Source organism: Paracoccus caeni, assembly GCF_016629665.1.
In the GTDB taxonomy this organism is placed as follows: domain Bacteria; phylum Pseudomonadota; class Alphaproteobacteria; order Rhodobacterales; family Rhodobacteraceae; genus Paracoccus; species Paracoccus caeni.
The window spans coordinates 1-115,343 of sequence record NZ_JAEPRQ010000001.1 but is presented as its reverse complement, the minus strand read 5'-3'; the positions used below and the strand labels follow the sequence as shown (position 1 = coordinate 115,343).

The 115,343-nt window shown below is 61.1% G+C and carries 102 protein-coding genes, 1 pseudogene and 1 riboswitch (1 of these 104 running past the window's edge); of the genes and pseudogenes, 60 read left to right on the top strand and 43 right to left on the bottom strand.

All coding sequences use genetic code 11. From position 1 onward, the window contains the following. The 3 genes from dnaN to JJJ17_RS00505 all read left to right on the top strand — a co-directional run. Positions 1-54, top strand: partial view of a DNA polymerase III subunit beta gene (dnaN, locus tag JJJ17_RS00515; protein ID WP_200682996.1) — the end only. Its footprint begins 1,065 nt before the window's first position; only the last 54 of its 1,119 coding nucleotides appear in the window; the start codon falls outside the window, past its left edge; its stop codon occupies positions 52-54. 248 nt (positions 55-302) lie between these two features. Then, positions 303-1,373, top strand: coding sequence for a DNA replication/repair protein RecF (gene recF, locus JJJ17_RS00510; RefSeq protein WP_200682995.1), 1,071 nt, complete (start codon positions 303-305; stop codon positions 1,371-1,373). Next, positions 1,370-2,005 carry a LysE family translocator gene (locus JJJ17_RS00505; RefSeq protein ID WP_200682994.1) on the top strand — a complete coding sequence of 212 codons (636 nt, stop codon included), beginning with the start codon at positions 1,370-1,372 and terminating at the stop codon, positions 2,003-2,005. The genes recF and JJJ17_RS00505 overlap by 4 nt, the downstream gene beginning before the upstream one ends. Before the next feature lie 211 nt (positions 2,006-2,216). Here the strand turns inward: JJJ17_RS00505 and JJJ17_RS00500 are convergent, their stop codons facing one another. Further along, the gene (locus tag JJJ17_RS00500) at positions 2,217-3,755 is read right to left on the bottom strand and encodes a phospholipase D family protein (protein WP_200682992.1); all 1,539 of its coding nucleotides are present in this window, start codon (positions 3,753-3,755) and stop codon (positions 2,217-2,219) included. A 166-nt stretch (positions 3,756-3,921) separates the two neighbouring features. Here JJJ17_RS00500 and gyrB point away from each other — a divergent pair, with 166 nt between their 5' ends. Continuing rightward, complete coding sequence (gene gyrB, locus JJJ17_RS00495) at positions 3,922-6,360, top strand: DNA topoisomerase (ATP-hydrolyzing) subunit B (protein ID WP_200682990.1); 2,439 nt, start codon at positions 3,922-3,924, stop codon at positions 6,358-6,360. 175 nt (positions 6,361-6,535) lie between these two features. After that, positions 6,536-7,261 carry an outer membrane protein gene (locus JJJ17_RS00490; RefSeq protein WP_200682989.1) on the top strand — a complete coding sequence of 242 codons (726 nt, stop codon included), beginning with the start codon at positions 6,536-6,538 and terminating at the stop codon, positions 7,259-7,261. A gap of 51 nt (positions 7,262-7,312) precedes the next feature. On the opposite strand, the gene pdeM is transcribed toward JJJ17_RS00490, so the two are convergent. From pdeM to JJJ17_RS00465, 5 genes are all read right to left on the bottom strand, one after another. Next, on the bottom strand, positions 7,313-7,969 hold the full coding sequence (pdeM, locus tag JJJ17_RS00485; protein WP_200682988.1) for a ligase-associated DNA damage response endonuclease PdeM: 657 nt from the start codon (positions 7,967-7,969) through the stop codon (positions 7,313-7,315). A gap of 205 nt (positions 7,970-8,174) precedes the next feature. Then, positions 8,175-10,571, bottom strand: a complete 2,397-nt coding sequence (locus tag JJJ17_RS00480; protein ID WP_200682987.1) for a ligase-associated DNA damage response DEXH box helicase — start codon at positions 10,569-10,571, stop codon at positions 8,175-8,177. Next, positions 10,568-12,118 carry a cisplatin damage response ATP-dependent DNA ligase gene (locus tag JJJ17_RS00475; protein ID WP_200682986.1) on the bottom strand — a complete coding sequence of 517 codons (1,551 nt, stop codon included), beginning with the start codon at positions 12,116-12,118 and terminating at the stop codon, positions 10,568-10,570. The genes JJJ17_RS00480 and JJJ17_RS00475 overlap by 4 nt, the downstream gene beginning before the upstream one ends. After that, positions 12,115-13,107 carry a ligase-associated DNA damage response exonuclease gene (locus JJJ17_RS00470; RefSeq protein ID WP_200682985.1) on the bottom strand — a complete coding sequence of 331 codons (993 nt, stop codon included), beginning with the start codon at positions 13,105-13,107 and terminating at the stop codon, positions 12,115-12,117. Before JJJ17_RS00470 ends, JJJ17_RS00475 begins: the two co-directional genes overlap by 4 nt. Before the next feature lie 42 nt (positions 13,108-13,149). Continuing rightward, entirely contained in the window at positions 13,150-13,626 is a 477-nt protein-coding gene (locus JJJ17_RS00465; RefSeq protein WP_200682984.1) for an Lrp/AsnC family transcriptional regulator, read from the bottom strand. A 126-nt stretch (positions 13,627-13,752) separates the two neighbouring features. Between JJJ17_RS00465 and JJJ17_RS00460 the strand changes: the two genes are divergently transcribed. Beyond that, on the top strand, positions 13,753-15,105 hold the full coding sequence (locus tag JJJ17_RS00460) for an aminotransferase class V-fold PLP-dependent enzyme (RefSeq protein ID WP_234463823.1): 1,353 nt from the start codon (positions 13,753-13,755) through the stop codon (positions 15,103-15,105). Here the strand turns inward: JJJ17_RS00460 and JJJ17_RS00455 are convergent. Continuing rightward, positions 15,017-15,781 carry a helix-turn-helix transcriptional regulator gene (locus JJJ17_RS00455; RefSeq protein WP_200682980.1) on the bottom strand — a complete coding sequence of 255 codons (765 nt, stop codon included), beginning with the start codon at positions 15,779-15,781 and terminating at the stop codon, positions 15,017-15,019. The two genes, JJJ17_RS00460 and JJJ17_RS00455, sit on opposite strands and share 89 nt — an antisense overlap. Positions 15,782-15,845: 64 nt before the next feature. Here JJJ17_RS00455 and JJJ17_RS00450 point away from each other — a divergent pair, with 64 nt between their 5' ends. After that, entirely contained in the window at positions 15,846-16,418 is a 573-nt protein-coding gene (locus tag JJJ17_RS00450) for a glutathione S-transferase family protein (protein ID WP_200682978.1), read from the top strand. Between the two features lie 6 nt (positions 16,419-16,424). On the opposite strand, the gene JJJ17_RS20485 is transcribed toward JJJ17_RS00450, so the two are convergent. Together JJJ17_RS20485 and JJJ17_RS00440 are read right to left on the bottom strand one after the other, a co-directional pair. Next, positions 16,425-18,140, bottom strand: coding sequence for a calcium-binding protein (locus JJJ17_RS20485; RefSeq protein ID WP_200682976.1), 1,716 nt, complete (start codon positions 18,138-18,140; stop codon positions 16,425-16,427). 168 nt (positions 18,141-18,308) lie between these two features. Continuing rightward, positions 18,309-19,181: an SDR family oxidoreductase gene (locus JJJ17_RS00440; protein WP_200684687.1), complete on the bottom strand. Its 873-nt coding sequence runs from the start codon at positions 19,179-19,181 to the stop codon at positions 18,309-18,311. A gap of 95 nt (positions 19,182-19,276) precedes the next feature. On the opposite strand from JJJ17_RS00440, the gene JJJ17_RS00435 reads away from it, so the two are divergent. The 12 genes from JJJ17_RS00435 to JJJ17_RS00380 all read left to right on the top strand — a co-directional run bounded on the left by JJJ17_RS00435 (position 19,277) and on the right by JJJ17_RS00380 (position 31,811). After that, positions 19,277-20,761, top strand: a complete 1,485-nt coding sequence (locus JJJ17_RS00435; protein ID WP_200682974.1) for an AMP nucleosidase — start codon at positions 19,277-19,279, stop codon at positions 20,759-20,761. Between the two features lie 147 nt (positions 20,762-20,908). Next, positions 20,909-21,208, top strand: a complete 300-nt coding sequence (locus JJJ17_RS00430) for an HU family DNA-binding protein (protein WP_200682972.1) — start codon at positions 20,909-20,911, stop codon at positions 21,206-21,208. Positions 21,209-21,331: 123 nt separating this feature from the next. Next, positions 21,332-22,228 (top strand): DMT family transporter, encoded by an 897-nt coding sequence (locus JJJ17_RS00425; RefSeq protein ID WP_200682970.1) that lies wholly within the window; start codon positions 21,332-21,334, stop codon positions 22,226-22,228. A 54-nt stretch (positions 22,229-22,282) separates the two neighbouring features. After that, on the top strand, positions 22,283-23,506 hold the full coding sequence (locus tag JJJ17_RS00420) for a UbiH/UbiF/VisC/COQ6 family ubiquinone biosynthesis hydroxylase (protein ID WP_200682968.1): 1,224 nt from the start codon (positions 22,283-22,285) through the stop codon (positions 23,504-23,506). 283 nt (positions 23,507-23,789) lie between these two features. Next, complete coding sequence (locus tag JJJ17_RS00415) at positions 23,790-24,383, top strand: LolA family protein (protein WP_200682966.1); 594 nt, start codon at positions 23,790-23,792, stop codon at positions 24,381-24,383. 45 nt (positions 24,384-24,428) lie between these two features. Beyond that, a complete protein-coding gene (locus tag JJJ17_RS00410) occupies positions 24,429-25,574 on the top strand; it encodes an FAD-dependent oxidoreductase (RefSeq protein WP_200682964.1) in 1,146 nt (381 codons plus the stop codon). A gap of 115 nt (positions 25,575-25,689) precedes the next feature. Further along, positions 25,690-26,937: an MFS transporter gene (locus tag JJJ17_RS00405; RefSeq protein WP_200682962.1), complete on the top strand. Its 1,248-nt coding sequence runs from the start codon at positions 25,690-25,692 to the stop codon at positions 26,935-26,937. Between the two features lie 88 nt (positions 26,938-27,025). Continuing rightward, positions 27,026-27,802 carry a 5'-nucleotidase, lipoprotein e(P4) family gene (locus JJJ17_RS00400; protein WP_200682960.1) on the top strand — a complete coding sequence of 259 codons (777 nt, stop codon included), beginning with the start codon at positions 27,026-27,028 and terminating at the stop codon, positions 27,800-27,802. A 58-nt stretch (positions 27,803-27,860) separates the two neighbouring features. Beyond that, positions 27,861-28,562, top strand: coding sequence for a 5'-nucleotidase, lipoprotein e(P4) family (locus JJJ17_RS00395; RefSeq protein WP_200682958.1), 702 nt, complete (start codon positions 27,861-27,863; stop codon positions 28,560-28,562). A 56-nt stretch (positions 28,563-28,618) separates the two neighbouring features. Further along, entirely contained in the window at positions 28,619-29,620 is a 1,002-nt protein-coding gene (locus JJJ17_RS00390) for a glycosyltransferase (RefSeq protein ID WP_200682956.1), read from the top strand. 28 nt (positions 29,621-29,648) lie between these two features. Beyond that, positions 29,649-30,809, top strand: coding sequence for a UDP-galactopyranose mutase (gene glf / locus JJJ17_RS00385; RefSeq protein WP_200682955.1), 1,161 nt, complete (start codon positions 29,649-29,651; stop codon positions 30,807-30,809). A gap of 120 nt (positions 30,810-30,929) precedes the next feature. Beyond that, a complete protein-coding gene (locus JJJ17_RS00380) occupies positions 30,930-31,811 on the top strand; it encodes an NAD(P)/FAD-dependent oxidoreductase (RefSeq protein WP_200682954.1) in 882 nt (293 codons plus the stop codon). A gap of 15 nt (positions 31,812-31,826) precedes the next feature. Here JJJ17_RS00380 and fghA read toward each other — a convergent pair whose 3' ends face one another. The 9 genes from fghA to pqqA all read right to left on the bottom strand — a co-directional run bounded on the left by fghA (position 31,827) and on the right by pqqA (position 38,424). After that, positions 31,827-32,663, bottom strand: a complete 837-nt coding sequence (gene fghA / locus JJJ17_RS00375; protein WP_200682953.1) for an S-formylglutathione hydrolase — start codon at positions 32,661-32,663, stop codon at positions 31,827-31,829. 1 nt (position 32,664) lies between these two features. Next, positions 32,665-33,171: a GNAT family N-acetyltransferase gene (locus JJJ17_RS00370; RefSeq protein ID WP_200682952.1), complete on the bottom strand. Its 507-nt coding sequence runs from the start codon at positions 33,169-33,171 to the stop codon at positions 32,665-32,667. Beyond that, positions 33,171-33,809: an ATP-dependent Clp protease proteolytic subunit gene (locus JJJ17_RS00365; protein WP_200682951.1), complete on the bottom strand. Its 639-nt coding sequence runs from the start codon at positions 33,807-33,809 to the stop codon at positions 33,171-33,173. The genes JJJ17_RS00370 and JJJ17_RS00365 overlap by 1 nt, the downstream gene beginning before the upstream one ends. 78 nt (positions 33,810-33,887) lie before the next feature. Further along, complete coding sequence (locus JJJ17_RS00360) at positions 33,888-35,015, bottom strand: S-(hydroxymethyl)glutathione dehydrogenase/class III alcohol dehydrogenase (protein ID WP_200682950.1); 1,128 nt, start codon at positions 35,013-35,015, stop codon at positions 33,888-33,890. A 182-nt stretch (positions 35,016-35,197) separates the two neighbouring features. Next, complete coding sequence (gene pqqE, locus JJJ17_RS00355; protein WP_200682948.1) at positions 35,198-36,334, bottom strand: pyrroloquinoline quinone biosynthesis protein PqqE; 1,137 nt, start codon at positions 36,332-36,334, stop codon at positions 35,198-35,200. Further along, positions 36,331-36,627 (bottom strand): pyrroloquinoline quinone biosynthesis peptide chaperone PqqD, encoded by a 297-nt coding sequence (gene pqqD, locus JJJ17_RS00350; RefSeq protein ID WP_200682947.1) that lies wholly within the window; start codon positions 36,625-36,627, stop codon positions 36,331-36,333. The genes pqqE and pqqD overlap by 4 nt, the downstream gene beginning before the upstream one ends. After that, a complete protein-coding gene (pqqC, locus tag JJJ17_RS00345; RefSeq protein ID WP_325168738.1) occupies positions 36,624-37,376 on the bottom strand; it encodes a pyrroloquinoline-quinone synthase PqqC in 753 nt (250 codons plus the stop codon). Before pqqC ends, pqqD begins: the two co-directional genes overlap by 4 nt. Further along, positions 37,373-38,254, bottom strand: a complete 882-nt coding sequence (pqqB, locus tag JJJ17_RS00340; protein WP_200682946.1) for a pyrroloquinoline quinone biosynthesis protein PqqB — start codon at positions 38,252-38,254, stop codon at positions 37,373-37,375. Before pqqB ends, pqqC begins: the two co-directional genes overlap by 4 nt. A gap of 77 nt (positions 38,255-38,331) precedes the next feature. Continuing rightward, entirely contained in the window at positions 38,332-38,424 is a 93-nt protein-coding gene (pqqA, locus tag JJJ17_RS00335) for a pyrroloquinoline quinone precursor peptide PqqA (protein WP_043131127.1), read from the bottom strand. Positions 38,425-38,731: 307 nt separating this feature from the next. On the opposite strand from pqqA, the gene JJJ17_RS00330 reads away from it, so the two are divergent. The 8 genes from JJJ17_RS00330 (at position 38,732) to JJJ17_RS00295 (ending at position 50,091) form a co-directional block, all read left to right on the top strand. After that, on the top strand, positions 38,732-40,273 hold the full coding sequence (locus JJJ17_RS00330; RefSeq protein WP_200682945.1) for an alpha-amylase family glycosyl hydrolase: 1,542 nt from the start codon (positions 38,732-38,734) through the stop codon (positions 40,271-40,273). Between the two features lie 248 nt (positions 40,274-40,521). Then, a complete protein-coding gene (locus JJJ17_RS00325) occupies positions 40,522-42,879 on the top strand; it encodes a membrane-bound PQQ-dependent dehydrogenase, glucose/quinate/shikimate family (protein ID WP_200682943.1) in 2,358 nt (785 codons plus the stop codon). Positions 42,880-42,951: 72 nt separating this feature from the next. Further along, positions 42,952-43,899 carry a GAF domain-containing protein gene (locus tag JJJ17_RS00320; protein ID WP_200682942.1) on the top strand — a complete coding sequence of 316 codons (948 nt, stop codon included), beginning with the start codon at positions 42,952-42,954 and terminating at the stop codon, positions 43,897-43,899. Between the two features lie 130 nt (positions 43,900-44,029). After that, the gene (adh, locus tag JJJ17_RS00315; RefSeq protein ID WP_200682941.1) at positions 44,030-45,556 is read left to right on the top strand and encodes an aldehyde dehydrogenase; all 1,527 of its coding nucleotides are present in this window, start codon (positions 44,030-44,032) and stop codon (positions 45,554-45,556) included. Positions 45,557-45,823: 267 nt separating this feature from the next. Continuing rightward, a complete protein-coding gene (locus JJJ17_RS00310) occupies positions 45,824-46,153 on the top strand; it encodes a DUF779 domain-containing protein (RefSeq protein WP_200682940.1) in 330 nt (109 codons plus the stop codon). 128 nt (positions 46,154-46,281) lie between these two features. Then, entirely contained in the window at positions 46,282-47,202 is a 921-nt protein-coding gene (gene argC / locus JJJ17_RS00305) for an N-acetyl-gamma-glutamyl-phosphate reductase (protein ID WP_200682939.1), read from the top strand. Positions 47,203-47,459: 257 nt separating this feature from the next. Beyond that, positions 47,460-48,719: a calcium-binding protein gene (locus JJJ17_RS00300; protein WP_200682938.1), complete on the top strand. Its 1,260-nt coding sequence runs from the start codon at positions 47,460-47,462 to the stop codon at positions 48,717-48,719. A gap of 103 nt (positions 48,720-48,822) precedes the next feature. Continuing rightward, positions 48,823-50,091: a calcium-binding protein gene (locus JJJ17_RS00295; RefSeq protein WP_200682937.1), complete on the top strand. Its 1,269-nt coding sequence runs from the start codon at positions 48,823-48,825 to the stop codon at positions 50,089-50,091. Between the two features lie 40 nt (positions 50,092-50,131). Here JJJ17_RS00295 and gcvP read toward each other — a convergent pair whose 3' ends face one another. The 3 genes from gcvP to gcvT form a co-directional block, all read right to left on the bottom strand. Beyond that, positions 50,132-52,972 carry an aminomethyl-transferring glycine dehydrogenase gene (gcvP, locus tag JJJ17_RS00290; protein WP_200682936.1) on the bottom strand — a complete coding sequence of 947 codons (2,841 nt, stop codon included), beginning with the start codon at positions 52,970-52,972 and terminating at the stop codon, positions 50,132-50,134. A 91-nt stretch (positions 52,973-53,063) separates the two neighbouring features. Beyond that, a complete protein-coding gene (gene gcvH, locus JJJ17_RS00285) occupies positions 53,064-53,420 on the bottom strand; it encodes a glycine cleavage system protein GcvH (RefSeq protein ID WP_200684683.1) in 357 nt (118 codons plus the stop codon). 13 nt (positions 53,421-53,433) lie between these two features. Then, positions 53,434-54,558 carry a glycine cleavage system aminomethyltransferase GcvT gene (gcvT, locus tag JJJ17_RS00280; RefSeq protein WP_200682935.1) on the bottom strand — a complete coding sequence of 375 codons (1,125 nt, stop codon included), beginning with the start codon at positions 54,556-54,558 and terminating at the stop codon, positions 53,434-53,436. 139 nt (positions 54,559-54,697) lie between these two features. Beyond that, positions 54,698-54,787: riboswitch (glycine riboswitch) on the bottom strand. 154 nt (positions 54,788-54,941) lie between these two features. On the opposite strand from gcvT, the gene JJJ17_RS00275 reads away from it, so the two are divergent. Further along, the gene (locus JJJ17_RS00275) at positions 54,942-56,411 is read left to right on the top strand and encodes a glycosyl transferase family 90 (RefSeq protein ID WP_200682934.1); all 1,470 of its coding nucleotides are present in this window, start codon (positions 54,942-54,944) and stop codon (positions 56,409-56,411) included. Between the two features lie 6 nt (positions 56,412-56,417). Here the strand turns inward: JJJ17_RS00275 and JJJ17_RS00270 are convergent, their stop codons facing one another. The 4 genes from JJJ17_RS00270 to fliK form a co-directional block, all read right to left on the bottom strand. Beyond that, positions 56,418-57,197 carry an SDR family oxidoreductase gene (locus tag JJJ17_RS00270; RefSeq protein ID WP_200682933.1) on the bottom strand — a complete coding sequence of 260 codons (780 nt, stop codon included), beginning with the start codon at positions 57,195-57,197 and terminating at the stop codon, positions 56,418-56,420. Positions 57,198-57,244: 47 nt separating this feature from the next. Beyond that, positions 57,245-57,931: a ribulose-phosphate 3-epimerase gene (gene rpe / locus JJJ17_RS00265; protein ID WP_200682932.1), complete on the bottom strand. Its 687-nt coding sequence runs from the start codon at positions 57,929-57,931 to the stop codon at positions 57,245-57,247. Positions 57,932-58,113: 182 nt separating this feature from the next. Beyond that, positions 58,114-58,779, bottom strand: a complete 666-nt coding sequence (locus JJJ17_RS00260; protein ID WP_200682931.1) for a flagellar hook capping FlgD N-terminal domain-containing protein — start codon at positions 58,777-58,779, stop codon at positions 58,114-58,116. Positions 58,780-58,787: 8 nt separating this feature from the next. After that, entirely contained in the window at positions 58,788-59,918 is a 1,131-nt protein-coding gene (gene fliK / locus JJJ17_RS00255; RefSeq protein ID WP_234463896.1) for a flagellar hook-length control protein FliK, read from the bottom strand. Positions 59,919-60,256: 338 nt separating this feature from the next. On the opposite strand from fliK, the gene JJJ17_RS00250 reads away from it, so the two are divergent. The 5 genes from JJJ17_RS00250 (at position 60,257) to JJJ17_RS00230 (ending at position 63,233) form a co-directional block, all read left to right on the top strand. Further along, positions 60,257-60,574: a hypothetical protein gene (locus tag JJJ17_RS00250; RefSeq protein ID WP_200682929.1), complete on the top strand. Its 318-nt coding sequence runs from the start codon at positions 60,257-60,259 to the stop codon at positions 60,572-60,574. A 174-nt stretch (positions 60,575-60,748) separates the two neighbouring features. Continuing rightward, positions 60,749-61,591, top strand: coding sequence for a flagellin N-terminal helical domain-containing protein (locus JJJ17_RS00245; RefSeq protein WP_200682928.1), 843 nt, complete (start codon positions 60,749-60,751; stop codon positions 61,589-61,591). Positions 61,592-61,661: 70 nt separating this feature from the next. Beyond that, positions 61,662-62,018 carry a flagellar biosynthesis regulator FlaF gene (gene flaF, locus JJJ17_RS00240; RefSeq protein WP_325168770.1) on the top strand — a complete coding sequence of 119 codons (357 nt, stop codon included), beginning with the start codon at positions 61,662-61,664 and terminating at the stop codon, positions 62,016-62,018. Beyond that, positions 62,015-62,419 (top strand): flagellar biosynthesis repressor FlbT, encoded by a 405-nt coding sequence (flbT, locus tag JJJ17_RS00235; protein ID WP_200682924.1) that lies wholly within the window; start codon positions 62,015-62,017, stop codon positions 62,417-62,419. Before flaF ends, flbT begins: the two co-directional genes overlap by 4 nt. A gap of 7 nt (positions 62,420-62,426) precedes the next feature. Beyond that, a complete protein-coding gene (locus JJJ17_RS00230; RefSeq protein WP_200682923.1) occupies positions 62,427-63,233 on the top strand; it encodes a DUF1217 domain-containing protein in 807 nt (268 codons plus the stop codon). A 115-nt stretch (positions 63,234-63,348) separates the two neighbouring features. On the opposite strand, the gene JJJ17_RS00225 is transcribed toward JJJ17_RS00230, so the two are convergent. Both JJJ17_RS00225 and JJJ17_RS20610 read right to left on the bottom strand, forming a co-directional pair. Next, on the bottom strand, positions 63,349-63,750 hold the full coding sequence (locus JJJ17_RS00225; protein WP_200682922.1) for a hypothetical protein: 402 nt from the start codon (positions 63,748-63,750) through the stop codon (positions 63,349-63,351). Positions 63,751-63,831: 81 nt separating this feature from the next. Beyond that, a complete protein-coding gene (locus tag JJJ17_RS20610) occupies positions 63,832-67,170 on the bottom strand; it encodes a M10 family metallopeptidase C-terminal domain-containing protein (RefSeq protein WP_200682921.1) in 3,339 nt (1,112 codons plus the stop codon). 691 nt (positions 67,171-67,861) lie between these two features. Here JJJ17_RS20610 and JJJ17_RS00215 point away from each other — a divergent pair. The 24 genes from JJJ17_RS00215 (at position 67,862) to JJJ17_RS00100 (ending at position 89,940) form a co-directional block, all read left to right on the top strand. Continuing rightward, positions 67,862-68,491: a hypothetical protein gene (locus JJJ17_RS00215; protein ID WP_200682920.1), complete on the top strand. Its 630-nt coding sequence runs from the start codon at positions 67,862-67,864 to the stop codon at positions 68,489-68,491. Positions 68,492-69,383: 892 nt separating this feature from the next. Then, on the top strand, positions 69,384-69,623 hold the full coding sequence (locus JJJ17_RS00210) for an EscE/YscE/SsaE family type III secretion system needle protein co-chaperone (RefSeq protein WP_200682919.1): 240 nt from the start codon (positions 69,384-69,386) through the stop codon (positions 69,621-69,623). Positions 69,624-69,635: 12 nt separating this feature from the next. Then, positions 69,636-69,782 carry a hypothetical protein gene (locus JJJ17_RS00205; protein ID WP_200682918.1) on the top strand — a complete coding sequence of 49 codons (147 nt, stop codon included), beginning with the start codon at positions 69,636-69,638 and terminating at the stop codon, positions 69,780-69,782. 65 nt (positions 69,783-69,847) lie between these two features. After that, positions 69,848-70,807, top strand: coding sequence for a SctD/MshK family protein (locus JJJ17_RS00200; protein ID WP_200682917.1), 960 nt, complete (start codon positions 69,848-69,850; stop codon positions 70,805-70,807). A gap of 11 nt (positions 70,808-70,818) precedes the next feature. Next, entirely contained in the window at positions 70,819-71,178 is a 360-nt protein-coding gene (locus tag JJJ17_RS00195; RefSeq protein ID WP_200682916.1) for a hypothetical protein, read from the top strand. Then, positions 71,175-71,702, top strand: a complete 528-nt coding sequence (locus tag JJJ17_RS00190; protein WP_200682914.1) for a tetratricopeptide repeat protein — start codon at positions 71,175-71,177, stop codon at positions 71,700-71,702. Before JJJ17_RS00195 ends, JJJ17_RS00190 begins: the two co-directional genes overlap by 4 nt. Next, the gene (gene sctV / locus JJJ17_RS00185) at positions 71,702-73,756 is read left to right on the top strand and encodes a type III secretion system export apparatus subunit SctV (protein WP_200682913.1); all 2,055 of its coding nucleotides are present in this window, start codon (positions 71,702-71,704) and stop codon (positions 73,754-73,756) included. The genes JJJ17_RS00190 and sctV overlap by 1 nt, the downstream gene beginning before the upstream one ends. A gap of 44 nt (positions 73,757-73,800) precedes the next feature. Further along, positions 73,801-75,015, top strand: coding sequence for a type II and III secretion system protein family protein (locus JJJ17_RS00180; protein WP_200682912.1), 1,215 nt, complete (start codon positions 73,801-73,803; stop codon positions 75,013-75,015). Next, positions 75,012-75,419: a hypothetical protein gene (locus tag JJJ17_RS00175; protein ID WP_200682911.1), complete on the top strand. Its 408-nt coding sequence runs from the start codon at positions 75,012-75,014 to the stop codon at positions 75,417-75,419. The genes JJJ17_RS00180 and JJJ17_RS00175 overlap by 4 nt, the downstream gene beginning before the upstream one ends. A gap of 97 nt (positions 75,420-75,516) precedes the next feature. After that, positions 75,517-76,563, top strand: a complete 1,047-nt coding sequence (locus JJJ17_RS00170; RefSeq protein ID WP_200682910.1) for a transglycosylase SLT domain-containing protein — start codon at positions 75,517-75,519, stop codon at positions 76,561-76,563. A gap of 161 nt (positions 76,564-76,724) precedes the next feature. Continuing rightward, positions 76,725-80,666 carry a hypothetical protein gene (locus JJJ17_RS00165; RefSeq protein ID WP_200682909.1) on the top strand — a complete coding sequence of 1,314 codons (3,942 nt, stop codon included), beginning with the start codon at positions 76,725-76,727 and terminating at the stop codon, positions 80,664-80,666. Positions 80,667-80,788: 122 nt separating this feature from the next. Then, positions 80,789-81,409, top strand: a complete 621-nt coding sequence (locus JJJ17_RS00160) for a hypothetical protein (protein ID WP_200682908.1) — start codon at positions 80,789-80,791, stop codon at positions 81,407-81,409. Between the two features lies 1 nt (position 81,410). Next, positions 81,411-81,710: a hypothetical protein gene (locus JJJ17_RS00155; RefSeq protein WP_200682907.1), complete on the top strand. Its 300-nt coding sequence runs from the start codon at positions 81,411-81,413 to the stop codon at positions 81,708-81,710. Between the two features lie 46 nt (positions 81,711-81,756). After that, a complete protein-coding gene (locus tag JJJ17_RS00150; protein WP_200682906.1) occupies positions 81,757-82,113 on the top strand; it encodes a hypothetical protein in 357 nt (118 codons plus the stop codon). 12 nt (positions 82,114-82,125) lie between these two features. Continuing rightward, the gene (sctJ, locus tag JJJ17_RS00145) at positions 82,126-82,905 is read left to right on the top strand and encodes a type III secretion system inner membrane ring lipoprotein SctJ (protein ID WP_200682905.1); all 780 of its coding nucleotides are present in this window, start codon (positions 82,126-82,128) and stop codon (positions 82,903-82,905) included. Continuing rightward, entirely contained in the window at positions 82,902-83,588 is a 687-nt protein-coding gene (locus JJJ17_RS00140; protein WP_200682904.1) for a hypothetical protein, read from the top strand. The genes sctJ and JJJ17_RS00140 overlap by 4 nt, the downstream gene beginning before the upstream one ends. After that, positions 83,588-84,190, top strand: coding sequence for a hypothetical protein (locus JJJ17_RS00135; RefSeq protein WP_200682903.1), 603 nt, complete (start codon positions 83,588-83,590; stop codon positions 84,188-84,190). The genes JJJ17_RS00140 and JJJ17_RS00135 overlap by 1 nt, the downstream gene beginning before the upstream one ends. Beyond that, entirely contained in the window at positions 84,187-85,509 is a 1,323-nt protein-coding gene (locus tag JJJ17_RS00130; protein ID WP_325168734.1) for a FliI/YscN family ATPase, read from the top strand. Before JJJ17_RS00135 ends, JJJ17_RS00130 begins: the two co-directional genes overlap by 4 nt. A gap of 22 nt (positions 85,510-85,531) precedes the next feature. Further along, a complete protein-coding gene (locus tag JJJ17_RS00125) occupies positions 85,532-86,005 on the top strand; it encodes a hypothetical protein (RefSeq protein ID WP_200682902.1) in 474 nt (157 codons plus the stop codon). Continuing rightward, positions 86,002-87,183, top strand: coding sequence for a FliM/FliN family flagellar motor switch protein (locus JJJ17_RS00120; RefSeq protein ID WP_200682901.1), 1,182 nt, complete (start codon positions 86,002-86,004; stop codon positions 87,181-87,183). Before JJJ17_RS00125 ends, JJJ17_RS00120 begins: the two co-directional genes overlap by 4 nt. Continuing rightward, positions 87,183-87,827, top strand: coding sequence for a type III secretion system export apparatus subunit SctR (sctR, locus tag JJJ17_RS00115; RefSeq protein WP_200682900.1), 645 nt, complete (start codon positions 87,183-87,185; stop codon positions 87,825-87,827). The genes JJJ17_RS00120 and sctR overlap by 1 nt, the downstream gene beginning before the upstream one ends. A gap of 6 nt (positions 87,828-87,833) precedes the next feature. Next, on the top strand, positions 87,834-88,088 hold the full coding sequence (gene sctS, locus JJJ17_RS00110) for a type III secretion system export apparatus subunit SctS (protein WP_200682899.1): 255 nt from the start codon (positions 87,834-87,836) through the stop codon (positions 88,086-88,088). Next, positions 88,085-88,921, top strand: a complete 837-nt coding sequence (locus JJJ17_RS00105) for an EscT/YscT/HrcT family type III secretion system export apparatus protein (RefSeq protein ID WP_200682898.1) — start codon at positions 88,085-88,087, stop codon at positions 88,919-88,921. The genes sctS and JJJ17_RS00105 overlap by 4 nt, the downstream gene beginning before the upstream one ends. Continuing rightward, entirely contained in the window at positions 88,918-89,940 is a 1,023-nt protein-coding gene (locus JJJ17_RS00100; protein WP_200682897.1) for an EscU/YscU/HrcU family type III secretion system export apparatus switch protein, read from the top strand. The genes JJJ17_RS00105 and JJJ17_RS00100 overlap by 4 nt, the downstream gene beginning before the upstream one ends. A gap of 465 nt (positions 89,941-90,405) precedes the next feature. On the opposite strand, the gene JJJ17_RS00095 is transcribed toward JJJ17_RS00100, so the two are convergent. From JJJ17_RS00095 to JJJ17_RS00055, 9 genes are all read right to left on the bottom strand, one after another. Further along, positions 90,406-91,674, bottom strand: coding sequence for an exonuclease/endonuclease/phosphatase family protein (locus JJJ17_RS00095; RefSeq protein ID WP_200682896.1), 1,269 nt, complete (start codon positions 91,672-91,674; stop codon positions 90,406-90,408). A gap of 47 nt (positions 91,675-91,721) precedes the next feature. Next, entirely contained in the window at positions 91,722-96,182 is a 4,461-nt protein-coding gene (locus JJJ17_RS00090; RefSeq protein ID WP_200682895.1) for a type III effector HrpK domain-containing protein, read from the bottom strand. A 358-nt stretch (positions 96,183-96,540) separates the two neighbouring features. Continuing rightward, positions 96,541-97,482: a siderophore ABC transporter substrate-binding protein gene (locus JJJ17_RS00085; RefSeq protein ID WP_200682894.1), complete on the bottom strand. Its 942-nt coding sequence runs from the start codon at positions 97,480-97,482 to the stop codon at positions 96,541-96,543. Continuing rightward, positions 97,479-98,252 carry an iron ABC transporter ATP-binding protein gene (locus tag JJJ17_RS00080; RefSeq protein WP_200682893.1) on the bottom strand — a complete coding sequence of 258 codons (774 nt, stop codon included), beginning with the start codon at positions 98,250-98,252 and terminating at the stop codon, positions 97,479-97,481. The genes JJJ17_RS00085 and JJJ17_RS00080 overlap by 4 nt, the downstream gene beginning before the upstream one ends. Beyond that, positions 98,249-99,187, bottom strand: coding sequence for an iron chelate uptake ABC transporter family permease subunit (locus JJJ17_RS00075; protein ID WP_200682891.1), 939 nt, complete (start codon positions 99,185-99,187; stop codon positions 98,249-98,251). The genes JJJ17_RS00080 and JJJ17_RS00075 overlap by 4 nt, the downstream gene beginning before the upstream one ends. Further along, positions 99,187-100,131 (bottom strand): ABC transporter permease, encoded by a 945-nt coding sequence (locus JJJ17_RS00070; RefSeq protein WP_325168733.1) that lies wholly within the window; start codon positions 100,129-100,131, stop codon positions 99,187-99,189. Before JJJ17_RS00070 ends, JJJ17_RS00075 begins: the two co-directional genes overlap by 1 nt. Beyond that, the gene (locus JJJ17_RS00065) at positions 100,128-101,792 is read right to left on the bottom strand and encodes an ABC transporter ATP-binding protein (protein ID WP_200682890.1); all 1,665 of its coding nucleotides are present in this window, start codon (positions 101,790-101,792) and stop codon (positions 100,128-100,130) included. The genes JJJ17_RS00070 and JJJ17_RS00065 overlap by 4 nt, the downstream gene beginning before the upstream one ends. Further along, the gene (locus JJJ17_RS00060; RefSeq protein ID WP_200682889.1) at positions 101,789-103,558 is read right to left on the bottom strand and encodes an ABC transporter ATP-binding protein; all 1,770 of its coding nucleotides are present in this window, start codon (positions 103,556-103,558) and stop codon (positions 101,789-101,791) included. The genes JJJ17_RS00065 and JJJ17_RS00060 overlap by 4 nt, the downstream gene beginning before the upstream one ends. Positions 103,559-103,640: 82 nt before the next feature. Next, on the bottom strand, positions 103,641-105,818 hold the full coding sequence (locus JJJ17_RS00055; RefSeq protein ID WP_325168732.1) for a TonB-dependent receptor: 2,178 nt from the start codon (positions 105,816-105,818) through the stop codon (positions 103,641-103,643). Between the two features lie 256 nt (positions 105,819-106,074). Between JJJ17_RS00055 and JJJ17_RS00050 the strand changes: the two genes are divergently transcribed. Continuing rightward, a complete protein-coding gene (locus tag JJJ17_RS00050) occupies positions 106,075-106,728 on the top strand; it encodes a TetR/AcrR family transcriptional regulator (RefSeq protein ID WP_200682887.1) in 654 nt (217 codons plus the stop codon). Between the two features lie 236 nt (positions 106,729-106,964). On the opposite strand, the gene JJJ17_RS00045 is transcribed toward JJJ17_RS00050, so the two are convergent. The 7 genes from JJJ17_RS00045 to glpD are packed head-to-tail and all read right to left on the bottom strand — an operon-like array spanning position 106,965 to position 114,566. After that, a complete protein-coding gene (locus tag JJJ17_RS00045) occupies positions 106,965-108,674 on the bottom strand; it encodes an ABC transporter substrate-binding protein (RefSeq protein WP_200682886.1) in 1,710 nt (569 codons plus the stop codon). Between the two features lie 44 nt (positions 108,675-108,718). Further along, on the bottom strand, positions 108,719-108,991 hold the full coding sequence (locus tag JJJ17_RS00040) for a DUF2160 domain-containing protein (RefSeq protein WP_200684680.1): 273 nt from the start codon (positions 108,989-108,991) through the stop codon (positions 108,719-108,721). Between the two features lie 19 nt (positions 108,992-109,010). After that, complete coding sequence (locus JJJ17_RS00035; RefSeq protein WP_200682885.1) at positions 109,011-109,862, bottom strand: carbohydrate ABC transporter permease; 852 nt, start codon at positions 109,860-109,862, stop codon at positions 109,011-109,013. Continuing rightward, on the bottom strand, positions 109,859-110,734 hold the full coding sequence (locus JJJ17_RS00030) for a carbohydrate ABC transporter permease (protein ID WP_200682884.1): 876 nt from the start codon (positions 110,732-110,734) through the stop codon (positions 109,859-109,861). The genes JJJ17_RS00035 and JJJ17_RS00030 overlap by 4 nt, the downstream gene beginning before the upstream one ends. Next, on the bottom strand, positions 110,734-111,825 hold the full coding sequence (locus JJJ17_RS00025; protein WP_200682883.1) for an ABC transporter ATP-binding protein: 1,092 nt from the start codon (positions 111,823-111,825) through the stop codon (positions 110,734-110,736). Before JJJ17_RS00025 ends, JJJ17_RS00030 begins: the two co-directional genes overlap by 1 nt. 19 nt (positions 111,826-111,844) lie before the next feature. Next, positions 111,845-112,942: an ABC transporter ATP-binding protein gene (locus JJJ17_RS00020; protein ID WP_200682881.1), complete on the bottom strand. Its 1,098-nt coding sequence runs from the start codon at positions 112,940-112,942 to the stop codon at positions 111,845-111,847. Between the two features lie 13 nt (positions 112,943-112,955). Continuing rightward, positions 112,956-114,566 (bottom strand): glycerol-3-phosphate dehydrogenase, encoded by a 1,611-nt coding sequence (glpD, locus tag JJJ17_RS00015; protein WP_200682880.1) that lies wholly within the window; start codon positions 114,564-114,566, stop codon positions 112,956-112,958. A 308-nt stretch (positions 114,567-114,874) separates the two neighbouring features. On the opposite strand from glpD, the gene JJJ17_RS00010 reads away from it, so the two are divergent. Further along, a complete protein-coding gene (locus tag JJJ17_RS00010; RefSeq protein ID WP_200682879.1) occupies positions 114,875-115,264 on the top strand; it encodes a hypothetical protein in 390 nt (129 codons plus the stop codon). Next, positions 115,230-115,343, top strand: a pseudogene (locus JJJ17_RS00005) (IS5/IS1182 family transposase); the annotation flags it as partial. The gene JJJ17_RS00010 and the pseudogene JJJ17_RS00005, both read left to right, overlap by 35 nt.

The window sequence follows — 115,343 nt, the reverse complement described above, 5'->3', positions numbered from 1 at the left end:
CGCGAAGGCACCGATCTGAGCGCCGTCTATGTCGTCATGCCGATGCGCGTGTGACGCCGGGGCGGACCCTGTTTCCACGAACTGACGTTTGCCCGCCGAAGCAGAGGGCAGCGCCCGTCCGCCGGATGGGCACAGCAACGGTCGTTCTGATCGCTTTATCGTGCCACCCCGTCGGTCATATCCGTATCGCGAAACCTCACCGAAGTGCCCGTCCGGTGGGGCGGACGGGCACTGCCCGGCGGTGCCCTTCAGGCACCTTGATTCCGGGCGGGCGCTTTAATTTCAGCGGGGAATATTGATCGATGCTGAGCCATCTCTCGCTGGCCCAGTTCAGATCGTGGCCACGGCTGGACCTTTCGGTCGATACCCGGCCCTTGGCGATCTATGGGCCGAACGGGTCCGGCAAGACCAATATTCTGGAAGCGGCCTCGATGCTGGCCCCCGGCCGTGGTCTGCGCGGTGCCGCCGCCCCCGATCAGGCGCGGCAGGGGCGTGATGCCGGTTGGCGGATCAGGGCAGAGGTGGACGGGCGCCCGGTCGAGACTCTGGCGCCTCCTAGCGGGGTGCGCAGCGTCGCGGTGGATGACAAACAGGTGCCGCAGACGGCCTTGGCCCGGTTGATCCGGGTGATCTGGCTGGTCCCGTCGATGGACCGGCTGTGGAGCGATGCGCCGGAAGTCAGGCGGCGATTTCTGGATCGGGTGACGCTGAGCCTCTTTCCCGACCATGCCGATCTGGCGCTGACCTATGACAAGGCGATGCGCGAGCGGAACCGGCTGTTGAAGGATCAGATTGCCGATCCAGGCTGGTATCGCGCGCTTGAGGCGCAGATGGGCGAGGCAGGCGCCGCGCTGACCCGGAACCGGCTGGCGGCGCTTCAGGCGATCATGGCGGCGCAGGATGGCGGCGATTTTCCCGCAGCCCTGCTGGCGCTTCTGCCGGGTGAGGGTCAGGCGGATGATACCGACGCGGCCAGCATCACGGCACGGCTGGGCACGATGCGTCCGCGCGATCTGACGGCGGGGCGGTCGCTGACCGGACCGCACCGGGCCGATCTGGGCGCGACCTGGGGGCCGCAAGAGATGCCCGCCGCCCTGTCCTCGACCGGCGAGCAGAAGGCGCTTTTGCTGTCGCTGATCCTTGCCAATGCACGGGCCTTGTCGGATCAGCCGGTTTTGCTGCTGCTGGATGAGGTTGCGGCGCATCTGGACAGTGACCGGCGCGCGGCATTGTATGACCGCATCGCGGCGCTGCCCGCGCAGACGCTGCTGACCGGCACCGGGCCGGAACTGTTCGAGTCCTTCGGGTCTCGGGCGCGGCGGCTGGCGGTCAGCAAGGCGGACGGGGCATCGAGCGCGGAAGAGATCGGATGACATTGGGGATCGAGGCGGTCTGGCTATATGCCGGGGCAATGGTGGCAATCTGGCTGACGCCGGGGCCGGTCTGGGTGGCGATCATCGCGCGGGGGCTTTCCTCGGGCTGGTCGGGGGTCTGGCCGCTGTCGATTGGTGTGGCAATCGGCGATTTCATCTGGCCGCTGATCGCAATCTTTGGGCTGTCGCTGCTGGTCGGGCAGGCAGGCGAGCTTCTGGAGATCCTGCGCTGGATCGCCGTGGTGGTTTTCATCGGCATGGGGCTGGCCTTGCTATGGCATGCGAACCGCCCGGTCGAACAGGACGGTCGGCTGACGCGGCGCGGCAAATGGGCCGGGTTCTCGGCGGGTTTGCTGGCGATTGTCGGCAATCCCAAGGCGGCTTTGTTCTATGTGGGCGTGCTGCCGGGTTTCTTTCAGGTGCAGACGCTGACCGGCAGCGATGTGCTGGTGATCGCGCTGATGTCGGCGCTGATCCCGGCGGCGCTGAACCTTGGGATGGGCGCGATAATCAGTGCGGCACGGACGCGGCTGGCAACGCCGAAGAATATCCGGCGGATGAATCTGGTGTCGGGATGGCTGCTGATCGTCGTGGGTGTGGTGATCGGGGTCGGGCAGGTGATGGCGGGGTAAATCCGCGTCCGTCGATATGGAGTGCTCGCCCGGAATCAAGTCGCCCTTGGGCGACGCCGGGCAGTGCACAGCCGCCCCCCGGCTGGGCACTTTGTCACCGTTCCGCGCGACAGAAATGGCAGGGGATGCGGCACCATAAAGTGCCAGATACTCCTGTTGTCGTGCCCAACCGCGGCTGTGCCCTGCCCTCTGCTTTGATCCCGACTGGAGCTTACAACAGCCACTCGATCGGCAGCACATTCAGCACATAGACCAGCACCCGGTCCTTGAAGCCCAACCCCGGCTCGTGCTCGAAACGAAGCTCGCCGCCATCCGGGCCGGTCGCATACCAGACCATATTGCCGTCCTCCAGCGCCGGGCGATAGCTGCGCTGCGCCAGCCCTTCCAACGCCAGCCGCCCTTGTTTGGCCATGGACGGGCTGTCGATCAGAAAGCCCATCTCGCAATTCAGCAGCGCCGAGCGCGGGTCGAAATTGAACGAGCCTATGAACACCCGGCTGTCATCGATCGAAAAGGTCTTCGCATGCAGCGACGCCCCCGAAGCGCCCGAGGGGCGCAATTCGTCGCGACCCTGCGGCTGACCCTCAAGCTCTCGCAGCTCGAACAGGGTCACGCCCGCCTCCAGCAGATCGCGGCGGTATTTGACATAGCCCGCGTGAACCATCGGCACATCGGTCGCGAGCCATGAATTCGTCATGATCTCGACCCGATGCCCCTGCCGGGCCAGATCGCTGAAGAACGCCGTCCCGGCCTTTCCGGGCACAAAATAGGCGGACATCATGTCCAGATTGGTCTCGACCCGGCCAAGAATCTCGCCCAGCCGGGCGATCATCAGGCCCGAGCGCTGAACCTGCCCCAGACCCTTCGCCGGATCGTCGGCCACCACCTGCACGTCAGTCCATTCCAGCGGCGCGTTTCCTTGGGCCAATGCGGTCGTGGGCGTCGCATCGTCGGGGCTGAAGCGGGCAGCGTCGGGTTCGGCGCGGATTTCGGCCAGACGCGCCTCGAACGCGGCCATGTCGCCGGGGGTGTCGATCACCCGCTCAAGCTCGATCACCGGGGCGCTGTTCCAGTATTCGTCAAAGATCGCCGCCGTATCGGCAACGACCGCGCCCACGCCCAGCACGTCGAGATCCAGATAGGCGGGCACATCGCCCATGGCGAAATATTCGTCGCCGATATTTCTGCCGCCAACGATCGCCGCCGCGCCGTCCACGATGAAGGCCTTGTTGTGCATCCGCCGGTTCATGCGGATCGGCGACAGCACATAGCCCGCGAATTTCGGGCTGCGGATGGTCGAGGGATTGAACAGCCGCACATCGAAATTCGGCAGATCGTTCATCGTGGCAAGGATCGCATCCAGCCCCTTGATGCCGTTGTCATCGACCAAGAGACGCACCCGCACGCCACGCTCTGCCGCGCGCTTCAGGGCATCCATCAGCAAAATCCCCGAGATATCGTCGTGCCAGATGTAATACATCACATCGACCGAGCGTTCGGCCAATCCGGCAAGCTGCAACCGGCTGTCCAGCGCCATCACCGGATCGCCAAGCGGCAGGACACCGCTTTGACCGGGATGGGCGGCGGCGGCATCGGCGGCGCGGCTGCCATAGGTGGTGGCCGGATCGAAGGGGATCGCGGTCTGGATCTCGCGCCCCTCGGTCGAGGGGACCGGCCAGATCATGCGGGCAGAAAGCCACGCCACGCCAAGCACTAGAACCACCAGAGAAAGCCAGTAAAGCACCCTCATCACCCTCTCCGATCGCCATGCCATTGCCGCCAGATCATGCGATGCATCGCGCAAGGTGATCAAGACACGAGAAAACCCGCCGAACGGGCGGAAAAATCCCCGTCATAACGTGACTTTACCTGCCGGAACGCCTATATCGAAGCGGTATGAACAGGAAGTTTCCCGCATGACCGATACCGCACCGCAGCCCGCAGAATATGGCGCCGATTCCATTAAGGTTCTCAAGGGCCTGGAAGCCGTGCGCAAGCGCCCCGGTATGTATATCGGGGATACCGACGATGGCTCGGGTCTGCATCACATGGTTTATGAGGTCGTCGATAACGGCATCGACGAGGCTTTGGCCGGTCACGCCGACTATGTGAAGGTGAAAATCCACGCCGATAACAGCGTCTCGGTCCGCGATAACGGGCGCGGAATTCCGGTGGACATGCACCCGACCGAAGGCGTCAGCGCTGCCGAGGTCATCATGACCCAACTGCATGCAGGCGGCAAATTCGACCAGAACAGCTACAAGGTTTCGGGCGGTCTGCACGGCGTCGGCGTGTCGGTGGTGAACGCGCTGTCCGACTGGCTGGAGCTGCGCATCTGGCGCAAGGGCAAGGAACATTACGCCCGCTTCGAACATGGCGACACGGTCGAGCATCTGCGCGTCGTGGGCGATGCTGGCGAGGGCGAGACCGGGACCGAGGTGCGCTTTCTCGCCTCGTCCAAGACGCTGCATGAGAACGGGACGTTCAGCAATCTCGACTACGTCTTCAAGACGCTGGAAAACCGGCTGCGGGAACTGGCCTTCCTGAACAGCGGCGTGAAGATCATTCTCGAAGACGAGCGCCCGGCAGAGCCGCTGAAGACCGAGCTTTACTATGACGGCGGCGTGCGGGAATTCGTGAAATATCTGGACCGCTCGAAAACCGCAGTCATGCCCGAGCCGATCTTCATGACCGGCGAGCGCAATGGCATCGGGGTCGAGGTCGCGATGTGGTGGAACGACAGCTACCACGAAACCGTGCTGCCCTTTACCAACAATATCCCGCAGCGCGACGGCGGCACCCACCTTGCGGGCTTCCGCGGCGCACTGACCCGCGTGATCCAGAAATATGCGCAGGACACCGGCATCGCGAAGAAGGAAAAGGTCGATTTCACCGGCGACGACGCGCGCGAGGGGCTGACCTGCGTGCTGTCGGTCAAGGTGCCCGACCCGAAATTCTCCAGCCAGACCAAGGACAAGCTGGTCTCGTCCGAAGTGCGCCCGGCGGTCGAGAACCTTGTCGGTGAGAAATTGTCCGAGTGGTTCGAGGAAAACCCGACCGAGGCGAAGTCCATCGTCGGCAAGATCATCGAGGCCGCTTTGGCACGCGAAGCTGCCCGCAAAGCCCGCGAACTGACCCGCCGCAAGACCGCGATGGACGTGGCCAGCCTGCCCGGCAAACTTGCCGATTGTCAGGAGAAGGACCCGGCCCTGTCCGAGCTTTTCATCGTCGAGGGTGACTCGGCAGGTGGTTCGGCCAAACAGGGTCGGTCGCGCAAAAATCAGGCCGTTCTGCCGTTGCGCGGCAAGATCCTGAACGTGGAACGCGCGCGGTTTGACCGGATGCTGTCGTCAGAGACGGTCGGCACGCTGATCACCGCGCTTGGCACCGGCATCGGGCGGGATGAGTTCGATCTGAACAAACTGCGCTACCACAAGATCGTCATCATGACCGATGCCGATGTGGACGGCGCCCATATCCGCACGCTTTTGCTGACCTTCTTCTTCCGGCAGATGCCGGAACTGATCGAGGCTGGGCATCTCTATATCGCGCAACCGCCGCTGTATAAGGTCGGTCGTGGCCGGTCCGAGGTTTATCTGAAGAACGAGGCCGCGCTGGAGGATTATCTGGTCCAGCAGGGCGTTGACGGGGCGACATTGCGGCTTGGCTCGGGCGAGGAAATCGTCGGGAACGATCTGGCCCGCGTGGTCGAAGAGGCGCGGGTGGCGCGGCGGGTGCTGCGCGCCTATCCGACGCATTATCCGCCCCATATCACCGAACAGGCCGCGATTGCCGGGGCACTGGTTCCGGGCCGGATCGACAGCGAGACGCAGGCTGTGGCGGATGCCGTCGCCGGGCGTCTGGACCTGATCGCCGAGGAATACGAGCGTGGCTGGCAGGGTCGTCCGACGCAGGATGGCGGCATCCGCCTCAGCCGCACCTTCCGTGGCGTCGAAGAGGTTCGGACGCTGGATGGTCAGATGCTGCGCAGCGGGGAAAGCCGCCGTCTGGGTGAGATGACCAAGGCGCTGCAGGATGTCTATGGCAAGACCGCACGTCTGGTTCGCAAGGATCGCGACCAGCCGATCTTCGGGCCGCTTGGGCTGTTGCAGGCGATCTTCCTTGAGGGCGAAAAGGGCCTGTCGCTGCAGCGCTATAAAGGTTTGGGCGAAATGAATCCCGAACAGCTTTGGGAAACGACACTGGACCCGGCAGCGCGGACCATGTTGCAGGTCAGGATCGAAGACGTACCCGAAGCCGAGGATTTGTTTACCAAGCTGATGGGCGATGTCGTGGAACCACGCCGCGAGTTTATTCAGCAGAATGCGCTGAACGTCGAAAATCTGGATATCTAAGCTATTTCATAGCTGTGGCAGAAGTGCCGCGGGGTTCTGATCTTTATAGTCGGTTCCCCGCAGGTATTTCGTGTTTCATTGCTGCAAATGCGCGCCGCGCGTATTTCTGTGGTAATGTTAATGTTTCTTTAATCCGATTCGAGAAACCAGGATCGTCGATCAGATGGAGTTTCAAATGCGCGTCAGAACTTTGTTCGCGGCCAGCACCGCAGCCATTCTTGGCGTTGCCGGTGGTGCTGTCGCAGGCGGTTATACCGCCCCCGTCGAACAGCCGTTGGTGGTTGCACCGCCTGCGCCGGTTGAAACGTATAACTGGACCGGGGGCTATGTCGGTCTGGGGTTGGGCGGTGTTTTCGCCAGTGACGACCGTGTCGGCATTGCCACTCCTGCAGGCAATGTCATCGCTTCGCCGGGTTCGGTCGATCTCAGCGGTATGACCTACGGCATCCATGCCGGTTACCGCTGGCAGTTCGAGATGCGTGGGCGTCAGCTTGTCTGGGGTCCGGAACTGTCTTACGAGGCAAGCAACGCAGATGACAGTTTCGACACCGGTTCTGCCAGCGCCACATCGGAACTGGACAACCTTCTGTCGCTGCGCTTCCGCACGGGTATTCTGAACGCCGCGCAGAACACCATGTTCTACGGCACGATCGGCGCTGCACGGGGTGAGTTCAACTATAAGGTCTCGGGCGCGGGGATGAATTACGACGACAGCTTCAAGGATACCGCCCTGACGGTCGGCCTTGGTGTCGAGCGTAAGCTGAATGAGCGTGTGTCGCTGTTTGGTGAGTGGGAATATCGGCATTTCGACAAGAAAGAACTGGTCGATGCCAATGGCTTCAGCACCGAAGCCACGCCCGAACATCACAGCCTCCGCGTCGGCGTGAACTTCAGCTTCTGAGCCTGTCGCGATTATCGGAAAGGGTCGGCCGCATCCGCGCGCCGGCCCTTTTCATTTGGCGCGTCTGGTCCGCCCAAGCGGCAAAGCCAGCGCCCTTGCGCCGCAGGCCACCGCGATCCCCTGCGGCACCAGTGCTGTCAGCGCCGGATCATCCGCGATCAGCCCGCCGGTATAGGCGCCGAAAGCGGGCAGGATCAGGTGATCCTGTCCGATCAGAAAGCACCGCCTGCGTTCGCCTGCCAGTCGGATACAGGGGTGAAAATGGCCGCTAATGTCCGGCCCCTGCCCCGCCTGATGCCGCAGCACCAGCTCATCCGTCCATTCCGTCACCGTCCGGCCCGGCAAACTGGTCGAGACCGGCGCAGGATCGTGGTTGCCGCTGATCCACAGCCAGTCGCGGCCTTGCGCAAGATCGTGCAGGCGGGCGCGGATATCTTCAGGCAGCGCCTCCACCGCCTTATCGTCATCGAACCCGTCGCCAAGGCTGGTGATGCAGGCCGGATCGGTTGCCGCGATTTCGGCGGCCAGCCGGTCCAGCGTGGCATGCGCCTCATAGGGCGGCAGCAGCGGGCCGCCGCGTCGGGCCATGCGTTCGGATTTTCCAAGATGGAGATCCGCAACGATCAGCCAGCTGCGGGCAGGCCAGTAGAGCGCACCCGAGGCACGCGCCTGCAAAGCCTGACCTGCGAAGGTGAAGTGATGACTCATGCCGCCAGCCCGTCAGAGCAGAGGGCGGGGCACGTCCGCCGGATGGGCACAGCAACAGACGTATTGGGCAGTTTATCGTTCCACTCCGTCGAACACCGCCGTAGCGCGAGACGGTGCCGAAGTGCCCGTCCGGTGGGGCGGACGGGCACTGCCCGGCGATGCCTTTGGCACCTTGATTCCGGGCGGACGCTTTCATTCCGCCAGATCATCGCGCCGCCTCATCAATTGCGCTCAGTCCCGCCTCGGCCATCAGCGCCGCTGCCTCTTCCTCGGCCAGTCTCTCGCGTCCCTGCCCCGCAATCGGCACCCGCCCGACCTCCAGCAGCAGCGGCGCGGCCAAGGGCGTCACCCGGTCCAGCATCCGGTGTTCGTGACGGGATGAGCGGGCCAGCATTTCCTCGATCCGGTCGAAATCCACCAAGCCCCTACGCGCCTCATCCGCCGTAATCCGCAGCATCAGGTGGTCGGGGTCATATTTCCGCAAGGTGTCATACAGGATATCGCTGGAAAAGGTCGCCTGCCGCCCGGTCTTGCGCTGCCCCGGCAGGTTGCGCTGGATCAGCCCGGCAATGGTCGCGACGCTGCGAAAGGTCCGCTTCATCACCGCATTCCCGGCCAGCCAGTCACCCAGACCCTCGCGCAGCCCTTCGCGGTCCAGCAGCGGCGCGGGATCTGTGACCGGGTCCAGCGACCAGATCAGCAGGGCGTAATCGGTTGACAGAAAGCCCAGCGGCCCAAGCCCCGCCTGCTCCATCAGCCGCGTCATCAGCAGCCCCAAGGTCTGCAACGCATTCCGCCCGGCAAAGCCGTAAAGCGCGAAATGCCAGCGGCCCAGATGCGGAAAACTTTCGCTGACCAGCACGCCGGGACGCGGCAGCACGCTGACGCTTTCCTGAAGCGCCAGCCATTCGCTGGTATCAGGGGGCAGCGCCACATGCCGGGCCGGATTGCCGATCAGGTCCAGCAAACGATGCGACAATTGCGTCGAGGTCGCCAGCTTCACCCCCGAAAACACCGCGATCTTCGGCTGTCTGGTCGGCTGTTTCGTCACCTCGACCACCATTTCGCGCAGCCCCTCATAGCGCACGGTCTGGCCGCCGATCAGAAAGGTATCACCCGGCTGCAACGTGGCGGCAAAGCTTTCCTCGACCTCGCCCAAGGGGGCACCGCCGCGGCCACGAAAGCGGACCTTCAGCATCTCGGCCTCGACAATGGTGCCGATATTCATTCGAAGATCGCGCGCAGCCCGTGGATCGCGCAGCCGCCACAGCCCGTCGCGCAGCATCAGCCGCTGCCAGCGGTCATAGGCCCGCAGCGCATATCCACCGGTCGCGGCGAAATCCAGACAGGCATCGAAATCGGCGCGGGTCAAGTTCAGATAGGGACCGGCGCGGATCACCTCGGCGTAAAGGGCGTCGGCGTCGAAAGGTCCGGCGCAGGCGGTCAGCAGGATATGCTGACACAGGACGTCCAGCGGACCGTCGCCGCGTGGATCGCCGTCCAGATCGCGTTCGCAAACGGCCTCCAAAGCCGCGACGCATTCGATCACTTCAAAGCGGTTCGCCGGCACGATCCGCGCGCGCGAGGGGGCGTTATAGTGATGGTTCGCCCGCCCGATCCGCTGCACCAGCCGCTTCACGTTCTTCGGCGCGCCGACCTGAATGACCAGATCGACCGCGCCCCAGTCGATCCCCAGATCAAGACTGCCCGTCGCCACCACCGCCCGCAACTGCCCCGCCGCCATCGCCGCCTCGACCTTCTGGCGGGCTTCGCGGGCAAGGCTGCCGTGATGCAGACCGATCGGCAGATTGTCGTCATTCGCGGCCCACAGCGCCTGAAAGAACAGCTCTGCCTGCGCGCGGGTGTTGATGAAGATAATGGTGGTATTGGCGGCCTTCACCTCGGCCAGAATCTCGGGGATGGCATAATGGCCGCCGCCGCCCGCCCAAGGCGCGGGGCGCGTTGTGGCCAGCATGGCGATGTCGGGACGCGGACCGGGATCGGCATGGATGATATCGGCACCGCCCATGAACCGAGCCAGCGCGGCGGGGTCTTCGACGGTCGCGGACAGGCCGGTGACGATCAGATCGGGCGACAGGCTGCGCAGCCGGGCAAGGCACAGCATCAACTGATCGCCGCGCTTGTTTTCGGCCAGCGCGTGCAGCTCATCCAGCACCACCCGCCGCAGCCTGCCAAAGATCTGCGGGGCCTGTTCATAAGACAGCATCAGCGCCAGCGATTCCGGCGTGGTCAGCAGGATATCGGGCGGATCGATCTTCTGCCGCGCGCGCTGCGCGGGGCGGGTATCGCCGGTGCGGTCCTCGATGCGGATGGTCAGGCCAAGATCGGCGACCGGGCGGGCAAGGTTGCGGGCGATATCCGCCGTCAGCGCCTTCAGGGGCGAGACATAAAGCGTATGCAGCCCGCCCTGCGGTTCGCGCAGATCGACCAGCGACGGCAGGAACCCGGCCAGCGTCTTGCCGCCCCCGGTCGGTGCGATCAGCAGGCTGTCGCGCCGCGCCTTCAGCAATTGCAACTGATGCGGATGCGGCTGCCAGCCCTGCCGGGTGAACCAGTCCTGAAACTCGGGCGGCAAGGTCACGGGATCATCGCCTTCAGGGTTTCCAGCCGGTCGGCCTCGGCGGCGGGCTTGTCCCAGCGGATGCGGCTGATCCGGGGAAAGCGCATCGCCACGCCGGATTTGTGCCGGGACGAGGCGTTCAGCCCTTCGAAAGCAACCTCCAGCACCAGCTTTGCCGCGACGGACCGAACCGGGCCGAAGCGTTCGGTGGTGTTGTTGCGGACAAAGCGATCCAACTCTCGCAACTCCTCATCGGTGAAGCCGAAATAGGCTTTGCCGACCGGAACCAGCGTGTCGCCATCCCACAGGCCAAAGGTGAAATCGCTGTAAAACCCCGACCGCTTGCCATGCCCGCGCTGCGCATAAAGCAGCACCGCATCGACCACATGCGGGTCACGCTTCCACTTGAACCAAGGCCCGCGCGGACGACCGGAGACATATGCGCTATCCCGCCGCTTGATCATCACGCCCTCTATCACCGGGGATGGCGGATCGGCGCGCAATGCCGCCAGATCGTCCCAAGTGGCAAAGTCCAGCAGCGGCGACAGATCGATGCGGTCGCTGCCGAAATCTGCGCCTTCCAGCACGGCGCGGCGTTCGGTCAGCGGCAGATTACGCAGATCGCGGCCCTGCCAGAACATCAGGTCATAGACCCGCAGGCCCGCCGGATGGCTGTCCAGCATCGCGCGGCTGACCGTTTTGCGGCCAAGGCGCTTTTGCAGATCGCCGAACGGAGCCACCTGATCGGCGCGTCGGACCAGCAATTCGCCATCCGCCACACCGTCGAAATTCAGCGCGTCAATCATGTCGGGGAAGGAGTGGCTGATATCCTCGCCCGTGCGGGAATAGAGCCGCCGGGTGCCATCGTCGTTGATCGCCTGCACCCGGATGCCGTCCCATTTCCATTCAGCGACGTAATCGGCGGGCGCGAAGGCGCGAAGCTGATCCAGATCGACCGGGGTGGACAGCATGACCGGGCGAAACGGGGCCTTCGCCGCATGTTCCGGCCGCGCGCCGCCCGCGATCCAGTCGAAAAGCGGCTGATAGGGTGGGGTCAGACCGTGCCAGATTTCCTCGATATCGGCGACGGCGGGGGCGCCCATCTCGGCCAAAGCCATCCGGGCCATGCGTGCGGACAGGCCGACGCGCATATTGCCGGTGGCGAGCTTCAAAAACGCCAGCCGCTCGGACGGGCCAAGCCAGTCCAGCATCTCGGCAATCGCCGCAGGCAGGCCGGATTTGCCGGTTTCCGACAGCAGCTTCACCGCCTGCCGCAGCGGCACATCCTCATCGCGGTCGGTATCCCACAGCAGCGCGATGGTCTCCGCCAGATCGCCAACGAAATCATAGCTGAGGGCGAAAAGCTGGGCGTCCACGCGTTCGACCATCAGCCCGCGTAGCAGGCTTGGGGTGACGGTGCGCAGCTTCAGATCGCCGGTCAAAGCGGCCAGGGCAAAGCCGCGATCGGGATCGGGCGTGGCGTCCAGATAATGCCGCAGCAGCCGCAGCTTGGCATTGCGGGCGGGGGTGAAGGCCAGCCGCTCCAGAAGATGGGCGAAGGCTTTCATTCCGGCTCATCCTCGTATCCGACCAGCCTGAGCGGGCGGGCGGGAATGGCGTTCAATTCGCACCAACGCATCAGCCCGTCTTCGGTGCCGTGGGTGATCCAGACTTCCGCAGGGGCCAGTTCGGCGATGGTTTGGATGACCTGCGGCCAGTCCACATGGTCGCTGATGACCAAAGGCAGCTCTACGCCGCGCTGCCGGGCGCGGGCGCGGACCTGCATCCAGCCTGACGCAAAGCCGATCACCGGGTCCCGAAACCGCTGCACCCAAGGCGAGGCAAAGGCCGAGGGCGGCGCGATCACCAGTTGCGCCGGGACATCCTCGGCGGTCGCGGGGATCAGCTCGCCCAGATCGATGCCCTGCGCGATGTGGTAATCGCACAGCCGTTGCAGCGCGCCGTGAATGGCAATCGGGCCGTCAATGCCAGCCTCGCGGGCCAAAGCGATGACCCGCTGCGCCTTGCCCAGGGCATAGGCGCCGATCAGATGCGGGCGTTCGGGAAACTCGGCCATGCTGGACAGCAGCCGGACCATCTCATGCGCCGGATCGGGGTGGTGGAACACCGGCAGGCCGAAGGTGGCTTCGGTCACGAAGATATCGCAAGGGACTGGCTCGAACGGCGCGCAGACCGGGTTCGGGCGACGGCAGTAATCGCCCGAGACGACGATCTTCGGGCCGTTATCCGGGGTTACGGCGATCTGCGCCGAGCCGAGGATATGCCCCGCCGGATGAAAGCTGACCGTGACATCGCCCACGCGGATTTCGCCATCCGCCACCTGTCTTTGATCGGCGAAATCGCTGCCATAGCGGATCGCCATGATGTCCAGCGTCTGGGCGGTCGCCAGAACCGAGCCATGGCCCGCGCGGGCATGATCGCCATGCCCATGCGTGATCAGCGCGCGGGGGACCGGGCGGATCGGGTCGATATGAAAATCGCCGGGCGGGCAGTAAAGCCCGGCCTCGGTCGGGTGCAGGATCTGTTCGGCGCGCATTGGCTCAACATGGCGAACATTTCGTGAAAATCAACGAAAGGCTTAGCGCGGCAGGCGCAGCGGTCGGCCCTCGAAGATCGTCTCCATCGAGAAAACGCCGGTGACGCGTTCCAGATCCATATCGGCGATCAAAGCCTTGTAGCAGCGGTCGTATCCCGCCATCGAGGTGGTCACCAGCTTCGCCATGTAATCCCATTCGCCGCCGATCCGGTGAAATTCCGTGATCTCGGGGATCGATTCGACGCGGGCACGAAAGCGCCGCGCCCAGCCATCGTCATGGTGGCGGGTGCGGATCATCACGAAGACGGTCAGATCCAGCCCGGCGCGGGTTGCATCGATGACGACGCGGTTGCCTTGCAAAATGCCCGCCTCGGTCAAGCGCTGCAGGCGGCGCCAGCAGGCGTTCTGGGACAGGCCAATGCGGTCGGCAAGCTGGCGTTGCGACAGGCTGCCATCCTGTTGCAGCGCGGTCAGGATGCGGTGGTCGATTTCGTCGAATTTTGAGGTTTTCTCGTTCATTTGACCCGCAGGATATGGATATTTGAGTGAAGAAGAAATCAGAATTTGCGTTGTGCTGTGTCAGATTTTGGAAAAAGCGGGGTGAGCATGGACTTCTTCGACAGATTTCGGGCCGGATTGGGTCAGATGAACGATCTGCATCATGGCATGATCGGGCGGGACGCGGTGATCGAGGGGCCGTTTGGGGCGCGGCGGATGATCTATGCCGATTACGTCGCCTCGGGTCGGGCGCTGCGGCAGGTCGAGGGTTTCGTGATCGAGGAAGTGCTGCCCTGGTATGCCAACAGCCATACCGAGGCCAGCCATTGCGGTTCGATGATGACCCGGATGCGCCGCGCCGCGCGGGCCGAGATTCTGCGATGCGTGAACGGCGATGACCGGCATGCGGTTGTCTTTACCGGCTCGGGCGCGACGGCGGGGATCAACCGGCTGGTGCATCTTCTGGGGGTCGGGTCGGGTTCGACCGTGCTGATCGGGCCTTACGAGCATCATTCGAATATCCTGCCGTGGCGGGAAAGCGGGGCCTTGGTGATCGAGCTGCCGGAAGGTCCGGCGGGCGGGATCGATCAGGCCGCGTTGCGGGCGGCGCTGGCGGCGGCGGAAGGGCCGGTTCTGGGGGCGTTTTCTGCTGCATCCAACGTGACCGGGATTGTCGAGGATGTGGCAGGCATCACGCGGATCATGAAAGCGGCGGGCGCGCAGGTCGTTTGGGATTATGCGGGCGGTGCGCCCTATCTGCCGATCGATATGGGGTTGGGGATGGATGCGGTCGTCACCTCTCCGCACAAGTTCATCGGTGGACCGGGGGCCTCGGGGGTGATGATCCTGCGGCGCGATGCGGTGGTGGTTAACCGGCCAAGCCTGCCGGGCGGTGGCACGGTGCGATTCGTGAACCGGCATGGTCAGGACTATGCCGAACGGGTCGAAGCGCGCGAGGAAGCGGGGACGCCGAATGTCGTCGGCGATCTCCGCGCCGCCATGGTTTTCGCGCTGAAGGATCATATCGGGCAGGCGCAGATTGATGCCGTTCACGCCCGCTGGATGGAGAAGGCAGAGAGGCTGAAGGGCGTCGAGGGGCTGGTGCTGCTGGGTCATCCCTCGGCCAAGCGCCTGCCGATCCTGTCCTTCCGCATCGGCGATGGTGAGGGCGGTTTCCTGCACCAGCAGCTTGTTACCCGGATGCTGTCGGATCTTTACGGCGTTCAGGCGCGGGGCGGCTGTGCCTGTGCCGGGCCATATGTCCACCGCCTGCTGGGCATCGACGATCTGCAATCCGAGCGTCTGCGCGCGGCCATCCTGCGCGGGGATGAGATCGAGAAGCCCGGTTTCACCCGCCTCAACCTCTGCTGGGCCGCGCCGGAAGCCGAGATCGACGCGATCCTTGATGCCGTCACCGATCTGGCGCGACAGGGGGCCAGCTATCGCAGCCAGTATCTGTGCGATCCGGCGACGGCGATTTTTCGGCCGCGTGCTGCCTAGACCGCGCGCTGGCATAGTCGCGCACCAAAGCGGCCCGGCGGGGGCGAAAGCTGTCGCCGGTCAGTCGCAGCGCGGCCATGCGGTTGACGTGAAAGACCCGGTAATCCATCCGCATCCGGCAATAGGCCAAGAGCATCAGCGTCCGCTGTGAATAGGACATGCCCAGGGGCCAGATCTGGCGCGTGGTGCAATCGTCCTTCAGGTCGGTATAATCGATCTCCAGCACCATTTCCTCCCAGCAGGCGCGGCGGATCGTGGCGATGTCCACCTGCGGCGGTTTCCGGTCGGGGCCGGGCGAAAAGCTGTGGCTGATTGCGTGCAGCGCCTGTTGGGCCTGACGTTCAGGCAGGGTGGCGATGATCCGCGACAAAGCGTTCTCGGCCGCATCCACCAGTTCGGAATCGCCAACGCCGGACAGGGCATCGACCGCCAGTCGTAGCCCCTCGATCTCCAGGCGCGAGAAACTTTGCGGCGGCAGGGCCGGGTCTTCGGTCAGCGTATAGCCCAACCCCGCCTCACCATCGATCAGCGCACCGCCCGCCCGCAAGGTGGCGATGTCGCGGTAAAGCTGGCGCAGCGAGACGCCGGTTTCCTCGGCCAGACGCCCCGCGGTGACCGGCGCGGGCAAGCGGCGCATCACGTCCATCAGGCGCATCAATCTGTCGGTCCGGGCCATGCTGCCTCTTTCTGTCAGGGGGGCCGGGTTAATCCTTGGCCATACTCGAACAAGGAGACAAGAGATGCCGACCCTTTATCACGCCCCGAACAGCCGTTCCGAGACCATCGTTTCGCTGATCGACGCCATGGGCATCCGCGACAAGATCGACATCGTTGAGGTGACGATCCCCCGGCAGGACGGCACCGGCGGGCCCGACCCGAAGAACCCGCATCCCGAGGGCAAGGTGCCCTATCTGGTCAATGGCGACGATCATATCCGCGAACGCGGCGCGATCATCACCTATCTGACCGAGCTTTTCCCCGAAAGCGGGCTTGGCCGCGAGGTCGGCGATCCGAAGCGCGGCGAATATCTGTCATGGCTTTTCTATTATCAGGGCGTGCTGGAGCCGGTGATCCTGCTGGACTACCTGAAGATCGACGATCCGGTCCTGAATGCTACCTTCCGCGACTATGACACCGTGCTGAAACGGCTGGAGGAAGGGCTGGCGAATGGCCCGTTCCTTCTGGGTGATGACTTTTCGGCGGCGGATGTCCTGTGCGTATCGCCCTTCCTGTTCTTCGGCGAGGGACTGCGCCGCAGCCCCGTCGTCGAAGAATGGATCAAGCGCTGCGCCGCGAAACTGGGCGCAGCCTAGGCCCGGTCACAGAATAAAATCGGTCGCTTCCATGTCGAAGCGACCGGTCAGCAGGATCGAGAAATCCGCCTTGCCGTCGCCATTCACATCGCCCTGAATAAGCGTCTGGCTGGCTAGTTTCTCATACCGCAACTGACCTGCCTTGTTCGAGAAAGCGTCATCCTCGATGAAGGTGAAAGCCTGATTGCCGCCGACGCGCGTATTCGCATCGATGGGCTGCAGCGAGATCTGATCGTTGTGGCGGAAATTGAAATCCTGAATCACATCGCTTTGCGCCCGCGCGACCGCGGAATCGGCGATGCTGCGGAATACGAACGTATCCGCACCGGCGCCGCCGATCAGAAGATCACGGCCCAGCCCGCCATCCAGCACATCGTTGCCAGCCCCGCCGGACAAAGTGTCGTTGCCCGCATTCCCGAAAAGCTGGTTGTTGGCGGCATTGCCGCTCAGGCTGTTTGCAAGCTCGTTCCCCTTGCCGATAGCGGCCCGGCCGGTCAGCGTCAGGTTTTCGACATTTGCCGAAAGCTGGTGATCGACGCTGGCTTTGACATGATCGGTCCCCTGATTTGCGGATTCGCGCACGATGTCGCGGGCGCTATCGACGATATAGGTGTCGTTGCCCTTGCCGCCGATCATCGTGTCGGCCCCTTGCCGCCCGTCGAGGATATTGTTCCCCGCATTCCCGGTCAGCACATTCGCCGCAGCATTGCCGGTGGCGTTGAGGTTCGCCGTCCCGGTCAGGGTCAGTTTTTCGACATTGCCGGACAGAGCGTAAGAGACACTTGCCCTGACCAGATCATTGCCCTGATTGGCATTCTCGCGGACCACATCGCCGATATGATCGACGATGTAGGTGTCGTTGCCCTTGCCGCCGATCATCGTGTCGGCACCCTGACGGCCATCAAGCGTATTGTCGCCCGCATTGCCGGTCAGCTTGTTGGCCGCGCCGTTGCCGGTCGCGTTGATATTGCCCGAACCCGTCAGGGCCAGATCTTCCACATTCGCGGCAAGGGCATAGGTGACGCTGGATTTGACCAGATCCCTGCCGCCATTCGTGCCTTCTTCGATCCGGTCGCGGATGCTGTTGACGATATAGGTATCGTCGCCACGGCCGCCATTCATCAGATCGTCACCGGCACCGCCGTCCAGCGTGTCATTGCCCAGATCGCCGAACAGCGTATCGTTGCCGTTCTGACCCATCAGGTAATCATTCCCGGCGCCGCCGCGCAGCAGGTCGTTACCCGCATAGCCGCGCAGATAGTCGTCGAATTTGGTGCCCTGCAGGGTGTCGTGACCGGCTGTGCCGTTGATGTCGTCATCCTGAATGGTGATCGTCACCCGCATGAACGGCGCATCGCCGAAAACCGGATTGGCGCGGTCCTTATAAATCAGAAGCTGGAAAGTCTCATCACCTTCCGCAAAATCATCATTGTTCAGCGCAAAACCCGCCTCGCCCCAGAAGCCGCGCAGTGACCAGTCGTTGCCCCTGTTGTTCGGCTCGCCGATCCAGTCACCCCAGAAATCCGGCAACGACACCGTGTTGGCTGTCCCGGTCGGCACCAGATAGATCGTTGCCGAGGTGTCCACCTCGCCATTCTTCAGCAGCCTGAGGCCATGCATCATGCCTTCCGCATTCGCCCGGTAAGGAACCGAGCCCTCGCGAAGGGTAAGGCCAAAGCTGGAAGTCAGGCTCCAGATGCCATTTCGTGCAATAACCTGCATGTAATTCTCTGATAATGAGGGGCTAGGGACGCGCAAATGCGAGATCGCTCATAGGTTCGGGTCAGGCATCCGGCAAGCGATTTGTTCGCCCGCCCGCGCAAATCCCGACAGGTGGCAGCGGTGCCACAGCCGGGCTGATTTGCCGCCGCTGCGTAAACCATTGCAGGATCAGGAAACGTTGCCTTCCAAGCCTTCCTTGGCCAGAAGCGCGGCCAGTCCGCTGCGATAATCGGGATAACGCAGCGTCACGCCCAGATCGCGCCGAATACGGTCGTTCCGCACCCGTTTGCTGTCGGCATAGAAGGACCGCGCCATCGGTGTCATCTCGGCGGTCGCGAAATCCTCGGCAGGTGGCAGCGGCAGGTTCAGCAACTCCGCCGCATGGGCGATCACGTCCTCGGGCGGGGCGGGATTGTCATCGCAGACATTATAAGCGGTCCCCGGCGAAGGAGCGTGGATCGAGGCCAGCAGCACCTGCGCCAGATCCTCGACATGGATGCGCGAAAAGATCTGGCCGGGCTTGATGATCCGGCGCGCGGTGCCTTGGCTGACCTTCTGGAACGGCCCGCGACCGGGACCATAGATCCCCGCAAGGCGAAAGATATGCAGCGGCAGGCCCGCCTGATCGGCCAGCGCGCGCCAATCGGCCTCGGCCTTGATCCGGGCCTTGGCGCGGGTGCCGGTGCCGTCGAGAGGACTCGATTCGTCAACCCAATCGCCGCCTCGGTCGCCATAGACGCCGGTGGTCGAAAGATAGCCGATCCAACGCGGATGGGCGTACCGCAGGTCGTCGCGGAAGGCGGCAAGCACGGGATCGCCTGTCGCTGGATCGGGCGCGGCAGAGATCAGGATCGCATCCGCCCGCTGAATCGCATCGCGCAGCGCGGCTTCCTGCCCCGGCCAAATCAGCGGCACGGCCCCCGCCGCTGCAACCCTGTCAGGGCCGTCGCGGGTGGTGCCGGTGACGGTCCAGCCCTCGGCCAGAAGCAGGGGCGTCAGATAGCTGGCCGTATAGCCATGTCCGAAAACCAGAAATTCCATGAACACAATGTAATAGTGTCGCCGTCCCCGCACCAGACGCTTGCCTGCATCGGCACGGACTGGCACCTTCTCGGCAATCAGAAGGAAATGACGCAATGGACACGGATTCCCGCTACCTGCCGGTCGAGACCCCAGAACCCGCCCCGCGCGAGCAGTTCACCGACCCCGAGGCGGCGGTCAAGCGCCTGCAACAGCTTTACTTCGAGGCGACGGATTTTCTGGTGACCCGCTTCACCGGCATGCTGGAGGGGAAACGCCCCGACGCCCGCTACCGCGCCTTCTACCCCGAATTGCGGATCACCGTGGTCGGCCATCCCCATGTCGATTCGCGGCTGTCCTTTGGCCATGTGACCGAATCCGGCAGCTACGCCACCACGATCACCCGCCCCGACCTGTTCGGGAACTACCTCACGGAACAAATCGGCCTGTTGATCAAGAATCACGGCGTCCCGGTGACCGTCGGGCTTAGCGAAACCCCGATGCCCGTCCATTTCGCCGTCGCCGCGCAAAGCGAGATGGCGGTGCCGCAGGAGGGCGTCCTCGACTTCTCGCTTCGCGATGTGTTCGACGTGCCGGATCTGCGGACGATGAACGACGACATCGTGAACGGCGTTGCCCCCGCGTTGATCGACGGCACGCAATATCTGTCGGCCTTCACCGCGCAACGGATCGACTATTCCTTGGCCCGCCTGCAACACTATACCGCGACCGCGGCCGAGAATTTCCAGAACTTCGTCCTCTTCACCAACTATCAGTTCTACGTGGACGAGTTTGAACTCTTCGCCCGCCGCGCGCTGGACGATCCGGACTCGGGCTACACCTCGTTCGTCGCCCCCGGCAATCAAGAGATCTTCGACGGTCAAGCCCCGCTGGCGGTGCTGTCGAAAATGCCGCAGATGCCGACCTATCACCTGAAGCGAAAGAACGGTCAGGGGATCACGCTGGTCAATATCGGCGTCGGCCCCTCTAACGCGAAGACGGCGACGGACCATATCGCGGTGTTGCGCCCCCATGCCTGGCTGATGGTCGGCCACTGCGCCGGGCTGCGCAACAGCCAGCGTCTGGGCGATTTCGTTCTGGCCCATGCCTATCTGCGCGAAGATCACGTCCTTGACGACGATCTGCCGATCTGGGTGCCAATCCCGCCTCTGGCCGAGGTGCAGGTGGCGCTTCAGGAAGCCGTGGCCGAGGTCACCCAGCTTGACGGATACGAACTCAAACGGATCATGCGGACGGGCACCGTCGCCACCATCGACAACCGCAACTGGGAACTGCGCGACTATTCCGGCCCGGTTCACCGGCTGTCGCTGTCCCGCGCCGTTGCGCTGGATATGGAAAGCGCGACCATCGCCGCCAACGGCTTCCGCTTCCGCGTCCCCTACGGCACCCTGCTTTGCGTCAGCGACAAACCGCTACATGGTGAACTTAAGCTGCCGGGAATGGCCACGGACTTCTACCGGACGCAGGTTGCGAACCATCTTCTGATCGGAATTCGCGCAATGGAGAAACTGCGCGAAATGCCGCTAGAGCGCATACATTCCCGTAAATTGCGGTCTTTCAGCGAGACCGCGTTCCTGTGACCTAAGGTCATATGCACATCGAATCGCCGGTTTTGTCAGGAATTGCGAAAAATACTTGATCTACCGGTCAAAACCGTGTGTAGCAGGCTCTATGCCGCAAAAGGCGAAATTTGTGGGCCCATCAACAGGGCAAGAGGAGACAGAAGAATGGCAACACCTTCCGCAAAACCGATGACCAAGACTCAACTGGTTGCGACCCTCGCCGAAGAGATGGGTTCGGACAAGAAAACCGCTTCGGCGGCTCTGGACGCCATCGCCGCAGTCGTGACCCGTGAAGTCGCCGGTGGCGGCGCAGTGACGCTGCCGGGCATCGGCAAAGTGGCATGCCGCGCACGCCCCGAGCGTCAGGTCCGCAACCCGCAGACCCAGGAAATGATGACCAAACCGGCTGACAAGCAGGTGAAGGTGACCGTTGCCAAGGCCCTGAAGGACAGCGTCAACAGCTGATCCTGCTTCAGGATTTCTATTTGGACCGCGCCCGAAAGGCGCGGTCTTTTTTCATGCTGCGGCCTCTTACCCATCACAATCCGCTCTGCTAGCGTCCTTGCAGTTTCTGCAAATAGGTCGGGCATGGATATTCGCGCAATCCTGATGGGGCTGGTCTTTGCGGTCATGTGGGCTTCGGCCTTTACCTCCACCCGGATGATCGTGACCGAAGCGCCACCGCTGATCGCACTGTCCCTGCGTTTTGCCATGTCGGGCACGATCGGCGTGCTGATCGCGCTGGCCATGGGCCAGACATGGCGCAACCTGACCCGTGCCCAATGGCGGGCAGTGGTGGTGCTGGGCCTGTGTCAGAACGCGCTTTATCTTGGGATGAACTGGGTGGCGATGCAGTGGATCGAGGCCGGGCTTGCCTCGATCATCGCCGCCACCATGCCGCTGATGGTGGCCTTCCTTGGCTGGTCGCTGATGGGCGAAAGACTGCGCCCGCTGGGCGTCGCCGGTCTGGCGCTTGGGCTGATCGGGGTGGCGCTGATCATGGGCGCAAGGCTGCAGGGCGGCAGCGACCTGGCGGGAATCGTGCTGTGCTTCCTTGCCGCACTGGCGCTTGCCATCGCCACGCTGACCGTGCGCGGCGCAAGCTCGGGCGGCAATGTGATGATGATCGTCGGCTTGCAGATGCTGGTCGGCGCGGTGACCCTTGGCGTGGTCGCGCCGTTCTTCGAAACTTGGGATGTCACGCTGAACACCCGGCTGGTGGTCGCCTTCATCTATACGGTGGTGGTGCCGGGACTTGCCGCCACCTGGATCTGGTTCCTGCTGGTCGCCCGGATCGGCGCGGTTCGGGCCGCCACCTTCCACTTCCTGACCCCGTTCTTCGGAGTGGCGACCGGCGCGCTGCTGCTGGGCGAACAACTTGGCGCCGGGGATGTGATCGGCGTCGGCATCATCATGGCCGGGATTCTGGCGGTGCAACTGTCGAAAACCCCGGCTCAGACAGTCAAGCGCCCGCCCGCCGCCTGAAGCGGCACACCACGCCGCATTGCCTTTGCCGCCGCCGCGTGCATGATCCGCGCGATGAACTTTGATGTCGATATCCTGATCGCCGGCGGTGGGCTGAACGGCCCGACACTGGCGCTTGCCCTTGCAGATGCCGGGCTTTCCGTCGCCGTGGTGGACCCCCGCCCGGCGGATCAGCGCGCGGGCGACGCCTTCGACGGTCGCGCCTATGCGCTTGCCATCGCCTCGCAACGTCTGCTGAAGGCGCTCGGCCTCTGGTCCGAACTTGCGCCGAACAGCCAGCCGATCCGCGAAGTCAAAGCCTCGCAGGGCCTGCCCGGCGAAGGCGCGGGCACCCTGTTCCTGCATTTCGACAGCGCCGAGATCGAGGAAGGCCCGGTCGGCTACATGCTCGAAGACCGCTTCCTTTATCGCGCTCTGCTTTCGGCGATGTCGTCGCGCGTCCAGCACATCGCGGGCGTCTCTGTCATCGGGCAAGAGGTCGGCCAAACCGCCGTCACCGCCCGGCTTTCCGATGGCCGCAGCCTGACCGCCCGCCTGCTGATCGGTGCCGATGGTCGCGGCTCGCAGGTCGCGGCGCGCGCAGGCATCACCCGTCGCGGCTGGACCTATGGTCAAACCGCGCTGGTCGCCGCCATCGATCACGAATTGCCGCATCACGGCATCGCCCAGCAATATTTCATGTCCACCGGGCCGCTCGCGATCCTGCCCCTGCCCGGTAACCGCAGCAGCGTCGTCTGGTCCGAGACCGACGCCAACGCCAAATCCATCGCCGCCCTTGACGATGACGCCTTCCTGAACGTCCTGCGCCCCCGCTTCGGCGATTATCTGGGCGCGATCTCTCTGGCCGGTCCCCGCTTCACCTACCCGCTCAGCCTGTCCTTGGCCGTGGAATATGTCCGCCCCCGCATCGCCTTGGTCGGGGACGCCGCCCACGGCGTTCACCCCGTCGCGGGTCAGGGTCTGAACATGGGCCTGCGCGACGTGGCGGCGCTTGCCGAAACCCTTGTCGATGCCGCCCGGCGCGGCGAGGATATCGGCTCTGAACTGGTTCTTGAGCGCTATCAGGGCTGGCGCCGCTTTGACGCGACCTCGCTGGCGCTTGGCATGGACAGCGTGAACCGGCTTTTCGGCAGCGACAACGCGATCCTGTCGGCGGCGCGGGGGCTTGGCATGGGCCTTGTCAGCGCGGTCCCGGCGCTGCGGCGCAACTTCATGCGTCAGGCGGCGGGCCTTCAGGTCGATCCGATGCCGCGCCTGCTGACCGGCCAACCGCTTTAGGCAACACCCAGCGCACGCAAGCGGTGTACAGCCTGTGTACATCCAGTGTACGCGCGGTGCATCCTCTGTGCAGCCAAAATCCCAGCATTTGCTGGTTTTCCAGCTATTGCCATTTCTCCGTTGCGAAAATACCGATTGCAACGCCCGCCCCGTTGCATGACGGCTGAAACAATTCTCAACCCACCGTCATCCCCGGAACCGTCACGACCGCGCGAGCGTTCGCGGCCCGCACCATCCTTCGAACGTGATGTGCATCCGAACCACGAAAGGATATGATCTGCCCATGAACATCAGATCGCTCGCCCTTGCGCCCGTCCTCGTCCTTGGCCTCGCCTTCCCGGCACTGGCCGAGAAAATCTCGCTGAACGAAATCTCGCGCTATCTCAACAGCTTGCGCACGGTCCAATCCGAATTCACCCAAGTGAACCCGGACGGCACCATTTCGACCGGCACGGTCTATATCCAGCGTCCGGGCCGGGTGCGGTTCGAATACAACAACGACAATACGCTGGTGCTGGCCTCTGGCGGCAATGTCGCGATCTTCGACCCGAAATCCTCGGGCGGGCCGCAGCAATATCCGCTGTCGCAAACGCCGCTGTCGATCATCCTTGCCGCGAATGTCGATCTGGCGCGTGCCAATATGGTCACCGCCCACGGTGAAACCGAAAACGCCACCACCGTCACCGCCCAAGATCCACAAAACCCGCAATACGGCAACATTCAGATGCTGTTCAGCAGCCCAACCCAGCTTCGCCAATGGGTCGTCACCGACGACGCGGGCCAGAAAACCACGGTGATCTTGGGCGAATTGCGAAGCGTCGCCTCGATCCCCGCCTCGCGCTTCTCGATCCAGAACGAGGCCGGGCGCCGGAACTGATCCCGCGTCAACCGGCGTTGTGGTGGCATCGCGCAAGGGGCCATCATGTCCGAACTGACCACAGACGTTCTGATCATCGGCGCCGGTCCGGCGGGTCTTTGCACCGCGATCGGGCTGGCGCAGCGAGGCATCGATTTCCTGATCCTCGACGCGCTGCCAGAGGCGCAAAACACCTCTCGGGCGGCGGTCATCCATGCCGCGACGCTGGACAGTCTGGGCCAGCTTGGCGTTGCCGAAAGACTGATCAATCAAGGCATCAAGGCGCGCGAAACCCGTATCCGCAACCGCGATCAGGTGCTGTTTCAGACGGATTTCTCGTCCCTTCCGTCACCAACCCCCTATGCCCTGATGATCCCACAGGACGAGACCGAGGCGATCCTGCTTGAACATCTGCAATCGCTCGGCGGCAACACCATGCGCCCGGCCCGGCTGACAGGCTACGAGAGGACCGACACGGGTATTCAGGCGACGATCCGCTCGGGCGATCAGGACATCCTCATCGATGCCCGCTTTCTGATTGGCACCGACGGACAAGACAGCACGGTCCGAACCGCTGCCGGGATCGGCTTTCCGGGTGACAGCTATGGCTCGTTCCTGCTGGCGGATGTGCGGATGGACTGGCCGATCTCTCAGGAAGAGGTATCGCTGTTCGTCTCGGGCGATGGAATCATGGTCGTCGCTCCAATGTCGGACGGCCGTTACCGCATCGTTGCGCAATACGAAAACGCCCCGCTACAGCCGCACATCGCCGATGTGCAGCGCCTCATCGACCTTCGCGGCCCGGCAACGCGGGTAACGATCCACGATCTTCTCTGGGGCTCGCGCTTCCGCGTCCATCACAAGCTGGCCGACCATTTCCGTGACGGCCCCGTGCTGCTTGCCGGAGACGCGGCGCATGTTCACAGCCCTGCGGGCGGTCAGGGGATGAATCTGGGCATCCGCGACGCGCTGGCCCTGTCCGACGCGCTGGCGCAGGTGATCGGCGGCGCGTCCGGGACGGTTCTGGACAGCTATGCCTCGGATCGCAGAGCAGCGGCGCAGAAGGTGTTGGCGATGACGGACCGACTGACGATGATTGCGACACTGACGAACCCCGCAGGGCGGCTGATCCGGGACAGGCTGCTGCGGCTGACCAGCAGATCGTCGCGGGTGCGCAGATCAATCGCGCTGAGACTGGCGGGCTATGATTGAAGATTTGCCGCGTTTCCATCAATTCCGCTTATGGATCGTATCAATCAGGTAGGTCTTGATTCCCGGCGCGCAGAGGTAAACGGTAGCCGCGATATTCTGCCGCATCGGTGCATCCATGTCTTCACAAGCCCGCCTGTTCACCCCGATCCTGATCGGGGGCTCGCTGATCCTGCTGATCAACTTCGCGCTGCGCGCCAGTTTCGGCGTGTTCCAGATCCCGATCGGCGAGGAATTCGGCTGGCCTCGGGCCGAATTCAGCCTCGCCATTGCCATCCAGAACCTCGCCTGGGGCATCGGTCAGCCGATCTTCGGCGCGCTGGCAGAGAAATGGGGCGACCGCTTCGCCATCATCCTTGGGGCGTTTCTCTATTCCGCCGGGTTGATCCTCACCGCCTTCGCCACCACCCCGGCAGGCGTGCAATTGCTGGAAATCATGGTCGGTTTCGGGGTCGCGGGCACCGGCTTCGGCGTGATCCTTGCCATCGTTGGCCGCGCCGCGAGCGACGAGAACCGCAGCCTTGCCCTTGGCATCGCCACCGCCGCAGGCTCTGCCGGGCAGGTCTTCGGCGCCCCCTTGGCCGAGGTTCTGCTGGCCTTCTATAGCTGGCAATCGGTCTTCATCATCTTCGGCGTGCTGGTTCTGTCCTGCCTGTTCTTCCTGCCGATGCTGGGCGACGGCAAACCCGCCACCCGCAACGAATTAGAGGAAAGCCTTGGCAGCGTCCTGAAGCGCGCCTTCCGCGATCCGTCCTATCTGATGATCTTCGCGGGCTTCTTTTCCTGCGGCTATCAGCTTGCCTTCATCACCGCCCATTTCCCGGCAATGATTACCGAGATGTGCGGCCCGATAAACCCGATGGGTATGCTGGCCAGTATCGGCATCACCACCACATCGGCACTTGGCGCGGTCGCGATCTCGCTGATCGGATTGGCGAATATCGCAGGGTCGATCTTCGCAGGCTGGCTGGGTAAGCGATATACGAAGAAATACCTGCTTGCAGGCATCTATACGCTAAGAACCATCGCGGCGGCCGCCTTCATTCTGATGCCGATCACGCCAACCAGCGTCATCGTCTTTTCGCTGGTCATGGGTGCGCTGTGGCTGGCAACGGTGCCGCTGACCTCGGGACTGGTCGCTTATATCTATGGGTTGAGATATATGGGGACGCTTTACGGCTTCGTGTTCCTCAGCCACCAGCTTGGGTCGTTCCTTGGCGTCTGGCTGGGCGGGACGCTCTACGACATCTATGGCGACTACACCATCGTCTGGTGGGTGGGCGTCGGCGTCGGTGCCTTCTCGGCCCTGATCCACCTGCCGATCCGCGAAGCGCCCGCGCGACTACCCGAACCGGCGGCTGCCTGATTTTGTTTGACTGGTCAATCAAGCACACATAGCCTCTTTCAAGCGGCCGTTCAGAGCCGCCACGAGAGAACATGTCAGGGAGAGTCAGATGACCAGTTACAAAGGGGCCGCTGCCGCCCTTCTATGCCTTGCGATCACCGCGCCCGCCGCGCTGGCACAGGACGCCGCGCCGACAGCCGGGGATTGCGATGTCGCCCAGTTCACCATGGGTCTGCGGTTTCAACAGCAGTCAGCCGAGGTAAGAGCGCTGCAATTGCAGGCCTATAACCTTGCCACGCTGCGGCTTGATGCGGCGGTCGAGGCTGCCGAAGATCCGGCCAAGCTGGCGGTGGTGACCGATCTGGACGAGACGGTGATCGACAACACCCCGCTTCTGGCCCGCGATCTGGCGAATTGCCATATGTATGACGCCTGGGACACATGGCTGCCGTGGGAGCGGGACGGCAAGCCCACGCTGATTCCCGGCGCCAAGGAGTTTCTGGATCACGCCGACAGCCTTGGCGTTGCGATCCGCTATATCTCGGACCGCGCCGATGAGCAGAAAGAGCATACGCTTGCCACGCTGACCGAACTTGGCCTGCCGCAGATCAGCGCAGAAAACGTGCTGCTGCTTGGCCCGCCCAAGGTCGAGCGCCGCGATATCGTCAGCGCCGATCATCAGATCATCATGCTGATCGGCGATACGCTGCACGACTTCGACGGCCGCTTCCGCAAGACGCCGCTTGAGGATCAGAAAGCGACGGTCGCCGAGGAAGCGGCAAAATGGGGGGCCGAGTGGATCGTGCTGCCGAATGCCAGCTACGGTACATGGTCCGAGGCCGAACTGACCGGATGGGACGCCGAACCCGTCATCGAAGAGTGGTGAAGGTTTGACCTTTCTGCGGGCCGGGCATAGGTTCCGGCCCGCAACCACAGGATTTCCGATGACCGACAGACCCGACCGCCATCCGCATGAACACGCGGTCGCCATCCGCTATCAGCAAAGCTCGGCCGAGGTGCGGGCGCTGCAACGTCAATGCTACGCGCTGGCGACGCTGCGACTGAATGCGGCGGTCGATGCGAATGGCGGTTCGGGGCAAGGGTTGGCAGTGGTTTCGGATATCGATGAGACGATCATCGACAACAGTGCCATCATGGCCCATGCGATGACCTCGGGCGGGCATCAGAACAATGCCGACACCTGGAAGCTGTGGGAACGTGAAGGTCAGCCGCATCCGATCCCCGGAGCCGCCGATTTCTTCGCGCTGGCCGACCGGCTGGGAGTAACGATCTTCTACGTCTCGGATCGCTTTGAAGAGAACAAGCTGGCGACCGTCGCCATGCTGTCCCGCCTTGGCCTGCCGCAGGTTCGGGCAGAACAGGTGCTGCTTTTCGGCCCGCCAAAGGCCGAGCGTCGTGCCTTTGTTCAGAGCGCACATCGGATCATCCTGCAACTGGGCGATACGCTGCACGATTTCGACGGCGCTTTCGCCGGGGCGGCGCTGGAAGATCAGCACAAGCTGACCGAGGAACATGCCGACCGCTTTGGCGAAGACTGGATCGTTTTTCCGAACGCCGCGCATGGCACCTGGATGGAGGCCGAGATCCGGCCATGGACCGCGCCCGTCGTTCCTGCCGCCGACTGAACCCGGACCTCTTTTGTGATGTTGTCGCGCGCTCGCGGCATTGCTAGTGAGATGCGATGCAGCAGCCGCAACATCCTTTGCACGCCCCCACTGACCTTGTGCTCGCCGCCGTCGTGGTGACCCATTCGCGGCTTGCAAAGCTGCGCGATACGGTGCTGCGCCTGCTGGATGAGCCGGTCCAGCAGGTGGTGGTCTTCGACAATGCCTCGACCGACGGCACGGCCGAATGGCTGGCCTCGGTTGACGATTCGCGGCTGACGGTGCTTCGCAACCCGACGAATATCGGTGGGGCGGGCGGGTTTTCAAAGGCGATGGACGAGACGGCCAAGCGGTTCGATCCCGACTGGATTTTGGTCATGGATGATGACGGTCGCCCGATGCCCGGCGCGATTGATGCGTTTCGCGGCATGGATCTGACCGGCTGGGATGCTATTGGCGCCGCCGTCTTCCATCCCGATGGCCGCGTCTGCGAGATGAACCGCCCCTATCGCAATCCGTTCTGGCGCGGGCGCGAGTTTCTGCGGACGCTGACCGGCAAGGGTCGTCACGGCTTTCATCTCCAGAACCCGGCCTATGCCCCCGACGCCCCGATGGTCGAGGTGGATATGGCCTCGTTCGTCGGCCTATTCCTGTCGCGCGCGGCGCTTCGGCGGGCGGGATTGCCGGACCCGCGGCTGTTCATCTATGGCGACGATCAGCTTTACACCCTGTCCATGCGCCGCAAGGGCCTGCGGATCGGCTTTGCCCCACAGGTGCGTTTCGAACATGACACCGAGGCGCAGCAGGGCGCGACGGGGCTTATCCTGACCCCGGTGTGGAAGGTCTATTACATGTATCGCAACGCCCTGATCGCCTATCGCGAGGCGGCGGGCTGGCTGTTCTGGCCGCTGGTGCCGCTTTTGCTGGTCAAATGGCGGCGGAAGGCGCGGGATTATGGCGACGATGCTGAGGCTTTCCGGCATGTGTTAGGGGTCGCGATACGGGATGGTCTCGCCCGGCGGCTGGATCGCACGCATGATCAGGTGCGCGCGCTGGCCGATGATCCGGCAATGCGCTAAGCCTGTGCGAGGCTACGGAAGCTGAAAGATGACGGGCGTGGCAAAGCAAATCCTTCTTGTCGGCGCGGGGCTTTCAGGTGCCGTGATCGGCCGCAAGCTGGCCGAGGCCGGACATCGCTGCCGCATCATCGACGCCCGCAGCCATATCGGCGGCAACTGCTATACTGAACGCGACCCCGAGACGGGCGTGATGGTGCATGTCTATGGGCCGCATATCTTCCACACCGACGACGCGGAAGTCTGGGCCTATGTGAACAGATTTGCCGAATTCATGCCGTTCCAGAACCGCGTCAAAACCACCGCTCGCGGCGCGGTCTATTCGCTGCCCATGAACCTGCTGACCATCAACCAATTCTTCGGTAAGACCCTGCGTCCAGACGAGGCGCGCGCCTTCATCGCCGAACAGGCCGACATCTCGATCACCGATCCGCAGAGCTTCGAGGAACAGGCGTTGCGCTTCGTCGGTCGCGATCTCTACGAGGCGTTCTTCAAAGGCTATACCGAAAAGCAATGGGGCTGTTCGCCGACCGAACTGCCCGCCTCGATCCTCAAGCGCCTGCCAGTGCGCTTCAACTATGACGACAACTACTTTTTCCACCGTTTTCAGGGGATGCCAAAGGACGGCTATACCCCGCTGATCGAAGCGATCCTTGATCACCCGAACATCACTGTCGAGCTGAACACCGCCTTCAGCCCCGATATGGTCGATGCCCAAGATCAGGTTTTCTGGTCAGGCGCGCTGGATGGTTATTTCGAATACAAACTCGGCCGTCTGGGCTATCGGACGCTGGATTTCGAACGCTTCACCCATCACGGCGACTATCAAGGCTGCGCGGTGATGAACTACGGCGACCGCGACGTGCCCTTTACCCGCATCACCGAACATAAGCATTTCGCGCCTTGGGAAAGCCATGACGGCAGCGTCTGTTATCGCGAATACAGCCGCGCGGCTGAGCCGGGCGACATCCCCTACTACCCGATCCGGCTGGTGGAAGAAAAAGCCTTGCTGGAGGAATACATTTCGCTGGCCGAGGCAACACCGGGCGTCACCTTCGTTGGGCGTCTGGGCACCTATCGCTATCTCGACATGGATGTGACCATCCGGGAGGCGCTGGATACGGCGGATGCCTTCCTTGCTGCTGCGGCGGGGGAAAAGACAATGCCCGCCTTCGTGAAATCTCCCCGCTAAGATCCTGAACAGGAGCACCTCAAGTGACCCAAACCGCAAGGTTTCGGGCAGCTCTTGAATTTCGCAAGCAATCGTAACATATAATGTTACGTGAATTTCAGCGATGACAAGGAATGGGCGATGCAGGATGTGATCGTGATCGGTGGCAGCTATTCGGGGATGGCGGCGGCGCTGCAATTGCTGCGGGCGCGGCGGAAGGTTCTGGTGATCGACGCAGGCCAGCGCCGCAATCGCTTTGTGGATCAGTCCCACGGGTTTCTGGGACAGGACGGCAATGACCCGACAGCAATCTGGGCCGAGGCAAAGCGCCAGCTTGAGGCCTATCCGACGCTGACGTGGCGCGACGATACGGCGACCGCGATCAGTGGCGGCATGGATGATTTCCGTGTGACCCTGCAATCAGGTGAAGAGGTTTCGGCGAGGCGTATTCTGCTGGCGACAGGTGTCAGCGATGCGCTGCCGGACGTTCCCGGCCTTGCCGAGCGGTGGGGCAAGGCGGTGTTCCACTGCCCCTATTGCCACGGCTACGAGCTTGATCAGGGCCGGATCGGCGTGATCGCGACCGGACCGATGTCGGTGCATCAGGCGGCCTTGCTGACCGAATGGGGCGAGATCACCTTCTTCCTCAACGGCGCGGTGGCGCTGGAATCGGATCAGCGAGAGGAATTGACCGTTCGAGGGGTGGCAATCGAGGAAACGCCCATCAGCCGGATCACCGGCGATGCCGATATCGAACTTGGCGATGGGCGGGTGCTTTCCTTCGCGGGGCTTTTCACCGCGACCCGAACCGATCCGGCGGGATCGTTGGTCGAACAGGTCGGATGCGCGCTGATGGCGACACCGATTGGCAGCCAGATCCTCACTGACGAAAGCAAGCAGACCAGTATTCCCGGCATTTTCGCCTGCGGTGATACGGCCCGCGCGCCGCATTCCGTCTCACTTGCAGTCGGAGACGGAGCTTGGGCGGGCGCGCAGGTTCACCGCTCACTGATCTGGCCGTAGAACGGCTGCGCTTTCTTACCCGAACAGCCGTTCAGCATGCCAATGGACGTGATCGCCCATAAAGCTTTGCACAAAGAAATAGCTGTGATCATAGCCCGGCTGCATCCGGAACTGGCCGGGCTGGCGGCGGGCCATCATGGCCTGCGCCAGCGTCTCGGGGCGGAGCAGGTCAATGAACTGGTCGTTGCTGCCCTGATCGATCAGCACTTCGCGCGGAAAGCCGCGTTCCTGCATCAGGATACTGGAATCATGGGCGCGCCACGCGGCACTGTCTTCCCCCAGATAGGCCGCCAGTTGCTTCTTGCCCCAGTCGGATTCCGTCGGGTTAGCAATCGGCGCGAAGGCAGAGACAGATTTGTAGCGCTGAGGATGGGTCATTGCGATGGTCAGCGCACCGTGACCGCCCATCGAATGCCCGGTAATGCCCATCGCCTCTCGGTCGATAGCGAAATTCTCGCCGACCAGCTCCGGCAGTTCGTGGACGATATAGTGCCACATCTGATAGTTGGGCTTCCACGGGTCCTGGGTCGCATCGACATAAAAGCCCGCGCCCTTGCCCAGATCGTAAGCCTCGTCATCCGCCACGCCGTCGCCGCGCGGCGACGTGTCGGGGAAGATGATCGCAATGCCCGTTTCCGCACAGAATTGCTGGGCGGCGGCCTTCGTCATCGCGTTTTCATGGGTGCAGGTCAGGCCCGACAGATACCACAGAACCGGCACCCGCTCATGCGCGATCAGTTCCGGCATGAACAGGCCAAAGGTCATGTCGGTGCCGGTCGCCTGCGATTTGTGGCGATAGACGCCCTGCGTGCCGCCGAAGCTGCGGTTCTCGGATACGGTTTCAAGGGTCATGTCAGGCCTCCTTCAGGTTCTGGAACATCACAAGCGCATCGACCGCGCCAAGCCGGGGATGCTGGAAAGCATCCGGCAGGCGACCGACGATCTGGAACCCCGCCGATTGCCACAGATGGACGGCATCTTCATTCGAGGAAACGACGAAATTGAACTGCATCGCGGCAAAGCCCTGCCGGCGCGCCCAGAACTTGGCATGTTCCGCCAAAGCCCGCGCCACGCCCTTACCGCGCGCCTCGGGATGGGTCGCGAAGGATGCATTCGCGACATGCGATCCCCCCGCCGGGCGGTTCGCACCGATATGGCTGGTGCCAAGCACGCGACCGCGATGTTCAGCGACGAAGGCGGTGAAAGGCGCTGCGAACCAGTCGGCAAGCGCCTCTGGCCGGGTAATGTCGCGCGGGATGCAGTAGGTTTCCCCCGCGCGATAGACCGGCTTCAGGATCGCCCAGATGGCGTCGTGATCGGCATCCGTCGCGGGGCGGATCGTCACCTCCCCGCGCGCCATCACTTCAGCTCGTCAACCGAACGGATCACCTTGCCCAGCAGTCCGTAATCCAGCGCCTCTTGCGTGTTCAGCCAGAAATCGCGCTGCGTATCCGCCTCGATCTTTTCGATCTTCTGGCCCGTCGCATCCGCGAAAATCTGGTTCAGACGGTCGCGCATCTGGCGCACCTGTTCGGCCTGAATCATCATGTCCGAGGACGTGCCGCCGATCCCACCCGAGGGCTGGTGGATCAGAAAGCGGGTGTTGGGCAGGCAGTAGCGGTTTTCCTTTTCCGCGCCGACAAAGATCAGCGCGCCCGCGCTTGCCACCCAGCCAGAGCCGATGGTGCGCACCGTCGGGCGGATGAACTTGATCACGTCATGGATCATATCGCCGGATTCAACATGCCCGCCGGGCGAGCTGATCAGCATATTGATCGGATCATCGCTGTCTTCGGCCAGTGCCAGCAAATGGGCCACGGTCCGCTGAGCCAGCTTGTCGTTGATCGCGCCAGCGACGATGACGGTCCGCGACTTGAAATAGAGCTTTCCGATCTTGTCGCCTTCCGGCAGGCCCAGACCTTCTTCCTTATCGCCTTTTTGCGGGCGATCGTCGTCATCCTCATCGTCGTCGTCATCGTCCAGCCATTGGTGACGCATCGGCCTGCTCCTTCATTTCTCATGGCGACGGCGGGACGCGCGGCCCCGCCGTTCTTTTACCTAAGCAGCCGTGAAGGATCAGTAAAGGACGACCGAGCGGATGGATTCACCCGAATGCATCAGATCGAAGCCTTTGTTGATGTCTTCCAGCGGCATGGTGTGGGTAATCATCGGGTCGATCTCGATCTTGCCGTCCATATACCAGTCCACGATTTTCGGCACATCGGTCCGTCCGCGTGCGCCGCCAAAGGCGGTGCCTTTCCAGATACGGCCGGTGACAAGCTGGAACGGACGGGTGCTGATCTCTGCGCCGGCAGGGGCGACGCCGATGATGATCGACTGGCCCCAGCCGCGGTGGGTGCATTCCAGCGCGTCGCGCATGACGCGGACATTGCCGGTGGCGTCGAAGCTGTAATCGGCGCCGCCGATCTGATCGAACGGGGTTTTGGTCAGGTTGACGATTTCCTGAACCACGTTCTCGACATTCTTCGGATTGACGAAATGGGTCATGCCAAAGCGTTCGGCCATCGGTTTCTTGTCGTCGTTCAGATCAACGCCGATGATCATATCGGCCCCGGCAAGGCGCAGGCCCTGAATGACGTTCAGCCCGATACCGCCCAGACCAAAGACCACGGCCTTGGCACCGATCTCGACCTTGGCGGTGTTGATGACGGCGCCGATGCCGGTCGTCACCCCGCAGCCGATATAGCAAATCTTGTCGAAAGGCGCGTCTTCGCGAACCTTCGCCAGCGCAATTTCCGGCAGCACCGTATGGTTCGCGAAGGTCGAGCAGCCCATGTAGTGATAGATCGGCGTGCCATCCAGCATCGAAAAGCGCGTGGTGCCGTCCGGCATCAGCCCCTGCCCTTGTGTCGCCCGGATCCGGGTGCAAAGGTTGGTCTTGCCCGACAGGCAGGACGCGCATTCGCGGCATTCCGGAGTATAAAGCGGAATGACATGATCGCCGGGTTTCAGCGAGGTGACGCCGGGGCCAACTTCCACAACGATTCCAGCGCCTTCATGACCAAGAATCGCCGGGAACAGCCCTTCGGGATCATCGCCCGAGCGGGTGAATTCGTCGGTGTGGCAGATGCCGGTGGCCTTGATCTCGACCAGAACCTCGCCTGCTTTCGGGCCTTCAAGATTGACCTCCATCACCTCCAGCGGCTTGCCTGCTTCAAGGGCTACGGCGGCACGGGTTCTCATGGTGGGTCTCTCCTCTCGGTGCGCATAGGCGGGCCTGGGGCCGCGGATTCGTTCAGCATTCTGGCCGGATGATAGCCGTCGTCAATCTGCGAGAAGGGCACGGCTTCCCGCCGATGGCTCGCCCGCGCGCGACAGGTCAGGTGCCTGCAGCGACCCGACGCCCGACCGATCACATGGCCCGGCTAAACGCCTTTCTTCATCCGGCGGTAGATGAAATCGCTGGTTTCAGCCGCTGCATCCTCTTCCGCCCGCGCAACCAGCGCAGCGTTCAGCGGCGAGCGGGAGCAGACAGGGTCCGTCGCCCGCGCATCCCCGGCCAAGGCCATGGCCTGACAGCGACAACCGCCGAAATCGATATTCTTGCGGTCACAGCCCCGGCACGGCTCGGGCATCCATTCGGTGCCGCGAAAGGCGTTGAAGGCGTCCGACCCCAGCCAGATATCCCGCAAGGACCGTTCGCGCACATTGTCGAACCGCATCCACGGGATCGTCTGCGCGGCATGGCAAGGCAGGACCGTCCCGTCAGGGGCGATGTTCAGCCCGGTCGAGCCCCACCCGCCCATGCAAGCCTTGGGATGGATGGCGTGGTGATCCGCCGGCACATAGTCGATCACCATCCGCCCACGCAGACGAATGCGGGCTTCGTTCACCACCCGCCGCGCCTCGGCAGCCTGTTCGCGGGTCGGCATCAAGGCCTTGCGGTTCAGGTCCGCCCAGCCGTGAAACTGCACCGTCGCCACCTCGATCCGCCTTGCGCCAAGACGTTCGGCCAAGGCGATCATGTCGGGCAGACGGTCGAGGTTCTGGCGATGCACCACGGCGTTGATGGTCAGCGGAAAGCCGATTTCGGTCACCCAATCGGCGAAACCCATCTTCTTGTCCCACGACCCCGGATGCCCGCTGATCCGGTCGGCCATATCGGCGCGTATCCCCTGCAGCGACAGTTGCACATGATCGACGCCCGCGCGGTCCAGTTCCTCAAGCCGGTCGCGCGTGATTCCGATCCCCGAAGTGATCAGGTTCACATAAAGCCCCGCAGCCCGCGCCGAGGCGACGATCTGCGCCAGATCCCGCCGCGCCCCCGGCTCTCCACCCGAGATATGGACCTGCAGCACGCCAAGCTCTGCCGCCTCATGAAACACCCGCGCCCAATCCTCGGCAGGCATTTCGCCCGCCGCGCGGGTCAGTTCCACCGGGTTCGAGCAATAGGGACAGGCCAAGGGACAGCGATGCGTGATCTCGGCCAACATGGCGATGGGCAGGCCGGGGCGAACGGGATTGCCGTCTAGGTCATGAGGCTGGGCAGGGTGATCTTTCATGACGGATCGCGGAGGAAAACCATCCGCCTCGCGACCAGCCCGGTCAGGAAATCGCGAACATCGCCTGCGATCTGTTCGACGGGGGCGTTGTAACGTGCGGCGAGGTCGGCGCAGATCTGGCCCATGCTACGGTTGCCGTCCAGTTCCGACAGGATCGCATCGCCGATCTGATCAAGCTGCATCGCCCGCTCTGGCGCCTGCAACACACGCAACCCGCGCACCTTGTCATCGGCCAGCCAGACACCGCGCGGCAGGTAGGGAATGTCCTGCGGCTGGATCAGGGCATCGGTCATGACAACATCCCCTCGCCGGGACGCCATGCGCCGGGGGGAATATTGCCTTCAACATAGCCATTCCACAGCGCGTCAAGCTGTGCCCACAGAACATCGGTCTTAAAGCTCAGCGCCGCCGCAGCCGCATCCTGTTTTTCCAGAGTGTCGGCATGGGTCAGCACATAATCCAGCCCGAACGCCACATCCTCGGGCGCCTCGGTCAGGCGTTTCTTGAAATAGGCAAGACTGACATCGTCGGCGAAATCGTAATGGGCCAGCAGCCCCTCGATCCGCTGGGCGTGAATCTTGGGCGCGAAAAGCTCGGTCAGGCTGGCGGCAACCGCATCCAGCAAGGGCATATCACGGACAAAGCGCAGATAGGCATCGACGGCGAAACGGGTCGCGGGCATCGCGCCCTGTCCGCTTGCCACATAATCGGGGTCCAGCCCGACGGCGCGCGCCAAGGCCAGCCAGCGACGGATGCCACCGCCTTCGTCAACGCCGCCGTCATGATCCTCGATCCGCTTGCGCCAGCGGCGGCGCAGATCGGGATCTTCGACACGAGACATGAAGGCCGCGTCCTTCATTGGGATGCGCGACTGGTAGATCCAGCGGTTGATGACCCATGCCCGCACCTCGTCCGGGGTGCATTCGCCGCCATGCAGCCGCGCATGAAACGGATGCTTGTCGTGATAGCGGTCGGCGCCGATGGCTCGCAGGCGGGCCTCGAAATCCTCGCGCGATTGCGGCTGGGCGGTCACGTCCTTCACAGCGAAATCTCCATTCCATCGCGGCCAATTTGCCAGCCCTGCGCCTCGGCCTTGGCGCTTTCCGGGCTTGCCGGATCGGTCAAAGGGTTCGAGTTGTTCAGATGCACCAGAACCCGCCGCCCGATCATCGCATCAGCCAGCGCCAGCACCGTTTCAGTGACCGGCATATGGCCCATCCTGCGCCCGGTTTTTTGGCCAAGACCCATCCGGCGCATTTCGTCATCATCCCACAAAGTGCCGTCGAACAGAAGCAGATCGGCCCCCTCGATCCGGTCGCGCAGCCAATCGGGCATGGCCGCACAGCCGGGAATATAAAGCGCCCGGCGCCCGCCCGAGACCAGCTCGACCCCCACTGTCGTCTCGCCGATCAACCCGGTTTCGACCACTTCACCCTCTTGATAAAGCGGCACCTTGCCCGGAACGGCGAAAAGCGTCGCTGTCAGGCCCGGCGCGATAGTGACAGGCTGATCCAGCGAAATCTCGCGGCGCGGGACCAGATCGGGGTTCACCGCCCCCAGCATCGGATTCTGCGCCAGCGCGTCATGGATCGCCGCAGTCGCATAGAGATCGAACCGTTGGCTTTCGCGCAAAGTCAGCAGGCCCGCAACATGGTCGATATCGCCATTCGTCAGCAGGACCGACCGAATCGGCATCTCTCGCAAACCGGTCGGATGAAGCGCAGGCGTCGCCGCCAGTTGCACGCGAATATCGGGCGAGGCGTTCAGGATCGCCCAGGTCACGCCGTCACCGCTGACCGCGACCGAGCTTTGCGTCATCGACGGAATCCGCCCGTCGCGGGCGGCATTGCAATTGACGCAGCCGCAATTCCACTGCGGCAGACCGCCCCCGGCCCCCGCACCAAGCATGATGATTTTCATGGTCTTTTGGGCGATCTCGGTCAGGGATGCCCCGTCAGATCGCTCTGACGGGGGCGATCAGGTTGCCAAAGGCAACATCAGAACAGGACGGGCTCGTCCTCGGCCGGTGCGTACATGTTGATTTCCATGCCGCAGGCGATTTCCTTCAGGATAGGTTTGGTCCAGGCCATGCAAGTCTCCTTCGCGATAGGGCGCCGTCCGTGCAGCGCAAGTCCATGTTAGTCAACCACAACGGGATCGCAATCGGACTAAAGTCTTAAGAATCAGCAAAGGCAGATCACGTTATCCGGCGCAGACGGCAGATGAGGTCGCGTGGCCCGGCGTCTCTGGCATTGTCGCCATAGAGGCAAGGTCTTGCGCAAGCGCCCTTTCGCACAGGCACGTTTCTTTGACTTTTGGCCCGCATTTCAGCGATTGCGTTTCAGATGAGTCGCCCATATCCGACGAAGAATCCTGTTAGCGGCAACGGTGATAAAGATGAGCACGAACGGCAAGACGACGGACTGGTGGAAGGGCGGCGTGATCTATCAGATCTATCCGCGCAGTTTTCAGGACACGACCGGCGACGGGGTCGGCGATCTGGCCGGTGTTGCGCAGCGGATGCCCTATGTGGCCTCGCTGGGCGTCGATGCGGTATGGATCTCGCCCTTCTTCACGTCGCCGATGAAGGATTACGGCTACGATGTCAGCAATTACCGCGAGATCGACCCGCTGTTCGGGACCATGGACGATTTCGACTGGCTCATCTCCAGCGCGCATGAACAGGGGCTGAAGGTCATCATCGATCTGGTGCTGTCGCATACCTCGGACAAGCATCCGTGGTTCGCCGAAAGCCGCGCCAACCGCGATAATCCCAAGGCCGACTGGTATGTCTGGGCCGATCCAAAGCCTGACGGGACGGTGCCGAACAACTGGCTATCGATCTTTGGCGGCAGCGCATGGCAATGGGACGCCCGCCGCGAACAATACTACCTGCACAACTTCCTGTCGTCGCAGCCCGATCTGAACTTCCACAATCCCGCAGTGCAGGACGCCCTGCTTGAGGTGGTGCAGTTCTGGCTGGACAAAGGCGTGGACGGCTTCCGTCTGGACACGATCAACTTCTATTTCCACGACAAGCAGTTGCGCGACAACCCGCCCCTGCCGCCCGAGCTGCGCAAGTCCGACACCGCCCCCGCGGTAAACCCTTACAACCACCAAAGCCATCGCTTCGACAAATCGCAGCCCGAGAATCTGGCGTTTCTGGAGCGGATGAGCAGCCTTCTGCTGCCCGCAGGTGCTGCCGTGGTGGGTGAAATCGGCGACAGCGAACGTGGGTTGGAACTGCTGGAAGAATATACCGGCGTTTCGGGCCGAGTGCAGATGTCCTATGTCTTCGATTTCCTGTCAGGTGAGGACCTGAAGGCCGAGCGCGTGGCCGAAGTCTTCCGCGTCATGCAGGAGATTGCGCCGAATTCATGGCCGTGCTGGGCGATGTCGAACCATGATGTCGTGCGTCATATCTCGCGCTGGAACCTCTCGGATCAGGCAGCCAAGGCCTATGCGACGCTGTTGCTGTGCCTGCGCGGCTCGGTTTGTCTCTATCAGGGCGAAGAGCTGGGATTGCCTGAGGCGGAATTGTCCTTCGAGGATCTGCGCGACCCCTATGGCATCGAGTTCTGGCCAGAGTTCAAGGGCCGCGACGGCTGCCGGACGCCGATGGTCTGGGATATGGGCGTGAATGGCGGCTTCTCGACCGCGAAGCCATGGCTGCCGGTGCCGCATACGCATCTTCAGCGCACCGTGGTCGCGCAAGAGGCTGATGCGCAGTCGTTGTTGCACCATTATCGCTGGGCAATCGGGCTGCGCCGCAAGCATTCGGCGCTGCGCGGCGGCACGATGACCGATATCCGCGCCGATGGTCCGCTGCTGAGCTTCACCCGCGCCGATGATCAGCAAACGCTAAGGATTCGGGCGAACCTTTCCGAGGATCAGATCGGCGATCTGGGTCCGTGGCAGGTTCAGGTGATCGAGGGATAAGCCACCCCTCCTTGCTAACACCGTCGCCGGGGGATGCTTCGCCCCTCGGCGAGCGGTGACAATCGACTGGATCAGCCGTGGCCGCTGATGCTGCCCGCTTCACGCATGGCAGCCAACCGCCATTTTGCACTGGCCCAAAGATTGCCCTCTTGCATATGCTGCAAATTGATCATTTTGTCGGTGCAACCGGAAGCTGCAGCATCCGCTGTGGGGTTGGTTGACACCGACGGGTTCACGGGAGATCGGCGATGCGGATATTCAACGCGCTTTTGCTTTCGATCATCGGGGCGGTATTGGCCGGGGGCGGAACGGTCCTGATCCTGAATGGCGGCAGTCCTTACTATCTGATCTCGGGCATCATTCTGGTTTTAGCGGCTTTGCTGCTGATCCGGTATGGCGGCCTAGCCCGACTGCTTTATTCCGGTTTCCTGATCGGCACGGCGGTCTGGGCCTATGCAGAGGTCGGCTATGACTGGTGGCCTCTGGCGGCGCGGATGGGGATGTTCCTGATCGTTGGGCTGCTTTTGCTTCTGCCGCTCCACAGCGCATCGCGGCGATTCGCGCCATCATGGATCGTGCTGTTTCTGGTCATCGGCGTGACTGGGCTGGGCACGCTGGGCAGTATCGCCAACGATGTCCACTCGATCCGCGGCGAGTTGCCGGACGAAATCGCCAATGCCGATCCCGAGATGGGACCGCGTGGCGAAAACGATCAATGGACCGCCTATGGCCGCACCGATTTCGGTCAACGCTATTCGCCGCTTGATCTGATCACACCCGAGAATGTCGCAGAGCTTGAACAGGCGTGGTCTTATCAGACGGGCGACGTGAAGCAGCCCGGCGACACCGTTGAATTCACCTATCAGGCGACACCGATCAAGGTCGGCGACACGCTTTATCTTTGCACCCCGCATAACTGGGCCGTGGCGCTGAATGCCGATACCGGCGAGGAAAGGTGGGTCCATAAGGCCGCCATCGAACCGCTGAGCGACCGCCAGCACCAGACCTGCCGGGGAGTCAGCTACTGGCCGGGCGATGCGTTGGCGACCATATCGGCGACCGCCACAGCGACGCCCGCCACCGACACCTGCGGCACGCGGATTTTCATGCCGACCTCGGACGCGCATCTTCTGGCGCTTGATCCCGAGACAGGCGAGCTTTGCCCGGAATTCGGCGAAAACGGCTCGCTGAACCTGATGCACAACATGCCCTTCGATCAGGCGGGCTTCTATTATTCCACCTCGCCTCCGGTCATCGCCGGGAACACCATTGTTGTAGGCGGTGCGGTGAATGACAATTATGATGTCAATTCGCCGTCCGGGGTGATCCGCGCCTATGACGCGCGGACCGGGCAATTGCTGTGGAACTGGGATTCCGGCAATCCGAACGAGACCGCGCCTTTCGATCCGAACAACCCCGAACAGGTCTATACCACCTCATCGCCGAACTCTTGGGCGCCGCTTAGCGCCGATCCGGCGCTTGGGCTGGTCTATGTGCCGATGGGGAACCGGACGCCCGACCAGTTGGGCATGTATCGCAACGAATATGAAGAAACCTATGCCACCTCGGTCACCGCGCTTGATCTGGAGACGGGACAGGCAAGGTGGGTGCAGCAATTCGTGCATCACGATCTGTGGGATATGGATACCCCGGCGCAGCCGTCACTGATCGATCTCGACATGCCCGAGGGCCGGGTGCCCGCGCTGGTCGTGCCGACCAAGCAGGGCGATGTCTATGTCTTGAACCGTCAGACGGGCGAGCCGATTCTGCCCGTGACCGAGGTCGCGGCACCGCAGGGCACCATCCCTGAGGATTTCGCCGCAGAGACGCAGCCCAGCTCTGCACTCAGCTTCGAGCCGGAGCCGCTGACCGAAGAACGGATGTGGGGCGCGACCGCGATTGACCAGATGGTCTGCCGCATCGCCTTCCGCAAACTGCGTTATGAGGGGCGATATACGCCGCCATCGCTGGAAGGCAGCATCGTCTATCCGGGGAATTTCGGTGCCTTCAACTGGGGCGGGGTTGCCGTCGATCCGCGCCGTCAGGTGATGTTCGGGATGCCGCTGCAACTGGCCTTCACCTCGAAGCTGATCCCACGGGAAGAGCTGGGCGACCGGCAGACCAATGTTGGCGAGCAGGGGGTGAACTCGAACGAAGGGGCCGCCTATGCGGTCGAGATGGGGCCGTTCCTGTCGCCGCTGGGCGTGCCGTGTCAGTCGCCGCCATGGGGCTATGTTGCGGGCGCCGATCTGCGGACGGGCGACATCGCCTGGAAGCACAAGAACGGCACCACGCGGGACATGACGCCCGTGCCGCTTGGCCTGCCGCTGGGCATGCCGGGCATTGGCGGGCCGATCATCACCGGCTCTGGCGTGGCGTTCCTTGCCGCGGCGGTCGATGATTATATCCGCGCCTATGACCTGACCACGGGCAAACAATTGTGGCAGGCGCGTCTGCCTGCAGGCGGACAGGCGACCCCCATGACCTATCTCGACAGCGAGGGGCGGCAGGTGGTCGTTCTGGTTGCGGGTGGGCATGGCTCGGTCGGAACAAGGCTTGGCGATTATGTGATAGCATGGAGGCTTCCGGCGGATCAGGACCGCTGAAAAATTATGCGTTAGGAATATCGGAACGCGCCGCTATAATGCGCGGCACCAGACGGAGGGGAGCCGTACGGGATGCGCCACGCAGATTATGTCGCAGCACAATCGCAATCGAACTCGGCGACCTCGTCGCTGACCGCTTCATGGCGGCGGTCGATCATGAAGCACGGTCTGGACCCGGCAAATGTCCGCGCGCCAGAGCGGCTGACCGATGCCGAGCTGAAAATGCCGCGCGAGGCGATGGCGGATCTGCTGCGCGTTGCGGCGCCGCAGCTTGATCAGCTTATCACCCTTGTCGGCACCTCGGGCTGCAATGTGCTGCTGACGGATGCGCGCGGTCTGGTGCTGGATCAGCGGGTCGGCGACGCCGATGCCGCGCAGTTCAGCGAATGGGGCCTTTGCACCGGCATGGACTGGTCCGAAGAGGTTCAGGGCACCAACGGCATCGGCACCTGTCTGGTCGAGGGGCGACAGGTGACCATCCACCGCGATGAGCATTTCCACACCCGCAATACCGGAATGTCCTGTATGGACGCGCCAATCTGGGGGCCGGATGGCCGCCTGCTGGCCGCGCTGGATGTCAGTTCCGCCCGCTCGGATCAGACTGCCTTGTTCAACCGCCTCATCTCTGCGCAGGTCGCCCAGACCGCCAAGGCGATCGAGGCGGTGTTCTTCCGGGCGTGCTTTCCCAATGCCCGGATCATGCCCGCCTCGGACGATCCCTCGGATGTGGCGATGCTGCTGGCGGTGGACAACAACGATCTGGCGGTCGGCGCCACCCGTGCCGCGCGCCGCGTGCTTGGGCTGGAGCGCGAGGGCGATATCCGCCCGCGTCCCGCCGCCGATCTCTTGGGTCGCGATGACGAAATGTCCGGCTTCGATCTGGCCGAACGCGCAACGATGATCCGGGCTTTGGCGCGGGCCGAGGGCAATGTCTCGGCCGCCGCCCGCGCGCTTGGAATCGGTCGGGCGACGCTTTACCGGCGGATGTCCCGACTGGGAATCAGCGAAAAGGACGGCTGACTGTCTCACCCCTGAGACAGCTTTGCCCGCAAGGCCGCTTGGGCGATATTTGATTCGCACCCTCCCCCTGACAAGCTGATCTGGACACCGAAGTGAGGAGACTTCGGTTTTCAGCACAGGAGGAGACAACATGCCGAACGATCAAGCACATGAGTTCAAGGGCGTGGGCGTGATGCCCTTTGCCAAGCGTTATGACAACTTTATTGGCGGCGAATGGGTCGCCCCGAAATCCGGGAAATACTTCACCAACGTGACCCCGATCACCGGCGGCGAGATCGGTGAGATCGCCCGTTCGAACGCCGACGATATCGAGGCCGCGCTGGACGCTGCGCATGCCGCCAAGGACAAATGGGGCAATGCCTCGCCCGCCGAGCGTTCGGGCGTTCTGCTGCGCATCGCCGACCGGATGGAAGAGAATCTGGAGCTTCTGGCGACTGCCGAGACCTGGGACAACGGCAAGCCGATCCGTGAAACCATGGCCGCCGACCTGCCGCTGGCAATCGATCACTTCCGCTACTTCGCGGGGGCTTTGCGCGCGCAGGAAGGCTCGATCTCGGAAATCGACCACGACACTGTGGCCTATCACTTCCACGAGCCGCTGGGCGTTGTCGGCCAGATCATCCCGTGGAACTTTCCGCTGCTGATGGCGTGCTGGAAACTGGCTCCGGCGCTGGCTGCAGGCAACTGCGTCGTGCTGAAGCCGGCTGAACAGACCCCCGCCAGCATCATGGTGCTGATGGATGTGATCGGCGATCTGCTGCCGCCGGGCGTGCTGAACGTCGTCAACGGCTTTGGTCTGGAAGCAGGCAAGCCGCTGGCCCAGAACCCGCGCATCTCGAAGATCGCGTTTACCGGGGAAACCACCACCGGCCGCCTGATCATGCAATATGCATCGGAAAACCTGATTCCGGTCACGCTGGAACTGGGCGGCAAATCCCCGAATATCTTCTTCGAGGATGTGACTCGCGAAGACGACGACTATTTCGACAAGGCCATCGAAGGCTTCGTCATGTTCGCGCTGAACCAGGGCGAGGTCTGCACCTGCCCGTCGCGCGCCCTGATCCACGAAAAGATCTATGACCGCTTCATGGAACGCGCCATCAAGCGCGTCGAGGCGATCAAACAGGGCGATCCCCGCGATGCAGCAACCATGATCGGCGCGCAGGCGTCGAGCGAGCAGAAAGAGAAGATCCTCAGCTATCTCGACATTGGCCGTCAGGAAGGTGCCGAAGTGCTGACCGGGGGCGGGGCTGCCGATCACGGCGGCGAGTTGTCCTCGGGCTTCTACGTGAAGCCGACTGTTCTGCGCGGCAACAACAAGATGCGCGTGTTTCAGGAGGAAATCTTCGGCCCGGTGGTGTCGGTGACGACCTTCAAGGACAATGACGAGGCGTTGTCGATTGCCAATGACACGCTTTACGGCCTTGGCTCGGGCGTGTGGTCGCGCGATGCCAATATCTGCTACCGCTTCGGCCGCGCCATCAAGGCGGGTCGCGTCTGGACCAACTGCTACCACGCCTACCCGGCCCATGCGGCCTTCGGTGGTTACAAACAGTCGGGCATCGGTCGCGAAACCCACAAGATGATGCTGGATCACTATCAGCAGACCAAGAATATGCTGGTCAGCTATTCTCCGAAGAAGCTGGGCTTCTTCTAAGGGCATCGGGCTGCCCCGGACGGGCCTTCGGGCCCGCCCCTTTCAAAAGCGGACAATCGTGCGGCCCTGTCGGTGCCGCGCGGTTTCTGAAGGGTCTGATCGAAGGCCAGGTGGCTGGCAATCGGACAAAGGACGCACGGCCGCTTCCCTCCCTGGCGGTTCGTGCAACCTCGGGGCGGGACGGGCATCGCGCCTGTTCCCGCCTCCTTCCATCTTTGCCCGCGTGATCCGATGATACGGAGAGATTCCGAAGAAAAGGTCGAAGCCATGAGCAAGGTAACTGCAACCCCAGAGGCACTGGCGCTGATCGACGAAATCGTGGCCGATCATGGCCCGGTCCTGTTCCATCAGTCCGGCGGCTGTTGCGACGGTTCGTCGCCGATGTGCTACGCACAGAACGACTTCAAGATCGGCGACCGGGACGTCAAGCTGGGCGAGATCGGAGGCGCGCCGTTCTATATCTCGGCCAGCCAGTTCGAGGCGTGGAAGCATACCGACCTGATCATCGATGTTGTGCCCGGTCGGGGCGGCATGTTCAGCCTTGATAATGGTCGCGAAAAGCGCTTCCTGACCCGGTCCGAGATTTGCAATATCTGACCCCGGTAAAGCCCTTTCCAGTAGATCCAAATCTCGACCAGTCACTTGCCCGGCGTCATATATTCCTTACCGTTGTGACTTCGTTGTCGCTCGCCTATACCTAAGGCGTTCTTCGGGGGATCACAGACATGGAATATAGCGTCTTCATCGATGGCGAAGCTGGCACGACGGGTCTTCAGATCCGCGAGCGGCTGGAGCTCCGTGAGGACATCCGTCTGATCCAGCTTGATCCTTCCCGCCGGAAAGAGGCCTCGGCACGGCGCGAGGCCTATGCGGAAGCCGATATCGGCATTCTCTGCCTGCCCGATGATGCCGCGCGCGAAGCGGTGGCCTTGACGCGCGATCTGGACGTGCGGTTGATCGACGCCTCGACGGCGCATCGGGTTGATGATCAGTGGGTCTATGGCTTCCCCGAACTGCATCCCGATATCCGCAATCAGATCGCCGAAGCGCGCTATGTCAGCAATCCGGGCTGCTATGCCAGCGGCGCGATTGCGATCATTGCCCCGCTGGTCGCCGCAGGTCTGATCAGCGAGGATGAGGCTGTCGCGATCAATGCGGTCAGCGGCTATACCGGCGGCGGCAAGGCTCTGATCGCCGAATATGAGGATGAAGGCGCTCCGGCGCATTTCATCTATGGGCTGAACCAGCGCCACAAACATATTCCCGAAATCATGATCTATGGCGGACTTGGCGTGCAGCCGGTCTTTGCCCCTTCGGTCGGACGCTTCGCGCAAGGTATGGCGGTTCAGGTGCCGCTGCATCTGGACGGTGATCGCACGGCAGCCGCGCTGTTCGAGGCGCTGGCCAGCCACTATGACAGCCAGACCTTCGTGCAGGTCGTTCCCGACAGTCAGATCGGCGCGCGGATCGTGCCCACCGACATGAATGATACGAACGTCCTGCGGATCAGCGTGCATGGCGACGACGATCATGGCTGTGCGACGGTCGTGGCCGTGCTGGACAATCTGGGCAAGGGTGCCTCTGGCGCCGCGGTTCAGAACCTCAACATCATGGTCGGCGCGGATGAGGCCGAGGGGCTTCTCTGAAAGAACCCCCTTCCTGCCATAGGCCGCCCGATTAGTCGGAAAACCGTTGTTCACTTGTAGCCGTTCCGGCAGCAGAAAGCTGCTGTCGGAACGGCTGTGAAACGTCGAGTTCATGCCAATTTGCATCAATAAGCATGCACATTTGTGAGAATGCTTGACTGGTCTGGATTTCACCGCAATGTCCACAGCACTGCCCGCGCTGGCTGCGGTCAGAGTATAAATCCCGCCCCACGCAAGGGACGATAAGTGGAGTATCCATGGCCGACTTTATCGCGGTACGACGTTTTGATCAGAATCTTTTGGATTTCAACGAGTTGTGGCGAAACGCCAGCGACTATGGCCTTGAAAAGGACGCAAATATCCGCGAGGGGAACCTGTTCTATCGCGATGTCTATGCGACGCTTTGGAATGCGGGTAGCCAAAGCTACCTCAGCGGCCTTCTGGGCGAGAACCTGTCTGTCAACAGCCAGAACATCCTGAACGGCGGCACGATACAGGGATATATCCTGATATCGGGCAACAGTTCAGATCCCAGTCCGCTGCACTGGATGATCGCGAACATCTCGATCCCGGCGACGGAAATTGCCTCGGCGATGTTGTCGCGTGATCGGGCAGACGACAAGCGCGTGATCGAGAAGATGCTGGCCGGCAACGACCGGCTGGAACTGAGCGATGAGAACGACCGCGCCCATGGTCTTGGCGGCAACGATACGATTCTGGGCGCGCTTGGCAACGACACCCTGTCGGGCGGCACCGGAAATGACCGACTGTTGGGCGGTGGCGGCAACGATCAGCTTTTCCTGGACGCGGGCAACGATTACCTCGACGGCGGCTCCGGTCAGGACTGGGTGCGCACGTCCGGCACCACGAATGTCACAGTCAAGCTGTTCATCACCGAAGGCCAGAACACCGGCCTGGGCAACGATACCCTGGTTGGTATTGAGAACGTGATGGGGGCCGATGGAAACGACAAGCTCCACGGCAACGCGCAGGCCAACAGGCTAAGCGGCGGCGAGGGCAATGACGCCCTGTTCGGACGCAACGGCAATGACCTGCTGCGGGGTGATGCAGGCAACGACCGGCTGGAAGGCGGTGCCGGGCGCGATACGCTCGAAGGTGGTGCTGGCAATGATACATTGGCAGGCGGTCAGGGCGTTGACGTTCTGCGCGGTGATGCGGGGGCGGATCTGTTCCTGTTCCGCAGCTTGTCCGATGCCAGCGTGTCCGAGTTCCAGCCCGACTTGATCCGCGACTTCACCCAAGGTGAGGATCGCATCGATCTGCGCCAGATTGACGCCAGTTCGATCCTGTCTGGCAACAACGCCTTCGAATTCACCAATAGCGGCAAACTTGGAACAACGAATGCGGGTGTCGTCACCTATGTTCAGTTCGACCGGCCCGGCACCGCGAATGACGTGACAGTGATCGTGATCGATACTGACGCCGATGCCGCAGCCGAGGCGAAAATCCGGTTGAGTGGCCTTTATGACCTGACAGCGGACGATTTCTTTCTTTGATGCTTGAACGTGAGATTATCTCTTGCCCTTTCCGCGCTGAAGCGGGAAGGGCGTCCTATTTCCCGCAAGCGGGTTGCGGAGATTCGTTACAGAAAGATCGGCCATGGCCAAAATTAACGCCTTCAATGCCTTCGATCAGCGCGATTTCGACATAAGTTTTCTCTACTCCGGCAGGGCCTCGGTCACTTTTTTCGAAGGCACAAAATTCGAATATGCCGGGACGACCTATCCCGCAGCATATGAGGTCGATTGGTCTGGAGACAGGCTTTACCGCTCGCATCTTCTCGGAGAAGATTTCCGCGCCAACGATGATAAAAGACTGACTGGCGGGACTGTCCAGACCTATGTCGAAGCGGTGCGGACAAGCGTTTTTGACCCTTTCGCGCCAGCCTATGTCAACTTCAGCATCAGCGAATTTTCCATTCCCGCGACTGCGTTCAACACTGCGATGCGGACTGCCGTCATCGCCGATGACGCCAGTCTGTTGAACAGGATTCTGTCGGGCGACGATGTCTTCAGGCTCAGCCGCTCTCACGATCGGGCCGACGGAAAGGCCGGGAACGACGCGCTTTACGGTGGTCTGGGCAACGACACTCTGATCGGCGGCGCTGGTAACGATTCGTTGGCCGGAGGCGACGGCAACGATCGCATATCTCTTGACGCCGGCAACGACCGGATCGTCGGCGGCGGTGGCCGCGACGTGCTGGTGGCAACGGGGAATATCGGCATCACCGTCGATCTGGCGAAGACCGTGGCGCAGGATACCGGATACGGGCGCGACGTGATCATCGGGATCGAGGACGTGACCAGCGGTTCGGGCAAGGACCGGCTCCTTGGAACCGATGGAGCCAATGCCTTGTCCGGCGGCGGGGGTGATGACGCACTTCAGGGGCGCGGCGGCAACGATTTGCTGGAGGGCGGGGGCGGCCATGACACGCTGGAAGGCGGCGACGGGCGTGATCGGCTGGAGGGCGGGGCGGGCAATGACAGGCTGGCTGGCGGTCATGGTGTTGACGAGCTGCTCGGTGGCGCGGGCGCGGATCTTTTCCTGTTCCGCAGCCTGACCGATGCCAGCGTGTCTGAGTTCGAGCCGGACGTGATCCTTGACTTTACCCAAGGTCAGGATCGCATTGACCTGCGCCAGATCGATGCCAGCTCGATCCTGTCGGGTAACAACAGCTTCCAGTTCACCGATAGCGGCAAGCTTGGAACGACCAATGCAGGTGTCGTGACCTATGTTCAGTTCGACCGGCCCGGCACCGCGAATGATACGACAGTGATCGTGATCGACACGGATGCCGATGCCGCAGCCGAGGCGAAGATCCGGCTGAACGGGCTTTATGACCTGACGGCAGACGATTTCTTCCTGTGATCAGATCGAAGGGGCGACGGTTTCCCGTCGCCCCTTTCATTCACTCTGCCGCCTCGGCATAGGCTTCCAGCGGTGGGCAGGTGCAGATCAGGTTGCGGTCGCCATAGGCATTGTCCACGCGCCCGACCGGGGGCCAGTATTTGTCTACCCGGAACGCGCCCGGCGGGAAGCAGCCCTGTTCGCGGCTATAGGCGCGGTCCCAATCCTTCACCAGATCCTCGACCGTATGCGGTGCGTGGCGCAGCGGGCTTTGATCCGCCGCGATACGGCCCTCGGCCACGTCGGTAATCTCATCCCGGATCGCCAGAAGCGCGGTGATGAAGCGGTCGATTTCTGCCTTGGTTTCGCTTTCGGTCGGCTCGACCATCAGCGTGCCCGAGACAGGCCAGCTCATCGTTGGTGCGTGGAAACCGTTGTCGATCAGGCGCTTGGCGATGTCGTCCACGGTCACGCCATGTTCGGCGAAGGGCCGTGTGTCGAGGATGCATTCATGCGCCACACGGCCACGATTGCCCATGAACAGGATCGGATAAGCACCCGACAGCCGCGAGGCGATGTAGTTGGCGTTCAGGATCGCCACCCGCGTTGCCTGCGTCAGCCCGGCACCGCCCATCATCAGGCAATAGGCCCATGAAATCAGCAGGATCGAGGCGCTGCCATAAGGTGCCGCGCTGACCGCACCACTTTCATCCTCGCGCGGATCGCCGGGCAGGAAGGGCGCCAGATGCGACTTGACTCCGATCGGCCCCATGCCGGGCCCGCCGCCGCCATGCGGGATGGCGAAGGTCTTGTGCAGGTTCAGGTGGCTGACATCGCCGCCAATCTCGCCCGGACGGACCAGACCGACCATCGCGTTCATATTCGCACCGTCGATATAGACCTGCCCGCCATGCTCATGCGTGATGCGGCAAACGTCGCGGACCGTGTCCTCGAACACGCCATGGGTCGAGGGATAAGTGATCATCACCGCCGCCAGATTGTCGCCCGCCTTGGCCGCCTTGTCGGCGAAATCCTCAAGATCGATGTCGCCATTCGGCGCGGATTTGACCACCACCACCTTCATGCCCGCCATCTGCGCGCTGGCGGGGTTGGTGCCGTGGGCCGAAACCGGGATCAGGCAGATATCGCGCTGCGCATCGCCATTCGCCTGATGATAGGCCTGAATGGTCAAAAGCCCCGCATATTCGCCCTGCGCACCGCTGTTCGGCTGCATCGAAAAGGCGTCATAGCCGGTGATATCGCACAGTTTGCGGGTCAGATCCTCGATCGCTTCGGCATAGCCCGCCGCCTGATGGCGCGGCGCAAAGGGATGCAGCGCGCCGAATTCCGGCCAGGTGATCGGCATCATCTCTGCCGCAGCATTCAGCTTCATCGTGCAAGAGCCAAGCGGGATCATCGCCCGGTCCAGCGCCAGATCGCGGTCGGACAGGCGGCGCATATAGCGCATCATTTCGGACTCGGCCCGGTTCATGTCAAAGACCGGGTGGGTCAGATAATCGCTTTCACGCAGCAGATCGTCAGGAATGACAGGGGCGGTCGCCGCCTCTGCGGGCTCATCGATGCCGAAAGCGTCCAGCAGGCGGGTGATCACATCGGCGTCGGTGGTTTCATCGACGCTGATGCCGACACGGTCGCGACCCACCTTGCGCAGGTTGATGCCGCGCTGTTCGGCGGCGGCAAGGATGCCCGCCTGACCGACGCCAACCTTAACGGTGATCGTGTCGAAGAACTGATCGGGGGCGACATCAGCACCGGCAGCGCGCAGGGCGTTGGCGATGGTGACCGCATGCAGATGCACCCGCTGCGCGATGGTGCGCAGCCCGACCGGACCGTAGAAAACCGCATAGAACGACGCCATCACGGCCAGCAAAGCCTGCGCCGTGCAGACGTTCGAGGTGGCTTTCTCGCGGCGGATATGCTGTTCGCGGGTTTGCAGCGACAGCCGGTAGGCCTTGTTGCCGCTGGCATCGATCGAGACGCCGACGATGCGGCCCGGCATGGCGCGTTTCAGCTCGTCCCGGCAGGACATGAAGGCGGCATGCGGGCCGCCATAGCCCATCGGGACGCCGAAACGCTGGGCGCTGCCGACGGCGATATCGGCGCCCATCGCGCCCGATTCCTTCAGCAGGCACAGGGCCAGCAGGTCAGTCGCCACCACGGCCAGCGCGCCGTTGTCGTGCAGGGCTTTGATTTCAGATGACAAATCACGGATATGACCGTAGGTGCCGGGATATTGGAAGATCGCCCCGAAGACGCTGGCAGGGTCCAGATTGTCGATGGAATCCTTGATGATGCGAATGCCAAGCGGCGCGGCGCGGGTTTCGATCACCGCGATGGTCTGCGGGTGCAGGTCATGGGCCACGAAGAAGGCGTCGGCCTTGGATTTCGCCTGACGCTTGGCCATCGCCATAGCCTCGGCCGCGGCCGTCGCCTCGTCCAGCAGACTGGCATTGGCGACCGGCAGTCCGGTCAGGTCGGCAACCATGGTCTGATAGTTCAGCAAAGCCTCTAACCGGCCCTGAGCGATCTCGGGTTGGTAGGGAGTATAGGCGGTGTACCACGCTGGATTTTCAAGTATATTCCGCTGGATAGCGGGCGGTGTCACGGTGCCGTAATAGCCCTGCCCGATCAGGCTGGTCATCACCTTGTTCTTCTTCGCGACCTGCTGCATCCGCGCCAGAAGCCCGGCCTCGGTCAGTGCGGGCCAGTCCAGAGGCTCGGTCTGACGGATCGCCTGCGGCACGGTCTGGTCGATCAGCGCCTCAAGCGAGGGCGCACCAACGACCTTTAGCATCTCCTCCATCTCGGCCGGGGTGGGGCCGATGTGGCGGCGGTTGGCAAAGTCGTCGGGGTTGTAATTGGTCGGGGTCCAGCGGGTCATTTTGTTCGCCTTGGGTTCCAGTTTTGTGCGTGCACCGTTCGTGCACAGGAAGAGCACCGGGCGGCCACCGCCCGGCGCATGACCGAAAAGATCAGCCGATCAGGTCGTTATAGGCGGCCTCGTCCATGAAGCTGTCGATCGCCGCCGCATCGGCAGGCTTGATCTTGAAGAACCACGCCGCCAGCGGGTCGCTGTTCACATCGGTCGGGCTGTCGGCCAGCGCGCTGTTGACCGCTGTGATCACACCCGCGACCGGCGCGGTAATGTCGGACGCTGCCTTGACCGATTCGATCACCACGATCTCTTCGCCCGCCTCGACCTCACGGCCCTCTTCGGGCAGCTCGATGAAGACGACATCGCCCAACTGCTCGCTGGCATGGGCGGTGATGCCCACGACGATCTCATCGCCCTCGGCGCGTAGCCATTCGTGGTCTTCGGTGTATTTCAGCATAGGTCGCTCCTCAGCGTTTGTAGGACGGCGTGATGAAAGGAAGTGCGGCCAGCGTGACCGGAATGCGTTTGCCGCGCAACTCTGCCCACAGCGTCGTGCCGTCGGGAAGCGAGGCGTCAAGGATCGCCATGGCGACCGGACCGCCGACCGAGGGGCCGAAGCTGCCCGAGCAGACCTTGCCAAGCGCGGCGCCGCCGGTTTCACCCTCGAAGATCTCGACCCCTTCGCGGATCGGGGCGCGGCCTTCGGGGCGCAGACCACGGCGGGTCTTGGCGGCGCCGTTGGTCAGTTCGGTCAGCACCGTGTCCGAGCCCGGAAAGCCGCCGACCCGCGCGCCACCGATGCGGCGGGATTTCGGGATCGACCAGCCAAGCGCCGCCTGTGCCGGGGTCACGCCTGTATCCATGTCATGACCATAAAGCGGCATTCCGGCCTCAAGCCGCAGGCTGTCGCGGGCACCAAGGCCGATGGGCGCGACATCGGGATGGGCCAGCAAGGCTTGGGCAAATTCCGTCAGCCGCGCATTCGGGATCGAGATTTCATAGCCATCCTCGCCGGTATAGCCCGACCGCGACAGCCACAATTCGGTGCCGTCCCAGTCATCGATCTGGCTGTCCATGAAGCGCATTTCAGCCGCAGCAGGGATCAGCGTGGCAAGAATTTCGGCGGCCAGCGGGCCTTGCAGCGCGAGAAGGCCGCGATCGGTCACCGGCGTCACGTTAACGGCTTCAAGCGTTTGCAGATGGGCGATGTCCTGATCGGCGCAGGCGGCGTTGACGACCAGCAGAAAGTGATCGCCGCGATTGGCGAACATCAGATCGTCCAGAATGCCGCCCTGATCATTGGTAAAGACGCCATAGCGCTGCCGCCCCTGGGGCAGGCCCAGCACATCGGCGGGGATCAACGTTTCCAGCGCCAGCGCGGCGGTTTCAGGGTTGCCGTTCTTCGGCGTCACCAGCACCTGCCCCATATGGCTGACATCGAACAATCCGGCCTTGGCGCGGGTATGCAGATGCTCACCCATCACGCCCATCGGATATTGCACCGGCATTTCCCAGCCAGCAAAGGGGACCATGCGGGCGCCCTGTTCAATATGCAGATCGTAAAGCCCGGTCCGGCGCAATTCTTCGGCCATGTGGCCTCCCTTGATATTGCCGGACAGCCGGCATCGGTTGACGGGATGATCCCGCACGCGATGCCCCCTCTGTCCTTGCCCTGACGGGCGCCTGAGATCGTTATCCCTTCGGCGGGCCTGACGGCCACTCTCCAGAGTTCTGCGAAAGACGGTCCTTTTGCCTGAGAGTTCGCCGGGGCGGCTGCTCCTTCGGCACCGGCTTATCGCCAGCTTCTCCCGAATTCCGTGGGCGACAGGTAGTCGCAGTTTGGCCGCGACGCAAGATAATTTGTCGCATCCGGTCGGGGAAGCGGCGCTTTTGTTCTTTTGGCAGGCAGACCGCGGTTGTTGACAGGGACACCGCTTTCGCGGACAGCATTGGGCGGCGAAAGGCGGGGAACGGCTTGGGCAGGAAGTTCTTTCAGATCGGCTTCAACAAATGCGGCACGACCTTTATCGCCCGCCTGTTCCAGATGAACGACATTCCCGTCGTGCATTGGGAAACCGGCACGCTGGCCGAGGATATTGCCTATTCGAAGCTGGTCGGGCGGAAACCGTTGCAACGCTGGGCCGATGTGACCGCCTTCACCGACATGGAATCGGTGCGCTATCTGAACATGCCGGTGATCGAGGCGTTTCGCGAGTTCCGGTTTCTGGATGAACAGTTTCCGGGTTCGGTCTTTCTGCTGAACACCCGCAATGTCGAGGATTGGGTGATCAGCCGCTACATGCATCGCGATGGCACCTATGCGCGGGCCTATGCGCAAATCCTTGGGGTGGATCTGGGCGATCTGGCGAATATCTGGGAGGCGAACTGGCACGCGCATCTGGCCGATTGCCGCGCCTATTTCGCGGGCAGGCCCGAGTTTATCGAGATCGATATCGATCACGCCGCACCGGCGGATTACGTTCAGGCGCTGTCCCCGTGGTTTGATCTTCGCCATGCGCCGAATGTACCGGGGAAGAAGCGGCGGGCTGGCTATTTGCCTCGCCTGTCGCAGATGCTGGAGGCGCCGACGCCTGCCGTGGAAGAGCGCGAAGATGTGGCGGTCGCGTTGGCGGAACGGGCGCGTCCCGCGGCGGTTCGGCTGTCAGAGGTGGGTTTCGACGCCTGTTCTGGCCATTATGCGCGCTTTGACGCGGCTGCGGCAGAGGTTCGGGACCGGCACGGCAAGCTGATGCCGCTGACACGGGATGTGGATGGATGGATTTACGTCGATCCGGTGCCGCCGGTCCGGCTGCGGCTCACCTCGGCCGTGAACGATATCGCGCAGGCGACCGATCGCGAGGTCTATCATCTTGATCTGCGGCCCGAATGCTGGCTGGGCAGCGGCCCGGATCATCCGGTGCCAGGGCCGATCATTGCGCCGTGTCGCCGTGCCGGGGCCGAGAATGTGTTCCTTTGGCCGCTGCCATGGCTGCACCGGCATGGAAATGACGGGTTTCTGGGAAATCCGCTGCGGGCCGAGCCGGATTGGCATGCGAAAAAAGCGCAACTGTGTCAGGTGACCGATCAGATCAGCGATGAGGCTGCGCTGAACCATCGCTTCATCCACTGCCCGCCCGAGATGCCCGAAGGGGACCGCTTCCTGTCCCTCGTGAACAGTCAATCGGTGATCCTGCGCGAGGAAAGCGCGTGGGAGGTGTTCTGGACCGGCCTGTTTCAGCCGTGGCAGCATTTCATCCCGGTTGAACGCGGCGGTGCCGATCTGGAAGACAGGCTGGCCTGGGCGCGCGCTCATCCGGCTGAATGCAAAGCAATGACGGCCAAGGCGCGGAAACTGTGCGCCGCGCTGGCCGATCCTGCCACGCGACGACGGCACCTGTCGCTGGTTCTGCGCGATTACCGCATCGCCAGCGGGCAGGAGGTATAAGATCGCTCAGATGGTGACGTTCAGCGCGCCACCGTCCAGGAGGATGTTCTGGCCGATGATGAATCGGGCCTGCTGGCTGCACAGGAACGCGCAGGTCGCGCCGAAATCTTCGGGCATGCCGTAGGTTCCGGCAGGGATGCCCGCTTCGCGGCGCTTCCTCGCCTCGTCCATGCTGATGCCCTGCTGGTTTGACACGCCGGTATCAAGACTGATCGCGCGGTCGGTGGCGTGGATACCGGGGAGGATATTGTTCACGACGACGCCCTGCCCGGCCACCTGCCGTGACATGCCCGCGACAAAGCCGGTCAGACCGGCGCGCGCAGTGTTCGACAGGCCAAGCGCGGCGATGGGAGAGCGGACCGATTGCGAGGTGATATTAACGACGCGGCCCCAGCCACGCTGCATCATGCCGGGCACCAGAGCCTGCATCAGCGCAATGGCCGACAGCATGTTCGAATCGATTGCCTTGATGAAGTCGTCACGGTTCCAGTCGGTCCAGGTGCCGGGCGGCGGCCCGCCCGCATTGGTCACCAGAATGTCGGCCTGACCAAGCGCCGCCAGAACCTTCGCCCGCCCCTCATCCGTGGTGATATCGGCGGCGACCGGTGTGACCTCTACCCCGTATTTCTCGGCGATTTCGCGTGCGGTGGCGGTGATATCCGCCTCGGTCCGGCTGTTGATCACCAGATTGACGCCCGCCTCGGCCAAAGCCTCGGCACAACCGCGCCCCAATCCTTTCGAGGCCGCGCAGACCAGCCCGCGTTTACCCTTGATGCCCAGATCCATGCTGCTCTCCTGAATTCGCGATATGGAAGCCCGTGGTCGGGGCGATGTCAAACGCCTTCGGCAGCGGCGCGGATCGCACGGATATTGTCACCATAGACCGACGCGCGTTCGACCGAACCGCCCTTGAACACCGCCGAACCGGCAACCAGCACATCCGCCCCGGCTTTTGCAACCAGCGGCGCGGTTGTCGGATCGACGCCGCCATCGACCTGAATATGGATGGGGCGGTCGCCGATCATGGCGCGAAGCCGGGCAATCTTGTCGATCTGGCTGTGAATGAATTTCTGACCGCCGAAACCGGGGTTTACCGTCATGATCAACACCATATCGGCCAGATCCAGCAGATAATCGACCGCCTCCAGCGGCGTGCCGGGATTGAGCGCAATTCCGGCCTTTTTCCCGGTTGCACGGATCGCCTGCAAAGTCCGGTGCGGATGCGGACCGGCCTCGACATGGGCGGTGATCATGTCGGCCCCTGCCTCGGCATAGGCCTCGATATAGGGATCGACCGGCGCGATCATCAGGTGGACGTCCATGAAGGTCTTAACATGCGGACGGAACGCCTTCACCGCGGGCGGGCCGAAGGTCAGGTTCGGAACGAAATGGCCGTCCATCACATCGACATGAACCCAATCGGCACCTTCCGCCTCAATCGCCTGAATCTCGCGCCCGAAATCGGCGAAATCAGCGGAAAGGATCGACGGAGCGATCTTGATCTTGCGGTCAAAGGTCATTGTGAGGTTCCTTGAGACTTGGACAGTCGAGCACCGGTCGACCGATTTTCGACCCCGGTTATGGGCGAAAGCCGCGCCCCGTCAACCACGTTCGCGCCAACACTATCGCAGCTTCCGGCAGATCGCCGCCGCGCAATGCCCATCCCCCACAGAACGCCGCCTACCCAACAAAATGACAAGCCTTAGTCCGGCACCCTCAATGCTGTAATTGAATCGGCGAGGGCTGTTCCACCGCCTTCGAACACAAGCTCCGTCCCCTCCGCTCCGGTTCTTGCTTCAGTGATACGAGCAAAAACGCCCACCGGGCTTTCGCTGATTGCCGCTCCTCCACGGCTACTTTCCGTGACGAACGAATAAAGTCCGTCAGGTAGTTTCGCGCCGGTTTCGTCGCGGCCAAGCCAGTCTATTTGCCCGCTGCCCGGACCAATCTCTTCGCGCCCGACTTCCCGACCCGAGGCATCCAAGGCAATCAAAGTGACATTTTCAGCGGTCGGATCGGGGCTGACCTCCAAAGTCAGGGGCGCCTCGCCAAACCAAACCGGGGCTGTCGTCTGCGCCTCTTTTCCGATCCATGTCGCAATTTGCCCCAGACCGCCGCCAGCACCCATCTGGCCGACAAGTTGGTTCAACAACTTGTTCGTCTGCGCCTGCTGCTCGACACCTGAGAAGGTTGCAAGCTGCACCGCAAACTCAGTCCCCTCCATCGGGTTCAAAGGGTCCTGATTCTTCAACTGTGCAGTCAGCATTTTCAAGAATGTGTCGAAATCACCACCGGCAGGCGTTGTCGGCGCGGCAGGCGTGCCCGGCGCAGCAGAAGAGAATGTCGTCGCCGAGGGGGTCGTGATCATCTTGTTCCTCACATTCTGATATCAAGTCGCCGCGCACCTGCGGCGACGCCGATCATGCCAGCGCTGTATTGAAGAATTTCTGGTCCGATTGGATCAACCATAGCGATTTCCCCATTGGCCTCAGGCCACGATCCCTCACCGTTCCCGGGACTATTGTCGCGGAACTCGAAAGAAGCGTTCTCAATTCCCGCCTCATGAAAGCTTTGAAGGAGGTCGGTTGCACTACGCCGCAACTGTTCCAGAACCTCGGGACGCTCTGCCCAGATCATCAGATGCGGGGAATGGTCGCGCTGCGACAAAACCATACGGACCCGGCCAATTTCTTCAGGCGCAAGCGTGATTTCGACCATCTCATCCTTCATCAGCACAACCGTATCGGTGATGTGCCGCAGCTTCGCGCTGGTCAGAAGGTTCGTTGGACGCAATAGAATATCACTCGAGACGAGCGGGCGGTGTACGCTGCCAGCATGCGAGATGTTAGGCGGCCAGTCTCCCTCGAGCCCCGCGTCTATCGAGTTGACTTCGCGCGGGTTGTTCGGACTTTCCGGATCTAAAGCCAGAATGGCGGGATTTTCAGCGTCACCAGTGTCGATTTCCGCCGCAGGCTTTGCTGGATGCTTCGCATTTACCAACGGCTCTCCGCCAACGGTTTCGATATCTGTCGAGGTTGGAAGGATTTCGATCTCCCCGTCGCTATTTTCAGACGACTGCACCGAAGCTGGCCTTGCAGCAGGCGCTGTAGCTATGCGCAAAACCTCAGATTTGTTCGGAGAAGCGGTTATACTGCATATACCTGTCCAGCCGCCGATAATGGCTTCAAGAGCAACGCTTGCAGCGGCAGGATCGGTCAGCCACGCTCGATCATCGTTAGCCTCTAAAGTCGGCACGTCCTCGTCGGGAACACACTCATCACGCGCACCGACTACTTCGGTAATCGTCTCAGGCGCACAGCTAACCTCCATCGGCTGCGCGACCGAATCGACACGATCTGTCGCGGATTCGCCAAGCGATGCCTCGAATACAGGCGCATCCTCCAGCACCTGCAGCACCTGCAGCATATCCGGCAATACAGCGGCAACGCGCACCGCTGTTTCCACTTTGACTTCGGTAACTTTTCCTAGGTTCAACCCGTGCATCATATCCACCTTGGTCCGAACCTTATAATCGAGGATCCTTACCAATAATTTACTGCTCTCTTGTATTTATGATTTCCAGCAGAATGTGGGAGAAATTTTATGCGTATTGATACAATGTCGGTTCACGCTGACACCCCGAAAGGCAGGCCTCCCTCGAACGAGAGGTTAGAGCAGGCGTTTCTTGAGGAAATGTTGAAATACTGCGGCCCGTCGGCACGGCAAGGAGCTTTCGGCGGCGGCACGGGAGAGGATCAATTCGCTACATTTCTGACCGAGCGCTACGCATCTATATTGGCAGAGAAACTGGACTTCAGGCTTCGCATCGATAGCGAGAGGCCTGCATGAAATCGCGACTCAGGGCTCGACTGACGGCTGTGAAACGCCCGATCATCGCGGGAAATTCCGCTGCGGCATTAGAAGAAATTGAACGTTTTTCTTTGTCAATCGCAGCACAAGACATGACGCTCACCGAGCGAAAAAAAATAGCCGCAGCTCTCGCCGAACTCAGCTTGCTCGCCGAGGCTTCTGACCGCGGTATGCGCCGTGCGATGGAGCGGATCGTCAGAATTACTGATTTGGCCCATAATTTCGATGTATATGATGAGAGCGGCAAAATGACCCGCTCAAGCATATGCGACAGTACATCGCGTCGATATTAGATAAAATTCAACGAAAGCGGCGTTTGAGTTGGGGTCGGAAACTTACTAATTATCAAGGAGCACGGTTTAGAACTGTGCCTGTATCGAGAAAGATGCAGCGGGCGGCAACGCCTTCAGGTCAGAAGGCCGATCCCTTCAACACGGGTGCAAAGCACCCTTTTATCGGAGGACAATATGTCCAGCATTCTGACCAACAATGGCGCTATTGTCGCGCTGCAAACGCTTAAAAACGTGAATGCAAGCCTGAACAAGGCGCAGGCCGAGGTCGCGACCGGCAAGTCGATCGCCAGCGCTCAGGACAACGCGGCAATCTGGGCGATCTCTAAGGTCATGGAGACCGACCAGTCGGCATTCAAGTCCATCCAGTCCAGCCTCAACGTCGCAGGTGCGACGGTGAAAACTGCTGAAACCGGGGCGGATCTTGTCGTGAAGTATCTGACTGATATGAAGATCCTCGCGAACAACGCTGGTACAGACGGCTTTGAATTCGACAAGGTGCAGACCCAAATCGAAGACAAGATGGCCCAGATCACGTCGATCGTTTCCGGCACGCAGCTGAACGGGGTCAACCTGCTTAGCACAGACGGCATTGATGGCGGCAGCACCTTCACGGTTATCGCGTCGCTTGACCGCACCGTCGGATCGGCGACGACAACGGTTAACTCGATCGTGGTCAACTCGGTCGATTTCGAGGCTGACATCGTCGGCGCTGCGCCGACGCCGATTACCGACCAAGCGACTGCAGAGACCGCCGTGGGTGAGATTGAAGCATTGATCGATCTCGCTATCAACGGTACCGCGGCATTGGGCTCGGCTGGTGCCCGGATCGCGGATCAGGCGAACTTCGTGGGTAAACTCGCGGACTCGCTGAAGGTCGGGATTGGCTCGTTGGTCGATGCCGATATGGAAGAAGCATCGGCGCGCTTGCAAGCGCTGCAAACGCAACAACAGCTTGGAATCCAGGCGCTGTCGATTGCCAACCAAGCACCGTCCGCGATCCTGTCGCTCTTCCGCTGAACGATCGGGGCGCCTAACGGCGCCCCATTCCTGCTGACCATCTCAAACTCAGGATAACAACTTGAACGCCGTGACGCCTTTGTCCCAGAATGGATACGGCACACCAGCCGTACGTACCGCCCGCGACAGCGAATATGATGTCTTCTCGCGCATCACACGCATGTTACGTCAGGCCGATACGACCGATGATCGTCGGGCTATGATAGATGCAGTGCATAAGAACAATCAGCTCTGGACGATTCTGGCTACGGATCTCGCCGAAACGGGCAATCTGCTGCCTGACGACGTCAAAGCAGGGCTGATTTCTCTGGCGGCTTTTTCGCTGCGGCACGGTCACGCTGTTCTGGCAGGACGCGCAGAGATTTCAGCGCTGATAGATGTCAACGTCGCAGTCATGAAGGGTCTACGTGGCGAGGTTGCGGTATGAGCGGTCTGGTTCTGAAGCTTGCCCCGAACGAACGGATTCTGATCAACGGCGCCGTAATCGAAAACGGCGAGCGTCGATCAAAGCTCTCGATCAAGACGCCCAATGTCAACGTTCTGCGGCTGAAGGACGCGATACATCCTTCCGAGGCGAAGACGCCGGTGGCGCGGGCTTGCTATATCGCGCAGTTGATCCTTTCAGGTGACGCCAAGATGGACGAGGGTCGCAATCAACTTGTCCTCGCTATCGAGCAACTTAGCCAAGTCTTTGACGACCGCGATAGTCGATTGATCCTTGCTGATGCCAGCAAACATGCGGTCGAGGGAGCAGCCTATCCCGCGTTGCGTCGGCTGCGAGAGCTTCTTCCACGGGAAGCGCGCCTGTTCGCGAAATGCAAACAATGAGGGGCCAATGTCCGTAGCGATCAGTTTTGGAGGGGGTGGGATTGCCGGATGGCGCGCGCTTCAGAATGGCGCGGCGCGGCAGTTGGCTAACGTCTCAAGCGATCCGGTCGTTCAGCGGGCAATCGGCCAGTTTCGTGATGGTATCGGTTCGGTTTCGACGCCAGAGGATCTGGTCAATAATTACAATTTGCTGCGCGTCGCTTTAGGGGCTTATGGGCTGGAAGCCGACATCGCGAACAAGGGCTTTATTCGGAAAGTCCTAGAGTCGGATGTTGCTGACAGCACTTCTTTAGTCAATCGCCTGAGCGACAAACGATACCTCAGACTCGCAAGGGCGCTAAACCTCGGAGCCGGGGAAAAGCTTCCGAACACCGAGGCTCTGAAGACGCAAATTGCCGACGCCTATATCCAACGGGAGTATGAGCGGAGAGTTGGCAACGCTGATGAAAGCCTCAGATTAGCTTTGAACGCACAGCGAGAGCTGCAGTCTTTTGCTACGCGCACATCTTCAGACAAGACAATGTGGTATGAAGTATTGGGCAACCCGCCACTTAGAAAGGTTTTCGAGGTGGCTTTTGGCTTCGGATCACATTACGGAAAGCTGCCTGTCGATCGTCAGCTCAGCGAATATATGAAGGCCGCTGAACGTGTCTTTGGGAGCAGTTCTTTTAAGCAGATAGCGTCTCAAGAGGGGATAGATAAGCTTGTCACAAGCTTTCTCGCTAGAGAACAATTGGTTAAAAATTCTGTCGGACAAAGCCGATACTCGGCTGCGCTGCATCTGCTGTCGATGGCCGCCGCCCCAAGGCGGTAAGGATGTTTTTGGATGATAGTCATGTGGGAAACCCCCTGTAACGCAGGGGAACATGGTCGCATTTCAAAGGCAAGTCCGCACTAAAGCTTTCGCAACTATGGCTGGTAGCCGTTTCTTAATACATGACGGTATATAAGACTATTCGAACGGGAAAGTTCGGTTCGTAAACAGAGCTGCCTCGTGCAAGCAACCAACCGTCCGCGCGTTCTAGCGTCGCGATGATTTCATGACCGGACGAAGCCACCGCCATTTCCGGCGGAGAGAAGGAAAAGCTGATCGAGTCGGACCCGCCATCGCTTTGGAGTTCCGCTTCTATTGCGTCCTGCTGTGCGCCCGCCTCTGATGTGCTATTGCGCAGAAAGACCTTCAGTCGCCCCTTTGGGATGACTTCACCGCTCTCATATTCGACTGTTCCCTGGATTTTATGTGCTTCCGAAGCGCCTGCGCCGGTGGCTGCCGCAATCGCCACGGAACCGGCAGCGATTAGCATCGCGCGACGATCTGTCTGATGTGCCATCATTCTTTCCTGTCTGCTGCTTTCAGCGACTGGTGGATCAACAGGAAAGGGGCGCACACGGCGCCCCTTTCTCGATTGGTGTCAGACGAGGATGAAATCGTCATGCGTTAGATCCAGACCCGCGCTTAGACGGGCAAAACGAACCGCACCGCCGTCACCCGACCCATCGGCATCATAGGACAGCACACCACTGTCCGTATCATAAATGATCCGGTCATTGGCATCTTGCGCGGTGCCCGCGGCACTTTTGTGGAAGGCGGCTCGCGACAGACCGCCGGTTCCGCTGATATCCGCGAAGATGCTTTTATCCAGAACAATGACATCCTCACCGACGACGAAATCGGTGATCCGGTCGATATTGCCGTTCCCAAGCTCGGAAGAGAAGCGGAAGGAATCCTCTCCCGCACCGCCGATCAGCGTATCGGCTGCAAGCCCGCCATCCAGCAGATCGTTACCGCGACCACCGGAAAGCCTGTCAGCCCCGGCCTCACCCGGCTGCGCCGGCGGTTTCGGGAAATCGACCGACACATTGAGTTTATAGGTCGAGCCCTCCGGGACGACTGGCTCCCATCCATCACCCGGTGCGTCAGGCGACCAGCGACCTTCAAGGATATAGTAGGTTCCGGTTTCCTCGACGACAAAGACAGTGCTTGAATCCCGCGTCGTGGCCGAGCCTGGATCACCGCCGCCGTCATCGTTTTCAGCGACGACGTTCCCGTCTGCATCCAGAAGTTTCAGCCAGCTATCATGCACATCGGGATCGGCGATGCCGTCGATATCGATCGTGATCACGGTGCCAGCGGCAAGGTCGATACGATAGTATCCGCCCTGCCCGTTGCCGGTCGCGTTGACCGTCGTGTGAAGGACGGAGGTCGAGTCGAAGATGTCAGGATCCTCGGTCAGCGAGAAGTTGTCCGAGATATCAAACGCGTTCTCGATCGAGTTATTCGTGGCGTCAGCCCCAAGCGTGGCATAGCCGCTGCCCATACCGGGCGTCGGTACAGCCTCGATCTCGCTATCGAAATCACCCAGCAAGGTATCGTCGCCATTTCCGCCGGCGATCATATCTGCGCCGCCGAAACCTGTCAGCACATTGGCCGAACCATCGCCTTTGATGCTGTCATTGTGGCCCGATCCGGACAGGTTTTCGATCGAGTCATAGGTGTCCTGCGCCGACCTGCCCTTGGCCAGATCAAGGGTCACACCACGGGTGAATGCGGAATAATCCGCGGTATCGCTGCCAGCCCCGCCTTTCAGCGTATCGGCACCGGCACCGCCCGAAAGCGTATCATCACCCGCCCCGCCGGCCAGAATGTTGACGACCCTGTTGCCGATCAGAAGATCATCATGCGATGAGCCGACGACATTCTCAAAATCGACCAGAATGTCGTGCCGGATGACGGTGCCGCGGCCGACGATCTGAACCGGCCCTGTCGCGTCGCCGCCTGAGGCCATGCCACCGACTAGATCGACCGTCACACCAGCCGAGCTTCCGCGATAGACGACAGTGTCGATGCCGCTGCCGCCGTTCATATAGTCCTGACCGGAACCGCCGATGATCGTGTCGTTGCCGTCCTCTCCATACAGGATGTCGCCATCATTGCCGCCATCCAGAATGTCATCGCCACCGCGACCGTTGAAATAGTCGCCGCCGCCTTGTCCCCAGAAATGGTTCGCCGCATCGGTGCCGATGAAGCGGTCGATACGGTCATCCGAGCCGATCAGGTTCTCAATGCTGTAGAAGGTGTCGCCCGAGGCGGTGCCGCCATTGGCAATGTTTCTTTCAAGGTTCACCAAAAGCTGGAACGGGCTTTCCCGACTGAAATCAACGGTATCGACGCCACGCCCGCCGCGGAAGACATCGACGCCATCCTGACCGAACATCAGGTCGTCGCCATCGCCACCGTCAAGCGTATCGTCGCCCGCACCACCGATCAGCGTGTCATTGCCGCGCCCGCCATAAAGCGCGTCGTTGCCGTCATCGCTTTCGGTCTGATCCTCAAGGTCTTCGATATCGATCGTATTGTTGATGTCGCGGCTTGCCAGAGAATCGCGTCCGCCGATCAGAAGATCGTCACCATCCAGTCCGAAGATGGTGTTTCCGCCGGCCCCACCGTCGATCGTGTTGCTTGCGGCATCTCCGAAGATGATGCTGCTCAGCGAATTTCCGCCCGATCCGGTATTGCCGCCGGTGTTGGTTTCGGGCCGCACCGGCGATCCGTTGGTGTAGATGATGTTCTCGACATTGGCGATCTCGCCGATATCCAGCCCGCGGGTCATCACGATGATCGTGTCGTTCCCCCCGTCAGCATTTTCGAGGACGATATCGTCGATGGAATCGACGAAATAGGTATCGTCACCATTGCCGCCAGCCATGCTGTCATCGCCACCGCGGCCGTCCAGAACGTTGTCTCCATCATTGCCGATCAGGATGTCATCATGGCTGCTGCCGATACCGTTCTCGATATAGTATTCGGTCTGGTCGGCATTGTGCCCGGCGAAGATCGAGACGTTGTTACTGTGCCCGTTTACGCTGGAGAATTGCCCGGCGCGCAGGTCGAGGATCGTCCCCGCTGTCGAGCCGGAAAAGTCGATTGTATCGTCGCCGCCCGTATCGTGGATGACGAAGCCGATATCGTGCTGCATCCCCGACGAGGTCAGTTGGTAGCCATATTCCGAGCTATTGAACCCATAGGTATTGTCGCCGGTGTTCAGATTGATCGTCTGATAGGTCCGAACCCCATCCTCATCCACGGTTGAGAAGAAGCGACGGATCACCGCCTCGATATCCGCCATCAGCGGGGTTGACGCCGACCAGCGGGTATCTTCGCCGACATCGATCCCGTCAAAATAGGACATGACGCTGTATTGCTGACGGTCATAAATCCAGGTCGCGTTGTTCAGATAGTTGATCTGCACGCCGCCCGGGCCGCTGTAGTTGTAAAGCCCCGGATGGTTCAGGCCAAATTCATGCCCGAATTCATGAACGAAGGAGTCAAAGACATAGCCGCCGACATCGGTCAGGTTCGGCTCGGTATCGTGGAAACGCTGACCGATGCTGACAAAGCGGTTGCTTGAAAACGCGCTGCCGTCGTTCTGTTCACCTATTTCCGGGCTGACAACCTCCATCCAGTCCGTTTCGGCATTGAAAGCCGCATCATCGACGATCTCAAATTGCAGCGGCGTAACCTTTGCCCACATATCCAAGGCGCCTATTGCGGCTGCCTTGTAATCCGGATGGTCATTGAGTTCGTGTACATTGATGCGCAGCGGCTCTGCCGCGATTTCCGGCGTCAGGCTACGATTCAGCGCGCCTACATAGTCAAGGAACGCCTCGTAATCGGTACTCTTGCCATAAGGGTTGTCAGGGGTCTGGTCATTAACCCACCATTGGTCTTCGTTCTGGATTTGAGAGGGCATGTGGTGACTCCTTGCGTCAGGACCATGAATGGTCAAACGGCATGTTTTAAGAGCCATGTGCCGCCCGTAGGGACAGCACATGTGGTGCAGTTTTCTTGTTCACATGAGTTAATACTGCTGTGATCTCTGAGGCCTGTCCACGACTTTGTCATCGACACCATCTGAGAATAATATAAGCAATTTCAAATCAGTACGAAAAAGTACATTGTTATAGGCGATTTTCGGCTTACCCACAGCCACTCCCAATGCGTGGACCATATCCGGCCTAAATTCAGCTACTCGCTACACCTGCTAACCCGATTGTTTGGGAGGTGAGCTGCGCCCATTCGTGGGCAGAATATTCGGACATCGTGCGGCGCAGCTTGGCAAGGACGGGTCTCGTCTGATGGATGAGGTCGCGCGCCCAATTAGGTTGACCGAACTTCGTCCCGCTTATCATCGCACACGGGAATCTCAGGGCTTGCAATTGCCGACCTGTTTCCTGCATGTGTCTGGTCATATTTGCGAAATGCGGCTGCCTTTCGATGTGGCGTCCGATAGCGCGGATTGTCTTTGACCAAAACGACACAAACGAACAACGCCAAAGGCCACCAGAATGAACATTCGCAATTTCAGGATTTGCTTCGGTTTACTGGGTATGACGCTGCTCGCCGCCTGTGCGGATCCGGATTTCGGACAGGCGCCCGGTGCGATGGTTTCCCAACAAGAAAAGCTCGCGCAACTGCAATCCTCCATCAAGGATCGCCCGAACAACGTCGCCGCGCTTAAAGAATTTGGTGCGCTGCAAGCCGAAATGGGTGAGTGGAGCAGGGCCATGGGCGCCTATCGGGAAGCTCTTCTGATCTCTCCGAATGATCGTGATGCGAAGATCGGATATGGCGAGGCGCAGCTTGGACTGGGTGATTTCCAAGGCGCATTGGACACGGGAACCTCGATCGGTGGGAATACCCTTCAGGTGCAGCAACTCAGAGCAGGTGCGCTGGCCGGTCTGAGCAGATTTGACGAAGCGCGGGCAATTCTGGACGCTCTGCATCAGTCGCATCCGCGCAATCTGGATGTGCGCAGCAACCTTGCGCTGGTCATGGGTCTGCAGCGTGATCCTGCGGCTTACGGCATCGCGCGCGCGGCTGCATTCGCGCCGGACGCCGAATTCACGCATGTCCGCAATTTGGTTCTGATCGGCGGTATGGTTCAGAACGATTCTGCGGCCCGTAGCGACGCGGCGCAGCTTGGCCTTGCATCGGATGAGGTCGGCGAGATCCTTGCGGTTGGCCGACGTGCCCGGACGCAAGGCATGAGCGCCTTTGGTGTGATCTCCTGAATCTGGTGTTTCAGCGGTCGGCGTGACCGTCGGATATTCAACCTACAGGGGCTGCATTTCGCAGCCCCTTTTTTAACGCCGTAGCCTGTCTGGAAGCCTCATCGATACACGCATCACGCGCACTCGATGATTTCGCTGGCCGCCACAGCCGGGCCACGATGATCTCACAGAAAGCGGCTACATCTTGGCAAAAAGGTGAGCCCGGCCCCCGAGGCCAGCCCGCGAATGAGTGGGGTCGGAAGGCCCTTTCATGCTTGGTCGAAGCGATCAGGGCGAGCATGGGCGATGTATCTACACAGGCTAATCCGGACACCTTCGGGAACGGAAGGACCGAAAGCCTAAACTAAGAATCGCTGTCATAATTAATGCACAAACGATTGCGCTTATATTGCGCGGAAACACGCCGAAAAATCTGACGTTATTGCCCGTGGACGGCGAAGAAAATGCTTTTGGGAGCAGGCGAACAACGTGAGCTTCCCTGCAAGGTTTCTTACCGATTCTGACAAGTTTCTCCAAAATCGCCGGTTCCGCGCAAAGAGCGCCTCGAATCACATAATGCTGACGAAGGAATGCAGAATCGAAACAGGGGTCAGTCTGGTGGAACCTGCCCTACGACGCTGGAAGAGCGTGGGCCTGTCACACGCTACCAGTCAACCAGCCCCGCGACACCCCAATCTTTCCGTTATGGTCAACTTGATAGAACGAACCAGCAATTGCAGGGAATTTGCGCAAAATTGTCTCATCGCAATTTGTGCGAGCATTTGCCCATTAAGCGGAAATTTGCTCATGTTCCGAATCCGCCTGATAAAATGTTGCTATGTCATGAGTTTGCATCAATCGTTAAGGTACATGAAGATGCAAACATTTGAAGTTGCGCAAGGGGAGGCGAGCATTGTCGGATCGGACGCTTGAGCTGGAAGAGCTTGAGAAGCTTTTGAGCGACGACCCGAACGGCGTCGAACTGAAGCGATTGTTGGAAAAGTTATCGGCTGCAAAGAGCAGTGTGGTCCGTGAGATGGACCGAGGGGTAAGTCCTGAAGTTTACGCCCAGCTTACCCTTCTTGCTCAGGCATATAATTCAGGAATTGATGCCCTGCCGAAACTTTGGGCGAATATCAACCACTCAGAGTGAACGGAGACTAGAATGACTACTCCTGTTGGCGGAAATTTCAGTGCCGATATGCAGAACGCGATTGCTCAACAGCAGGCGATTACTGCTGAGGCCGCGAAAACCAACGTAGAGCTTGCCAAAAGCACGACCGTAAAGGACGCCTACGGCAAGATCCGCTGATTATATGATGTGAGACGGGATTTCGTCTCGTCTCACATTTTTCTTATTCAATATCGGAGCTCGCCATGGGGGAAAAGGCAGAGCGCCATTCCTCTGCGGATAGTTTTGTGCTGAGCGTCCTCGCCGGCCCGAATGCAGGGGCATCCGTTTCGCTGGAAGCGGGGCGCTATACGATCGGCAGCGATGACGGCAATGACATTGTTCTGGCCGGATTGGGCGATCAGGTCATCAATCTGACGTTGAAGGGTGAAGCGATCATCGCGAACCCGGTCGTTGACGGCGTCGGACTGATCGGTGAGGGGGCGAACGGTGTTTCGCCGCTGACCGTGATGGGTGCGCCGCATCAGATCAAGCTGCCGGCGCGGCTTCGCCTTGCCTCTGACGTGACCGTGCAACTTTCGGGCGGCGTGCAGCGTCCTTCGACCGACCGGCGCGTTCTTGTCGGTGTCGGCATGGCGGCCTTGTTCGTTGGCTGCTGGCTGGGCGCCGCGCTTTTCACACAATCTCCGGTGCCTGTGCTGGCCAACCTCAACGGCTCGGCGGTGGCAAATGTGCCCGAACAGGTTGCGGTGGCGGAACCGGCAGAGCCTGCCGCATCGCCCCGGATCAGCAGCTCGCCGCAACTTGAATGTCTGGGCGATTGTATTCTGGCTGCCGAGACCGAACTGAAATCACGACTGGCGGCCGCAGGTCTAAGCAATCTGACGCTGAACCACGAGAACGGCGTGCTTCGTCTTGGCGGGACCATGTTGCCCGAGCAGGTGAACGACTGGCGCCAGATCCGCACCAAATTCGAGGCGGAATTCGGGCAAAGCCTGCCCATCGTCACAGCGATTGAATCCGAGACGGCGCCCATGCTGGCCGTGTCCTCGGTCTGGCTGGGCGAGAATGCCGAGGTTCGGACCAAGACCGGCAATGTCTATCGCGTGGGCGACCGGACGCGGGATGGCTGGATCGTGCGCAAGATCGAGCGCGGCAGCGTCGAGTTCGAACGTGACGGCCAGTCTGTCGCGGTACGTTTTTAGGGAACCGTAGAATGTCCGACTCGATCCATCCCTCTTCCCGACTTATCTCCAGCACGCCGGCGACGAATGAATTGCCGCGTCTGGACCGGATCGGGCGCCCGCAGCAGCCAACGCCGATCAGGGATGCGGATGATATCGTCTCCCGCCCCCGACCGCAGGTTGAACGGGTCGGGTTCCAGACCATCCTTGAAACCGGGCTTGGCAATGTCAGCCTGCCCTCTGCCCCCGATCTGATCTCGGCGCTGGAATCGGCGCGCAGCTATGCCGACAGCGCCGACAAGGCGGTTCCGGGCCTTGGGCGTCTGGTCGATGCGGTGCTTGAGGATGAATGCCGCAAGCTGTCGCGCTATCTGGACATGCAGACGACATGAACGCACCTTTGTCGCTCATCCCCAATTCGATCAAGCTACCGGGCAGCCCTGCGGGCGATGACCCGACGGATGAGCGGCTGGAAGATCTCTATGGCGAGCTTGGCAACTGGGACGAAGCCGAGGCTCTGCCCGACGATCTGAACACCGCCGATGCGCGCAAGCATGGCCGTATCCTGTCATCGCTGGCGCTTTTGTATCTGCGCCACGGCGATCCGTCGCGGGCAATGGTTTTGTCTCTGGCGGCGTTGTCGATGGGCGATGCGCGGCCTTCGGCGCTGCTGACGCTGGCGGAATCGCTGCTGCGTGCTGGCGACCCGGAACAGGCGATGTCGGTGCTGACCCGGTTTGACGAAACCGATCCGGCGCTTATCGAGACCCCCGCGACCGATATTCAACACGCCGCGCGGCACTATATCCGCGCCAAGGCGCTTCACCGTCAGGGCGATAACATCGGCGCACGGGATGCGCTGGCGCTGGCCCGCGATCTGCGGGTCGCAGCCGACGCCCGGAAGGATGACGGCTGATGGCAGAGGGCGGGTTCAAGCGGCGGCTCAACGCGATTGCGGGGCGGCAGGATCTGGTTCTGGTGATCCTGCTGATCCTGATCGTGTTCATGATCATCGTGCCGCTGCCGACCTGGCTGATCGATCTGTCGATTGGCTTCAACCTAGCGATCTCGGTCCTGATCCTGATCGTGGCGGTCTATCTGAAATCGCCGACGACATTATCCACGCTGCCGTCGATCCTGCTTTTCAGCACATTGTTCCGACTGGCCATCAGCATCTCGACCACGCGTCTGATCCTGTTGCAGGCGGATGCCGGGCAGATCGTTGAATCCTTCGGGAATTTCGTGATCGGCGGCTCGCTTCTGGTCGGCGTGGTGGTGTTCCTGATCATCACCATCGTCCAGTTCATCGTCATCACCAAAGGCTCGGAACGGGTGGCCGAGGTTTCGGCGCGGTTCTCGCTGGATGCGTTGCCGGGCAAACAGATGGCGATCGACAGCGACATGCGCGCGGGCGAGATCGATCTGGCCGAGGCGCGCCGCCGCCGCGAATCCCTGCAAACCGAAAGCGAGTTTTACGGCGCCATGGATGGCGCGATGAAGTTCGTCAAAGGCGATGCCGTCGCCGGGCTGATCATCATCGCGGTGAACATCCTTGGCGGTCTTGGCGTGGGTGTCGGCCAGATGGGGATGCCCTTTGGCGAAGCGCTGCACCGCTATTCGGTGCTGACCATCGGCGACGGTATGGTCAGCCAGATCCCGGCGCTGATCATGGCGATCAGTTCGGGCATCGTCATCACCCGGATCGCGAATGAGCGTTCGGTCGATCTGGCGCATGACATTACCGAACAGGTTTCCGCCAATCCGCGCGCTTTGCAGGTGGCGGCGGCGGTTCTGCTGGGCTTTGCGATCATCCCCGGCTTTCCCACCCCGGTCTTTCTGGTGCTGGCGATGGTCTTCGGCACCGCCGGCTTCCTGATCGCGCGCCGCCAGCAGGCCGAAGAGATCGAGGAAAGCCAGCGCCCGACGACCGACGGCAAGCAGGATCTGCTGATGGCGCCGATGGCTCCGGTGCGTCTGGCGGTCGGCCCCGATATCGCCGAAAGCATCGACCGGATCGAATTCGACAAGGTCGCGCTGCGTGAACGGACCAATGTGTTCGAAGATCTGGGCGTGCCCTTCCCCCGCCTGCAATTGTGGGTCGATCAGGATGCGCCGAAGGATCGCTGGCAATTGCTGGTCGAAAGCGTGCCGGTGGCTGAAGGTTATATCCCGGCGGGTCGGCTGCGGCTGACCGATGACGCCGAAACCGCCGAAATTCTTGGCATCCCGGTTGACGATATCGAGCTGAGCCCGACCGAGCCGCACAGCTATTGGTGCGACGCCTCGAAAGCCTATGAGCTTGAGAAGAACGGGGTCGCCTACCAATCCCCGGCCGAGGCGCTGGCCCATATCGCAGCGCGCAGATTGCCGCGCCATGCCGCCGAATTTCTTGGCGTGCAAGAGGTGGGGGCGCTGCTTGCGGCAATGGAATCCCGCTATGACAGCCTTGTGGCCGAGGCGCAGAAGGCACTGTCGCTGCAAAAGATCGCCACGATCATGCGCCGTCTGGTGGAAGAGGAAATCCCGGTCCGAAACCTGCGGGTTCTGCTGGAAACCATCGTTGACTGGGCACCGCGCGAAAAAGACCCCGAGTTGCTGTCGGAATATGTCCGCACCGCGCTTGCCCGTCAGATCAGCTACAAGTTCGCCGATCAGGACCGCTTCATCGCCGCCTATATCGTCGATGCCGATATCGAGGGGCTGATCCGCAGTTCGATCCGCAATTCTTCGTCGGGAGAATATCTCTCACTGGAATCGAAACAGTCGCGCCGCCTGCTGGAGCGTCTGAAGGAAACCGTCGGCGATCCGCAAACCCATTCCGCGCCGCCGGTCTTCATCTCCACCACCGAGATCCGCCGCTTCCTGCGCAAGTTCCTTGCCACGCACGAAATCACCTTCCCGGTTCTCTCGCACAAAGAGATCGCCCCCAGCTTCAAGGTGCAACCAATCGCGATGTTGTCGTTACAATGAAAAAGTTCCTGACCCAAATCTCCGCACGCTCAAGCCGACTGGCCGTGACAGGCTTCGTCGCTGCCCTGATCGCTGGCGCCTTCACCACCGCCTCGGATGCGCAATCGACGCGCATCTATCTGAGCGAGGGGGACGGACGCCGGATCGAACTGCCGGAAGATACGGCGACGGTCTATATCGCCAATCCGATGATTGCGGACGCGCAGGCCATCTCGCCCACCGCGATCTATCTGACCGGCTATACGTCGGGACGGACCAGCGTGATCATCACCAGCGAGAACAGCGATGTCAGCGCCGAATACGAGGTCGAGGTCATGCCCGCCTCGGGTGGTGCAGAGGCGCTGCTTCCGTCCGAAACGGGGGTGCGACGCAAGGAAGGCATCGCGATCATCTCGGGCGAAGTGAACGACATTCAGGGCACGCGCGGCGTGACCGCCTCTGAACGCTCGTTCGGGCGTCAGGGCGTCATCACCCGCGACGAGACGACCTATGGCGGCGGCACCCAGATTTCGCTGCGCGTCCGCTTTGTCGAAGCCTCCAGAAGCGAATTGCGCCGGATGGGCGTCGATCTGGCCGCACTTGGGGCCAGCGCGGGCGGCCCGCTTCGCGTCGTCACCGGCGGCAATCCAACCGGATTTCTGGGTGGCGCAGCCGCCAACAGCCCGGCGATTGGCGGGCGGATCACCTCGGGCAGCTTTACCATCGACACCGTGATCAACGCGCTGGAAGAACGCGGCGCGGTGCAGATCCTGTCGGAACCGACGCTGACCACCGTATCGGGTCGCCGCGCCAGTTTCCGCGCGGGTGGCGAGATCGGCTATCCGATCAATCAGGGCGATGGCGTCATCTCGGCCGCATTCCGGCAATATGGCGTCTCGATCGAATTTCTGCCGACGCTGCTGCCGAACGGGCGCATCGCGATGGAGGTTCAGCCCGAGGTCAGTTTCCTCAACAATGACAATCAGGTCAGCGTGGACGGCTTCACCGTGCCCGGCCTGTCGGTGCGCCGTGCCGACACCACTGTCGAGGTCGGCAGCGGCCAGACCTTCATGATCGCCGGTCTTTACGAGCAGTTCTCGGAAAACGGCCGTCGCGGCACTCCGGGGATGAGTGGGCTTTTCGGGCGCTCGAACAATGTCCGTCAAGAACGAGAACTCCTGATCTTCATCACCCCCTACATCGCCGAAGCCAGCAATGTCAGCGCTCCGCCGGTCGCCCGGCGCCCGGTGCGCAATACCGTGGGGTTCATTACCAGATGAAATATCTGCTCATCCCCACTGTCGCGCTGTTGGCCGCATGCACCGATCCGCTGATCAAGGACTCGGACGTGATCGCCCGCGCCTCGGCACCGGCTTACGGCTATTCGGAAAGCGGCCATGTCATCCCGTCTTCCTGCCAACGCGTCGGCGGCAACATTTCACGCCGGGCTCCGGCCTGCAAGCGGGATCTGGTTCTGGCGCGGCAAGTGTCTAATCCGCGCGATCTGGTCTCGCCGGTCACTCCCGGCCCCGGCGCAGCGGGTCCGCTTGGACGGGCGGCGGATCGATATCTTTACGGTCAGGACGCGTCGGGCCGCATCATGTATCCCGAGGACCCCTATTGGCGGCAGCAATCGGGATCGTCGGGCGGCGCGGGACAGTCGCGCTCAATCGAGGTCGAATGACGGCGCACACGCTTAGCACAGGGCCCGCATGTGTGATGGTCCTCGTATCAGGTTCACGGTTGGTAACGACAGGTCAAAGCATCCAGAGGAGAGAAAAATGGAAGTGAACGCTCAAGGTGCCGGCTGGCAGGAATTCTATAACGACCGGCAATCACGCTGCGACTCCGCGACCGACGATGCATTGAAGAAGCATTTCCAGGCAGAACTGGACGTGGCGCGTCAGACGATGCAGGCCATGGGGCTGGACGTTCCCGAAGGGCAACCGACGCCCGAGGGTCAACCCAATCCTGAAGCCGCAGCCCCCGACGGCAGCGAGGGTCTGCCCGGAGATGCGCCCGGTGATGCACCAGGTGATCTGCCCGAACAGCCGGTCAATGCCGCCACCCAGCCGGGTGACCCGGACCTGCCGGCAGGTGATCCCGAAGAACTGGGCTATGAGGATCAGGCCAGACTGGACAAATATCGCGGAGACCTTCCGCCAAATCAGGCCGCGGGAAACCCTGACGGTCAGGTGCCGGAAACCCCGGTGGGCGATCCCGCAGGTAATCCGGCTGGCGATCCGGCAGGTGAACCGACGGGCGACATCCCTGCCCCGGTCCAGAACCATCAGGTCACAGGTGACACCCCTGCCGTCGAAGACGCATCGCCGCAATATAACAATGCGCTGGAAGCGTTCCGGTCCCAGATCCTTGCCGCCTCCAAAGCAACCGGCATTCCGCCCGATGTGCTTGCAGCGATGATCTGGGAAGAGTCGAAGGGCGATCCCGAGGCAATCTCGAACAATGCCGGCAACGGAAAATCCGATATCGGCCTGATGCAGATCAACGAGGATACCTTCGCCGAGATGAAGGCGAAACATCCCGATCTGATCAAGGGCGACATCAACGACCCGGAATCCAACATCATGGCGGGCGCGCTGTATCTGGCCGAGAAGAAGGAAGAATTCGGCGGCGATATGGATCTGGCGCTTCGGGCCTATAACTCTGGTTCGGAATCCGTCGATCCCGCCAATCCTGATGTCTCGACCACGGGTCTGGGCACCGAAAGCTATGTGGACCGGGTGAACTACTACCATGACCTGATCAAGCAAGGTCAGGATCTGCCCGAAGAATACCCGGAAAGCCCCGAGCAGGTTCAAACCTGATCGGCTGAAGTAAAGCACCTGCCCGTCTGAACGGGCAGGTCGCTTCCATTCGTCATGCAGCCTGCCCCGTGCGGGCCGGTCCAACAACTCGACGACGCCAAAGATGCGCCCGTCACGACGCTCATCGGACTCTGGTCCGATATATAAGAGGGAAAAGAACAATGCCCATGGATGTCGCAGCAACTTCAGAACGTCCCAAAGTCCCCGAAGAGATCGAGGTCGATATCCCGAAGCCGGTCAGTCTGGCCGTCACCGGAAACAATCCCGATCCCGAGGAAAATGACGAAGAAGAGAGCGACTCGCCGGGCACGCTGGACAAAGACGACCCCCTTCCCCCGCTGAACAAGCTTGATCCGAAACGGGTCGATGACGACACGATCTCTTACACGTTCAACGGCAAGACCCATCACGTCAATCGCGAGGAAACCCCGTTCAAGTATAACGTCCTGGAAGGCAAGATTCTGGGAACCGAGATCGACAAGAGCGATAACAACATCAACGTCAAAGTGCCGGATTCCAGCACGACCGACTTTATGGATGCCAAGACGACCGAAGACGGCAAGTCGGTCGGAGAATTGTTCCACGAGAACATGAAGAAGGAATGGGGGGATCTGAAACTTGACGATCCTCGCCGTCAGTATTTCGAACTGATGGAGGCAAAGTCGGCGCTTTCGACCGGCTATTACGTCATGCCCTATCAGACGGATAACGGTGGCGTGTGGGACTCGACCGTTACCTCCGCTATGGACAAGACTGTTCCCCTTGATCAGGCCAGCACGTACGGCCTGTTGAAAGAAGAGGAAATCGCTGAAAAGCTTGCCGAACTTACCGAACGTCCCGAGATCGTGGAGGGCGTTGACAAGCTGATGCAGGGCGCGGTCTCCAAGCTAGAAGACCGGCGCGGGCTGACGAACAAAGTCTTCGACACCATGTCCAGCGAAGATTATATGAAAACGCTGGAATCGATGGACCCCGAAGTCGCCAAGATGCGCTTCGCCAACGACCTGAAATCGCTTGATTTTCTTGACAAGAACAAGGCAAGCGAGATTCGGAACAAATTCCTCGATCAGGGTCTTGTTGACGAGATTTCGAGCATCATCGAAAACGGCGAATACGACGAAGAATCCCTTGAGCTTGCGATCAAGGACAGCGTCCAGATCGGGTTGCAAGCGACCTTCATGAGCGCATTTGGCCTCAATGCCAGCGACGCGACCGTTCAGAACTATCTGAAGACCGGCACCGGCGATTTCCCCGAAGAGGTCAAGCGTGGACTTGACAGCTACAAGGAAGCGCTGCGGATCGGCACCGAAGCGGTCAAGGACTCGTTCAAGGCGAACGGCAACAAGTTCGACATCAAGGACGTGTCGTCTCGTATCACTGACATGATCCGTGACAACAATCTCAGCAACGGGACTCCAAGCACGTCGAAGGCGGTTCGGAACGGTGCTGCGGCGCTGCTGCATGGCAGCATCATGAACGGCGCGCTTCCTGCCGCAGGCGGTATTCTGGCGGGTGCCGGGGCCATCTACACCCTGACGAAGAACAAGGGCGAAACTGTCGAAGATCGTATGGGCGCGGCGCGCGCGCTCCTGATCACCGTCGCGACCGGCCCGGCTATGGCGACTGCTGGTTCGAAGGCTCTTGAATCGCTTTTCAACCAACCCGGCATGACAGTCATGCTTGGTCTGGAAGATAACACTCAATTGAGAGACGCCTTCGAGAAGCGGTTCAACAAAGCAAAGGAACCGCCGAAGATCGACTGGAAGCTGCCAGATCTGGAGCTGGATGACTGGAGCAAGGGCCTGCTCGATGACATCAACAAGATTTCATCCGGGGATGGCGGCTTTTCCAAGGTCATGAGCGGCGTGAACGAGAATATCGGCGCGGTCGATACCTCGAATGCCGGAAATCTTGCAGGCATTCTGGACGACGCCAGTCCCGCCGATCGCGCCAGCATGATGGGGATGATCGACGGCAAGCTGAAGTCGATGGGCGTAGATCCCACTGATCTGGATACTCCCGGCAAGCTGCGTATCGTCGGCACCGTCATGAACACCGTTGGCGGGATCGCCGATGTGACCGGCGGCGTTCTGGATATCGCCCTTGGCGCGATGAACATCGATAAGCTTCGGAAAAACCCCGATGCGATGCCGGACGAATATGCAGCCTCTACCTTCCAGCTTCTCAGCGGCATCAGCTCTGCGGGTGCGGCCGGGACAAGTTTGGCCAGCATGATCGCGGGGCCTGCGACCGCCGCAACCATGGGTGTCGTTGCAGGCGCCTTGGGCATCGCCGGTCTGGTGTTCGGCGGGATTTCGGCAATCATTTCAGGTGTCATCGCCAAGAAGAAGCAAGACCAGGCGATGGACAATGTTCGTCAGGACTTCAACGACTGGAGCACGCTGGGCGTTACCGAAGACAATTGGGGCGACAAGCTGAATTACGCGATCCATTCGCGGTACGAATACGACTCCCGGCACGGATCGTCGAAATATTATGACATCTATCCCGAGGACAAGCCTGTCTGGGAAGCACGGCCCGAGCAATACGAGGCGTTTACCAAGCATGTGGCCGATAAAGGCCGGATGGATGAGGACTGGTTCAAAGACTGGGACAAGAAAGAGCTTGGCGATCAGGTTCTGAACTGGGACGACAATGAGGGTTCGGACGATCCCTCCGGCCTGCCGCGCTTTGGTGATTCCGGCAAGCCGGGCAGCTTCGGAGAGTTCAAACGCGATGTCGATCGCGTCGACGTGGGCTCGATCGAGCTGATCGAAGACGGCCGCGTCATCTTTGAAAAGGATGGCGTCAAGCAGGTCATCGACCCGCAGATCGGCGAGAAGGCAGGCGACAAGGATCGTCGGGAAATCATCAACTACCTCAAGGATCTGCATCAGATCACGCATCCCGATGGCAAACGCGATCAGGACATCATCGACCGGATCAGCAAGCTGCACGATGAATCTGACCGCTATAACGAGATCTCGGATCTGAAGCGTATTCTTGACGACAGCTCGCCCCCGCTGTTCGGCAAGGACGGCAATACCAAGGTCGGCACCTTCAACGACTTCAAACGCGACATCGACCGGGTCGATATCGCATCGATCCGGCCGGATTCAGGTGACAGCAGCGTCATCTATTTCGAGAAGGACGGTGAAGAATGGATGCTGGACAAGGATGACACCGGAAAGCTGGACAAGAAAGAAGCCGAAAAGATTTTCGACTATCTGAACAATCTCTACGTCATGACCCATCCCGACGGCAAAGCGGATCACAAGCTGATCGAGAAGGTGGAAGAGCTGTTCGGCAAATCCGACGATCACAACGATCTTGATGATCTCAGGGACGAGATCGATGTGGACAGAGATCCGACCGGATTGCCTGTCTTCGGCGATGGCGGCTCGCCCGGCACCTTCAAGGACTTCAGGGAAGACATCGACCGGGTTGATGTCGGATCAATCGAGCTTCTGGATGGCGGTCGCGTTGCCTTTGAAAAGGACGGCGTCAAGCAGGTCATCAACCCCTCGGACGGCGATCAGGCCGGACGGAACACGCGGCGCGACATCATTCGGTATCTGGAAGGGCTCTATCACCTCGCCCGGCCGGAAGGCGATCTGGACAAGGATCGCGTCGATATGATGAACGACACCTTCGGGCGCACCGACAAATACAACGATCTGGACGCGATCCGCGACAAGATCGAGATGGAGGAAAGCGCCGACGGCCTGCCCTTCTTTGGCGACGGCGGCAAGCCCGGCAAGTTCGGCGACTTCAAGGAGGATATCGACCGCGTCGATATCGGATCGATCGAAGTTCTCGAAAACGGCAACGTCATCTTCAGCAAGGACGGCACCAAGCAGGTCGTTTCCGTCACGCATGGCAGCGACGCGGACAAGGGCACGCGAGAGGATGTCATCGAATACCTGAAGGAGCTTCATAAAATCTCGCACCCGGATGGCAAGTTCGACAAGGGCATCGCCGAGCGGATGGATTGGGTTCTGGGCGCGAATGACAAGCACAACGATCCCGAGAAGATCCGTGAATATATCGACGAATGGGTCCGCAAAGGCAGACCAGAAGAAAAGGATCGGAAAAAATGGTGATCCTTCGTCACCGAACAGCACTGTGTCAGAAAGCTGGTATTCGATATGCATGCTGACTCTCTGATGACCATCAGAAATATGCCGCCGGATTTCGTCCGGCGGCTCGTTTGGGATTTACGGTGATGGTTCGCGGTTTTGCCTTGATGCCGGTTCTTGGCGTTTGTGCGCTGCTTTCGGTCGGCACGCCTGCGGTGGCCCAGCATCCCGATCTGCTTCGGGCATTCCCCTACGCCGCCAGCGACGAGCGGGCCGATACGGCATTGCGCGATCTGATGCGACGGACGGGAATTCCGGTCATCACCAGTAACGAGATCAGCGGCACCGTATCGGTCAACAACAGCAATGGCAGCATCATGGATGTGCTGAACTCGATTTCGGAACAGGTCAATGGCGTGTGGTGGTTCGATGGCAGCGCGGTGCGGGTCGAGCCAAGCTCGGTCCTGACCAGCCGGATGATCCCGCTGGACGGCTTTACCGTCGGGCAGTTCCGGCAGCAGGTGCGGGCGGTTCGGCTGGAAGATACGCGCTTTCCGATCAGCGCGTCGGAAGATGCCTCGATGATCCGGCTGTCAGGGCCGACAGGATATGTCGATGCGGTCGAGGCGCTGGCGGTCCATCTGGCTGAGCTACGCCGCGCGGACAAGCCTGTCCGGGCGGGCTTCCCGGTCATCATCAGGGGTCGGGAAACCACCAAATCGCAAACCGAAACCCAGCAACAAGAAACCACTGAGCGGAGTGAGTGACATGCAGCAGCTTTCAACCGAACATAACGACGACCTTCACCTGCTGATGACCGTCGCCGTCCTTTCCGGCAAGCGGGGCGTCGATGTCGATCTGATGCCGATCTTCGAATTGTGGGAAGCGGAATATCCGCAGGATGCATTGGGCAAGGTCGGACGCGGGCTTGCTATGGTGCATGAGGGCGACCTGCGAGGCGGCTATGAACTGATCAAGAAAGCCGCCGCCACCTCGACCTCGCGTGTGGATCAGGCGCAGGACGCGCTGAAATCGCTGACCGAGGGTCTGGGGGAATATCTGGACTGATCACCGCGCCGGATGCGGCCACGGAAATCATGGAAAGGAACTGAAAATGGTCACTGCAGTCGTAGCCGTCGGCGATGCCGACCCCGCCGCAAAACTTCAGACCTTGAACTTCGACGCCAGCGAAACCTCGCCAGAGCTTAGCAATATGGCGCAGGCGGCGCTTGCCCGGATCACCGAGATGGACAGCGGCTATCGCGCCAGCGCGGCGAAGCTGGAGGCGCTTGATCCATCTAACTTTGCGCTGAACCGCACCGGGTCCAGTCTGGCATCGTCGATCAATCAGGTCAGCGAGACCTTCCGGGTCGCGTTGGAGGTTCAGACACAGATCACGCAATTCTCGATGGTGTCGTCGCTGTCGCAATCGCTCAGCACGCAGTTGAACAGCTTCCTGCGCGGACAATAGGATTTTCGCCGAATGAAGCTCACGCAGTTCATCGCCGTTTTATGTGCCGTCCTGTTTCTGGCGGGGTGCAAGTCGGAACTTTACACCGGCCTGACAGAGCGTGAGGCAAACGAGATGGTGGCCGCACTGATCGGAGCCGGGATTCCGGCCTCGAAATCCGGCTCGGGCGACAACCTGAAGGTCATGGTCGATGGCGGCCGCTTTGCCGAGGCGATGACTGTGCTTGAAACGCGCGGGTTGCCGGCGCAGACCTATTCGAACTTTGGTGAGGTGTTCCGCAAGGAAGGTCTGGTCTCGTCCCCGACCGAGGAACGGGCGCGCATGGTCTATGCCCTCAGCGAAGAATTGTCGCGCACCATCACGCTGATCGACGGGGTTCTGTCGGCGCGCATCCATGTGGTGCTGCCGGAAACGGATATGCTGGGGCGGAATGTGAAGCCGTCTTCGGCTTCGGTCTTTGTCCGCTATTCACCTGCCGCGAATGTTCAGGACTATTCGGCGCAGATCAAACTGCTGGTGGCGAACTCGATCGAGGGGCTGCTTTACGACAATATCACCGTGGTGATGGTGCCCGCTGAAGAAACGCGCAACACCACAGAGCCGGTCCGGTTCACCGACGTTCTGGGAATTTGGGTGCATCCCGCCTCGGTCAACCGGCTTTGGGCGGTTCTGGGCGGGATGACGGCGATGACGATTGCGGCCTTTGGCTTTGCCGCCTGGCCCAGCCTGCGCCGCTCGCGCCGGTCCGAGGCGCGGACGGATGCGGGTGCGACACCCGAGGGTAAGTCGTGAGCAAGGCGGCGGAACGCGACCGCGCCGCACCGGGGCCAAGCCGGATTCCGGCGCAGGATGTCGCTCGCGCCCGGATGCGGGCTCGCGCCAGCGCGGCGCGGGTATCGCTGCGCCGTCCGGGCTTAGATCCGCAGGGACGCGGCGGCGCACGCAAGGCGCAAGATCTCTCGCCGATCGGCGAGGCGGATCTGCCCGAAACCTTGCCTGCGGTTCAGTTGATGCTTGCGGGCAAGCGCGCCGAGCTTGTGCTGGACGCGGCGGTGGCGGCGCTTCTGTCGCCGCTGCTGTCGGATGTGATCGCCTCGAAGGATGTGGCAGCGCTGCCGATCCAGCGTGAGGCCCGCGAATTTGGGCTAAGGCACCGGCATCTGGCGATGACTTTGGAAGAAATCCCGGCGACGGACCCTTTTGCGGCAGTCAAGGCGGGATTGCGTGGATTGTGGGTCACGATGCTGCCGCCGGTTCTGGGGCGGGAATGGGAGACGGCAACCGAGCCGCTGCATCTGCCTCCGGTCGTCGTCACCCGTCATTCCGCCCCGTCGCCGCGATTTGGCGGTCTTTCTGGATGGCTGAAGCGCCGTCGCCCGAAACATATCCTGCCCCTTGCGGTGGAAACCCCGGTCGAGGATCGGGCCGAGGCGGCCTTGCTGGGCGCGATCCGCGAACTTTGCGGTGAGATGTGATGGCGCGGGCAAAGCAAATTCAGTCCAGCCGCATCCTGCGCAAAAAGGATCTCGCGAAGCTGCGCGATGCCGAACGCATTCTGCGAGAGGCGGAAGAGGCAAGCGAGGCAAGCAAGCAGGCGGCAATGGCCTTGGAGCAGGAAATCCTTGATGCGGCGCATAAACGCGCGCTGCGCGAAGCCGCGCGTGCGGCAAGCAGGGTGATCGCCGATGCCGAGGCCGCAACCTCGAACCGGATGCAGAATATGGAAACCGAACTGGCACAGCTTGTCAGCCAGACGGTGCGGGCGATCCTTGGCAGCTATGCGACCGAAGAGGCGACCTATCGCGCCGCGCTGAATGCGCTGTCGCAGATGCGGGAACATCGGCAGGGCCGCATCTTCGCGGCGCAGGATGTCGTCGATCTGATGCGCCGCGCCGTCACCGATCTAGGCGATGACGGGGCCGAGGTCACGCAGATCCTGACCGATACCGGGCTTGCCCCCGGTCAGGCCTTTCTGGTCAGCGACCGGGGCAGCGCCGAGATCGGCCTGTCGGCCCTGACGGATTCTGCGCTGCGGATCTGGGACGCACCGAAAGCAGGGAAGGACCGATCCGAGTGAGCGACGCTGATCCCATGATCGAACGCCTGCGCTCTCGCGCAAGGATGATCGAGCCGGTCGAGTTGCGGGGCCGGGTTACGCGGATCATCGGCTGCGTCGTGCATGCGCAGGTTCCCGATGGCCGTGTGGGCGAAGAATGCATCCTGCGCGATCCCGTCAGCCAGATCGAGCTGCGCGCCGAAATCATCGGCTTCGACGGGTCCGAGACCATTCTCGCCCCGGCAGGCGACATGCGCGGCCTGTCCGCCCGGACTGAGGTGATCCCGACCGGCACCGAGGCGCTTGGCCCTGCGGGGGCGGCGCTTCTGGGCCGTGTCGTCGATGCTTTTGGCCGCCCGCTGGACGGGCTGGACCGGGTGGAGGCGAATGTGCCGGTCAATGCCGACCCGCCATCGCCGCTGGACCGCCCGGTGATCGACACGCCTTTCGAAACCGGGCTGCGGGTGCTGGACGGGCTGCTGACACTGGGCGAGGGTCAGCGGATCGGTATCTTCGGCGCCGCGGGTGTCGGCAAATCGACGCTGCTGTCGCAGATCATCCGGGGCGCCAAGGCCGATGCCATCGTGCTTGGTCTGGTCGGCGAACGTGGCCGCGAAGTGGCCGAATTTCTTGAGCGCGATCTTGGCAAAGAGGGGCGGCAACGGGCGGCAGTCGTCGTCGCGACCTCGGATCGTCCGGCAAGCGAGCGCCTGCGTGCGGTGATGACCGCCACCGCCTGCGCCGAAGAATTGCGGCGTCAGGGCAAGCGGGTCTTGCTGCTGGTTGACAGCGTGACCCGCGTGGCCCGCGCACTGCGCGAGATCGGCCTTGCGGCGGGAGAGCCGCCGGTCCGGCGCGGCTTCCCCTCTTCGGTTTTTGCGGCGCTGCCACGACTGGTCGAACGGCCCGGCAAGACCAAGGCAGGTGTGATCACGGCGATCTATACCGTGCTGGTCGAAGGCGATGACGACAATGCCGACCCGGTAGCCGATGAAATGCGCAGTCTGCTGGACGGCCATATCGTGCTGTCGCGCAGGCTGGCCGGTCAGGGGCATTACCCGGCCATCGACGTTCTGCGCAGCAAAAGCCGGGTGATGGAATCGGTGGCGGAAAAGACCCAGATCCAGAATATGCGGGTTCTGACCGAGCGGCTTTCGAAACTGGAAGAAATCGAAATCCTCGTGCAGGTCGGCGAATACAAATCAGGCAGCGATCCGGTCGCCGATGCGGCGCTGGCGACGCGCGGGGCGATGAACGATTTCCTGCGGCAGGAAACGAATGACTTCAGCGATATGTCCCGGACGCTTCAGGCTTTGAACGACGTGGCGAGGATGGGCTGAAGTGCAGGGTCCGCGCGTACAGATGAAGAAATTGCTTAAACTGTCCTCGGTCCGCGAACGGCTGGCACAGCAGCGGGTGGCCGCTGCCAGAAACCTGTTCCGCGAGCGCGCTGCCGAGGTTGCCCGGCTGCGCGCCAAGGCGGATGCCCTTGTGCAAGAGCATCGCGACAAGCGGATCGCCATGCGCAAACCGATGCTCAGCAACCCCCAGCTTCGCGGGGCAATCGACGCCATCGTCGCCACTTTCGACGCCGACCGGCACCGCGAGGAAGCTGCAGAGCGCGAGGTAGTGGCAGCGCAGAAAAAGGTCGCAGAGGCCAAGACCGCACTGGACCGCGAAACCGCCGCTTTGGCCTTGGTCCACCGCCAGATGCTGAAACGGCAGGAATTGTGCGACGTGCTGGACGACGATCATCAGCGCGATCTTGCCCGCGCCGAAGAAGCGGAACAGGACGAACGGCAAATGATCCTCGCGCGGGGCAAGGTGGCATCATGACGAAAGATATTCGACTACCTGCGCGGCGCGGAACGGGCGCAAGCGGGATGGCCCTGACCCGGATCGAAGGCATGGATGAGATCGTCGTCGATGCACCGCAGCCCGCCACGCTGTTCATGCGCAAACTGGACAGCGATCAGGCCGCGATCCAGAACCTGCTGTGCCGCCGCCGCTATTCCATCCGCTTCCGTATCGGCGAGACCAATGTTCATGTGGCGATCCGGCGCAGTCAGGCGGCCTCTTCCGCCTATGGCTGGATCGAGGCCGAACTGAGCGGTCATCCCTTCCGGTTCGGCCTGCCCTGGACCGCCGCGCGGCGCATCACCGGCGTTGCAGCGGAAGCCGCGACACCGGAAGATGCGGCGTTGCTGCTGGAGGATGGACTGACCACGGTGCTGGATGAGCTTGAGCGCCAGTCGGGCCATACGATCACCTTCCGCCGCCTTCTGCCCATGCGCGAGCCGAAACCCGATAACCATATCGATATCTGGTTCGGCATCGAATATTCGAACCGTGCCGAAAAGGCGTCGCAGCGCACCCAGATTCCTGTCGAGCTGCCTCCCGACGCTGCCAAAACACTGGCCGAGATCCTTGGCCAGTGGCAGCGACCCCGGCAGGATGATGGCGGGCTGTCGCTACGCGCCGGGATCGAGATGGGCGCGACCCCTTTGACCCTTGCCGAACTTGCCAGTCTCAATCCGGGCGATGCGGTGATCATCGACGCGGCGGACAGTGCTGCGCGTATCGTGGTCGAAAATCAGCTATTCGCGGCGGTCACACCGTCAGGCGGCCCGGATCAGTGGAAAATGACCTCTGCCTTCCAGTCGCTGCCCCCTGCCCGCAGCCTTCCTTCTGCCCGTCAAGAGACCGAGAAAACCATGTCCGATCAAGATACGCCCGAAGACAATGCCCGAACGGCACAAGCCGATGACAGAAGCTCGATCAGCGCGCTTGACGATCTTGAAGTGTCCATGTCGGTCCGTTTCGGCGAAACCGTGGTGACATTGCAGGATCTGCGCAATGCCGGAGCGGGCTCGATCTTCACGCTGGATCGCCCCGATGGCACGCTGGTCGAGTTGGTCGTGAACGGCAAGGTTATCGGCACGGGCGATCTGATCTCGGTCGCGGGTCAGCGCGCTGTCGAGATCCGCTCTCTCTTCCGCGAGAGCGGCTCCTAATGGATAGCCCGTTTCCCCTCCTGCTGATCGCGGCGGGCTTTACGGTCATTCCCTTCCTGATCGTCAGCCTGACCGCCTTCGTAAAGATCGCGGTGGTGCTATTTCTGGTGCGCAATGCCTTGGGCACGATGCAGACGCCGCCAAATATCGTGCTTTACGGGGTTGCGGTGGTGCTGACCGGCTATGTCATGTCGCCGGTCTTTGCGGCTTCGCTGAATGCGGTGACCGCGGGCGGCACCTTGACGCAAATGCCCGCGCCCGCCGAATGGCCCGACATCTTCTCGCGCGGGGTCGAGCCGGTGCGCGACTTTCTGATGCGCTTCACCACGCCGCAGGACCGCGAATTCTTCCTTGCCGCCGCGCAGGAGATGCATTCCGAAAATGCCGTGATGCCGCAGGAAAGCGATATCTTTATCCTCGCGCCAGCCTTTGTGACGGCCGAACTGACCAAGGCTTTCCAGATCGGGGTGCTGCTGTATCTGCCGTTCATCGTCGTCGATCTTGTCGTTACCAACGTGCTGACGGCGCTTGGCATGATGATGGTGTCGCCCACGGTCATCTCGCTGCCGTTCAAGCTGCTGCTGTTCGTGGCGGCGGATGGCTGGTCGCGGCTGACTCATGGGCTGGTGATGAGCTATGTGTGAGGCGGCATGCAGCTTTATGAATCCCTGACCCATGCCCTGATCCTGGTCTTCCAACTGTCGATGCCCGCCATCGCGGTGGCAACGGCGATCGGTCTGGTGGTGGGTCTGATACAGGCGCTGACACAGATTCAGGACCAGACCCTGCCGCAGGCGATCAAGCTGTTCGCAGTCGGTGCGGTGATCGTGCTGACCGGCGGCGCGCTGTCGGCAAAGCTGGTGGCCTTTACCGTCGATATTTTCTCGCGGATCTCGCAGGGATGAACGCGCTGGAAGACTTGGCCGCTGCTGGTGATATGAGTGTCATCTTCGCGGACATGATGGCGCTTTTCGTGATTATCGGCGGGCGGGCACTTGGCTTTGTGATGGTCCACCCGATCTTCGGTCGTTTCGGCATCAATTTCGGCCTGCTGCGCGGCTCGGTCATGGTGGCGATGACCCTGCCCTTACTGCCCACAGGTGCTGTGATGGCCGCCGGAGACCCAAGTTTGCTGGAGCCCGGCAACATGCCGTTCCATCTGCTGCGCGAGGTGATCATCGGGGTCATTCTGGGCCTGATCACCGGCATTCCCTTCTGGGCCGCCATCGCTGCCGGTGAAATTCTTGACACGCAACGGGGCGCTGCCTCGGCCACCGATACCGACCCGACCGGCGGGCAGGTGACGATCAGCGGCAATTTTTTCTTTCTGGTCGCGGTGTTGCTGCTGACCGCCGAGGGCATCCTGATTCCCGCGGTCTTCGGTCCGATCTTGAGCAGCTATCAGCTTTTCCCGCTCTTCGGGCCGCTGGCATGGCCAGATCCGGGGCAAGGCCGCCTGTTGCTGGCGCTTCTTGACGATCTGTTGCGCGCGGGTTTGATCCTAGCGATGCCGATCCTGATCCCGTTGCTGCTGACCGAGATCGTCATCGCGATCTCGACCAAATACATGCCGCAGATCAACCCGACCTTTCTGGCGATGTCGGCCAAGCAGGTCGTCTATCTGCTGATGCTGGTCTTCTTCATGCCGCTTCTGGGCCGATACATGCTGGCGCTGGTCGGCCATGACAGCTTCGGCGCCGACGCATTGGCAAAATTCCTCAGCGGCGCGGTCAGATGAGCGGTCAGGGTTCCGAGCAGAAGTCGCTACCAGCCTCGGCCCGCAAGCTGAAAAAGGCGCGGGAAAAGGGGCAGGTTGTGACCTCGCGCGATTCCATCGCGTCGCTGGTGACACTGGCGGTCCTGATCTATCTCTATTCGCGCCGCAGTCATCTGTCCGATCTGCTGCACAGCATGTTCACCTATACGCCGCCGCCTGAACTGGTCTTCAGCGCGGCCCTGTCCGATCTTCTGGACCTTGCCCTGAAGATCATCATCCAGATCTGCCTGCCATTGATGATTCTGGTCGTCACACTCAGCATTCTTGCCGGCATGTTGATCGCCGGTGGTCCGCTCTTCGTGACCGAGCCGCTGAAGCCCGACTTCAACAAGATCAACCCCGCGACCGGCTTCTTCAAGATCTTCAGCAAGCGGTCGTTCATGACCTTCCTGATGCATGTGATCCGGGTCAGCGTGATCTTCACCGCGCTGGCCGTGATCCTCGCCTATTCCGCCGCCGCCTTATTCACCGCGCCCTATTGCGGACTGCCCTGTACGCAAGAGGCGGCCATCGCGATCACCGTCCCGCTGCTTGGTGCGCTTGTGGCGATCCTGCTTCTGACCGCGCTTTTCGATTATCTGGTCCAGCGTTCAGCTTTCCTCAACGATCAGAAGATGACCATGACCGAGTTCAAGCGCGAATTGAAGGATCAGCACGGCGATCCCCAACTGCGCAGCCGGATCAAGGGCGATCGCCGCGACATGCTTGAACGCCCGACCGGATGGGGACAAGCCACGACCATCATCTATGCCGCCCCTCACATCGCCGTCGCATTGCGTTATGTCCCTGACGAGACGCCTGCCCCTCTGGTTGTCGGTCGCGTTCGTGGTGCCGAGGCCATCGCCCGCGCACTTCGCAACAGTAAGGCGCCACGCTCGGAAGACGCACATGCGACCGCGATGATCGCAGCCATTCCCGTCGGTCAATATGTGACCAACGATGAACAGATTATGGCGATTGTCCGATACCTCGCGACATAAATGTTGCCGGGTTAAAGATGGCGATTAATCGCCGATTTAATGATCCCGTCCAAATCCGCGAATATAAACTCTGGACTCGTCAAACGTGAATTGCGACAAATGATCGTCCTAAGGGCAAATATATCAAAACGACAAGGAGGGTAGAATCCATGCAGCAACTTCAAGAACTCCTCGCAGCTATGCAGTAGGCTCAGTATAACGCGATGCTTGATGCTCTGCGTAATGCGATGGGCGGCTGATTTTCGTCCCGCAGGGCAGAAACACCTCCTGATATAAACTGCCGAAGACATCTATAAATAATCTCGGCATCTCCAACAGGGAGCATCTCCCCGCCTTTCAAGGGCGGGGGTTTTTGCATTGTGCTATAGGCTTTTCAGAAGCCAGATACCTACGGGCTGGACGCGAAGGTACGGCAGGCCATCGAGCCAAGAAGAAAACCCGATGGCCGCCGGTGGGGTACCAGACCTATCGGTTCTTCAGGTGATAAGCGGAAATCTTGTCATTCCAGTCTTTGCCGACATTCGACGTTGACTCGTCAACTTTCCAACCGTCCTCACCATCATGATCCGTCTCTTTATAGACGGTCAGATCAGCATCAGGCGTCACCGCAATCGAGGTGGTGTCGTCGTTCCAGTCCTTATGCTTCCAGCCATCGAAGCCATCATAGCTGCTAAAGCTGTCCCTGCCGAACCCCACGGCCCAGGCGTCACCGCGATACGCGCCATCCTCATAGAACACCGCACCCGAACCATTTCCGGGAAGTGCGCGGTCATCTTCGGCCCGGTCAATTTCTTCTTGGCTGGATCGGACCGTGATGGTTTGCGACATCATCGGATGCGAATAGGAATCGCTATTGAAATGGCCTTCGCCTTTCACTTTCTCATAGTAATGGGTTTTCGTATCCCCGGCAGAGGTTTCAAAATCCGATCCCTCAGAGAGAATGTGGTCGATATACGTTTCATCTGTGGTGGTATCGTATTTATTGTCGCTCGGATTATCCGGATCAACGCTTTCCGGGCCAATTCGATCAACGTCTGAAAGCCCTTCGTTGAAATCCCCAAGATCAACGCGGGCGCTGATGCCGGGAAACTTTTCCATGATTTCGTCGGCTTTGATATTGCTCATCGCTTTATGCGCATCACGGTGATTTTCGTGATTCCAGCCCTTGATCTGGTGATCCTGATGCCGGTTGGTCACCAGCATTTCCGCGCCTGTCTCTTTGTCCTTCAGAACAACAAACGTCGTGGTGCGCCGCTGATCCGAAACGCGGTCGTCACCGATGTTTTCGGGCACGCCCGGCCCCGACGGAACCTCATTTTTATCATGGATAACAAGCGTTTCCTGATGAACGACATCGAATTTTGACGCCTTCCAATAGATCGGATTCCCGCCCTCATCCATATAGCCGTTCATGCCATTCCGCGCCATTTCACCGGCGATCTGTGACCCCGGCTGAACGCCGCCAACCTCTTGAAACCCCACGATGTCCAGAGGCGCATCACCTTGCGGTCCGGTCCCGTTGACGAAATTGCCGATCTCATCCACCTCGGATTGAAGATCATAGCCCTTTCCGCCATAGGCGTTGAACGTGCCAAACGTATAGTCGGTGGTCACCGCCGGTTTTTTGAGCGGAAGTTTGTCGGCGAATTTGTCGAGATCGTCGAATATATTGCCGACGCCGCCTCCGAAAATATCCCCGATATTTTGGCCGGGAAACGTTTTTCCGATTTCCATATTTCCTCCCATTGATTATTTCGCATCATGACCCGGAAAGAGCCATGTCAGGCACCGGCCGTTGTCTCTCCGCTGATGCCGTATTTCGACAGGCGCGATTTCAGAAGATTGGTGTAATCATTCTCTCGCGACGACATTTCGCTTTGCTGGATCGCCGCCAGGATAAAGATCGACGCGGCGCCCAGAACGCTGCCCGCAAGCCCCAATCCGCCCGACAAGGCGGTGATGAAATGCGGCACCGTCATCCCAAGCAGCCCCATCCCGGATTTCACACCCGAAACCAGCCCGCCCATCAGGCCGATGCTGTTTGTTGCAATGGTCATCCCGCCGGTCAAAGGATCGCCATTTCGGATCGACTTCACACCGTCGAAGATCCCATAGGCGGCCAGCGCCACGCCGGCCAACACCCCGACATTGCCGGGAATGCTTTGGGCCTTGTCGCCAAATCCGGCCTTGGTCAGATAGTCCTTGAACCCCTTGGTTCCGCCCTGCGCCAGCGTTGCTGCCGTTTGCACGGAACCGATCGCAATCTCCACCTTCTGCTTTTCAGTCATAGGGTCATCGGCGGCGATGGCCTTGCCGATGGTCACACCCGCCAGCATCAGACCCGTGACGCCGTGCATGACCCCCTTGTCCAGCATGTTCTTGGTGGTGCCGCCGTTCAGCAATTCCAGATCGTTCAGCGTCCCAAGTCCGCCGTTCAGAATGTCCCATTGCGCCTTGAACGCACCGACGAAATCCATCGGCTTCGCCATCTTGCCGTTCACATCGACCAGCAGCTCTGGATTGGTCTCGGCCAATTCCTCGACCATGGTGAGCAGCTTTTCTTCGTCCAGCTCTTCACCGCCATCGACGCCGAAGGCTGCCTTCAGATCGTCGAAGGTCGCATCCTTGAAGATGTTGTCCTTGGCGAGATTGGTGAAATTGTCCTGCAATTCACTGTCGAAGCCGTTGGTGAAGTCACGATCCAGCGCCGAGTTGTAAAGCGCCACCTCCATGCTGAAGGCACTGATCGCCTCTTCCGGGGAATTGTCCTGCAAAAGCTCTTTGAAGCGATCGCCCGAGACCAGCGATTTTTCGTAGAAATCCTGCAACTCGCCATTGTGTTTCGAGTTCTTGACGGCGTCCTGCAACACCTTCTGGTCGTCCAGCCCAAGCGCTGCCTGATACATCCGCCCCGTCTGGAAGAAAGAGCCAAGGCTTTCCGTCCGCGTCGAGGCATTCTCGCCGTTCCAGTTGTCCTCCAGAAACGCGCCGTTTTGAATGTCGTTCTTGTAGGTGCTTTCCAGCTCTTTCTTCAGCGCCGGATTGCTGTCCACGAAATCGGTCAGCGCATTGGCGGCGTTTTCGTTCATGAACTCCGTAACCTCGGGGTCCTTGCTCAGGATCGCGATCTTCTGGTCGATCTCGGCAATGATCTCGTCCGGCGTGCCCTTCAGACCGGCCTGATTGGAAAGCTTCTTCTCCATCTGCGGCAGGTCCCACATGCCGGATTGCTGCCCGATGGCCACCAGATCACGTCCTGTGCGCAGATCCTGCAGGACCGCCGCCTTCTCTTTCGGCGAGAAGCGGTCGGGGTCACGGAAGATTTCGTCGTCGAATTGCTTCGTATTGACCCCCGCAACCGAATTACGATCCGCGGCATCGACGACCATGTGGATCGCGGATTCCGCGTCTTTGGGCGCTTCCTTTTCGATCCAGTGCGAAATGTCCTTCTTCGCCAGCAGGCCATCGGAATCATAGCGCAGCTTGTCCAGACTGGTTTCCAGCGCCGAGAAGCTGCCGGGATTGCTCCAGAAATCGATGGCTTCACCGAATTTGCCGTCAAGACCCGGATATTCGTCCTTGAACTGTTGCAGCTTCTCGACCGTCATGAATTCGCCGCCGCCGGTCGCCTTCATCACCGTGTCGAAATTGTCGTGCAGGATTGACGCATATTCGGTGATCTTCTTCGACGCGCCGTCGGCGTCGGGGTTCTTTTCCAGATATTTATCGAACTGATCGCCCGAGGCCATCTCTGCCTCAAGGCTGTCAAAACCGTATTTGCCGAAATCCTGCAAACGGCCCGCCTCGGTCCCGTTCTCGGCCTCGCCGCTATTGGTGAAGCCATCGACCTTGCCGTTATCGACCTTGTCACCCGCCTGCGGCTTGCCGCTGCTGTCATATTTCTCGATCCGCTCCAGCACCTGCTTGGCGCGGTAGGCCGCATCGGCATCGGTTTCGAAATCGCCGACCCGGCTTTTCAGCAGATCGCGGACACCGCTTTGATTGCCCAGATCGCGCAAGACCGGCGTGCCGTTCACGATATCCCTGGCCGAGCGGTCATCACCCTCGGGGCGTTCCCATTCGATCCCAAGCGCCTCGGCCTTTTCGCGGCTTTCGGCATCATTCCCGACCTCGGAATAATCAGGGACATTGCCCTTCAGATTGCCAAAGCCGTATTTGCCGAAATCCTTCAGGCGGCCCGCTTCGGTATCGGGTTTGGCCTGATCGCTGCCGGTGAAACCGTCAACACGGTCGTTGCCGACATGCTTGTCGTTGCGGGTATTCCCTTCGCCATCGAACATCTCGATATGGTTCAGAACCTGCTCGGCGCGATAGGCGGCATCCGGGTCACGCTCGAAATCGCCGACCCGGCTTTTCAGCATGTCGCGGACATCCTCTTGATTGCCCAGATCACGCAACAGGGGCGAGCCCTGAATGATGTCATGGGCTGAACGGCCATCGCCTTCGGGACGTTCCCATTTCAGGCCCAAGGCTTCGGCCTTCTCACGCTCGGCCTCTTCATCCTTGATCTCGACCTTGTCGCCCGCCTCGATGGCAGAGCGGTCTTCCAGCTTGCCGTTCAGGTGGGTGAAGCCGTATTTGCCAAAATCCTGAAGCCGGGCGGCCTCGGTCTCGGGGCGCGCCTCGTCGCTGCTGGTAAAGCCGTCGATCTTGTCATTGCCGCGCGACCGATCACGCTTGATCTGCTTTCCATCGCTGTCGAATTGCTGAACATGCTCCAGCACCTGCGCCGCGCGATAGGCGGCATCGGCGTCAGTGTCGAAATCGCCGACACGCTCTTTCAGCATGTCCTTGACGCCGCTTTGATTGCCCAGATTCCGCAGCAAAGGATAATCGCTCAGGATATCCTTCGCCGAGCGGTCATCGCCTTCCGGGCGTTCCCATTGGATGCCCAATTCTTCCGCGTCGCTCTGGGCCGATTCTTTGTCAGAGGTCTCTGGCAGCTCGTTCAGATCGCCGGACAGGGCCTCGAAGCCGTATTTGCCAAAGTCCTGAAGCCTGCCCGCCTCGGTTCCATGCCTGGCCTCGTCGCTATTGGTGAAGCCATCGACTTTGCCGTTCGCGACATTCTTGCCGACGATGGCTTCGCCTTCCGCGTCGAACCGCTCGACATGGCGCAGAACCTGTGAAGCCCGGTAGGCTGCATCGGCATCGGTTTCGAAATCGCCGACCCGTTCCTTCAGCCGTTCCTTGACATCGCTCTGATTGCCGAGGTTCTTCAGCAGCGGATCGCCGTCGATGATATCTTGCGCCGATCGGTCGTCATCCTCGGGCCGTTCCCATGCGATGCCAAGCGCTTCCGCCTGTTCGCGGGCATCCTCATCGTCAGCCGCATCAAGCTGGTTCGGCAATTCGCCCTGAAGATGGTCAAAGCCGTATTTGCCGAAATCCTGCAAACGCCCGGCCTCGGTGCCGTTCTTCGCTTCGCCGCTTTTGGTGAAGCCATCAACGACACCATCGCCCACCTTCTTGCCGTTCTGTTCCTTACCGTCGCTGTCGAAGCGCTCGATATGGTTCAGAACCTGCGAGGCCCGATAGGCGGCATCGGCGTCATTCTCGAAATCGCCGACGCGGTCCTTCAGCATGTCCTTGACGCCGCTCTGGTTGCCCAGATTCTTTAGCAGCGGGTCCTTGTCGATGATGTCCTGCGCCGACCGCTTATCGTCAGAGGGGCGTTCCCACCTGATGCCAAGCGACTTCGCCTTATCCTTGGCCTCCGGGTCCATCCACGCCGAATCCGCGTCCTTCAGGTTCCCGTTCAGATGTTCAAACCCGTATTTGCCGAAATCCATCAGGCGACCGGCCTCGGTGCCGTGGATGACCTGTTCATTCGGGGTAATGCCGTTGATGCGCCCGTCGCCGACGCCCTTGCCCGCGATCCTGTCGCCGTTGCTGTCGAACTTTTCGATATGTTCCAGCACCTGAACCGCGCGATAGGCGGCATCCGCATCGGTTTCGAAATCCCCGACGCGCTCCTTGAGCTTGTCCCGTATCTTCTCCTGATTGCCGAGGTCTTTCAGCACCGGATGGTTATCCAGAATATATTTGGCAGAGCGATTGTCGCCGTCCGGCCGCTCCCACTCGATACCAAGCTTTTCCGCTTCCTCGCGCGCATCACCGGCTTCCGGCATCTGGGCGGCCAACCGGATCGCCGGCGGAAATTTCCCCCCTGTAACAGCATCACGGCCCGCAGTCTGGTTAGGTTCAGTACCGACTTCCATCTGTCACTCCGTCAATGGAGACGCCCTGAGCGTTCTTCGCGATGAGCAATGATATGGCGCTCACCACACGCAGAAGACGTGTTAATGCGAAATTTTATCAAACTGTTACAATGCGATAACGTGATTCTGAGTATGCCCCGGAAATCACGTCTTAGAAGAAAATATTTCCCGCGCTCATGGCGTGGGCAATTTCTTGCCGATCGGACAATTGCTCAGATCCACTCACACTGCCGATAAAGGAGGTAAAGAGGCCCCAAACCCGCATTTGCGAGGTCGTGTTGTGGCGCGCGGAATATGCGGCCTCTTGCCAATGCAGCTTCGCGATCTGGCCCGTAAACAACCCCGTCAGGATGCTGTATCAATCGCTATAAGCCTCACCCACCTCTTCCATGACGATCTCCAGCGGGGTGATGCTGGCTGCGGTCACATACCAGGCCTCGGGATCGACGAGGATCACCTTCCCGTTCTGCCAGGCGCGGGTTTCGCGCAGCAATGGGTTTTCCAGCGACGCCACGTCGATCACATCGCGCCGCTCCATCACCGCCGTGCGATCAATCACGAAAATCATGTCGGGGTTGGTGGCCTGAATGAACTCGCTGGTGACGGGCTGACCATGCAGCGCGCTGTCACCTTCGGGATTGGCGGGCTTCACCCCGAATGCGTCAAAAACGAAGCCATAGCGCGAAGCCGTGCCGAATGCGCTAAAGGCGCCATTGTTATGCATGACAATCAGCGCGCGTTCCGGCCTGTCCTTCGTCAGAGCCTGCACGTCCGCGAGTTTCCGGTCGAACTCTGCCAAAACCTGCTGCGCGCGGTCTTCTTTTCCGAATATCTGCGCCAGTAACAGAAAATGGTCGCGAACAATGCCGATATGATCGGCGCTGCTGTCGCGATAATCGACGTCGAAATGGATCACCGGGGCAAAGCGCGACATTTCGGCATAATGCTCGGCCTGAAGCGATGTGATCAATATCAGGTCCGGGCGCAGTGCGTGGACCTTTTCGATGTTCGGCTTGACGATGAATCCCAGATCGGCAACGGCAGCGTCGTCACGGTATTTCTCAAGGAAATGTGGCACGAAATCCTTGGGGGCCCCGGCGACCGGCACGCCAAGACGGTCAAGGAAGTCGAGCTCGTTCATGTCAAGCGCAGCGACGGTCAAGGGACGCTGCCCGATCACTGTTTCGCCCAGCGAATGTGTCACGGTAATCGGCGCGAAATCATCGGCCCTGGCCGGAATAGCGGCGGTCAGCGTGGTCAGAACCAACGCGAATGCCATCAGCCTTTGAAGCCTGATCATTCTGTCTCTCCTTTGGTGAAATAGTCACAAAGCCGACCTGTTGGCCGGTTCAGGATTTCGCAGCGCTGATCGAACAGATCACTCAGCCGCGACGGGGTCGCGAGCTCATCGACAGTGCCCGCCGAATGCACCCGCCCCCCCTTCAGCGCCAGAATTCGGTCGGCAAAGTTGATCGCGAAATTGATGTCATGGATGACCAGAACGACCGTCCGGCCAGTCCCGTCGCACAGTTCGCGCAGCGCCGACATGATTTGCACGCCATGATGAATATCGAGATTGTTGAGCGGCTCATCGAGCAACAAGCAGGGCGTCTCCTGTGCGATGGTCATGGCAAGGAATGCCATCTGACGTTGACCGCCGCTAAGTTCGTCGATCCGGGCGTGGCGCATCTGGTCCAGCGACAGGAACGAGATCGCATGATCCACCGCGCGGCGATCATCTGCTGTCAGTCGGCCCCTGCTATAGGGAAAGCGCCCGAAGCTGACCAAATCTTCAACCGTCAGCCGCAGATCCAGCGCGGGCATCTGGCGCAGCGTCGCGACCTGCCGTGCATAATCGGCAATCGGAATCTGCACGATGTCGCGGCCGCTCAGGGTGATGGTGCCTGCGCCCGGAGCCAACAGGCGGGCGATCAGCATCAGCAACGTGGACTTGCCCGCCCCATTCGGGCCGATCAGCGCCGTCAGTTGCCCGGCCGGAAATTCGGCGCTGACATCGGACAGAACCTGCCGGGAACCATAGCTTTTGCAAAGGCCGTCAACGGCGATCATCCTTGCCTCCCGGATCGCAGCATCAGTGCCAGAAACCAGACGCCGCAGGTCAGATTGATAAGGATCCCGACTGTGGTTCTGGAATCGAAGACCTGCTCGACCATGATCTGCGCAATCAGGAACATCGCGATGGCAATGGCCGCGCCAATCGGTAGCAGCCTGCGATGTCTGGCATCCGGTGCAAGCAGATAGGCAACATTGGCCACGAAGATGCCCATGAAGGCACTTGGCCCGATCAGGCTGGTCGAGACCGCCACCAGAACCGAGATCAGCGCCAGCAGAAATCGCACCATCGCTCGGTGATCAACGCCCAGTGAAATCGCCTGATCGCGGCCAAGGGCCAGCACGTCCAGCACTCTCAGACTGCGCCACCCTGCAGCGATCACCAGCGCCAGCAGCGCCGCCGACCAGACAAGCCGGACAGAATCGACCCGGTCGAAAGACATCTGCGCGAAGCTTTGGAAAACCGCGAACTCTCCGGGACTGATGCGCAGTTGCACAAACTGGGTGAAGGTCGTGATCACCATGGTCAGCACCAGTCCGACCAGCAGCAGAAGCCAGACATTGTTTCGCCCGTCCCGAAACAGCCAGCGATGCAAGGCCAGCGACCACGCCAGCATGATCATAATCGAGGTGATAAAATTGCCGTTCGTGCCCATCAATCGCAGACTGGCGGTGCCAAGTGACAGGATCATCAGCGACTGCCACATCAGATAGACCGCCTCATATCCCATGATCGACGGTGTCAGGATGCGATTGCCGGTCAGGGTCTGGAAGGTGATCGAAGAGAACGCCACCGCGATGCCGCAGATCACCATTGCGGCAAGCCTGCCGAGCCGTCTGGGGATCACGTAGTCCATATCGAGGCCCGACCCCGGCAACACGTAAAGCGCCGCCAGCGCCAGAAGGCCCGTCAGGATCAGCGCCACCCTCATCAGCCGACCCTCTTCAGGATGAGCGCAAGAAAGATCAGCCCACCGATCCCGCCGACCGTCATCCCGATCGGCACTTCATAAGGCCGGATCACCAGTCGGCCCAGAATGTCGCAGACCAGAAGCAGAACCGCCCCGCCGAACCCGACCAACGGCAGGGTCCGTGAAAGGTTGTCGCCCTTCCACAGCGTGACGAGATTCGGCACGACCAGACCCACAAACGGGATCGCACCTACGGTAATGACCGTGACCGACACCGTGGCCGATACCAGCATCAGGCTCAGCAGGACCATACCCTCCCACCGAAGGCCAAGACTGCGGGACATCTCTTGCCCCATACCCATGAGGGTGAGGCGATGCGCGAATAGGCTGGTCAGAACGACGACAGGCAGGATCAGCCAGACGATTTCGTAATTGCCCTGCACGATCTTCGAGAAATCGCCAAGCATCCAGCCCTGTATGCTTTGCAGTATGTTGCGACTGTAGCCATAAAGATCAGCCAGCGCGCCAAGCACCGCGCCATACATCAGCCCGATCACCGGAACCAGCACGACATTGCGGAGCCGGATGCGGGTAATCAGCGCAACCCAGATCAGGCTGGCGACGAAGCAGAACGCCATCGCCATGACCATCCGCGCGCCCTGCCCCTGTCCCGGCATCAGCGTCAGTGCGACAAGAATACCCAGCTTCGCCGCTTCCAACCCGCCAGTCGTTGCTGGCTCGACGAAACGGTTGCGGACCACGTGCTGCAGGATCACCCCGCAGACCGCCAGCCCGATACCCGTCAGGATCAGGGTTGCAAGGCGCGGTATACGGCTTGCCGTCAGCGTCAGCCATGCCTCTCGGTCCAGCGACCACAGCGCGGAAAGGCTCATCCGCCCGGCCCCGATAGAGATCGAGGCAAGACATAGAAAGAGAAAGGCGACAGGTAAGGCAACGCGGATCACGGCTCGCCTCGTGCGCCGCCGGAACTTCCATTCTTGATCAGCTTGCCCTGCGCCAATGTCAGGATTCGGTCGGCCATCCGCAGTGTCGCAGGTCGGTGTGCAATCACGATGATCGTGGCTTTGCCGCGCAGACCAGCCAGCGCATCGGCGATGATCGCCTCATTCTCCGCATCAAGCGCCGCCGTCGCCTCATCGACCAGCAGGATAGGGGCACGCTTGATCAGGGCGCGCGCGATGGCAACCCGCTGACGCTCGCCGCCCGATAGCAGGCTGCCCGCCCCCCCCACCTCGGCCTCAAGTCCGTCAGGCAGGCGGGCGATGATCTCATCCATCCCGGCAAGCCGGATCGCCTCGGCCAATTCCGCGTCGCTGGCCCGGGCCCGGCCAAGCAGGATATTCTCGCGGATCGTGCCGGAAAACAGCCAGCTTTCTTGAAAAACCTGGCTGATACTGGCTGTCAGATCACGGGCACCGATACAGCGCAGATCGATTCCACCAATGGCGATGCAGCCATCTTCGGGGTCAAGAAACCGCGCAACCAGCCGCAATATCGTCGTCTTCCCTGACCCCGAGGCACCGACAAGCGCAACCATCTCGCCCGGAGCGATACGGAACGAGACATCATCCAGAACCGCAAGGGCGCCGGGGCTGTAACGGAAGGTCACATTCCGCAGTTCAACCGTGCTGTCTGCGGGTAACTGTGGCCGATCTGGTTCCGGCAAGGGCGTGGCAGACAGGATCGCGTCAATCGCATCAAGTTGGCCGCGCGCACCATGTAACGCCCCGGCATAGGCTGCGACTTCCAACAGCGGCTCGACGAAGCGACTGGCCAGCAACAACGACACGACCGCCGCGATAATCGTTTGGGACGATGCACCTGGCGCCAGTTTTTGCAAACCAATGATCAGCAGCCCGGCAAACACCGTCTGCACCAGCCAGCCGTTCATTATCCCCGACAGAAGCGACAACCGGATCAGCCGGCCCCCCGTCTTCTGCTGGAACGCGACCGCCTGATCCAGAAAATCCGTGCCGCCGCCAAATGCCCGCATGACGGCCTGATCGTGCGCAAACTCGACCGCTCGGGCGCTGGTTTCCGCTGCGCTTTGATGCCACACGGCATCTGCAGATGCGCCTAGACGCGCCGCAAGACCAAAGACCACCGCCATAATCGGCAAGGCCACCAGCGCCAACAGGCCCATTCGCCAGTCTAGTGCAAGCAAGGCCAATGACACCGTGACCGGCACCACCATCCCCGACAGAACCGGGGTAAAGACATGCGCCGGAAGCTGCGCCACCTCCATCACGCCATCTGTAATGACGTGGCTTAAGCGGGCGGTGTTATCGGGCGTGAACCAGCCTGCTGGCAGCGACGAGACGTGATTGCCGATCCGCGCGCGACCCCGGCCAAGCACCGCAATGCCAACATCGACACCGGCCATCTCGACGCGCCTGCGCCACAGCCAGCAGATCAATACTCCGATCAGCATCGCGCAAAGCCATGGCAGTGCCGCGCGAATGTCCCCGTGTAGAAGGCGGGTCAGCACCGGCGCGATTGCCGCGATGGTCAGCCCGTTCAATACCCCAGAGACCAGCGCCAGCCAGATATAACGCCGCAGAACCGTGTGATCGGGGCCCAGAAGATGCGTAAGACCTCGGATCATCGCCGGTCCTCTGGCGCACCGCCATAACCACCCGCAGACCAGAGCCGCGCATAAAGCCCGCCCGCCGCTAACAGCATCTGGTGGCAGCCATCCTCGACAATGCGCCCCTGATCCATGACGATAATCCGGTCCGCTGCAAAAATGGTATCAAGCCGATGCGCGATCGTCAGAACGGTGCGGCCCTGCGCGAACCGCGCCAGCGTCGCCTGCACCAATGCTTCGTTTTCAAGATCGATGGCCGAAGTTGCCTCGTCCATCACCAGCACCGGCGCATCCAACAGCACCGCGCGAGCGATGCTGACACGCTGCGCCTCGCCCCCCGACAGCCGCGTGTCATCACCGACAACCGTGTCATATCCGTTCGGCAGCGCCATGATCCGGTCATGGATAGCTGCGGCGCGCGCCGCCGCCTCGACCTCGGCGCGGCTCGCCGTCATACGGCCAAGCGCGATATTGTCGTGCAGACTGGCACGGATCAGCCGGACATCCTGAAGGACAAAGCCGATATGGCGGTATAGTTCGGCGTTTCCGATCTGGCGCAGGTCGGCGTCGCCCAATGTGATCTGGCCCCGCGATGGATCGTCAAAGCGCAGCAGCAGCCGCCCCAGTGTCGATTTGCCAGCGCCGGACGGGCCGACCAGCGCGGTGACGCTGCCCTCTTCCAGCGTCAGATCGATATCCGACAGGACGGTATGGCCACCGTCTTGCACATGGCTGACCCCGTGAAAGCTGATCTTATAGCCGCGTGGCTTTCGCTGCGCCTCGGGCGACGGCTCGGGCAGAGGAGGCGTGGCCAGAACGGCGCAGATCCGTTCCGCTGCCCCCGTGGCGTTGGCGACAGCGTGACCAAGAAAGCCGAAAAGCATCAGCGGGGCAGAGATGCCCGGCGCGATCAACAGAAAGGCCGGCAAAACCGCAGGTTTAATGACCCCAGCCGCGATGAAAACCGTGCCAACACCCAATGTCACGCCCAGCACCGTCACGGGCGCGATCACGGCGTTTGCATTCGCCATCGGCGCGATCAGCGGGCGGGTAAATCCCAGAAAAGCGGTCGCGAAATCGCTCACAGCGGCATGATAGCGATCCGAGGCCCGGCCTGTCTCGCCAAAGGTCTTCAGCACAGGCAGGCCCTGAAGGAATTCCACCACCGCATTATTGATCCGCGCCTGCCCGTCGATGAAAGCCTGCATGCGTTCGGCACTGATGGATCGCTTTGCTGCACCAAAGATCAGGTAGAACAGCGGAAATGGCAGCAAGGCTGGCAATGCCAATCGCCAGTCGATCCAGAACAGAAACAAGACCGATGCCATCATTGCACCGATACAGCGCGCCCTGGTCGTATAGTAATGCGCGCTCAGGCCGTGCAGCGCGGCGATATCGTCCTGCAGAAACTGCTTGATCTCGCCGGATTCGTGGCGACCGAACCAGCCCAGCGGCAGGCGGGACAGATGGTCGGCAAGTTGAAGCCTCAGGCCTGTTGTCAGCCGGTTATCTGCCAGATGCGCCAGAAACTCAGACAGCGTCATCAGTGCAAGTCCAAGGCCAAGCCAAAGCAGGCAGAATACGACCAGCGGCGCGACCGGCACCATGCCCCCGTTCAGCGCAAGCTGAGCCGCATGACCAATCCCGGCCAGCGGGATCAGCGTCAGGCCCTGCCCGGCCCCGGCCAGCACCATTGCCAGCCAAAGCCGTGCACGGATCGGCCGCAGCAATAGCCGGACCGGAGATAACGGGGCGGTCAAGACGGAGGCTGTATCGTGACTCATTGCCAATGGTCCACCGGGCGGAGGTGTGGCGGCAGCGAATAAGCCGCTGTCACCGTTTCAGATGGTAAGGAAAAAGGTCGGATCAGAAGTCCATCGACGCCGACAGCAATAACGTGCGTGGCGCACCATAGCCGCCCGACAGATTGCCTCCGACCCAGTAGGCTTCATCCGTCACGTTCTGAACCGAGGCCCGCAGAGACAAAGGATTGCCGCTGATCTGGGTCTCATAGCGCGCACCAAGATCAAGAACGGTATAGGAGGGCAGCGACAGGCTGTTGTCGTTGTTCGCATAGCGCTTGCCGATATGATTCAGGTTGCCGGTCAGGGTCAGGCCGGGCAGCGAGGGCAGATCATATTCCAGACCAAGCTTTGCCATGAAGGCCGGGGTGCCCGCCGCCGTCTTGCCGTCATTCGCAGGATCGCTGGCGCTGGTGACCTTGGCATCGATATAGGATGCACCGCCAAGCAGACGCAGCCCGGGCTGGATTTCACCGAAGACATTGGCCTCGACACCCCGATTACGCTGCTCTCCATAAACGCCGTAAACCATGCTGACCGGGTCCAGATAGGCGCTTGGCTTTTCGATCTGGAACAATGCCAGCGTCGTGGTGAAACCGCCCAAATCCCATTTGCCGCCGATCTCGACCTGTTTGGTCTGATAGGGCGCCAGCACCTGACCGGCATTCACCGCCGTCACCGGTGCTGCCTGCCCCGCGCTGAGCCCTTCGATATAATTTCCATAGAAAGACAGGTTCTCGGCGGCCTTGTAAACGACGGCGAAGGCGGGCGAAGTCCGGCTGGAATCATAGGTTGATGCAGCGCTCCGAACGCCCGCCGGATCAATCAACACGTTGCGGCTTTCGATCTTCTGATGGCGCAGCCCGAAGGTCAGTTGCAGCCTGTCCTGCAGAACGCTGATCGTGTCGCCCACGCCGATGCTGGTCAGCTTCTGCCCAATGATCTGGGTGGGGCCGCCCGCGTCATAGTTCGTCAGATCCGGGGCAAGTCCCCAATCCGGATCGGCGATATTCGTATCCGAGGTGACACCAAGACGCGCATCCTTGAAGGTATTCGTCGAACGGTAGTGGGTCGCGGTGATAGTCCAGTCATGGTCAGCGCCGCCGGTGGAAAAGTTGCCACGCAGCCCGACCTCACCCGATTCCTGCGTTCCCTGGCGTTTCGAGCGGATGCCACTGACCAGAAGATCGCCATCGTTGTTGGCGATCATGCTCGAGGTGACCAATGCGTCATAACCGCCGGTCTTGCGACCAAAGCTTGCCCAGGCGGTCACCGCATCCGTCAGATCGATCTCGCTGCGCAGCACAAATGTCTCGGTCTCATTGGTGTTATAGGACCACGGCGCGGCAAGCGGGTTTTCCCCATTGCGTGCCGCCGGCAGCACGGTCACATCGGGCCCTAAGGAAACACCGAAGTAATTGACCCCGTTCATGTCCTCGCGCAGCTTGTAGTAGTCAAGGAAGACCCGCGCCCGGTCACCCCGCCAATCGAGCGCGACAGCACCCATATCGACGCCATGCTTTTCACCGTCGGTTGCCGTATCGCCATCGCGCGAGACCGCGTTGACCCGCAAGCCCCATTCCTTATCGGCGCCGAACCGGCGACCGATATCGGCATGAACGCCCAGCAGGCTATCTGCGGCATAGGTCGTGGTCAGCCGGGTCAAAGGCTGATCCGCCGCCCGTTTCGGCACCAGCGCCACCGCGCCACCGACGCTCCCCCCCGGAGGCATACCGTAGAGGAAGGTCGATGGCCCCTTCAGCACCTCGACCCGTTCGGCAAATTCCGTCGTCCCGCGCATGTTGGGTGCCATGCCGATCAGCCCGGCGAACAACAGGTCATCGGCTGAGCTGGAAAAGCCACGGATCGTGTAGGTCTCAAAAATATTGCGCTTGTTCGGAACAAAGACCGAAGGATCGGTCGCGCCGATGACCGCACCGATATCCTGCGCCTCGCGATTCTGGATATGGCTCTCGGTATAGGCGACCGTGCTGTAGGGCGTGTCCATAATGTCCTTGTTGCCCAACAGGCCGACACCGCTTCCGGTGGCAACCTGCCCGCCCGAATATTCCGCAGGGAGCTGACCCGCCGCGCTGAGAACAATTGTATCCAGCACGACAGCCTCCGTCGTGGCGGGACTTTTCGCCGCTTCTGCATCGGCATTCTGCGCCAGTGCAGGGCCGGGCGAAGCCGCGGCACAAGCAATGCCAAAGAACATCGTGGACAGAAGAAGCCGTCTCACAGCAAGCCGCCGCGGGAATGATCCGGGGGCCCGGATCTGGTCAAAAACGCTCATGGTCAGTGTCCCTGCACTATTTAGTTGCATGATACTAAACTAAATATAGTTGCATGCCGATAAACTAATCGACAGAAACAGTCAACTTCTGTCGCTGGCTCGTGACAACAGGCCGGATTTGTTAGAAAAAGAGACGCTTATTTCATGACCAACCAACAACGCCGCAGCGCGTAAGCCGCAGCCAGAGCGCGAAAGAAAGCCAGTGATTCCAGACAAGAATGCGCCTCCGCGCGGTCGCCCCCCCACCATCACGCGCGAACGGATTGCCGATGCGGGCATCAAGATCGGCCTGCCTGATCTAACCGTTATCGGCGTGGCAGCACATCTTGGGGTCAGCCATATGGGGCTTTACAAGCATATCTCTGGGCTCGATGAGCTTCGACAGATCGTGGCAGAAGCGATATTTCTGCGCTGGCAGTTTCCGCCGCCGATCAAGGCCGCAGATGGGTCGCTTGAAAGCTATCTCACGACCTTTGCCGAATCGATCTGGAGCCTTGTCGAGGCTCATCCCGGCGTCGCACCCTATCTGCTGCGTGGCGACATGATCACAAGGGCGATGATCGATAAGATTGTGGCGCATCAGGAGGAAATGACCCGCATCTGCGGCATCACCTTCGCGCAGTCGCGTTGGCTGTTGTTGACGATTGCGTTTCACTGTGTCGCGGTGGCGGATACGGTGTTGCCCAAGATCGATATGGACTGCAACCAAGACTTGGACCGCCCCGACGGAGCAAGCGCGATTCACGCGGAACATCGAAATGGCATCCGCGCGCTGATCGTTGGCTCACTGGCTATTCTGGACGAAATCACCACCATTCCTTACCCGGTCGAGGCCACGATGAGATACGAAAGCTGACGGTGGGAATGAGGGATAATAACTCGCGACGGATCTGAGGGAATGACATCCGATCAGCTCAGCATTTGCACCTGTCACAGCAGGGATCCATCTTAGAAATCCGGCATGAAAACGGACGCATGTAAGCGGATCGAACACACCAAGCTGCGCGACGCAGAACCAATGCCGGGATACGGTCCACCCGCAACGGAACATAGACGAGGGCGCGTGTGGACGCGCCCCCGAAATCGACAGGCTTATTCCTGCCAGCGCTTGATCAGCTCTTCATAGGCGATCGTGACCGGAGTGGGCTTTTCATTCTCCAGCTTCGGTTTCGGTGCGCCCGGTTGGTCGAACCAGTATTGCGGATCCTGCGGCTCGTTCAGGACCGGGCCAAGATCGCCTTGCACGCCGGAACGCTCAAGCCGGTCCAGCACCGCTTCCTGCTGTTCGCAAAGCGCATCCAGCGCCTCTTGCGCGGTCTTCGCACCCGACGAGGCATCGCCGATATTCTGCCACCAAAGCTGCGCCAGACGCGGATAATCGGGCACGTTCAGCCCGGTATCCGACCAGCGGGTACGATCGGGCGAACGGTAGAACTCAACCAAGCCGCCCAGTCTCGGTGCCCGCTCGGTGAAGCTTTCGTGCCGGACCGAGCTGTCGCGCACGAAGGTCAGGCCGACATGCGATTTCTTGGTATCGACGGTTTTCGACACGATGAACTGCGCGTAAAGCCAGGCCGCCTGCGCCCGGTCCACCGGGGTCGAGGTCATCAGCGTGGCCGAACCCACGTCCTGATAGCCGACCTTCATCCCCTCTTCCCAATAGGCGCCATAGGGCGACGGGGCCATGCGCCATTTCGGGGTGCCGTCTTCATTCATGACCGGCAAGCCCTCTTTGACCATGTCGGCGGTGAAGGCGGTGTACCAGAACATCTGCTGGGCGATATTGCCCTGCGCCGGGACCGGACCGGCCTCGCCGAAGGTCATGCCGGCAGCGGCGGGCGGGGTGTAGTTTTGCAGCCAGTCGATATATTTCTGGATCGCATAGACGGCAGCCGGGCCATTGGTATCGCCACCGCGCGCCACACAGGAACCCACGGGCTGATAGTTTTCGTTGACGCGGATGCCCCATTCATCGACCGGGAAGCCGTTCGGCTCACCCTTGTCGCCAGCCCCGGCCATCGACAGCCAGGCATCGGTGAAGCGCCAGCCAAGGCTGGGGTCTTTCTTGCCATAGTCCATGTTGCCATAGACCTGCACGCCGTCGATGGTCTTGCCGGTGAAGAACTTGGCGATGTCCTCATAGGCCGACCAGTTGACCGGCACACCAAGGTCATAGCCGTATTCGGCCTTGAATTCGGCCATGATCTCGGGATCGGTGAACCAGTCGTGGCGGAACCAGTAAAGGTTGGCGAATTGCTGAACCGGAAGCTGGTAAAGCTTGCCATCGGGCGCCGTCGTTGAGGCAAGCCCGATGAAATCGTCCAGATCAAGGTTCGGGTTGGTGACAGACGCGCCCTCGCCCGCCATCCAGTCGGTCATGTTGCGGACCTGCTGATAGCGCCAATGCGTCCCGATCAGGTCGGCATCGTTGATATACATGTCATAGACGTTTTCGCCGGTCTGCATCTGGGTTTGCAGCTTCTCGACGACATCGCCTTCCCCAATCAGGTCGTGGGTGATCTTGATGCCGGTGATCGCGGTGAAGGCCGGGGCCAGCACCTTGCTTTCATATTCATGCGTGGTGATCGTTTCCGACACGATCTTGATTTCCATCCCCTGGAAAGGCTGGGCCGCGTCGATGAACCATTGCATCTCGGCTTCCTGCTCTTCGCGGGTCAGCACCGAAACGTCGCCGATCTCGGCGTCAAGGAACGCTTTCGCAGCGTCCATATCAGCCCAGACCGGTCCCGAAGTCAGCGCCAGCGCCAAGGCGATGGCCGTTGAAGTATGTCGCAGTTTCATGTCTCTCCTCCCTGAAAGAACATTGTGACTGTTTATGTCTCCCGTCACACCCACCGGAACACGGCGGCTGCATAGACGAGGCAGAGGATCAGCCCCCCCCAAAGAGGGGCGCCGAAGGCGGCAAGCCATGCAAGGCAGATAAAGGCAGAGCCAAGCAGGCTGATGAACAGGCGGTCACCGCGTGTCGTCTCGATCCGCAACACGCCGACGCGCGGCGTTTCCGGGTAGCGGATCGCAAGGATCGTCATCAGGATCAGCAACGCGGCGATCACCAGAAAGAAGATCGCGGTCGGCATGGTCCATGCCATCCATGTCAGGTTCATGGCATAACCCCCTTTACACGCGGCCCAGGGCAAAGCCCTTGGCGATGTAGTTGCGGACGAAATAGATCACCAAGGCCCCCGGCACGATGGTCAGCACCCCGGCCGCCGCCAGCACGCCCCAGTCCATCCCCGAGGCCGACACCGTGCGGGTCATGGTCGCGGCGATGGGCTTGGCGTTCACGCTGGTCAGGGTGCGCGACAGCAGCAGTTCCACCCATGAGAACATGAAGCAGAAGAAGGCCGCGACCCCGATGCCGGATGCGATCAGCGGCATGAAGATCTTCACGAAGAAGCGCGGGAAGGAATAGCCGTCGATATAGGCGGTCTCGTCGATTTCCTTCGGCACGCCGCGCATAAACCCCTCAAGGATCCACACCGCCAGCGGCACGTTGAACAGGCAATGCGCCAGCGCCACCGCGATATGCGTATCGAACAGCCCGACCGAGGAATAAAGCTGGAAGAACGGCAGCGCAAAGACCGCGGGCGGTGCCATGCGGTTGGTCAGCAGCCAGAAGAACAGGTGCTTGTCGCCCAAAAACCGATAGCGCGAGAAGGCATAGGCCGCAGGCAGCGCCACACTGATCGAGATGACCGTGTTCATCACCACATAGATCAGCGAGTTGACATAGCCCATATACCAGCTTGGGTCGGTCAGGATGGTCCGGTAATTGGCGAAGGTCAGGTCGCGCGGCCAGAGCGTGAAGGTCGAGGTGATCTCGGTATTGGTCTTCAGGCTCATGTTAACAAGCCAGTAGATCGGCAGCATCAGGAACAGGATATAAAGTCCCATGACAACCGCGCTGCCATTGACGCGCGGCAGGGCACGGCTGCGTTTGGCGGGAAGGGACAGGGTTGCGTCGCTCATTGCATCTCCTCCCGTTTGTCCAGATTGGTCATAACGGTGTAGAACACCCATGAAATCAGCATGATGACCAGGAAGTACATGATCGAAAACGCGGCGGCAGGCCCAAGATCGAACTGTCCGATCGCCATTTTCACCAGATCGATCGACAGGAAGGTGGTGGCATTGCCCGGCCCGCCTCCGGTGACGACGAAGGGTTCGGTATAGATCATGAAGCTGTCCATGAAGCGCAACAGGATCGCAATCAGCAGCACCCCCTGCATCTTCGGCAGCTCGATATAGCGGAACACCTTCCAGCGGCTGGCCTGATCGATCTTGGCAGCCTGATAATAGGCGTCCGGGATCGATTGCAGCCCGGCATAGCATAAAAGCGCGACAAGCGAGGTCCAGTGCCAGACATCCATGACGATCACCGTCACCCAGGCGTCAATGGCGTTGGCGGTGTAATTGTAGTTGATGCCCAGCTTGTCCAGCGTATAGCCCAGCAGCCCGATATCGACCCGCCCGAAGATCTGCCAGATCGTGCCGACCACGTTCCACGGGATCAGCAGCGGCAACGCCATCAGCACCAGACAAAGTGACGCCCAGAAGCCCCGTTTCGGCATGTTCAGCGCCACGAAGATGCCCAGCGGCACCTGAATCGCCAGAATGATGACCGAAAATAGGATCTGCCGCAGCAGCGCATCATGCAGCCGTGACGAGGACAGTGCCTGTTCAAACCATTCCAGCCCGGCCCAGAAGAAGACGTTATTGCCGAACGTATCCTGAACCGAATAGTTTACCACGGTCATCAGCGGGATCACCGCCGAAAAGGCCACCAGCACCAGCACCGGCAGGACCAGAAACCACGCCTTGTTGTTGACGGGTTTATCCATCACGCAGCCTCCCCCAATTGTCCGGCGGGCGCCACGCGCCAATCGTCGGCATAGACGCTGATCCGTTCGGGGCGGAAGGTCACGCGGGTCATATCCGCGCCGATCTCGGCTCCTTCATCAGCGATGATGTTGATTTCGCGGCCAAAGAACTCGGCCCGGACGATCTTGTGGCGGCCCACATCCTCGACCCGGCGCAGCTTGACCGGCAGGCCCTCGCTCGCGCTCAGCCGCACGAATTCCGGGCGAATGCCGATCTGGGTGCGACCGGAAACCGGCCCGTAGCCCGCGCCCAGCGGGACCACGCTGCCTTCGATATGGGCAACGTTCCCCTCGATCCGCGCGTCAAGCAGGTTCATGCCGGGCGAGCCGATGAAATAGCCGACGAAGGTATGGGCCGGGGTCTCGAACAATTCCTGCGCGGTGCCGATCTGGACCACGCGGCCATCATACATGACCACGACTTTCTCGGCGAAGGTCAGCGCCTCGGTCTGGTCATGGGTGACATAGATCATGGTATGGTTGAATTCGCGATGCAGCGATTTCAACTGGGTGCGAAGCTCCCATTTCATATGCGGATCGATCACCGTCAGCGGCTCATCGAACAGGATCGCATTCACATCCTGCCGGACCATGCCACGGCCAAGGCTGATCTTCTGCTTGGCGTCGGCGGTCAGCCCGCGCGCCTTGCGATCTAGCACCGCCTCCATCCCGATCATCTGGGCGATGGCCTGCACGCGCTGGCGGATATAATCGGCATCCATACCGCGATTGCGCAGCGGAAAGGCCAGATTGTCGCGCACGGTCATGGTGTCGTAAACCACCGGGAACTGGAACACCTGCGCGATGTTACGCTCTGCCGTCGGCGCGTCGGTCACGTCGCGGTCGCCGAACAACACCCGCCCCTGACTGGGTCTGAGCAGCCCCGAGATGATGTTGAGCAGCGTGGTCTTGCCACAGCCGGACGAGCCGAGCAGCGCATAAGACGCGCCGTCTTCCCAGACATGGTCCATTTCCTTCAGCGCGAAATCCTGCGGCCCCTTTGGTTGGGGCACATAGGAATGCGCGAGGTTGGACAGGGTAATTTTTGCCATGATCTCCCCCCTTTCGGCGTCAGGCAGCGGCTGCATAGGGGGCGGATGCCACCAATGCGCCGTCCTCGCCGAAAACATAGACAAAGGCCGGATCCAGCCGGATTGTCAGCTCATCCCCCGCCACGTAATCTTGCACCCCCGGCAGCAGGCCCACCCAACGGTCGCCGCCGTGATCCAGATGCACGAAGGTCTCGGACCCGGTGATCTCGGTGACCGCCAGTGTGCAGCGAAACTCCAGCGCGCCGCCTGCCGGCGTGCCGGGGCGGGCGATTTCGATGTGATTGGCGCGGAAACCGGCCAGATAGCGGCCATCGGGAATGCCAGCGAATGTGCCGCCCGCCGGGGCATTCTGCCCCTCACCGAACAACAGCCGCGCTCCGGCCTTGGTGACCGGCAGGAAATTCATCGGCGGGTCCGAGAATACCCGCGCCGTCGTCGCATCCTTCGGCTGGCGATAGACCAGAGGCGTCGGGCCGAATTGCGTCACCCGGCCTTCCCACAGCGTCGCGGTATTGCCGCCCAGCAGCAACGCTTCTTCCGGTTCGGTGGTGGCATAGACGAAGATCGCGCCGGAGGCCTCGAATATCTTCGGGATCTCGGTGCGCAATTCCTCGCGCAGCTTGTAGTCCAGATTGGCCAGCGGCTCATCCAGCAGCACCAGCCCGGCGCCCTTGACCAACGCACGGGCCAGCGCGCAACGCTGCTGCTGGCCGCCCGACAGTTCCAACGGCTTGCGCTGCAACAGCGGCGTCAGTTTCATCATCTCGGCGGTGGCGCGGACGGCGCTGTCGATTTCTGCCTTCGATTTGCGCTGCAACCGCAGCGGCGAGGCAATGTTGTCGTAAACGGAAATCGACGGGTAGTTGATGAATTGCTGATAGACCATCGCGACCTTGCGGTCTTGCACCCGCATACCGGTCACGTCCTTGCCGTCCCAGATGATGCGCCCAGCGGTCGGCACATCCAGCCCCGCCATCAGCCGCATCAGGCTGGTCTTGCCTGACAGGGTCGGGCCCAGCAGCACGTTCATCGTGCCCTTTTCCAGCACCAGCGACGTGGGCGCGATATGCGTGCGCGCACCGACCTCTTTGCTGACGCCGATCAGTTCCAGTGCCATCAGGGCCTCCTCCCTATTCTGCGGCGCAGCCTTCCCGACGATGCGCGGCAACGGCACCCGTCATGAAGTCGCTTAGTGTCGTCACCTGCTCCTCGGTCAGGTGTAGTCCCAGTTTCGAACGTCTCCAGACGATATCATCGGCGGTGCGCGCGAATTCCTTGGCGATCAGCCAGTTTACCTCGGCCTCGGTCAAAGTCGCGCCGAAATCGCGGCCCAGATCGGCGGTACTGGTCGCGCCGTTCAGGATCTGCCGTGAATCGATGCCATAGGTCCGCACCAATCGCCCGGCCCAGGCTGCTGCCAGGAACGGATATTCCGTCAGCAGCGCCTGTTTCAGCTTGTCGACCCCATCGACCGGGAAATCCCCTCCGGGCAGCGCCACGCCCGCCGTCCATTTGCCCGAGGCTTGCGGGAAATGCGGGGCAAGCTTGGCCAGCGCAGCCTCGGCCAGACGCCGATAGGTGGTGATCTTGCCGCCAAACACGTTCAACAGCGGCGCCTGTCCATCGGCGGCATCCAGCGTCAGCACATATTCCCGCGTCGCTGCTGTCGCCGATTTCGCGCCGTCATCATAAAGCGGCCGCACCCCGGAATAGCTCCAGACGATATCGTCCGGGGTGACCGGGTTGGCGAAATATTGCGAGGCGAAAGCGCAAAGATATTCCTTTTCGGCATCGGTGCAGGTGACATTGCCGGGATCGCCCTTGTGGTCCTGATCGGTGGTGCCGATCAGGGTAAAGTCCTGCTCATAGGGGATCGCAAAGATGATCCGCCCGTCCGAACCCTGAAAGAAATAGCAGCGGTCGTGGTCGAACAGGCGGCGGGTGACGATATGGCTGCCACGAACCAGACGCACACCCTCGGTCGAGGGGACGTGGATACGGTCACGGATGATCTCGCCGGCCCAGGGGCCGCCCGCATTGACTAGCCCACGGGCGCGGACGGTTTCGCTGCGGCCATCGTCATGGGTCATCTCGATCACCCACAACCCCGCTTCGCGATGGGCGGAGTCAACCCGGGTCCGGGTAAGGATACGAGCGCCGCGATCCGAGGCGTCACGGGCATTCAGCGCCACCAGCCGCGAATCCTGCACCCAGCAGTCTGAATACTCGAATGCCTTCATGTATTTCGGCTGCAAGACCCGCCCGGCAGGATCGGTGGTCAGATCAACCGAGGATGTCGCCGGCAGAATTTTCCGCCCGCCCAGATGGTCGTAAAGAAACAGCCCCAGCCGGATCAGCCATGCTGGGCGACGCCCCTTTAGCCACGGCATGAACAGCCCCAAAAGTCGCGAGGCCGGAGTTTCACCTTCAAACCGCATATCCGGGTGATAGGGCAGCACGAAGCGCATCGGCCATGAAATATGCGGCATGGCGCGCAGCAGGGTTTCCCGCTCGATCAGCGCTTCGCGGACCAGCCGGAATTCGAAATATTCAAGATAGCGCAGCCCGCCGTGAAACAGCTTGGTCGAGGCGGATGAGGTGGCCGAGGCCAAGTCGTTCATCTCGGCCAAAGTGACGGTCAGGCCACGGCCAACGGCATCGCGGGCAATCCCGCAACCGTTCACGCCCCCGCCAATAATGAAGAGGTCGATCACTTCCGAATCTTTCGCGTTTTGCGCCACGTTTTAATTCCTCCACGCCAATCAAGACAACCCAGTTGGTGCGAATAGTCAACGTGAATTTTCGCTAATGTTCGTTTTTGATTGATGCACTAGAGCACCCCCCGACGAACCCATGACACAAAGAAATCTGCCGACGATCAACAGCTAAAACCCAGGATTTGTGGCTTGAATATCTCTCGCCGGTCGAGATTCGTGTGTTCGCAAGTCTTCCTCTCCGCCATCGCACGCGCAGCAACCGTAACCTATTGGATATGAGTCCTGACCTAAGGTAAGACTAAAGCGATGAATTCCGCGCTTAGGTCGGGGAATTGACCATCTATGCCCAGACTTCTCTCGTTGAGGATGCAGGTGCTTCGCGCCTGACTTTCATAAAAGATTCAGCGCAAGAAACGGTTGGGAAGAACAAGTCAGTTCATGCCGGAAAACTGCTGCAGGCCAATTCAGGTGGTTCAACGCTGCTAGCCGCCGCAGACAACACCGCTGTCGAAAGCGGCAGCCGGATTGATATCGTCTGCGGCGCGAGTGCGATTCGTCTACATGCTTCGGGCAAGATAGAAATATCCGGCGTCCATATTCAACTTAACGCAGACAGGGTAGATTGTGTTGACAAAAGGGATTCCGCTGGCAGGCGTCCTATGATTCAAGCTCATCTCTACTTGGGAGATGGGCTTGGCGCGCAACCTGATATCCGACGATGAGTGGGCCTTCTTTGAGGGCTTCATTCGTGGCGTCCGACACCCGAATGGCCGCAAGCCTGCGGATCATTGTATTGTTCTG

What these genes read in the sequence shown, in the direction of transcription:
- JJJ17_RS00100 (WP_200682897.1), top strand. Translation starts at nt 88,918, where the DNA reads ATGAGCGGTCAGGGTTCCGAGCAGAAGTCGCTACCAGCCTCGGCCCGC.
- JJJ17_RS00455 (WP_200682980.1), bottom strand. Translation starts at nt 15,781, where the DNA reads ATGGCCCGGACCGACAGATTGATGCGCCTGATGGACGTGATGCGCCGC.
- JJJ17_RS00505 (WP_200682994.1), top strand. Translation starts at nt 1,370, where the DNA reads ATGACATTGGGGATCGAGGCGGTCTGGCTATATGCCGGGGCAATGGTG.
- JJJ17_RS00065 (WP_200682890.1), bottom strand. Translation starts at nt 101,792, where the DNA reads ATGATCCGAGGTCTTACGCATCTTCTGGGCCCCGATCACACGGTTCTG.
- JJJ17_RS00435 (WP_200682974.1), top strand. Translation starts at nt 19,277, where the DNA reads ATGGACACGGATTCCCGCTACCTGCCGGTCGAGACCCCAGAACCCGCC.
- JJJ17_RS00490 (WP_200682989.1), top strand. Translation starts at nt 6,536, where the DNA reads ATGCGCGTCAGAACTTTGTTCGCGGCCAGCACCGCAGCCATTCTTGGC.
- JJJ17_RS00270 (WP_200682933.1), bottom strand. Translation starts at nt 57,197, where the DNA reads ATGGATCTGGGCATCAAGGGTAAACGCGGGCTGGTCTGCGCGGCCTCG.
- JJJ17_RS00025 (WP_200682883.1), bottom strand. Translation starts at nt 111,825, where the DNA reads ATGGCAAAAATTACCCTGTCCAACCTCGCGCATTCCTATGTGCCCCAA.
- JJJ17_RS00390 (WP_200682956.1), top strand. Translation starts at nt 28,619, where the DNA reads ATGCAGCAGCCGCAACATCCTTTGCACGCCCCCACTGACCTTGTGCTC.
- sctV (WP_200682913.1), top strand. Translation starts at nt 71,702, where the DNA reads ATGGCAGAGGGCGGGTTCAAGCGGCGGCTCAACGCGATTGCGGGGCGG.
- JJJ17_RS00310 (WP_200682940.1), top strand. Translation starts at nt 45,824, where the DNA reads ATGAGCAAGGTAACTGCAACCCCAGAGGCACTGGCGCTGATCGACGAA.
- JJJ17_RS00125 (WP_200682902.1), top strand. Translation starts at nt 85,532, where the DNA reads ATGAAGAAATTGCTTAAACTGTCCTCGGTCCGCGAACGGCTGGCACAG.
- JJJ17_RS00165 (WP_200682909.1), top strand. Translation starts at nt 76,725, where the DNA reads ATGCCCATGGATGTCGCAGCAACTTCAGAACGTCCCAAAGTCCCCGAA.
- recF (WP_200682995.1), top strand. Translation starts at nt 303, where the DNA reads ATGCTGAGCCATCTCTCGCTGGCCCAGTTCAGATCGTGGCCACGGCTG.
- JJJ17_RS00215 (WP_200682920.1), top strand. Translation starts at nt 67,862, where the DNA reads ATGGTTTCCCAACAAGAAAAGCTCGCGCAACTGCAATCCTCCATCAAG.
- JJJ17_RS00470 (WP_200682985.1), bottom strand. Translation starts at nt 13,107, where the DNA reads ATGCGCGCCGAACAGATCCTGCACCCGACCGAGGCCGGGCTTTACTGC.
- flbT (WP_200682924.1), top strand. Translation starts at nt 62,015, where the DNA reads ATGAGCGGTCTGGTTCTGAAGCTTGCCCCGAACGAACGGATTCTGATC.
- JJJ17_RS00325 (WP_200682943.1), top strand. Translation starts at nt 40,522, where the DNA reads ATGCGGATATTCAACGCGCTTTTGCTTTCGATCATCGGGGCGGTATTG.
- JJJ17_RS00225 (WP_200682922.1), bottom strand. Translation starts at nt 63,750, where the DNA reads ATGGCACATCAGACAGATCGTCGCGCGATGCTAATCGCTGCCGGTTCC.
- JJJ17_RS00045 (WP_200682886.1), bottom strand. Translation starts at nt 108,674, where the DNA reads ATGAAACTGCGACATACTTCAACGGCCATCGCCTTGGCGCTGGCGCTG.
- JJJ17_RS00410 (WP_200682964.1), top strand. Translation starts at nt 24,429, where the DNA reads ATGTCCGAACTGACCACAGACGTTCTGATCATCGGCGCCGGTCCGGCG.
- JJJ17_RS00450 (WP_200682978.1), top strand. Translation starts at nt 15,846, where the DNA reads ATGCCGACCCTTTATCACGCCCCGAACAGCCGTTCCGAGACCATCGTT.
- JJJ17_RS00395 (WP_200682958.1), top strand. Translation starts at nt 27,861, where the DNA reads ATGACCGACAGACCCGACCGCCATCCGCATGAACACGCGGTCGCCATC.
- gyrB (WP_200682990.1), top strand. Translation starts at nt 3,922, where the DNA reads ATGACCGATACCGCACCGCAGCCCGCAGAATATGGCGCCGATTCCATT.
- argC (WP_200682939.1), top strand. Translation starts at nt 46,282, where the DNA reads ATGGAATATAGCGTCTTCATCGATGGCGAAGCTGGCACGACGGGTCTT.
- adh (WP_200682941.1), top strand. Translation starts at nt 44,030, where the DNA reads ATGCCGAACGATCAAGCACATGAGTTCAAGGGCGTGGGCGTGATGCCC.
- pqqE (WP_200682948.1), bottom strand. Translation starts at nt 36,334, where the DNA reads ATGAAAGATCACCCTGCCCAGCCTCATGACCTAGACGGCAATCCCGTT.
- JJJ17_RS00295 (WP_200682937.1), top strand. Translation starts at nt 48,823, where the DNA reads ATGGCCAAAATTAACGCCTTCAATGCCTTCGATCAGCGCGATTTCGAC.
- JJJ17_RS00250 (WP_200682929.1), top strand. Translation starts at nt 60,257, where the DNA reads ATGAAATCGCGACTCAGGGCTCGACTGACGGCTGTGAAACGCCCGATC.
- sctR (WP_200682900.1), top strand. Translation starts at nt 87,183, where the DNA reads ATGGATAGCCCGTTTCCCCTCCTGCTGATCGCGGCGGGCTTTACGGTC.
- JJJ17_RS00170 (WP_200682910.1), top strand. Translation starts at nt 75,517, where the DNA reads ATGGAAGTGAACGCTCAAGGTGCCGGCTGGCAGGAATTCTATAACGAC.
- JJJ17_RS20610 (WP_200682921.1), bottom strand. Translation starts at nt 67,170, where the DNA reads ATGCCCTCTCAAATCCAGAACGAAGACCAATGGTGGGTTAATGACCAG.
- JJJ17_RS00230 (WP_200682923.1), top strand. Translation starts at nt 62,427, where the DNA reads ATGTCCGTAGCGATCAGTTTTGGAGGGGGTGGGATTGCCGGATGGCGC.
- JJJ17_RS00365 (WP_200682951.1), bottom strand. Translation starts at nt 33,809, where the DNA reads ATGCGTCACCAATGGCTGGACGATGACGACGACGATGAGGATGACGAC.
- JJJ17_RS00135 (WP_200682903.1), top strand. Translation starts at nt 83,588, where the DNA reads ATGGCGCGGGCAAAGCAAATTCAGTCCAGCCGCATCCTGCGCAAAAAG.
- JJJ17_RS00380 (WP_200682954.1), top strand. Translation starts at nt 30,930, where the DNA reads ATGCAGGATGTGATCGTGATCGGTGGCAGCTATTCGGGGATGGCGGCG.
- gcvP (WP_200682936.1), bottom strand. Translation starts at nt 52,972, where the DNA reads ATGACCCGCTGGACCCCGACCAATTACAACCCCGACGACTTTGCCAAC.
- JJJ17_RS00200 (WP_200682917.1), top strand. Translation starts at nt 69,848, where the DNA reads ATGGGGGAAAAGGCAGAGCGCCATTCCTCTGCGGATAGTTTTGTGCTG.
- JJJ17_RS00320 (WP_200682942.1), top strand. Translation starts at nt 42,952, where the DNA reads ATGCGCCACGCAGATTATGTCGCAGCACAATCGCAATCGAACTCGGCG.
- sctS (WP_200682899.1), top strand. Translation starts at nt 87,834, where the DNA reads ATGCAGCTTTATGAATCCCTGACCCATGCCCTGATCCTGGTCTTCCAA.
- pqqD (WP_200682947.1), bottom strand. Translation starts at nt 36,627, where the DNA reads ATGACCGATGCCCTGATCCAGCCGCAGGACATTCCCTACCTGCCGCGC.
- glf (WP_200682955.1), top strand. Translation starts at nt 29,649, where the DNA reads ATGACGGGCGTGGCAAAGCAAATCCTTCTTGTCGGCGCGGGGCTTTCA.
- JJJ17_RS00370 (WP_200682952.1), bottom strand. Translation starts at nt 33,171, where the DNA reads ATGGCGCGCGGGGAGGTGACGATCCGCCCCGCGACGGATGCCGATCAC.
- pqqA (WP_043131127.1), bottom strand. Translation starts at nt 38,424, where the DNA reads ATGGCCTGGACCAAACCTATCCTGAAGGAAATCGCCTGCGGCATGGAA.
- rpe (WP_200682932.1), bottom strand. Translation starts at nt 57,931, where the DNA reads ATGACCTTTGACCGCAAGATCAAGATCGCTCCGTCGATCCTTTCCGCT.
- JJJ17_RS00205 (WP_200682918.1), top strand. Translation starts at nt 69,636, where the DNA reads ATGACTACTCCTGTTGGCGGAAATTTCAGTGCCGATATGCAGAACGCG.
- JJJ17_RS00120 (WP_200682901.1), top strand. Translation starts at nt 86,002, where the DNA reads ATGACGAAAGATATTCGACTACCTGCGCGGCGCGGAACGGGCGCAAGC.
- JJJ17_RS00245 (WP_200682928.1), top strand. Translation starts at nt 60,749, where the DNA reads ATGTCCAGCATTCTGACCAACAATGGCGCTATTGTCGCGCTGCAAACG.
- JJJ17_RS00150 (WP_200682906.1), top strand. Translation starts at nt 81,757, where the DNA reads ATGGTCACTGCAGTCGTAGCCGTCGGCGATGCCGACCCCGCCGCAAAA.
- fliK (WP_234463896.1), bottom strand. Translation starts at nt 59,918, where the DNA reads ATGATGCACGGGTTGAACCTAGGAAAAGTTACCGAAGTCAAAGTGGAA.
- JJJ17_RS00475 (WP_200682986.1), bottom strand. Translation starts at nt 12,118, where the DNA reads ATGAAAGCCTTCGCCCATCTTCTGGAGCGGCTGGCCTTCACCCCCGCC.
- JJJ17_RS00260 (WP_200682931.1), bottom strand. Translation starts at nt 58,779, where the DNA reads ATGATCACGACCCCCTCGGCGACGACATTCTCTTCTGCTGCGCCGGGC.
- pdeM (WP_200682988.1), bottom strand. Translation starts at nt 7,969, where the DNA reads ATGAGTCATCACTTCACCTTCGCAGGTCAGGCTTTGCAGGCGCGTGCC.
- JJJ17_RS00405 (WP_200682962.1), top strand. Translation starts at nt 25,690, where the DNA reads ATGTCTTCACAAGCCCGCCTGTTCACCCCGATCCTGATCGGGGGCTCG.
- JJJ17_RS00400 (WP_200682960.1), top strand. Translation starts at nt 27,026, where the DNA reads ATGACCAGTTACAAAGGGGCCGCTGCCGCCCTTCTATGCCTTGCGATC.
- JJJ17_RS00020 (WP_200682881.1), bottom strand. Translation starts at nt 112,942, where the DNA reads ATGGCACTGGAACTGATCGGCGTCAGCAAAGAGGTCGGTGCGCGCACG.
- JJJ17_RS00415 (WP_200682966.1), top strand. Translation starts at nt 23,790, where the DNA reads ATGAACATCAGATCGCTCGCCCTTGCGCCCGTCCTCGTCCTTGGCCTC.
- JJJ17_RS00095 (WP_200682896.1), bottom strand. Translation starts at nt 91,674, where the DNA reads ATGGAAATCGGAAAAACGTTTCCCGGCCAAAATATCGGGGATATTTTC.
- JJJ17_RS00300 (WP_200682938.1), top strand. Translation starts at nt 47,460, where the DNA reads ATGGCCGACTTTATCGCGGTACGACGTTTTGATCAGAATCTTTTGGAT.
- JJJ17_RS00420 (WP_200682968.1), top strand. Translation starts at nt 22,283, where the DNA reads ATGAACTTTGATGTCGATATCCTGATCGCCGGCGGTGGGCTGAACGGC.
- JJJ17_RS00460 (WP_234463823.1), top strand. Translation starts at nt 13,753, where the DNA reads ATGAACGATCTGCATCATGGCATGATCGGGCGGGACGCGGTGATCGAG.
- JJJ17_RS00425 (WP_200682970.1), top strand. Translation starts at nt 21,332, where the DNA reads ATGGATATTCGCGCAATCCTGATGGGGCTGGTCTTTGCGGTCATGTGG.
- JJJ17_RS00440 (WP_200684687.1), bottom strand. Translation starts at nt 19,181, where the DNA reads ATGGAATTTCTGGTTTTCGGACATGGCTATACGGCCAGCTATCTGACG.
- JJJ17_RS00330 (WP_200682945.1), top strand. Translation starts at nt 38,732, where the DNA reads ATGAGCACGAACGGCAAGACGACGGACTGGTGGAAGGGCGGCGTGATC.
- JJJ17_RS00190 (WP_200682914.1), top strand. Translation starts at nt 71,175, where the DNA reads ATGAACGCACCTTTGTCGCTCATCCCCAATTCGATCAAGCTACCGGGC.
- JJJ17_RS00465 (WP_200682984.1), bottom strand. Translation starts at nt 13,626, where the DNA reads ATGAACGAGAAAACCTCAAAATTCGACGAAATCGACCACCGCATCCTG.
- JJJ17_RS00085 (WP_200682894.1), bottom strand. Translation starts at nt 97,482, where the DNA reads ATGATCAGGCTTCAAAGGCTGATGGCATTCGCGTTGGTTCTGACCACG.
- JJJ17_RS00175 (WP_200682911.1), top strand. Translation starts at nt 75,012, where the DNA reads ATGAAATATCTGCTCATCCCCACTGTCGCGCTGTTGGCCGCATGCACC.
- pqqB (WP_200682946.1), bottom strand. Translation starts at nt 38,254, where the DNA reads ATGAAAATCATCATGCTTGGTGCGGGGGCCGGGGGCGGTCTGCCGCAG.
- JJJ17_RS00090 (WP_200682895.1), bottom strand. Translation starts at nt 96,182, where the DNA reads ATGGAAGTCGGTACTGAACCTAACCAGACTGCGGGCCGTGATGCTGTT.
- JJJ17_RS00075 (WP_200682891.1), bottom strand. Translation starts at nt 99,187, where the DNA reads ATGAGGGTGGCGCTGATCCTGACGGGCCTTCTGGCGCTGGCGGCGCTT.
- JJJ17_RS00105 (WP_200682898.1), top strand. Translation starts at nt 88,085, where the DNA reads ATGAACGCGCTGGAAGACTTGGCCGCTGCTGGTGATATGAGTGTCATC.
- JJJ17_RS00155 (WP_200682907.1), top strand. Translation starts at nt 81,411, where the DNA reads ATGCAGCAGCTTTCAACCGAACATAACGACGACCTTCACCTGCTGATG.
- JJJ17_RS00500 (WP_200682992.1), bottom strand. Translation starts at nt 3,755, where the DNA reads ATGAGGGTGCTTTACTGGCTTTCTCTGGTGGTTCTAGTGCTTGGCGTG.
- fghA (WP_200682953.1), bottom strand. Translation starts at nt 32,663, where the DNA reads ATGACCCTTGAAACCGTATCCGAGAACCGCAGCTTCGGCGGCACGCAG.
- sctJ (WP_200682905.1), top strand. Translation starts at nt 82,126, where the DNA reads ATGAAGCTCACGCAGTTCATCGCCGTTTTATGTGCCGTCCTGTTTCTG.
- gcvT (WP_200682935.1), bottom strand. Translation starts at nt 54,558, where the DNA reads ATGGCCGAAGAATTGCGCCGGACCGGGCTTTACGATCTGCATATTGAA.
- JJJ17_RS00060 (WP_200682889.1), bottom strand. Translation starts at nt 103,558, where the DNA reads ATGAGTCACGATACAGCCTCCGTCTTGACCGCCCCGTTATCTCCGGTC.
- JJJ17_RS00160 (WP_200682908.1), top strand. Translation starts at nt 80,789, where the DNA reads ATGGTTCGCGGTTTTGCCTTGATGCCGGTTCTTGGCGTTTGTGCGCTG.
- JJJ17_RS00080 (WP_200682893.1), bottom strand. Translation starts at nt 98,252, where the DNA reads ATGATCGCCGTTGACGGCCTTTGCAAAAGCTATGGTTCCCGGCAGGTT.
- JJJ17_RS00360 (WP_200682950.1), bottom strand. Translation starts at nt 35,015, where the DNA reads ATGAGAACCCGTGCCGCCGTAGCCCTTGAAGCAGGCAAGCCGCTGGAG.
- JJJ17_RS00035 (WP_200682885.1), bottom strand. Translation starts at nt 109,862, where the DNA reads ATGAGCGACGCAACCCTGTCCCTTCCCGCCAAACGCAGCCGTGCCCTG.
- JJJ17_RS20485 (WP_200682976.1), bottom strand. Translation starts at nt 18,140, where the DNA reads ATGCAGGTTATTGCACGAAATGGCATCTGGAGCCTGACTTCCAGCTTT.
- JJJ17_RS00195 (WP_200682916.1), top strand. Translation starts at nt 70,819, where the DNA reads ATGTCCGACTCGATCCATCCCTCTTCCCGACTTATCTCCAGCACGCCG.
- JJJ17_RS00030 (WP_200682884.1), bottom strand. Translation starts at nt 110,734, where the DNA reads ATGGATAAACCCGTCAACAACAAGGCGTGGTTTCTGGTCCTGCCGGTG.
- JJJ17_RS00430 (WP_200682972.1), top strand. Translation starts at nt 20,909, where the DNA reads ATGGCAACACCTTCCGCAAAACCGATGACCAAGACTCAACTGGTTGCG.